The following is a 115,343-nucleotide window of genomic DNA, read 5'->3' as shown; positions in this document are numbered from 1 at the left end:
AACTTTTACCGTTGCTATTGGGCAACTCTCAATATGCCAAGCGCTTGCCTATTGGCGATGTTCAGTTACTGCAAAATTTTACGCACGACAAAATCCGTAACTTTTACAAAGATTGGTACCGCCCAAATCTTCAGTCGGTAATTGCCGTAGGAGATTTTGACGTAAACGAAGTAGAAAAGCTGATTATCGCGAACTTCTCCGATCTAAAGAACCCTGCCAATGAGCGAGCAAGGCCTTATTACAGTATTCCTGACAATGCCCAACCACTAATTAAATTGGTGACCGATAAGGAACAACCTTATAACGTAGCCCAGGTAATTTACAAACAAAAACAGGGCCCTGTTAAAACAGAAGCTGATTATAAATTGCAATTCACCCAAAACTTGGTAAACAGCATGATTGCTGCTCGCCTTGCAGAAATTACCCAAAAAGGAAATGCCCCTTTCCTGTTTGCCCAAAGCTCATACGCACCTTATCAAGGCGGATTGATCTGGGATATTAGTGCTTTGCAAACCGTAGCCGTAGCAAAAACAGGTGCTGAATTGCAAAAAGCCATTGTTGCGGCCATTGCCGAAAACGAACGTATGGCCAAGTTTGGTTTCACCGCTGGCGAATTGGAAACGGCAAAGAAAAAAGTGGAAGCTAGCGTGGAGAAACAATTCAAGGAAAAAGACAAGACCAAATCTGCAGCTTTTGTGCAGCAATACCTTAACAACTTCCTAATTGGCGCAGCAATGCCTTCTGCCGAGCTAACTTATGAACTGTCTAAAAAAATGCTTCAGCACATTACCTTAGCAGATGTAAACGCCGCCGCAAAAGCAATGGTAACCCAAACCAATCAAATTGTGGTAGTTCAGGCGCCTGAAAAGGAGAAAGAGAACTTACCTACCGAAGCTGCTTTATTGGCTGCCATTAAAAATGCTGGCAACGGGGTAACGCCTTATGTTGACAATACCGTAAACAAACCACTTATAGCGCAAGCTCCAAAAGCCGGAACCATTGTTAACGAAACCAAAAATGACAAAATTGGCGTAACCTCATTAACTTTAAGCAACGGCGTTAAAGTCGTATTAAAACCTACTGATTTCAAAAATGATCAGATTATCTTCACCTCTTTTGCTAAGGGTGGCTCATCATTGGCCAAAGACGACGATTTTCAGTCGGCAGATAATGCCAACCTTATTGCCCAAAGCGGTGTAGGTGATTTCAACCCTACCCAATTGAGCAAATATTTAGCAGGCAAAACGGTTTCGGCCGGCGCATACATCAATGATCTTTACCAAGGTTTTTCAGGAAGTACTTCGCCAAAAGATCTGGAAACTGCCTTCCAGTTGATTTATGCCTACGCAACCAACCCGCGTAAAGATGTAGAGATTTTCAACAAGAATATCAGCGATTACAAGGTAATTACGGCAAACAAAAACAGTAGCCCTACAAGCGTTTTTGCAGATACGGTACAAGCCGTAATGGCCAACTACCACAAACGCGGCATGCCTACCAACCTTGCTGACATCGATAAAATCAACTTGGATAAGGCCTTTGCCTTTTACAAAGATCGTTTTGCAGATGCCAGCGGCCAAACCTTCGTGTTTGTAGGCAATTTTGAGGTAGAGAAAATCAAACCGTTTATCACTACTTACTTGGCCAGCTTGCCTTCGTTAAACAGAAATGAAAACTTTGTGGACAACGGCATTAACCCTCCAAAAGGGCAAGTAAGCAAAGCCGTTAAAAAAGGTTTGGAAGACAAGGTTACCGTACAATTGGTATTTCATGATGATTACACCTATAACGCAGAGAACAATGTAATGTTAGATGCTTTAAAAGCTTCGTTGGATATTAAAATCACTGAGCGCCTTCGCGAAAAAGAAAGTGGCGTTTATAGCCCTGGCGTATCTTTAAGCGTACAAAAATACCCATCAGCACATTATTTCTTCACCATTTCATTTAACTGCGCCAAAGCCAACGTTGAAAAACTGATTAAAGCTGCGCTAGAGGAAGTAAGTGCCTTTAAGCAAAATGGCGTAACCGCTGAGGATTTACAGAAATTCAAATCTGAAGAACTGAGACAAGAGGAACTAAGCCTCCGTGAAAATGCTTTTTGGGTAAATTATTTAACCAATCGCTTAAAGTATGGCGATAACCTAGATCAGGTTTTGGGAAATGCAGCACGCATTAATGGCGTAACTGTAGAAGCCACCAAGGCCGCGGCACAAAAATACCTAAATGGAGATAATTACATCCGCTTGGTATTGTTGCCAGAAAATTAATATTTAGCTTTAAAGCAACATAAAAAAGGGCGGCCAATGTACACTGCACCCAAAAAGTTAGGCATTTTTATGGGGCCGCCCTTTTTTATAACATCAATTTGATTGCCTTTTGCCCCCTCTTTATCAATACTTCATACTCTTGAAAAATTAGAAACTAAATCATACTTTTCGCTCCAAAATCTAAAAAAAGATCACAGATAAACATCTAATTTTTGCTGTACGAGCAATCCTTCCCTTTTTTACCAGAGCACAATCACACAAAATACAACTGCACAATGGAAAATCTATCAGTGGAAAAGTAATTACCGTTAAGACAAAACTTTGATCAGTAAATTTCCAAAGGGTCCACGGAGTATAAGCGCTTGGTGGACTTTTTTTATTTAGCCTCCACACCAACCGGCCCACTTGGATCGCTTTCGTTCTTGATACGATCTAGTGCCGTAACCAAATAGCTATAGCGCTTTCCTTTTTCTACGTTGGTATCCAGAAAAAAGGTATAATCCTCAAAGGTGATATGCACAATATTTTTAGCGTCCAACACCGAAATCTTTTCGCCTTCATCAAAACGGTAAACGACATATCCCGATGCCGTTTCTCCATCTTTAGCCTTCAAAGGTTTGGTCCATTTGATATTGATTCCATCGTTTTGTGCCTCTGCGGTTAAGTGTTGCGGCTCATTGGGCACTATGTCATCTATCCAGGGCATTTGCGGAGGCAGGGCCGGGTACTTATAAAAGTTGTTCCGCAATGAATCTGCAAGCCCACGCGCCACCGTTGAAAAAGACTTTGAACTGAAATAAACGCTGCCCTGCACACGGTTGTTTTCCCTAATTGCCCTAATTTGATTGGGAATTTCACCCGGCCTTGCCCAGGCAGGTTCTCTTTTGGTAGAACCATTATGGATCAAATAGGCCGCTTGTCCGATATATAGATGCCTGCCGAAGGTATTATTGCCCCACCAGTCTAACAATACCTTAAAAGGGGCCGCAGCCCGTGAAAACGAGAAATAAATCTGCGGATTGATGTAATCTACCCAACCTTCTTTAATCCATTTCCTTGAATCGGCATAAAGCTCCCCATAGTTGGACAGGCCATTGGTTTTAGAGCCCAGGGTATCTTCCCTAAAATTTCGCCAAATACCAAAAGGGCTAATGCCAAATTTGATATGTTTCTTATAATAGTGGACACTGTCGTTCACCATCTTTACCAATAAATCAACATTGTTTCTTCGCCAATCATCTATTTTGGTAAAACCGTTGGGATATTTTGCAAAGGTGGCCGAATCATTGATTACCTGCCCCGAGATACGGTAAGGATAGAAATAATCATCAAAATGCACGCCGTCAATATTATAGCCTTTTACAACGTCCAAAATTACCTGCGTGATATATTCCCTGTTTTCGGGAATGCCCGGATCGAACAGTTTTTGCCCGCCATACGTATAGAATAACTCGGGTCTTTTGTTGGTGATATGCTCAGGATGCGTAACCGCCCTGGCCGACATGGTGGCTCTGTAGGGATTAAACCATGCGTGCAGCTCCATGCCCCTCTGGTGTGCCTCCTTAATGGCAAAAGCCAAAGGATCATAACCTGGTGCAGGTGCAGCGCCTTGCTTGCCCAGCAGCCAGTGGCTCCACAGCTCCCTGGATTTAGCATATAAAGCATCTGCCGTAGGCCTTATTTGAAGCAGAATGGCGTTCATCCCGTTCCGATGATGCTGGTCTAAAATAGCTATCAGTTCCTGCTTTTGCTGGTCTGCGTTAAGCCCCGGCTTTGATGGCCAATCGATATTGGTAACCGTTGCAATCCATACCCCTCTAAATTCGCGTTTAGGTACAATTTTTGCTTCTTGTTGAGCGTTTAATGTTGAAACGAAAGCAATCGATAAAAAAAGTGCAAATACGAGGTTATACTTGGATAGGAATCTGAACATGCTGAATGGTTTGTTAATACGCTAAATAGGTTAACGAACTTTTAGGTTGTTTAAATACAAAAGTGACATTATTTTTATACTTTTTTGATTTTTTGTTAAGTTAGCAAATCATTAGCGCTACAGATTTTATTTAAGAGACTCAAAAACATAATGCAGACACAGGAAAAAACTGTAGATAACAAGGTAGATCGGAATAAGGTTTACTTTCTCATTGTTGTAATTGTTGCATTGCTAGGCATAAATGGCTACCTCTATTTTAGGGACCAACAACAAACCAGCAGGTTTGTAACCATCAGTACAGAAAAAGATCGTTTAAAGCTAGAGGTGGAGAAAATTGAAGTGGAACTGGACCGAGTGAACCTCTTGAATGTGACCCTTAACGATAGACTTATTGAGGAACAGAAACTGGCCAGGGAAAAAATAGCAGAACTTAAGCTAGCCCTTAAAAAAGGAGAGCTCACGCAGAAGGAACTGGATGAAGCCCATAAGCAAATCAGCTCCCTAAGAGATTTTGTAAAGAGCTACAACAACCAAATTGCTATTTTGGAGCAGGAAAACTCTTTCTTGAAAACAGAGCGTGACAGTTTAAAGACCAGCATTAACAGTTACAATGAACAAACCGAAAACCTAAGGAAAGAAAACAGGAATTTGAACCGAAAGGTAAAGGTGGGCTCTTCGCTAAAAGCATCGGACATCAACATTTTGGCGTTCAGGGTTAAGGACAATGGCAAAACCTCTATCGTAACTAAAGCAAGTACGGCCAACAAACTCACCATTGATTTTGCCATTGTACCAAATGATTTGGCCGAAAAAACCTATCATAAAATTTTCCTGAGGGTAATTGACCCCGCAGGAAATTTAATTGCGGATGAGAACAATATGTTTGAGGCCGATGGCCAGCAGATGCAGTATAGCAGGGCGATAGAAATTTCTTACAACAACGACGAAACCCGGTACAAGATAGATTGGATTAACCCCAGAGCCTTTATCAAGGGAATATATGGCATCTTTTTGTATGCCGATGGCTTCCAGATGGGAAAATCGGAGATCGCACTGAAATAGGCTAAAATCTTTTTAACAAAAAATCCCGCCAGAAAAACCTAGCGGGATTTTTTGTTAGCACTCACCTAAAAAACAGTTACATCTTAATATCCATTACTTTATTTTGCTTACGGCTTTCCTCGGCCATAAAGCCCATCACGTGGCTTTCGATAGATTCATCAATTGTTGAGGTAAGTAAAGCTGGATTTTTTTGTGCTACTGCTTGCACAAAGTCACGCACCAGCAGCCAGTCGCCGCCACCGTGGCCACTGTTCTTGTATTCTTCCACATCTTCAGCTTTGGGAATAAACTTGGTGTCTTTTCCTGTCCTAAAATCATAATGCACCAGCTCGGTCATGTCGCCCACCAAATCGCCCATGCTGCCCATTACCCTGGTTCTTCTACCGTGGTAGGATGTAAAGGCCTCCATGGAGAAACTAGCCGTAACACTGTCGGCAAATTGGATATTGGTTACGTAGTGGTCTGGCTGGTCATTTTCCATCCTGTACACACAACGCCCGTAGTTGGTTGTTTTCAGCTTCTCGGTGATGAAGGCTTTACGGTCTTTGGTTCCAGTAGGGACGTCAAAAACCGAGGTACGTTTGTTAAGATCAACATATTCCTTGATTGCCGAATAAGGGCATGTTCTCTCTACCTTACATCCGTCGGTACAACGAGCGGTACTCCCCTGAGGCGCATTTTCCTTCCTGAACCATTTCAAATCGCCCATGGCTGATATTTTCTTGCTAGGCTTGTTAATTACCCACTTCACAATATCCAAATCATGGCATGATTTGGCCAAGATGATTGGCGTAGTTTCTTTAGAGTTATGCCAGTTTCCCCGCACATAAGAGTGGGCCATGTGGGTATGCTCTATAGGCTCAAAATGTTGGATACTGATCACTTCTCCAATAGCGCCATTGGCAATAAGCTCCTTCATTTTCACAAAGTAAGGCGCATACCTTAACACGTGACAAACCGCTACGATACGATTGTTCTTTTTTGCCAGATTTAAAATGTCCCTACACTCTTTTTCCGTAGGGGCAATAGGTTTTTCCAAAAGGATATCGTAGCCCATAGCCAAAGCCTTCATACAAGGTTCATAATGCAGGTTATCTGGCGTAGAAATGATCACCGCATCGGCAAATTTTGGTCTTTTAAACACCTCTTCCCAAGTGTTGAAACGGTTTTCAGCTGGTATGTTATGTATTTTGGCATATCTATCGTTTCTGAAGGCATTTGGCTCGGCAACACCAACAATTTTAATTTGATCAGTAAATTTTGCCGCAAAACCACCATACACCATACCTCTGTTTCCGGCGCCAATCGTAATTGCGGTTACAGGTTTATCCAAACTTTTGTGATTGGGGTTCTCTGGAATGTTGTACAGAAAGGAACGTTCGCCAACTTTGGCCAACACCTCTGTACCTACAATGGACGCACCAACGGTAAGCGAAAGTGTTTTAAGTAAATTTCTACGGTTCATGATATTTTGGTTATAGATTGTTTTGTATAACCAAATATACATTTCATTTTGTTTTGATTTATTCTAAATTATCTTTTATTTTATTTCAAAATTTAACCAAAAAGAAACAAACAGGACACGTTAATTTAATTTTTAAGGTAAGGGAACAACAAAAATAACCCCGACGAGAAACCTGCAAGGTTTATCGAAATAGACTTAGTTTTTCAAATATTACTTGAAGATAATTTTGGCAACAATGGGCAAATGATCAGAGGCCTGATGTTCCTGAACAACTTCGTGACTAAATACCGAAATTTTCCGGTTAGGTTTAAAAGCAATAAAATCAATGGCCTTTTTGGGCGTAACTACTGGTATGGTAAAGCCACATTGCTGACAGGTACGTTTAAAACCCTTGTCTAAAAGTTGTATCGTAGCTGAATTTGGCACAGCATTAAAATCGCCAGCAATGAGGAATGCGCCCTTTTCCTTTTCGGCATATTTCACAATTTCCGACACTTGGAGCAATCGCAAGGCTTCATCTTTCTGATGGTCTAAATGGGTAGAGCCAAAAGTAACTTGTTTTCCATTGCCAAGCTTAACGGTCACAACGGCCAGTACCCGGTCTTCCGCTTTAACACCTTCTATTCGCGAAAATTTTAAAGTTTGCTGTGCCAAAATGGGATATTTAGAAAGTACCGCAACACCGTATTCCCCTCCATCGTAATCAATGGCTTTGGCAAAATAGAAATACATATTCAGTTTCTTAGCCAGATACTCCGCTTGGTTCACATTTCCCGAGCGGTTAACCTGAACATCTACCTCTTGCAGTGCTACAAAGTCAGGTTGTTGATTGGCAAGTACATTGGCAATGGCATCTAAATCTATCACATCAGGTTTTGCTGGCGGATTACCATGGTGAATGTTGTAGGAAACAATGGTAATAGTATCAGCCTTTTGGGCCCATAGCTTCAAACTAACTAGCGCCAAGGCTAACAGCAAACCACATTTGAGTTTCATTAGGCAATTAAATTAGCAATGGCCTTATTCACCTTTTCGAAACCAAATCCAGTTAGGGTTTGGCGCATGGCTTCAGTAATTTGTGCGTTCATCAAGTTGCCAATACTGCCTTCGTGGGTATGTTTCAAATCATATTGCGGCTTAAATGAGCCATTTTCGATCTGCTCGCCCACCATTTTGTACGCTTCCCTAAAAGGCACGCCTTGTAAGGCCAAATCGTTAACTACCTCAACACTGAACAGGTAATCATACTTTTTATCCTTCAAAATATCATCTTTAATGGAAATATGTTGCAACATAAACGTCGTGATTTCCAAACATTCATTTAAGGAAATAAAAGCTGGGAAAAGATTTTCCTTAAGTAACTGCAAATCCCTGTGGTAACCTGATGGCAAATTGGTGGTCATCATGGCAATTTCATTAGGCAAAGCCTGTATTTTATTGCAACGCGATCTTATCAGCTCAAAAACATCGGGATTTTTTTTGTGCGGCATAATGCTGCTGCCTGTGGTCAGCTCTGAAGGGAAACTGATGAAGCCAAAATTTTGGTTGATGAACAGGCAAACATCCATGGCCATTTTTGCCAAAGTTGCCGCTACCGACGACATGGCCTGCGCCAAAATACGTTCGGTTTTGCCGCGGCCCATTTGCGCATACACCACATTATGGTTTAAGCTTTCGAAACCTAAAAGTTCAGTAGTTAAAGTTCTATTTAACGGAAATGAAGATCCGTAACCCGCAGCAGAACCCAATGGATTTTTATTGGTGATTTTCCATGCCGCCAACATCAGCTCCATATCATCGGCCAAGCTCTCGGCATAAGCACCAAACCATAAACCAAAAGATGATGGCATGGCAATTTGCAAGTGCGTATAACCTGGCAACAATTTATCTTTATGCTGGTTGCTTAGGGAAATTAACTGGTTAAACAAATCTTGTGTATTTCCCACCATTTCCTCAATGCAGCTTCTGAAATAAAGTTTCAGATCCACCAAAACCTGGTCGTTACGTGAACGCCCGCTGTGGATTTTCTTGCCAGCCTCGCCAATACGTTGGGTCAGCAGCCACTCTACCTGCGAGTGCACATCTTCCACGCTGTCTTCTATCGTAAAACTTCCAGCTTCAATTTCTTTATAGATTTCTTTAAGGGCTAGCTGTATCTCTTGAAGTTCCTGGGCAGTAAGCAGGTTAATGGTTTCTAACATTTGCGTATGCGCCAACGAGCCCAATACATCAAATTTAGCCATCTGTAAATCCAATTCCCTATCCTTCCCTACGGTAAAATTTTCTACAAATTGGTTTACATCTACATTTTTCTGCCAGATTTTCATTGCTTTTATATTTTCTTTTCAGTGGTAACGAAGTTTGCTAACGCAATTTTCATTACGTATATTTTTGTTGCGTTCTGCCGTCGGTCCAAGGTTAGGAGGAATCTATTTTTCAGATTCTTCGCTGTGCTCAGCATGACAAAGCGACTTATTTAGTTCGTTTCTATTATTCCGCAACAAAAATACAATAATTACGCTCAAGATGGTAAAGCAAAGCGATGAACCTAAAAAATGCAACAAAGATGCATTAATATGCCCGGAACATACTACTTTATGGAGTAAATCATATACATTTGTACAAAGACCTAAAATATGAAGAAAATAACTTTATCTCTATTGCTGCTCGGCGGGATGTTTACGACTTCCACACAAGCCCAGGTAAAGCCTGCGCTCACTTGGAAAGATGTTTCTAAGTGGACCTACAACCGAGGAAATACCCTTTCTGGAGATGGCCAATGGACTGCATGGGCAACAGGCCCAACAGAAGGCGACCTGAAAATGGTGATCAAAAAAACTTTTGATACCCTAAGCTACAGCTATCCTATCGGGGCTACGCCTAGCTTTGCTTTGTTCTCCAAAAATTCAAAGTATGCCGCTTTCAAAGTATCAGCTAAAGATGCGGAAGCTAAAGCCGCTAGAAAAACCATGAAGCCTTTATACGATAAGCTGTTATTGGTTTCATTGGCCGACAATAAACAAACTACTTTTGAAAGAGTAAGAACTTTCAGTTTTTCTGGTGATGCCCCAGACTGGATAGCCATCCAATTTGCCCCACTGGAAACCGCTCCTAAAGACAAAGATGCCGCCAAAGGAACTGACGTACTTTTGTATCACCTGGCCAGCAAAAAAAGCTTTAACCTGGGCAACGTGGGCGAATTTGCCTTTAACAAAGCCGGCGATAAATTGGCTTATACAGTTGATGCCAATGGCCAAAACGGCAATGGTGTTTTCTTGAGAGATATGAAAACGGGAAACATTACCGCGTTGGATAATGATAAGGCTGTTTATAAAAGCATCAACTGGAACGAAGACGGCACTGCATTTGCCCTGTTGAAATCCAACAAAAACGACAAGTACAAAGACGAGGTACTAAGTGTAATTGGAATCAATAAAATCAATGGTGATTTAACCGCTAAAGTGATTTACAATGGCATTGATGACAGCAATTTCCCCAAAGGGATGGGCATTAACACCAACGCTACCCCATACTGGTCTGATGACCAAACTACTTTGTTTTTTGGCATCAACACCTTAACCAAAAAAGAAGATAAAAAAGCGGACACCGCTAAAGCCAAAGGTAAACCAGAGGTTAAAGCGGACAGTACGACAAAGGCAAAAGCTGCTCCTGCGCCAGAAGTGAAAAAAGACGATATCGAGAAACCGGACATGATTATCTGGAACTGGCAAGACAGACGCCTTCAATCTGCACAACAAACGCAGGAAATGAGAGATAAAAACTTCAGCTATGTAAGTTCTTATCGCCTTGCGGATAAAAAATTCACCCAACTTGCGGATAGTAACATGCGCTCCGTAAGTGTGGCTCCTAAGCAACTATATGCGATTGGCTACGACAATTCGAAATACGAACTGATGGGCAATTTGGATGGACAGAGCTATACCGACGTTTACCTCATTGATCTTAAAACAGGCAGTAAAAAGGTATTATTCGAAAAAATGTATGGCAATAACGGTGGGCGTTTATTTGTAGCTCCTAACGGTAAAATTGCCAGCTATTATGTGGATGGTGTATTTTACAGCGTGAACTTCGAAACCGGCCAAAAAGCCAATCTTACCGGAAACATCAAGGCCTCTTTTGTAGACCAGCTGGATGACCATAACGTTACCAAACCTGCTACGACCAATTACGGCTGGTCTTCGGACTCGAAATACGCCCTAATTATGGACAATTATGATTTGTGGAAGATTTCTGCGGACGGAAAATCAGTAACGGCTTTGTCTGATAACTGGAAAAGCAAAAAAACCGCAGTAGCTGGCAGATATCGTATTTATACTAACGAAAAAGGTGCAGACCTGAGCAAGGACCAATACTTTACCGTTTTCAATAACGAAACCAAGGATATGGGCATTGGTGTGCTTCCGGCAGGCAAATCAAAAATCAATATATTATTTACCGATGCCAATAGCTATGGTATTTTAACCAAAGCCGAGAATGCAAAGGTTTTTGCTTACTCTAAAAGCAATTATGCGCAATCTCCAGTTTATTATGCCAGCACCAATAGTGATTTAACCGCACCTAAACAAGTGAACACCAACACGCCAGATCAAGCTAAATATGCTTGGACTTCGGGCGTGAAGTTGATTAAATATGTGAGTGCGCATGGCGATACTTTACAGGCAGCACTTTATTTGCCTGCAAACTACCAAGCCGGAAAATCGTACCCAACCATTACCTACATTTATGAGCGTTTAACAGATGGCTTAAACAACTACAGCATGCCAGGTTTCCCTGGTGGTGGTTTTAATGCGGGCATGTATTTGAGCAACGGTTATGCCGTGTTGATGCCAGACATTAAGTACAAACTGAACGACCCCGGCATGTCGGCGGTAGCTTGCGTAGTACCTGCAGTGAAAGCAGCGATAGCTACAGGTATTGTAGATGAGAAAAATGTAGCGATCCACGGGCACTCTTGGGGTGGTTATCAAACCTCTTTCTTAATTACCCAAACCAACATCTTCAAAGCTGCGGCAGCTGGTGCTCCGTTAACCAACATGATCAGCATGTATAGTTTGATTTATTGGAACAGTGGCGGTACCAACCAAGCTATTTTTGAAGCTAGCCAAGGTCGTTTAACACCAGGTTATTGGGACAATTGGGATGCTTTTGCACGCAACTCGCCAATTTACCACATCAAAAACGTGAAAACCCCATTGTTGTTATTACACAATGATAAAGATGGTGCGGTAGATTTTACCCAAGGTATTGAGTACTATAACGGCCTAAGAAGATTGAACAAGCCAGTGGTAATGATTACCTACAAAGGCGAAAACCACGGTATCGCCAAACTGCCAAACCGTAAAGATTATGCGGTACGTATGATGGAATATTTTGATTACATGTTGAAAGGCAAACCTGCTCCAGAATGGTGGAGTAAAGGGGTTAACCGATTAGATATGGAAAAACATTTGGAAGCTAGAGCTTTTGACGAAGCAGACAACTAAAAGAAAAGGCGGTGAGTTTCACCGCCTTTTTTATTCATCCATCCGCAATGCTATGGAAAACCTATCATAACTGCATCTTTGCTATATGAATAGACTTTTAATGCTCTTAATAGTAGCCTTAGGCTGCATATCCTGCCAAAAGCCACTGAACATACAACGCTACCGACAAACCGTCTTAATCGACTCCGTTTCTCTAGATCTTACGTTAACACCTCAGAAAAAAGCTACTGGAATGAGCTATTATCCAGTTTATTATATAGGTCCAACGCAAGACACCATTCGTTTTGGAAAACAGCTTCCTAGCCACGGAGAGTTCGAGAAATTTCCAGACATCGTATTAAGATATCTCGACCAGGTAACCCTTACGGTAGACACTTCTATCAAACTGACCAATCTCACCATCTTCGAAAGCCATTCAATAGAAGACGGCATTGATGTTAAACGGATGGACTCAATCATAAAAGAACCAGCCTATGCTATTATTCTACAAAATCAGAGCGATTCGACATTATACATTGGACAATTTAATGATTTAGGTAAGGTAGTAATGCAGTATCGAAATAAACTGGGAAAATGGACAGATATCGAAGAACCTGCCTATGCTTACACTTATTGCAGTACAGGAGCAAAAACCATGTTCTTAAAACCGAAGCAGATACTAGTCGCAAAATTAATTCAACGCAAGGGTGATTTTGATGCTTTGTGCAGATTGAAGTTTAAAAATTTTGATCAAGTCTGCTACTCCAATACCTTTCGCTTTAAAATTGATTCATCGCAATTATCCAAAATACCCAAGAAAGATTTTTAATACACGATGCAAAAAGGCGATGAAAACTCACCGCCTTTTTGTTTTTAAATACTGGCTATAAACGGTGCCTTTCCAATATATTCGGCACTGTCTAGCTGCTCAATAATAAAATTAGCCAAATCTGTGGCACTAATATGATCTCCAGGGCAATCGTAGAGGCTCACTTTAATTCCCTTGGCTTCGTCCGTTTGTTCAATGAGTGGTAGTCTTACCAAAGTCCAATCTAACTCACTTTGGGCTAACAATTCATACTCTACCTGCTTATCCGCAGTAGTTGGGGCATAATTGGTCCGCATCCAATCCGTGGCCTGTTGCACCTTTTCACTTTTATGGTCGTTAGGTGCATCAACACTCAAACCAGTAGTCACTATATATCTTTCGATATTTAACTTTTGCATGGCGTCCAGCACATTTTTAGTTGCAGTACTAAAAATAGGTGGTTCGCCTTTCGGCTGTCCCAAGGTACTCAACACCGCCGTACAACTTTCTAATAAAAGTGCTATATCCACTGGGTTTCGAGCATCTCCTTTTACTTTTTCAATAGCGGGATGATAAAGCTCCAATTGGTCAGGATTGCGCAATAGCATTTTAATGCCGAAACCTTTTTCCAATAGTTTTTTCACTAAATATTTTCCTGATTTTCCTGTGCCGCCAATTACGGCAATATGATGATGATTAGTCATGATCTCTTATAAATTTTGGGTAATAAAAATAACCTTCGAAACATTTGCATGTCCGACAAATAAGCAAGAACTGCTTTAGGGGTAATATTTATAAAGAGATTTTAATACTCGAATTTAGGAAACAAAATCGTTGAATTCCAAACTTTGTTTCCTAAATGTTTAGGATACTACCGGTTTCAGCATGGCGATATAGCCTTCGATACCTTGTCTAATTTCATCCACATATAAAAATTCATCGGCCATGTGCGAACGCCCCGAAAAACCTGGTCCACATTTTAACGATGGAATAGACAACAATGCTTGGTCGGAAGTGGTTGGTGAACCATAAGTAGTTTTGCCCAATGCAATTCCCGATTTAACAATAGGATGATCTTTATCTATAGAAGACGGCTTTAACCTCACCGATCGAGGTTTCACTTCGCAGCTCACGTGTTGTTTAATGATTTCTACCACCTCTTCGTTGGTATAGGCATCCGTTACCCGCACATCAACCGTAAAAGTGCAATTAGCGGGCACTACGTTGTGTTGCGAACCCGCATTGATAATGGTTACCGTCATTTTCACGGGGCCAAAAACTTCCGACACTTTAGGAAATTGGTAATTGCGGAACCATTCGATATCTGGTAAGGCCTTATAAATGGCATTTTCACCTTCTTCGCGTGCCGCATGCCCTGCTTTACCATGAGCAGTGCAATCAATCACCAAAAGGCCTTTTTCGGCAATGGCCAAGTGCATTTCGGTAGGTTCGCCCACAATGGCAAATTCCAGTTCACCCAAATCAGGGATCACCAACTCCAAACCGTTGTTTCCCGATATTTCTTCTTCGGCTGTTGCCGCCAAACAGAAGTTGTATTTTAAACCTTCTTGCTCATAAAAGTACAAGAAAGTAGCAATTAACGACACCAAACAGCCACCAGCATCATTACTGCCCAAGCCAAACAGCTTGCCATCCTCAATGGCAGCATCATAAGGATCGCGGGTGTAGCCAGAATTAGGCTTTACCGTATCATGGTGCGAATTAAGCAACACAGTAGGTTTAGATGCGTCGAAATGCTTATTATAAGCCCAAACATTGTTCAACTTGCGGTGGGTTTTAATGCCATGTTCACCCAGAAACTGCGCAATTAAATTTGCTGTCCTATCTTCTTCCTTACTAAAAGACTGAATGCGGATCAAATCTCTTAGTAACTCTGTGCTTTCTTTTATTAATTTTTCAATCATTTTGTGTGCTTAAAGCTTAAAGCCTAAGGCTAAAAGCTCATAAAATCTAATCCAGAGGCTTGTGCTTTAAGCCCCTAGCCTCATTCGTTATACAACCCTCCAGCCTTTTTAGCCGAAAGTTTAATTCCCTTAATTAGCGATGAACTGAAACCATTATGCTCCATTTCATTTAGGCCCGCAATCGTACAACCTTTTGGCGAAGTTACCTTATCTATTTCAGTTTCTGGATGAGTTTGGTTCAATAATAACAAATCTGCCGCCCCTTTGGCGGTTTGCACGGCCATTTTCAGCGCATCGTGTGCGTGGAAACCAATTTCTACGCCGCCTTGTGATGCCGCCCTGATGCTACGCAAAAAGAATGCGATGCCACAGGCGCACAAAGCCGTTGCCGAGGTCATTAAATCTTCCTGAATGGTCACCACCGCCCCAACCGTTTCAAACAGCGTAACCACTTCATTTAAATTTTCAGCAGTAGCATTATCGGTCGCCACACAGGTCATGCTTTGGCCAATGGAAATTGCGGTATTCGGCATTGCCCTAATCACCTGTACCTTTTCACCAAGTTCTTTGCGGACATCGGCACAGGTTACCCCAGATACTACCGAAACAAACAATTGCTTTTCAGGATTTACCGCCGGAGCCAACTGTACCAAAACTTTTTTCAGCTGTTGGGGCAACACGCCTAAAACTACAATATCAGCACCTTCAATGGCGGCCAAATTGTCATCGCTTACCTTAAACCCAGCGGCTACCTCTTCCGTCATCAACTTGATGTTCCTACGTGTTAAGGTAATGTCCCCTGCCCCACAATAGGCTTTGTTTACGAGTCCTTTTGCCAAAGACAGCCCAATATTTCCACTGCCGATAATGGTTATTTTTTTCATCTTTTTGTGATTATCGTTGATGAGCTCGCAAGCTCGGTTGCACAGATTTTTATGATTTCACCGATGTTTCGATGGTTAATTATTTTTTGAAAAGCAATTGTAATGCTCTTTTTAATGCTAGTCCTGCTATCCGCTTTACTCCGTTGCACTTCGTGTCCGCTGCTATCAGGTTTATAAACGAAAAGCCTTTGCCATTCAGCCCCCCCAAGCCCAACCCGGTTCGTCATTGCGAGGTCAAAAACCTTAAACCTTACGTCTTCCACCTCAAAACCTTATTTCAACAGCTTCGTCCCAAAAGTGCCTGTTGCGATCTCCGCCAATTCATCGGCTTTGCCAATATAAACCGAAGTTACCCCCTTGTTAATGGCTTCAAAAGCATTGTGCAGCTTCGGGATCATCCCGCCTGCTACCGTTCCGTCAGCTTTCAAGGGTTCAAAGTCAGCCGAACGGATTTCCCTTACCACGGTAGCATCATCATTCACGTCTTTTAGCACCCCTTTTTTCTCGAAGCAATATACCAAATGTGTTTCATACTGCGCAGACATGGCCACCGCCACCGCCGAAGCAATCGTATCGGCGTTGGTATTTAAAAGCTGTGTTTCGCCATCATGTGTAATGGCACAAAGCACCGGCACAAAGCCTGCTTGCAACAGGCTCCCTAAAGAAGTAACAGAAACCGAGTTTTCATCCAAATCGCCTACAAAACCATAATCAATTTCTTTTACGGGACGTTTTTTAGCTTTAATGATATTGCCATCCGCTCCGGTTAAACCAATAGCATTTACACCCTTAGCTTGTAGCTGGGCAACAATGTTTTTATTGATCAATCCAGCGTAAACCATGGTTACCACACGCAGGGTTTCAATATCGGTAATCCGCCGGCCGTCTACCATTTTCGCTTCAATTCCTAGGGAAGCACTGGTTTCGGTCGCAATTTTACCACCCCCGTGAATCAATATTTTAGGGCCATCTAAGGCCGTAAAATCTTCCAAAAAATGGTGTAGGTTTTCGGAGTTGTCAATAACGTTTCCGCCTATTTTTATGATGGTTAGTTTTTGCATACTGTTTTATCGTCATTGCGAGCTTGCGAAGCAATCCTAAAGCGGTAGAATTCCCCCATCGTTGTAAGATTGCTTCGTGCCTCGCAATAACGGTGTATTTTTATATTTATATTTCTTCCAACATCGCTTTCAGCACTGCCTGTGCAGACCATAATCTGTTTCCAGCTTCGTGGATCACCAGAGAGTTTGGTCCATCCAATATTTCCGAGGCCAATTCCAAATCCCTGCGAACAGGCAAACAGTGCATTATTTTGGCATTACTGGTCAGTTTCAGCTTCTCGTTGTCCATCATCCATCCCTCCGGAAAATCCAACAACTTGCCATATTCCTTGTAGCTGCTCCAGTTTTTGACATAAACATAATCTGCATCAGCAATCGCTTCATCTAAGTTATGGGAGATTTTAGCGCCAGGGGTAAAGCTTTCATTAAGTTCAAAACCCTCTGGTTGTGCAATGGTAAAATCCAACATTCCTTCGGCTTGCGCCCTGCTCATCCACTCTGCAAAGGAGTTTGGAACCGCTTGCGGCAAAGGTTTGATGTGAGGTGCCCAAGCCAACACTACTTTTGGCCTAGCTTTGGCATCAATGCGGTATGGCTCCCAAGTTTCGTGGATGGTCACCAAGTCGGCCAAGCTTTGCAATGGGTGTCTGGTTGCACTTTCTAAACTTACCACCGGCACGCCGCAAAACTTCACGAACTTGTTAAAAAACTCTTCGTTGTAATCTTCTTCCCTGTTTTGTAGCTTAGGGAAAGAACGTAAGCCCAGGATATCGCAATACTCGCCCATTACGGCAGCTGCCTCACGGATATGCTCTACGGTAGTGCCGTTCATGATCACGCCATCTTGGGTTTCCAGCGCCCAACCTTCCTTGTCCATGTTCATCACCATTACACTCATCCCCAAGTTAAGGGCTGCTTTTTGGGTGCTTAAACGGGTACGCAGGCTTGGGTTCATAAACACCAGTCCAAGGGTTTTATTTTTACCCAAATCGCTACGCGCATAGGGGTTAGCCTTTAATGCCAAAGCACTTGCAACCAACTGTTTGATGTCTTGTACATCGTTTACGGAAGAGAAAAGTTTCATTTTAAGCGGAAAGTTTAAAGCGGAAAGCAAAAAGCTTTTCCTATTTTATTGTCTAATTTTCTTCAAGAGGTTAATCAGCATTGCCTTAACCTCATTCACTTATCAAGTTCGTCATTGCGAGGCACGAAGCAATCTTAAAGCGACATCTCATACTAACGTTGTAGGATTGCTTCGTGCCTCGCAATGACGGGTAGTTTTATTATTTCACTAATTCAGCAAACGCAGTCAAAAACTCATCTGCATGTTCCTTGGTTAAATTCAATGCTGGCAGTAAACGGATTACGTTAGGCTTCGCTTCGCCCGTAAAGATAAAATGCTTAAACAATAGCTCTTTCTTTACATGTGCGAGCTCTTCCGGCAATTCAATACCAATCATCAGGCCTCTTCCACGCACTTCCTTTACTTGTTCGAATTTCTTTAGCTCTGCGATCAGATAAGCGCCTACTTCCTCGGCATTTTTCATCAGGTTGTCTTTCTCGATCACTTCTAACACTGCTAAAGCCGCGGCACAAGCCAAATGGTTTCCGCCAAAAGTAGTTCCCAGTTGTCCGTGCCAAGGCTTAAATTTAGGAGCGATAGAAATCCCCGCAATTGGGAAGCCATTGCCCATTCCTTTAGCCATGGTATAAATATCAGCATCTACTCCAGCCCAGTCGTGCGAATAGAATTGCCCTGTTCTGCCATACCCACATTGTACGCTATCTGCAATGTACACGGCATTATGTTCATCACAAAGTGAACGTATTTTTTGCAGGAAGCTTTTGGAGGCTTCTCTAATGCCGCCTACGCCTTGAATGCCTTCCAAAATTACCGCCGCAATTTCATTTCCATGTTTTGCAAATTCATTGGCCAGCGCCTGCTCATCGTTATGAGGCAAGAAAATAATATTGTCGGTCTCGTTAACTGGTGCTACAATTTTTGGATTATCGGTAGCGGCAACAGCTAATGAAGTACGACCGTGAAAAGCACCTTTAAAAGCGATTACTTTCTTTCTACCGTTGTAAAAAGAAGCCAATTTTAAGGCATTTTCGTTAGCTTCAGCTCCTGAGTTGCACAAGAACAATTGGTAATCTGTTTTTCCAGAAACTTGGCCTAGCTTTTCTGCCAATTGTACCTGCAAAGGAATTTTAATGGAATTAGAGTAAAACCCCACTTTGTTTAACTGTTCGGTTAAACGCTGTACATAATGCGGGTGGGTATGGCCAATGCTAATTACCGCATGACCGCCATATAGGTCTAAATATTTTTGTCCGTTAGCATCCCAAACATTACTGCCCGATGCTTTGGTGATTTCTATGTCGTTTAACGGGTATACGTCGTATAAGTTCATAATTGAGGTATAAGGTATGAGGTGTTAGGGATTAAGGTTTTACCCTCCACTTCTCAAAAATTTTAAAAATGAAATTAGCATTGCTCTAACTTCGTTAATTAATTGGTTCACTTTTAGATAATCTTCTTCACTGATGTATTTCAATTCAGAAGCACACAAACAACAATAATCTATTTCATTAGTAGAACCTAAAGCGATATTTAGAAAGTGTGCGAAATCTTTATCTGTAAACCTTCCGCATCCTTCTACGATATTTAAAGGTATGGACAACGAAGCTCTAGTTAATTGAGACGTTAATTCAAATCGCTCTTCTTTCGGGAACCGAGTAGCAATACTCTTTTTGATGAACATATTCAGTTCATGTGCCTTTTTCCAAACATCGAGTTTTTTATAGTCTCTCATAACCTTAAGCCTTATACCCTACACCTTTTTACCTTTCAAAAATTAGCCGCTTTCAATTTTAGCCCTGCTGTTTCGTCCAAGCCAAACATTAAGTTCATATTCTGAACGGCTTGTCCGCTAGCACCTTTTAAAAGGTTATCGATAATGCTGATGATAAATAACTTATTGCCATGTTTTTCTAAATGGATCAGGCATTTGTTGGTATTTACCACCTGCTTTAAATCAATGTTTTTCCGGCTTACATGGGTAAATGGATGGCTGGCATAATAACTTTCATAAAGCTCGTATGCAGCTTCTTCGGTCAAATCGCTTTCAATGTACATCGCAGCCAAAATCCCCCTGGTGAAATCGCCACGTTGTGGGATGAAGTTTAAAGCTTCCTTTACTTCGCCCTGCAATTGGACTAAACTCTCCCCAATTTCATTTAAATGCTGATGTTCGAAAGCCTTATAAACCGAAAGGTTGTTGTTTCTCCAGCTAAAATGTGAAGTTTTACTCAAACTTTGACCTGCACCTGTAGAGCCTGTAGTGGCATTGATATGTACTTCGCTTTGCAACAAGCCTTTTGAAGCCAACGGCAATAAGCCCAATTGGATACAAGTGGCAAAGCAACCTGGGTTGGCTACATTTTTCGCAGAAGCGATTTTGTCTTTATTCAATTCTGGCAAACCGTAAATAAAGTTACGGGCTGCGAGTTGCGAGTTTTGAGCTAACCTAAAGTCTTGCGATAAATCGATGATTTTAACTTTTTCGTTTATCGGATTTGCGTCCAAAAATTTCTTGGCATCTCCATGACCAACGCATAAAAATAGCACGTCGATATCCTGCAAAATTTGGTCAGTAAATTTCAGGTCTGTATCCCCAAACAAATCGGTATGCACATCCGAAACTAGGTTGCCAGCGTTGCTGCTGCTATTTACAAAAGCAATTGCTACTTGTGGGTGGTTTACCAAAATACGCAACATCTCTCCGCCCGTGTATCCTGCTCCTCCAATAATTCCTGCTTTTATCACCCCTAAATCCCCTGAAGGAGACTTTGATTTTATATCGTTAATACTTTGTTCCATATTAAATTTGGGTTAAGCCCCCTTTGGGGGTTGGGGTTACTTCTCTCCGTTTACTTTATGCCAAATCATTACCTGGTTGCCAAATATTTTAGAGAAACCTTTTACATCTTCTCCAGACCAAGCGTTGTTCATTTCGCCGTAGCTGCCAAATTTATTGCTCATTAAATCATTGGCACTTTCGATACCGATGATATGGAAACGATAAGGCAACAACTCAACAAACACTTTTCCATTAACGGTGCTTTGTGTCGAACTTAAGAAAGCCTCCATGTCTCTCATAATTGGATCGTGGAATTGGCCTTCGTGCAGCCAGTTGCCATAAAATGATGACAGGTTTTCTTTCCAGCTCAACTGCCATTTGGTTAAGGTGTGTTTCTCCAAAGCATGGTGCGCTTTGATGATCACCATCGGCCCTGCCGCCTCAAAACCTACGCGGCCTTTAATGCCAATAATGGTATCGCCCACGTGAATATCACGCCCAACGCCAAAAGGTGCGGCAATGGCCTGCAATTTTTGGATAGCTCTTACCGGCGCCAATTTCTCACCATCAACAGCAACCAATTCACCTTTTTCAAAAGTCAATTCTACTTTCTTAGGCTCGGTTTCGGTTACTTGAGTTGGCCAAGCACTTTCTGGCAAGGTTTGGTTAGAAGTCAATGTTTCTGCACCGCCTACCGAAGTGCCCCACAAGCCCTTGTTGATTGAATATTTTGCCTTCTCTGCGGTATATATAACCCCGTGTTTAGCTAAATACTCAATTTCCGCTTCGCGTGATAATTTCAAATCTCTAATTGGGGTAATGATTTCTACATTAGGGATCAGGATGTTGAAAATCATATCGAAACGAACCTGATCATTTCCTGCTCCAGTGCTACCGTGAGCCACATAATCAGCACCAATTTTCTTCACATAATTGGCAATTGCCGTAGCTTGGCAAACACGCTCGGCACTTACCGACAATGGATAGGTGGCATTTTTCAGCACGTTCCCAAAAATCAAATACTTGATGCTATCGTTGTAATAGTTCTCGGTTTCGTCAACCGCAGCGTGCGACGCCACCCCTAAAGCATAAGCCCGTGCTTCAATTTCCTTTAGCTCTTCTTCAGAAAAACCACCGGTATTTACCACCACCGAGTGTACTTCCAAATTTCTGTCCTTTGTTAAATGAATGCAACAGAATGAGGTATCTAAACCTCCGCTAAATGCTAAAACAACTTTTTTCTTCATCTTGTATTTATTTATTTTACCACCTTAGACACCTAAGCTTAGACGCATTAAAATATCTATAAGTGGCTCATTAATATTTATTTGTATTCTATTTATTTAAAAATGCCAAAAACAACAATAGTGATTTAAGGTCGCTACCTCCTTTATTTTTTTCGATTAAACGCTGTTTGATACGCATAAATCTTTCATAAAGCTTAGGCTTTTTCTGCAGCTCTTCGGCAAACTCTTTGGCTGCTTCGTGTTTTTTCTCCTTTGGATCGTACAGCATTGCAGTACACATGCAGTTTTTACGTTCCTTCATTTTAAGGATCTCGAAGTTGACACAGCTTTGGCAACCTTTCCAAAATTCTTCGTCCTGCGTAAGTTCCGAGTAGGTTACCGGCTCATAGCCTAAATCAGAGTTGATCTTCATGACGGCCAGACCCGTAGTTAAACCAAAGATTTTGGCCTTTGGATATAATTTTCTTGATAAGGCAAAGATTTCCTCTTTAATGGCTTTGGCCAATCCTGCTTTCCTGAATTTAGGACTTACAATTAAGCCTGAATTGGCCACAAACTGGCCATGGCTCCAGGTTTCGATGTAGCAAAATCCGGCCCACGTGCCATCCTTGTGGAAAGCGATTACCGACTTACCTTCCTGCATTTTGCCAGCTACATATTCTGGCGAACGTTTAGCGATACCTGTTCCTCTAGCCTTTGCTGATTCGGCCATTTCTTCAACTATTTCTTCAGCAAAAACACGATGTTCAGGAAGTGCAACTTGCACTATAAAATCGTTATTATTCATTAATTCTTTAACGAAAAAATATGGTATTCTTGTTAATTGGGTTTTTATTGAGGATCAATTCCTCATGGGTTTAAGTTCCCTAGGGGTATGACTTAAATCCGCGGCGTAAAGAGTTGCCGACTTGTGGTGATTTGGAATACGGGTCGTAAACGTTCAATAAAATAGCCGTTAGGGGCCATGTTCTTGGCCTCTAAAACAGATAATTTATGGATAATTTGTTTACTCATTTTCTGATAAAATCAATCCTATTGAATTGATTGTGCCGCAAAGGTTTAAATAAAAATTGAGTTGTGCAATATAATTCGTATTTTTTTACATTTTGTTTAACATTCCTTAACCCGCTGCCAAGTAAACATGTTAGCGAATTTAGCCTTCGTTTGTAGCGAAACAGCGGCTTATTGCGTATCAAAGGTATGATGCAGGGTATTTACTCCGGCAATCCTTTATTTAACAAAGTTTAACATCGGAATAAAATCGATAAAACCAATATTTGTATATTTGAAATATATTTTAGGGCAGGGCTAAATGGCCATCAAATCTTTAACATGAATAAAACTTATACGAAATCCTCTCTTAAGGCATTATATGCGCTATTTACCATGGCAACAATTACACTATTGTTTGCCTGCGGGAAAAATGACACAACTGTGGTTGATACCGGATCTTTAAGCGTTTACAATATCTCTCCTACCTTGGGTACGTATGATGCTTATATTAACGACTCTAAAATAAATAGCGCAGCACTTCCCTATGCCGGAGGGGTCAAATACTCTAGGCTAAATGTGGGGAGCTATACCGTTAAATTCACCGTAGCAGGAGAAACAGCATCGGCCTATACAAAGAGTAATATCTCTATTGCCAATAGTGCTTTTTCAACTTTATACCTGGTAGGCACCAGCGATAATTTCGATGGTTTGCTTTTAGCGGATGATTTCTCCAATACCTCTACTGAAAAAGCCTATGTGCGCTTTATCAACCTTTCTCCAGATGCTGCCGCCTTGGATTTAGGCATTAAAGATGCAACAACCAATCTTGCCAGCAATAAAGCCTATAAAGCCTACAGCGGGTTTGTGGCCGTTGATCCAGGAGAAAAGAATTTAGAAATTAAAGCCGCTGCAACAACTACCGTTAATGCTACCGTTAACAAAACATTGGTAAAGGGTACATTCTATACTGTAATTGCTGGCGGTAAAGTTAATCCTGGCACTAACGAAAGAGCTTTCAACGGACAAATTATTACACACCAATAATTACCTGCCAAACCTAAAGAAATAAGCAAGGGGATCTATCTCATTTTGTAGCATCCCTACCAGCATATTTGCTCCAATTACAGAAAAAGTTATTCCATTTCCTCCAAATCCCAAGCAGAAATAGCTGTTTGGGAATTTGGGATGGCTCCCGATGTAGGGCAATCCATCCTTGGTTTCGCCAAAAGTGCCGCACCACGCAAAATCGGGAATAAAGTTAATATTAGGCATCAGTTTCTGAATGGACTTTAAAAGCTTCCCCTCTTTTTTGCTCAATAAAGCGTCTCGCAATACAGGATTTTTAAAATTCTCATCTTCACCCCCTACCAAAAGTCGATGATCAGCGGTACTTCGCATATACAAGTATGGATGGTCTGTATTCCAAAAAAGCGTATCATAAATCTGGGTAGTGGCGCCATTCATCCGTTCGCTAACCATGGCGTAAGTGCTCTTTAATTTCACTATTTTTTCGGGGATGAGCTTTATACTTTCATAACCTGTGCAGTAGATGATCTTTTTTGCCCTAATTTTTGACCCGGTATCCATTTCTGCAAGAATTTCATCTTTTAGATATTTAACCTTCTTCAACTCGGTTTTATCAAAAATCTCCAGCCCTTTTTTCTGGTTAAACGATAGTAGCTCATGGGCCAGCCTAAAAGCATCTACGCTTGCGCCATCAGCCGACAAGATTCCGCCTTCCGACTGCAAACCATAGTTGGATTGGATTTGCTTTTTATCCAGCCATTCTACTTCAAAGCCAGCTTTCAACCGCTTTTCGAACTCTAGTTTCAGCCATTTTGCATCCTTTCCTGTTCCGGCAAAGTAGAGTGAATTTTTGGCTTCAAAGCCCGAATCAGATTTAATGTCCTTGGATATTTTCTCCAGTTCCCAGATTGAATTTCTACAGGCTCTGTAACTGGCCAAAGCCCCAACTTCTCCTATCAACTTCTCCAGTTGATACAAAGGCACGTCTATTTCATATTGCAGCATGGAGGTGGTTGCCGAAGTGCTGCCATTGGCAACTTCCCGCTGATCAATTACTATCGTTTTGAAACCGGCACCCACACACGCATGCGCCATTAATGCGCCGGTAATGCCCGCTCCAACAATTAAAAGATCACAAACAGTGTCTTTTCTTAGAGAAGGGTAAGCATTTAAAATACCATTATTAACCAGCCAATACGGTTCGTTAGATCTGATGTCCATAAAATGTTTTGGATATAACACTTTCCGCAACCTTTAGTTTTTAGCCAGCATGCAATTCTAAAATTCTTTTGCAATTAAAGCTTTAGGTTATATATTTGCCGTAGTTTATAATTAATCTAAATAAAAACAAAGAATGAAATCTATCTATTTTTTGAGACATATCTTAACAGGCTTTCTTATCTTATCCATAAGCCTGGTTGCTTACGGCCAACAACATGCTACGATAAAAGGGCGTATTACCACCTCCGACGGGCAACCTGCTGCTTATGTAAACATTGGGCTAAAAAATAAAAACAATAGCACTACAAGTAAGGAAGACGGCTCCTATGCCTTACTAAAAATCAAAGCTGGTTCCTACACCGTAAGGGTAAATGCCATAGGCATTACCGCACAAGAAAAAAACGTCAATGTTGAAGCTGGACAAACCTTAGAGCTGAATTTCGAGTTGGAGACAAGCAGCCAGTCGCTACAAGAAATCACCATTAATGGGGGTAAAAATAAATATGCGGTTAAACAGAGCGATTACGTGGCCCGCATGCCGCTGAAAAACTTGGAAAATCCTCAGGTTTACAATACGGTGAGCAAAGAAATTATGGACCAACAAATTGTGACAGACTACAAGCAGTCGTTAAGGAATGTTCCTGGCGGCGGAATATCTTTTGGAGGAGTAAACAATGGCTTTGCTTACACCATTTTAAGAGGATTTTGGACAGGGGTTAGGATGCGCAACGGGGTAGCTGCCGACAGCTGGTCGGGAATTGACCCCGCCGTTGTAGAGAGATCTGAAGCCATTAAAGGTCCATCGGGCACGCTTTATGGCAATAGCGCCACTTCATTTGGTGGCCTTATCAATTTGGTAACCAAGCAACCTTTTGAGGAGAAAAAAACGACGATAGACTATACCATTGGCAGCTTTGGATTACACCGAATTGCAGTAGACGTAAATACGCCATTGAATGAAGATAAATCAGTATTGTTTAGACTTAATGCTGCCTATCACGCGGAAGATAGTTTCATGGACTGGGGATTTACCAAACGGTACGTAGTGGCTCCTTCGTTGCTTTATAAAGTAAACGACAGGCTTAGCCTTACCCTAAATGCCGAAATCACCAAATCAGAAATGAGCAACTTGCCTTATGTTAATATTTCGGCATTAAACCTGAAGAACACTAATGAAGTACCACTTAAGTATAACCAATCTACGGGAAGTGCCGATGCTACGTTTTCTGGTGGAGGGATTAATTTTTTTGCAAAAGCCGAGTACCAAATATCCCCAAGCTGGAAATCAACCACCATTGCCTCCCTAAATGTCAGTGATGTGGATGAACTGGTTTATGCCACCAGTACCTTTACCTCGCCAACAACGATCCAAAGAACAGTAAGCAGTTGGCCATTTACCGATTATGCTTATCAATTTCAACAATTTTTTAATACAGATTTTGTTGTAGCAGGCCTGAAAAACAAATTTGTACTAGGCTTAGATGTGCTTCACAGAAAAGGGGTAGATTACTCGTACGTTGGCCAAGAATATACCGACGTCATTAATATCAACCAACCTTATTCACCACTTTCACTGGAAAAAATTAAAGCGGTAAGGCAAGGCTTGGTTAATGGTTTTCAAACTAGCCAAAGTACCGTTTATGCGGCATACGCATCAAGTGCAACCAATATCACCGATCAACTTTCGGTTCTTTTGGGCCTTAGAGTAGATCGATTAAACAACAAGGGAATTGCGATTTTAAGGGGAGACTTTGAGGGGGGCTACGAACAAACTGCCCTATCGCCAAAATTTGGAGCCGTTTACCAAATATTAAAAGATAAGCTAAGTGTATTTGCGAGCTATACCAATGCATTCCAAAACAATGCGCCAATACGCCAGCCCGATGCGACAACTTTTAATGCAAAACCAACTACGGGCAACCAATATGAATTCGGAATTAAGACCGATCTCTTTGAAAACAGGTTGACCGCAACGGTAAGCTACTTCAATATTGACGTAAAAAATGCCCTAAGAAGCAACCAGCAAGGTTTCTCGTTTCAGGATTCCAAGCAAAAAAGTAAAGGCTTTGAAATTGACCTGAGCGCTAATCCCACTGCCGGACTAAACATTACCGCTGGATATGGCTACAACAAGAACATTTACAGCAGTATTAACAACAGCGGAACCGTATCGCAAAACAGGAACTACCTCCCTGCCGATTTCGCTAACATTTGGTTTACCTACAAGTTTACCCACGGAGCACTTAAAAACTTCGGTATTGGTGCAGGGAGCAACTACGTAGGTGAACTCAACAAGTACACCACAGACCCTAAAACAGATGCTTATTTCCTCACTGACGGCACTCTTTTTTACGAAGCAACCAAGGTTAGGCTAGGGCTGAAAGTGAACAACATTGCCAATGAGAAAGTATGGGGCTTAAGTGCCAGCCCCTTAGCCACTCGAAACGTAGCGGCTTCTATAAAATACATGTTTTAAACCTTTTGATCCTTGAATGAGCAACACCTACCGACGCAAGCACAGCAACTTTATAACAACAACATACACAATTCACAATGAAAAAAAACCTCAAAAGTCCTCTTGTCGTCTTACTGCTTTTATTCCATTTTGTGGCCTTTGCTCAAAATGGAACTATTAAAGGACGCATTACTTCGGCCGATGGGCAGCCTGCTGCCTACGTTAGTGTGGGATTAAAAAACAAACCTCAAAATACCGCTACCGACGATAATGGGAACTACATTCTCAGCAAAATCAAAGCGGGCAATTACATCATTAGGGTAAGTGCCATAGGTATAGCTACCCAGGAAAAAAACATCTCTATTAATGATGGCCAAACACTGGAGCTCAATTTCACGCTTTCGGAAAATAGCCAAATCCTAAAAGAAGTATCGGTTCAAGCTAAAAAGAACGCTTACAAAATTAGCACCCCCGATAACAGCCTGCGCTTAAACCAACCGTTGCTGGAAGCTGCCCAAAACATTCAAAGTGTAAGTGGCCAAGCATTAAAAGACCAACAGATCATTAGCATGAGCGACGGCGTACTGCGCAACGTAAGCGGTGCTATGCGTACCAGCCATTGGGGCGATTTATATACTAACGTGCACATGAGGGGCTCCCAAATACAGGCTATGCGCAACGGTTTCAATTTTGTGAATTCCTTTTGGGGGCCCTTAACCGAAGACATGAGCATTGTAGACCACCTTGAGTTTGTGAAAGGGCCAGCAGGCTTTATGTTAAGCAACGGCGATCCAAGCGGCATGTACAATGTCGTTACCAAAAAACCTACCGGATTAAACAAAGGCGAAGTTTCATTTACCCTGGGAAGCTTTGATTTGTATAGAACAGCCGTTGATTTGGACCGGAAACTTACCGAAGATGGCAAGCTGTTGTTCCGCTTAAACGCGGCGGCACAGCAAAAGGGATCATTTAGGCCCAATGAATCAAACGACAGGTATTCTATTGCCCCGGTAATTAGTTACCAGCTAACCCATAGCACCAAATTTACAGCCGAGTACAACCTGCAAAGGGCGCAAATGACCGATGTGGGATCGTACTACGTTTTCTCAACCGAAGGCTATCTCTCTCTGCCCCGCAAATTTACCTATGCCCCAGAAAATCTACCTAAAACCAATATCAATGACCATTCGGTATTTTTAAATCTTATCCAAAACATCGGTGATCAATGGAAAATTACCGCTCAAACCGCCTACAGCAAGTATTTGCAAACCGGCTCGAGCTTATGGCCTGCCGATGTACTTACCAATGGAGATGTCATCAGAAGTGTGGGGATCTGGGATGCGGAAAGCACCATGAAACTTGGCCAGCTTTTTATTAACGGCGAAGTAAAAACTGGCGGCATCAAACATCGCATTTTAGCAGGTTTTGATATAGGTAAAAAAGACTACATGGCAGATTGGGGACAATCGCACCCACTAGATTTACCTTCTAGCCCGTTTAACATGTACCATCCAAATTTAGGATATCCCCCAAATGGCTTCCCAAATTTCGATAGAACTACAAGCCTCGAAGCCCGTGCTATTGCCGCTGGAGGAACCATGGGCCAAAAATATACCGCCGGCTATTTACAGGATGAGCTAGGTTTTTTCAATAACCGTGCACGTTTAACCTTAGCGGCCCGTTACACCAAGGCTAGCCAATACCAATGGGGAGGAACTTCCTACAGCGCAAGTAAATTAACTCCCCGCATTGGGCTAAGCGTATCATTAGACCAAAATACAGCAGCATACGGCGTGTACGACCAAGCATTTTTACCACAAAGTGGAAAGCTTAAAGATGGCGGGGAAGTGAAACCAATTACCGGCTCAAATATGGAAATTGGTTTTAAAAGAGACTGGGCCGATGGCAAATGGAATACAACACTATCCCTATACCGTATCCTTAAGCAAAATGAGCTGACCGCAGATGTTCAGGACCCAACTTTCACCTACAGCGTGGTTTTAGGCGAAAAAGTAGCCAAAGGTATCGAACTGGATATTAAAGGCGAATTAGCGAAAGGGCTATCCCTGATTGCAAACTACGCCTACACCGATGCAAAAATCACTTCAGCTTTTCCTAACTCGGGCTTTGCCAACAACGACCTCGTTCCAGGATACGCCAAACACACCACCAATGCCTGGCTAAGTTATACCATACAAAGCGGCTTTTTGAAAGATTTTGGACTTAACGCCGGCGTAACCTATTTGAAAGATAGAACCTCATTTTCGTACAGCGCAACAAATCCAGCATACAACATGGGTGATTATACGAAAGTTGACGCTGGCTTGTTTTGGTCAAAAGGGCCCGTTAAAATTACCGCAAATGTGTTTAATGTGCTTAACGAATACCTGTACATTGGCGACTACTACACTGGCTATTTCAGCAACAACGTTTATTCATGGCAGGCCGAAGCTCCCCGTAACTATCGTTTCAGTATCGCTTATAAATTCTAGAACAATGAAAAAGATTTTAACCCTATTCTTATTTGTAGCCATGGCCGCCACCAGCTATGGGCATGCTTTGTGGATTGAAACCAACACGAATGGCCAAAAAGGTGTTGCACAAAAAGTGAAGGTCTTCTTTGGCGAATATGGCACCAAGGAAATCGATTCGGCCGCAAAATGGTACAGCAACCTGAAAGAGTTTAAATTAGTGCTCACCTCGCCAAATGGCAGCAAGCAAGCGTTAAAAACGAAGGCAGGAGTATTTCATTACGAAGCTGATTTTACACCAACCCAGGACGGGCAGTACACCCTATCTATTGTACACCAGGTAAAGGATCTTTACGAAAATGCCAAAATCGACTATTACGCTTTGGCCAATGTTTTTGTAGGCTCGGCAAAACTGGCTGATCAATTGGGCAACGATGTTACTTTAAGCATAGCCCCGGCTCAAACCTCTTTTGTAACTGGCCAAGAAAGCGCACATGCCGTAAAGCTCAACCAAAGCGCTTTCAAAAACCAAAAGCTTACCGTTGTAGGTCCTGAGAAAAAAAGCGAAACCATAAACACCAACAGTAACGGCTTGCTTAACTTTACACCAAAGCAAAAAGGCACTTATTTTTTGGAAGCCTTTTACGAGGAAAAGAAATCAGGAAGCCAGGCAGGTAAAAATTACGACAAAATTTGGCACGTAGCAACCTACACACGCCAAGCGCTCTAAACTGTAAATATAATTTCTAAACCAACCATGTTTAACGTGGTTGGTTTATTTCGTTATCCAAAATGACCTCAAACAAAACAAAAACCAAGAGATCCAAAAAATCTACCTTTCGTCGGATTAGCGATTGGCTACATTTATGGCTGGGCATTGGCGCAGGTGTAATGGTGATTTTTATTGCCCTAACGGGATGTATTTATGTTTTCCAGGCAGAAATCACCAACCTTATTTATCGTAAACAGCTGTATGTTGAGGCCCCTAAAAATGCCAGGCCGCTTCCCTTGAGCACATTGAAAAATAACGCCCAAAAAGCCATGGGCAACAAACCGATCAATTTCATTTCTACCTATCCCAACCCTGAAAAAACCTGGGAATTTGGCGCTTACAAGGGCGGAGACCCAGAGGCATTTTGGTATTTTGATGCATTAGACTACTACGATATTGCCAATGTAAACCCTTATACGGGCGAGGTTACCAAAATCACCCATTATAAACACGAGTTTTTCAATGTGGTGAAAATGCTGCATTGGAGCCTGCTAATTAACCATCCCATTGGCCAACAGATCATTGGCTGGTCTACCATCATTTTCATCATACTATTGATTACGGGCATGATCCACTGGTGGCCCAAAAATCTCAAGAAATCGAACCTAGATAAGAGCTTTAAGATCAAATGGACCGCTAAGTTTAAGCGCCTTAACTACGACCTGCACAATGTTCCAGGATTTTATGCCTTACTCATTTCGCTCATTTTGGCTTTAACAGGGCTAGTATGGGCCTTTCAGTGGTTTCAGGGCACGGTATATGCGGTGGCTTCGCTAAGCGTCACTCCACCTGAACGCAAAACCTTTAAATCAGACACCCTACATCTCGCCTCAAAAAACGGCATGGATATCGCTTTCGAAAAGGCAAAAGCGCTTTACCCAGCAGCTCCAAAAATTGCTATTGGCCCAGCTTCAAGTAACGATGGGGTTATTTATGCCTATGCCTACAAAGGCGAAGAAACCTATTACGACTCAAGTGACATGCAGTTTGACCAATACAGTGGTAAGCTTTTGGATCACCGCCACTATAAATCGAAAAACGCCGGAGAAAGATTATTAGGCATGAACTATGATATCCATGTGGGTGCCATATTGGGTTTGCCAGGAAAGATTATAGCCTTTTGCGCCAGTTTAATTGCCGCTTCGTTGCCTATTACCGGGTTTATCATTTGGTGGGGAAGAAAGAAAAAATCAAAAGGCTAGGGCTAGGCAATTATTGGCGCACTAACCAAGCTATCCGCAGCCTTTAGCCCCATAAGTTCTTTTATTTAGAATAATTAAAAATAATTTGCTTATCAGGATTATTGCTTGTTAATTTGCAACTGTTTAGAATAAATCTAAACAACATGATAAATATAAGGATATGAAGAAAATACAACTCTTAGTGGCTCTGCTATGGTGTAGTGCCTTTGCTTTCGGCCAAAACAAGTTAGCGCAAGATCGTAACGCTATTAAATCATTGGCTGGCTTTTATAAGGTTACCTTTAACTATGCCGAAACTTTTTCTCCTGATGATGACTACAAGTTTCACGACAGGCACCGTTCATCAGCTAAGGAAATTGCCATTATTGTAGAAGATTCGCCCAAAAAAATCGTGATCCAGCACCTTTTGGTTATGAGGGGTGATAGCATGATCATTAAACACTGGCGTGAAGACTGGACTTATGAAGATCCAAAAATTTTAGCCTTCGACAAGGAAGATACCTGGAAAAATGTAACCTTAAAACCAGAAGAATATCAAGGTAAATGGACCCAAAAGGTTTTTCAGGTAGATGATAGCCCGCGCTACCAAGCGATTGGCAGTTGGGTACATGTTGACGGCAGATCACAATGGTTAAGCTATTCAGACTCGCCACTTCCTCGTCGTGAGCATACCGAACGTAACGATTACAACGTATTGAACCGCCGCAATTTTGTTTACCTTACCCCAACCGGATGGATGTTTGAACAAGATAACAAGAAAATTGTTCGTACTCCGGGAGCAAAAGATAAACTGATTGCGCAAGAAAAAGGTTTAGAGGAGTTTGTAAAAACAGATCCAAAATCATTTGGTTACGCCCAAGAATGGTGGAAAAAGAACGAAGGTTTCTGGAAAGATGCCCGTGATATCTGGGACAATGTTTTTGCCAGCAATGCCACCATTAAATTAGCCCCCAAAGTAGATAACAAACTGCTTTACGAGAGATTTTTTGCGGCCAATGCCCAATCAGTAAAAGAAAACTGGACTTCGGCCAAAAACAAAGAGGAAATCACCAAAATCATCAATGCTTATTTAGTAAAGGGATAGTTCCTTTTACCATGAATTAAAATGCTTTGTGCGCACAAATTTATATCTTGTGGCACAAAGCATTTTTGTTATGTTCCGTATCTTTTTTTTCGCGGCCTTTAGTTTTGCCTACTTCCATGGCTTTGCGCAGGACATCGGCTATGCCCGAAAAACCATTAGTATCCTTACCTCGCAAAAGTACTGGGGCCGCGGCTACACCAAGCATGGCATGGGCAAGGCGGCCGATTTTATCGAAAACGAATTTAAAAGGTTTGGTCTCTCGCCTCTGGGCGGAAATCGCTTCAAACAGTATTTTTCCTTCCCTGTAAATACTTTCCCGGGCAACATGACGCTCAAATTAAACGGAAAAACCTTAATTCCCGGAAAGGATTTTATTATACATCAAGCGAGTAAAGGCATCGTTTCCCATGACAGTTTAATCCAAAAAGATAGCACCACCTATTTAAGTAAGAGCAGAAACATTGCCGTTAGCTTGGTTCCAAAGCTCACTTGGTCGGTTGCACAACAGGTCCTTGATTATACTATTGTAGAAGTCAACAAAAACTCCCTTTCATTTCGGCCTACCCAAATTGATATTGATATGGCAAATGAGCTGGTTCCCAATTTTACCGCAGCCAATGTAGGCGCCATCATCAAAGGAACTGCAAAGCCAGATTCGGTATTGGTGTTTACTGCTCACTACGACCATTTGGGCGGCATGGGTTCAAAAACCTATTTCCCCGGGGCCAATGATAATGCCAGCGGTGTGGCCATGTTGTTAGATTTGGCCAAATACTACGCCGCTCATCCTCCAAAATACAGCGTTGCTTTTATCTGCTTTGCAGCTGAAGAAGCAGGCTTATTAGGCTCAAAATACTTCACCGAAAACCCTTTGATTCCACTACAGAGTATTCGCTTTTTATGGAATTTAGATTTGGTTGGCACTGGCGAAACAGGTGCAACGGTAGTAAATGCCACTATCCATCCAAAGGAATTTGCTTTGCTCAATCAAATTAATGGTGAAAAGCAATTCCTGAAAAGGATTAATTCTAGAGGCAAAGCGGCCAACAGTGATCATTATTTCTTTACCGAAAAAGGTGTTCCCGCTTTTTTTCTTTACACACAAGGAGGCATTGCGGCCTATCATGATGTAGACGATAAAGCGGAAACATTGCCATTAACGGCCTACGAAAATCTGTTTAGGCTATTTGTTGATTTTAATGCCGCGATTATTAATTAATGATGAAGTTGAATTAAGAACATTTCAATTTCTCATACATCAGCTTAAATACGGGGCTTGGCCTCTGAAGGACACAGCAAAGGCATGACTTGGGCTTTGGTTACCAAATAAAACAAAGTAAGTGCTAATAGGCACAAGTTACCCAACACTAAACCGCACACACAAGACTTGCGCCAAGGTAGGGCTGTAGATCTATTCAAAGCATAAAACCACAAACTACTATTATTTTGTCATTAAAGGCCAGTTGCTTATTAATGATTGCAAGAGACCGTTGGCAAACAAACTAATAATCAAATGGATATGCGAATAATTTTTCGGATATTGCCGTAAATTATTTCAAATGCCTTTGAAAAAAACTACCAATGAAGCCCATTGGGTGAAAGCTCTTAAACAAGGAGAAGAGGCCGCTTTTACCCATTTTTTTGATTTGTACCATAAATCACTCTGCTTTTTTGCCTTGCGTTTATTGCAAAACGACGCAGAAGGCCAAGAGATTGTTTCCGACTGTTTTGTTAAACTATGGGAGCGCCGGAACAATTTTGAAACCGACACCGCGATCAAAGCGTTTTTATTCATCAGCTGCCGTAATGCCTGCTTCAATTGGCTCAAACGTCAAAAGAACATCAGTACTAAACAAAGTGAGTACTTGTTACAATTAGAGAAAGGGGAAGAAACGATCCTTTTTGAATTGGTTGAGACCGAAATTCTAGACATGGTAAACCAAGAAATAGAAAAACTTCCCGACAAATGCAGAGAGGTCTTTAATCTAATTTATCTGCATCAACATAAAACCAGCCAGGTAGCCATTGAACTGGGGATTTCTGTTCAAACGGTACGCAACCATAAAACAAGAGCCATTCAATTGCTCAAAACTGCTTTCCTAAAAAAGGGGGTATCTGCTGCGTTAACACTTGCTTTCTTACTATTTATTGCAGAATAGCCGTTTTTCTTTTGGTTGTTTTGATGCCTTTGCTGTTTCTATGTAAAATACGATCAGATGAACACAGCCAATTCCTTCGAAAAAGAACATCAAATAGCAAGGTTAATTATAGGGCATCTACAGGAAACGTTAAGCCCACCGCAAGAAAAGGAGCTACAAGATTGGCTAAACGCCAGCCAAGCAAACCGGAATTGGATGGAAGAATTTTGTGAACAACAATCCTTTCACGAGCAGCTAGGGAAATACCATAGCGCAAATACCGAGCTGATATGGGCCAAGACCTTAGCTAAGGTAAATTTCCAGAAAAAAGCACCTACCAAAGTTTCTATGCCACTTTGGCGACGTGTTTCCGCCGCCGCCGCTATCCTCATCACTATTGGTGTGGGGGTGTATTTGCTTAATTTACCCTTTCTCTCTAAACATCAAACTACGGTTTCTCACGCCAATGATATCAGTCCGGGTAAAAATGTAGCCACCCTGCAATTAGCCAATGGCAAAACCATTCAGCTTAGCGATCAAAAAACAGGTATCGTTATAGATGCCGCTAAACTTGCCTATAACGATGGAAGCCTGATCAGAGAGCTCAATGGCAAGGCATTGCCCGCTATTAAAACCGTTAGCACGCCCCGTGGTGGCACCTATCAGGTGGTTTTACCCGATGGAACCCGGGTGTGGCTAAATTCGGCTTCCAGCATAACATTTTCTACCGCTCCAGATCCTTCTGGGCTGCGCAAGGTGTCGCTTTTAGGCGAGGCTTATTTTGAGGTAAGCGAAGACCAGAAACATCCGTTTGTAGTAAGCAGTAAAAACCAAACCGTACAAGTTTTAGGTACTCAATTCAATATCAACAGCTATGAAGATGAAGCCTCGGTTAAAACCACGCTGATAACTGGATCAGTGAAAATCACAAATCTACAATCGGGCGTTTCAAACCTGCTAAAACCGCAACAACAGGCCAAAATTGTAGGCAGTGACCTACAGGTTAAACAGGTAGAAACGGAGGGAATAACCGCTTGGAAAGATGGCTATTTCAGATTTGTAAATGAGGATATGAAAAGCATTATGCGCCAAATTGCCCGCTGGTATGATGTAGAGATCATTAATGAGACTGAACTTCCCAATGAAACATTCAACGGACGCATTTCCCGCTATAAAAACATTAACCAAGTGCTAAAAATACTGCAAGCGGCAAATTCTGTCCAATTTAAATTACAGGAAAGGAGGGTTATCATCAGCAAATAAACACCAAACAAAGGAGCGCAAAAAAGGCCCCAGCAAAGGAGCCTATTTTGGTTGCATGCTCATATTTTACTAATTGCAAATATCAACAAACTGCAGTTGTCCTAACCATGGTCGAAGATGAAGAACAACCGCACTAAACCTAAACAAATGTACAATTTAATCACCAAAAATCTATGGGTGCCTTTTCGGCTGCCCAATAGGTTACTACTCACCATGAAACTGATTGTCTTCGTGATTTTCATTGCCATGATGCAAGCAAAAGCGGCAAGCTATGCGCAAAAGATTACCCTTTCGGAAAAAAACACACCGTTAGAGAAAGTCTTTGACAAGATCAGCCTACAAAGTGGTTTCGATTTTTTTATCTCCGAAAGCTTACTCAAAACTGCTAAGCCCGTAACTATACAGGTACGCAACGCTGATTTGCCAAGTGTTTTAAAGCTGCTATTCAAAAACCTGCCTCTTGAATTTTTAATTCAAGATAAAGCCATAGTAGTTAAAGCAAAGCCAGATAAGCCCAACCAAATTACAAGTACTTCCATAAACATCAATGTGCACGGACGTGTAGTAGATGAAGAAGAAAAGCCTCTGGCAGGTGCAACAATCAGCATCCTTAAAATTGATTCGGCAGGCCCAACGGCGAAACAACAAGGCGATTTTTCTGTGGGCTACAAAGGCCGTAACGCTGTTGCGCAAACTGATGCAAACGGGGAGTTTAACCTGAAAAACATAGAGGAAAGCACCTTTATCATCATTTCCTATACGGGGTATCGGGTTTACCAGGCAAAAGCTGCCCAAGAAATGGGAACGATTAAAATGACCCCTGATGGGAATCTTAAAGAAGTAAACATAACCATTAACACGGGCTACCAATCCATCGCACGCGAACGCAGTGCGGGCTCCATTGCCAAGCCAAACATGGATATCCTAAAAAACCGCTCTACAGCTATGAATATCATTCAGCGGTTGGATGGCCTGGTTCCCGGATTAACCATAAACAACGCCCCTGGGGCTACCCCTGTGCTGGTGAGGGGGCTAACCAGCATCAACAGCTCCAGAGCTCCGCTATACGTTGTAAATGGTATTCCCATTGCCGATATCAGCACGGTAAACCCTGATGACGTGGAGGATATTACGGTGTTAAAAGATGCTACTTCGGCAGCTATTTGGGGAGCAAAAGCGGCCAACGGAGTAATTGTGGTTACTACCAAAAAAGGCCAAAGCAACGCCAAGCTAAAAATCAATTACGATGCCTTTGTCAATTTTCAGGGTAAACCCGACCTATCCTATCAAAACATGATGAACAGCAGCCAGTACATACAAACCGTTAGCGAGATTTTCAACGACCCTACCTACTCTTGGAAAACGATCTATCCTTATACCACCATCTCAACACCTGTTACAGGGGGCAGTGCACCTGTTTCGCCACATGAAACCATTTGGTACAATCAGGCCAACCTGCCCCAAAGCCAGGTAAATGCCGCATTGGCCCAACTTGCATCGCAGAACAACCTTCAGCAAATCAGCGACCTCTGGTATCGGAACGCCAGCCTAATGAAGCATTCACTTTCTCTAGCTGGCGGCGGCAACAAATACAGTTTTTACGGTTCGATAAACTATATCAACACACAAAACAGTACTCCTAACCAAAAAGACCAGAACTATACCATGAACCTGCGGCAGGATTTCAGATTCAACGACCGTATTAAAATGTACCTGATTACAGATTTGCAGCACCAAAACACCAGTGCCGCAAACATGATCCAACCAACCGCTACATTTTTGCCTTATGCAATGTTCCTTAATCCGGATGGCAGCAATGCTGATCTGTCGTGGCTATACCGTACAGATGAAGTAAGGAAAGGCTACGAACAAGGAAGCTTGGTTGATCTCCGTTATAATCCACTCAACGAAATTAACACCGGAAACTCCACCGGCAATCTAATCAGAGGGCGTGTTACCGCAGGGGTTACCGTAAACATTTGGGATGGCTTGAGGTATGAAGGCGTATTTGGCATTACCAGAGCCCAAAACAAAACCACGAACTTACTCGATCAGAATAATTATGCGGTTCGTTCAGAACTTGCCTCCTTCACTATTGCCGCAAGCAATCCGGGAGAGAGACCTACTTATTTGCTGCCAGAAAATGGGGGGCATTACACAACAGCCAACGCCATTAATAAAGATTGGACGGTAAGGAACCAGCTGGTTTACGACAAGGCCTGGAACAACAAACACCAGCTAACCCTATTAGTTGGCCAAGAGGCCCAGGAACAGTTCAACAACACAACAACTTCCAAGATAAGGGGTTACAACCCACAGTTGATGTCGTATGGTGTGATTGACTACGCCGCTTTAGCAGAAGGGGTTCCCAATACGGTAATGCCTACAGCAAGTACAAGCAGCAACCTATTTCCCGATTATTTTACCGAAACGGAATATACCCAGCGGATATCTTCCTATTATGCCAACGGCGGATATACGTTTTTGGGCAAATATACTTTTAATGGTGGTATCCGTATTGATGAAAGCAATCTTTTTGGCAAGGACAAATCAGCTCAAAACCGTCCTGTATGGAGCGTGGGGCTTGCTTGGGAACTAGGTAAGGAAAGCTTCATGAAAAGCCACACCTGGCTAGATCGGCTAGCCCTGCGCAGTAGTTATGGCATTACCGGAAACTCGCCCGAGGTAGGCACGGCTGCCTCCTCAGATATCCTAACGGTGGTTACCAATTTAAACTATCCAGGCGGGACAGGATTATCGCTCCAAATGCCTGCCAATAGGGCCTTGAGTTGGGAAACCACCAAAACCTTTAACGTTGGGATTGATTTTGCCATTTTGGGCAACAGACTAAGTGGCACCATAGATTTATACCACAAAAAAACCGAAGACCTGATTGGAGAAATGACCCTTAATCCGTTCACAGGCTTCCCTACCATTACTGGCAATGCGGGGAAAATGACCAACAAAGGAATTGATTTGAGCATCAGCTCGGCAAACCTACAACAGGGTGCGCTCAAATGGCGCACTACCTTTAATATGGCCTACAACCAGAACAAAATCACCAGCCTTAACTCTACAATCCCTATCAGTTTAGGTAGTGACATGATAACGCAAGCCTATTTAGAAGGCTATCCCGCTTTTTCTGTTTTTGCCTATACCTATGCCGGCCTGGATCATTTGGGCGATCCTCAAATCAGGCTCAACGATGGTTCAGTAGCGAAAGCACGTAATGTTGCCAAACCAGAAGATGTGAAATATATGGGAAGTTTCCAGCCGAAATGGAGCGGAGGAATGAACAATACTTTTGGGTATAAAGATTTTTCGCTAAGTGTTAATCTGATTTACAACCTGGGATACGTATTTAGGCGAGACGTAGCCAGCTCGTATTCTGGACGGGATATGTTTCTTGCCGATGCACAGTTTAACGGAAATTTAAATGCTGAATTTGTAAACCGTTGGAAAAAACCCGGAGATGAGGCATTTACCAATATCCCTGCTTATTTGCCTAGTGCTACAGAAGACGTAAACAGAAGGGACATCGACTACTATCGCTATGCCGATATCAATGTAGAAGATGCCTCCTATATCAAATTCAGAGATATTACCCTGTCTTACAGCCTGCCCAAAAAACTAATTGGCAAGATCAAAGCTGATGCGGTTACTTTTCGTGCCCAGCTATCCAATATCATGCTATGGAAAGCCAATAATGTTGGTATAGATCCCGAATTTCAAACGGGCACGGGGGGCACACGTACTCCACTAACCAACCAGCATAGTTTTACCTTGGGCGCACATGTTACCTTTTAAAATTTTAATGACATGAAAACACATCAATTCAAACTATACGGCCTTTTTCTATTGCTAACGGTACAATATGCCTGTAAAAAAAGTTTTTTGGAAATTGAGCCAAAGGGGAAGCTAACGGCACAAACGGCAAATGACTACAACCTAATGCTCAACAATTCATACTTTGACGTGACAGGAGCAGATGGCCAAATTTATCTGGGAGATGAAATAACCTCGGCCCTGCCCTATTACCAAAATATGGCTACACTAAAGTCGAGAAGGTATTTTGAGTACGCTGCCACAATTTATGAGCCTGACGAAGACGGAAGCGAGTTCAGCACCCTTACCCAACACCTGTACACCTATAACATAATCATTAATGGGGTTATGGATGCCCAAGGAGGTACAGATGCCCTAAAAGCTTCATACCAAGCCGAAGCATTAACCAATAGGGCATGGATTTATCTGATGCTGATTAACTATTATGGCAAGCCGTACCTGGCCCAAACGGCGGCCACTGATCCGGGGGTACCTATCATTACCCAGGCAGACGTAACGCAAGGCCAATTTAAAAGAGCTTCGGTAAAAGAAGTGTACGATTTTATCATTAACGACCTTCAAAAAGCCATTCCTGCCCTGCCCATTTCCGCAGGGAACAGAACACGGGTAAGCAAAGCGGCGGCAGAAGCGCTCCTGGCCAGGGCCTATCTCTATATGGGCCGATATTCGGAAGCGCTTACGCAATTAAAAAGCGCTTTCGCCAATTTGCCTACCGCCTTCCCGGTAAGCCTTTACGACTATAAAACAGTACTAGCACCCAACGGCAGCTGGGGCTATAGTGTAGGGTCGCCCGCTACCTATGTTATTGGAGTATTAACAACCCCTAATAACCAAGAAGTGCTAATGACCAAGTTTATCCCAAATATATACACATTTTTATTAAATGACCTGCTTATTACTCCAAGCACCTACAAGCTCTTTACGCCCACTGACCAGCGACTAAAACTATATACCAAGCTTTATTTCCCTGGCCTGCCCATTAATGCGCCCAACGTATACAGACGAAATGGGCCATACACCACCAATATAGGCGTAACCCTTCCAGATATGTACCTCATGCTTGCCGAGCTGAAAGCAAGAACAGGGGATGTAGGAGGTGCCAGGGCTGATTTAGAGACTTTTCGTTCGAAAAGAATGCTAACGGCTACGGATGCCGCCGTTAATATTACCGATCCTACCGCAATGATCAAATTTATTATGGAAGAACGGATCAGAGAATTTGCCGTACAGGGCTATCGTTGGTTTGATATGCGAAGGCTATCCGTAGACCCCTTATTTGCAGGCACTTCCTATAAACACGAAGCCATTTCGGAAACAGGTGCAGTAATTGCCAGTTTTCCGTTGAAACCAGAACGATTTGTGTTGCGCTTTCCACAAAAAGTAATTAACGCCAATACTGGAATGACCAATAATCCCTAACATTTATCAACATGAAACTAAAAGCATTTATCTTATTTATTTTATGTGCAAATCATACATTTATGTATGCACAGCAATCAAAAACTACTGAGCCCACTTTTGGAATTGGCTCAGTAGTTAACGAATACCCTGCCGTGCAGTGGATACAGGGTGAACCCGTAGCCAGGTTCGACAAAGACAAAATCTATATTGTAGAATGTTGGGCAACCTGGTGCGGCCCTTGCGTTGCTGCTATCCCGCACCTAAATGAACTCCACAAAAAGCTTGGCGACAAAATTGTGATTATCGGGCAGAATATCTGGGAAACCAATAAAGCTAGAGCGGCTGCCTTTGTGAAGGAAAAAGGATCTGGCATGTCTTACCGTGTTGCTTTTGGTGGAGGGAAGGAAAGTGATTTTTCACTAAAATGGATGGAGCCAGCTGGCATTAATGGTATCCCTCAAACGTTCATCATCCAAAACAATAAAGTGGTTTGGATGCCCCATCCCGCCCAACTTACAGAGGAAGCCCTACAACTGCTGATTGACGGGAAGTTTAGTCTTGATGCGGTAAAAGCGCTAAGCCCCCACAAAAAATACGAAAGGATACGGCAACTGATTGGAGAACAGAAATACGAAATGGCTATGCCTGCTTTGGATACTCTGCTGCAAAGAAACCCCTACGACGAGCCCGGATTGGCAATGAAATACTCGTTATTCATTAAAATGGGCAAAACCGACGAAAATATCGCCTATTTCAAAAAAACATTTAACGAAAATCCTACTCCAACGGTGGTTTTTATTTACTATAAACTATTAACCGACAATAAACATTGGGATTTATTGGCCAAAACCGCCCAAGCCCGCATAACTGAACAACCTGAAGATGTAGAATCGATGCTGGCCTGGATTATCGCCTTGAATGAGCAGGGAAACCTTAAAGCTGCCGCAACGCTGCTTGATCAATTTACCACCTCATCTAAAAATCCTAGCACCTTGATGAGATTAGCTTTTATTGACAGGTTGACGCCCTCTGGGAAAACAAACCCAGAGATAGAGAAAATCATGTTTAAGGCAGGGGAGAAATCACTTGACCTAGATGTCGATAATTTATACTTATTATCTGAACTTGTAAAACGGGCCTGGAAAGCCAACAACAAAGCTTTAGCAAAAAAAATCACAGCAAAAGTGGCCATTGCCTCAAAAAAAGATCCAGAACAGCAGAAACTTGCAGAAATAGTATCTCAATTGCTAGATTACTTAAAAAAGGATATTTTGCCTTCCGAGGAGCAGTTTAAAAATTGGAACAAGGAAATTCAAAAATAACTTTCGACTATGCAACCTAAGGTTGGTGTTATGGCCTAGCCACATTACTATTTTTAAGTAATTGGCGATAACATCAACCCAAAAGGTTGTTGCTCATTTTGGCCAATACTACTGCCTTAAATCCGCTCGCAGCAAGCCCTGTATCCAATTTCAAGAAGCTGCCTGCCATGTGCAGCAACAAAATTTTGCTAGCAAAAATATGCCAGAAGCTAACTGACACTTTGTAACATATTGCTTGGTCTCATCGCACCTCAATAAAGCTATGCTTTCTTTTTCCTGCCCTCTTTAATCAACACATAAAGGATAAAGATCAAAGTAACCAAATAAACAATGCTCAATGCCGGCTTCTCCGCCCTGAAAGTTTGAAAGTCGATCTGCTTGAATAATGCTACGCCAATCACAATAGCTGCAATACTAAGGGCAAACGTAGGTGCTTTTCTATTTTCCATGTTTTTATGTCTGATTTTATGGCAGCAATATTACTAAAAAGTATCAGCTCCCTTTCTAATTTTTTCACACCTAAAAGGCTACTAAAGTTTAACGGCAGGAAAACCTATTTAATCACTGCATTTATTTTCGCCCACAAATCATGATCAAACCCCGACACTGCAAAATTAGGATTGTTTGGATCGGAAGCATTTCCCATTCGTACAATCACCATGTTTTTACCAGGTACGATATAGATACGTTGATCATTGGCACCCATCGCAGCATACATATCTGCAGGTGCATTGGGCACTAAAAATCCATTATAAACCGTTTGTTCCCCGGGTATCATAAACTTTGATTTGCCATTGAGCCACCATAAATATCCGTACGAAGGATTGATATTTTGGGAAGTGCTCCAACTTTCATTCAGGAAAGCTTCATTAATGACCTGCTCGTTTTTCCATTTGCCTTTATTTAACGCTAGCAGGCCAAATCTTGCCATGCTCCGTGTGGTACTGTGATATATGGTAAAAATGGTTCCAAAATTCCAAAAACCATCCATTCCTATTTTGTTCTTTAGCTTTTCGTTAAAGTAGCTTTCAAAGCTTTTATTGCTTGCTCCAGCAACTACGTCAATCAATTTCTGGAAAACATTGCCGTAAGCCCATCTGGTACCCGCATCGGCTACATAGGTAAGGTTAGGCTTAATGACCAATTGCTTGGTGTCATCAATTCCCGAGGTCATGGTGAGCAAATGCCTTACCGTAATCAGGTTCTCTTTTTCCAAGGGCATATTCGTCCATGCCGTACCAATATAATTTGAGGCCTTGTTGTTGATATTAAGCAAACCTTCTTGCTGCGCAATGCCAGTAGTAGTGGCCACCAGCGTTTTTCCTGCACTGTTCCACTCCCACTCCGCAGCTGCGTTATGCCCATTAAAATACTCTTCCATCACTATCCTGCCATTTACCAGGATCATAAATGACTTTGTATTTTTCTGAGCAAGAAATGTTTTCAAATCCGCAATAGCGCCAGTATTCCAGTTCAACTGGGTAGCCGCTGTTGTTTCCCATGCTGTACCCGTATTTGCAGGAAAGTACATGGAGGTATCGGGGTTCATAGGTTCGGGATCGCTGTGCTTACTACAGCTTACCAGCAATAAAATTGCAGACAATATTAGGCTTGTATTTTTCATCAACATAAAGGCGGGTTTTAAACTAAGACTTTGCGCTGCACTAAAAGTAAAATCCTCTGTGTTAAATAATTTTTGAGGATGGTATTTTGGGAAAGGCTAAGCTAATGAATAGAAAAAGGCCCTACATTTCTGCAAGATCTTTTTGTAGAAGGGAGCAGAGTTCTGAACTCAACTATTGTTTGCAAGGAACGTGATTTTGAACCAAAATTGCCCTGTGATTTCTCCATAAATTTACGTCCTTTTTAGAGGCTTTTTATGTTGATATGTTTTACGCATGGTTATGGGGGCCGTTTAAAGGGATGTGTAAAAAGAAGCGAACACCTTTCCAAGGAGCCTTTTACACTATAAATATTTTTCTTTACATTTAGGAAAATCTAACTAACAAATTGAAAAAATTTATCCTATTTATTCCCCTAATCCTAGGCATTAAGGGATACGCAGCCATTGCTGTTGAAACAAACAAAGAAATTGTAAAAAAGGAATGTACAATACCTGAGACAGGCTCTAGTACAATAACTGTAGATTGTGGCGACGGTGTCACCATATCATCAACCTTCACTGCCTCATGTACCGATACACAAGAAACTTGTGCTGAAGCATCTGCGGTAGCAACTATTTGCGCAAATCTTAACGCTTCAGCATTAGCAAAAAGTAAAATCAAGCAATTGGCCGGGATGTGTAATTCAGGAGGCCCTCAATAGTGATTTGCTCTTATCATCTCCATAATAGTTGGAGATGATAACGAATTTTAAGAATAGAATTTATTTCATGAAACTCTTTTATACATTACTTGCCGTGATGGCAAGCTCATTTTATCTTAAGGCCCAAACACTTAAAGCTGAGTATCAAATCGTACAAGATATTTCTGCCAATGTAGATGGTAAAGGCGACCGAAAAATTACGGCACTAGAGAGTGTTGGTTTTCTCTATCGTAAGGATAGCAGATATATTTACTTTCAAAAGCCCTCCTATCTAGATCAATATCCTTCTGGAAAAATTGTAGAAAATGTAGGAACAAACCACAACTATAGCATTAATCTTTTTATGGATACTGTACAAAGATTGAACTATAAGGATATGGATAGCCTAATTAAGCGCTACAGACCCGATATGACGGGTAAGGGCGGTATAGATTTTAACTATATCCAAAATTTTGAAGCAGATTTTTATACCTGGGAAATGCATAACGAGACTAAAGAAATTCAAGGCTTAAAATGCCAAAAGGCCTCCCTTACTGTTAGAGGGATCCCCCAATGGTTGGTGTGGTTTACAGCACAGGTCCCTATGCAAGCAGGAATTGACAACATTATTGGAATACCAGGTTTAATTGTAGAGGCAGAAAGCATCCCTTTAAAAACTCGTTATTCATTAATTAAATATACTGCGGGTCTTCCAATTGCTGATGAGATTTTTTGGCCTGCCGAGTTTAAGCAGCCCTTTGAGAAAATGAGAGATTTAAAAAAGAGTAACAACACATCTGCAGAAAAAACGAAGCTGCAGAAACTAGCGGAATTGACCAACCAATAAGTAAACTTGCGATTATTACTTATATTTTTCTTTCTATTCGCCTTTAACTGTCTTGCCCAAAACCCTAAAATTGAGGTAAAAGGAGATATTGTGGATGGAGATGGTGTAGGAATCACCAATTGTACTGTTAAAATAGCTGGGCAAAAAAGTGGAATCATCTACAGCTATTTTAATACAGGAATCCAAAATCATTTCACTATTTCTATCCATCCAATAGATACCGACTCCATTACGGTGACCATTTCCCATGCAGCTTATGAAACTTTAACCATTGCTAAAGCCTTTCCAAAAAACCAAAACATCATTAGGCTTAACCTAAAAATGGCCGTAAAAACTTTAAAACAAGTTGACATTAAGGCTCCTGCAATATGGGTACGTGGCGATACCACTTTTTATAAGGTAGATGCTTTTAAAGAAGGGGATGAAAAAAAACTAAAAGACTTGCTGGTAAAGCTTCCCCATTTTGAAGTTACAGGGGATGGAGATTTACTCTATAAAAAACTGCCCGTAGAAAAGGTAACAGTAGATGGAGAGGAGTTATTTTCGGATAAAATAGATCTGATGATTAATAATTTTCCGATACATGTATTAAACACCATTGATGCGATAGAGAATCAAAGCGAGCAAAAGCTGCTGAAAGGTTTAACCAATGAAAAGAAGGTGTTTTTAAATCTAGGGCTAAAGAAAGACACCAAATTAAAGACCGCTTTTGGAGATGGAGAAATAGGAGGTGGAACACAATCCAGGTATAGCGTTACACCTGTTGTTTTTTCTTTATATGGGAAAATTAAAGCTGGCTTTATTGCCAACTGGAATAGTATTGGAAACGGTATTAGCTGGGGGCAAGAAAACGAACTTAAAAAAGATGAAGAACGAAGGACCGCCAACCTGTTAATGTACAACAACCCGCTGCATTTGATTAACAACTTTGAAAACCGTTGGTACATTAAAAATCGACAATGGGACAATAGGCTACAGATTAATACTACATTTCAAAACAAAACAAAAAGTCAAACAGAAATTGCTTACCTCGTTGACAAGCAAACGCAGAGCACATCTTATAATCAATCTTTATATAACGGATATGCCTACGAAAGCAGGATAGATTCCAACTATAACATCTATCGCCCAAAAATATTAAGCATTAAACAAACATTTACCAGCAACTTAGATAGTTTAACGGAATTAAAGACAGAAATATCTACTTTTTTTGACTTTTCTACATCCTCCCAACAGTCTAGCTATAGCGGTTTCAATATACAAGATCAATTTAAACGAGACATTACAAATCGTTGGAGCAGTTATGCTTTAAATACCAGCTATATCAAAAGACAATCCGTAAATAAAGCAACGAGTCTCTTTTTAAAAATCAATGCGCAAAATTTAGGTCAAGACGGTGAGGGGGTATCGGGAGATTTTGCAAACATTTTCAACACTGGCAACAGCAATTATAATACGTTAACCCATCATTTGGCCAGCAAGGTACAGCAGTTTAATGTAGGTTGGTATCAAATGAATAAGTCTAATCATAAGCAGATCACAAATTTTGGTATTTCATTCGACTATCTAAGGCTAGCACACCGAACAATCTCCCAGCTAAATGCGCCTTTAGAAAATATAACTCCAATTAGCATTTTACCCGTAGACAGCTTACGGAACTATTATCTTAAACAATTAAATGCCCATTTTACCAAAAGCTTAAATATTTTATTTAAAAAGCCTTGGAATATTAACGTAGGTGCTGGCTTAGCGCATGTCTCTTCTTCAGGCCAAAAGGAACATTCAAGTGTTACTTACCCAGTTATAAACGTTAAGCTTAATCATGACCATAACCTGTTAAATACATTTACGGGCGTGTTTAATGGCTCATTTATCCAAATGGCTACTCGTCCTGATAGGATATTTGAGTACTACTCACCGATAGCAGTAACTACTTTCCGTAAATCTACCAATATCGGCACGGCAGTTCGAAAAACGCACCTATATTATGGCATCGCCTACGATTGGGGAAATATGACTAATAGTTTTTTATATGTTTCATTTGATCATAACTTCAACAATAATGTATTTTTAAATCGCTTTAATGGCATTGTACAATACTATACCGATTCGGTGGTTAATCACGCTACCAATGCCTTTAGAATTTCGATGAATCATACAATCCCCTCTTTGCTTGTCAATGCGTTGTTTGACATTGATGCCAGTTATGCTTATAGCCAAAGCTTGGTACAGCACCAAGGAGAGATTAAGGTACTACCTTATTCCAATTATGTTATAGGTCTATCTGTTAAGAAAAATTGGGATCGTAAGTACTTTATCAAAGTATTTTCGAGGTTCAATGCCAATGCATTTAAATTCCCTTCCAACATTGCGAATAATATCCCTGACAGGGTGCTATCCCTACAGCACATGCTATATCAACGCTTGGTACTGGGCAAGCAAATGAACTTAATGTCTACTATTTCCTATTATCAAAACAACTTATCAAGCCCTGACAGAGCCCAATTCCTGTTTGCTGATATAGAGGCAACTTATCAGGTAAAAAGCATGCCTCTTTTCTTTTCAGCAAAGATTGACAATTTGACTAATCAGAAGAATTTCTACAATTTCAGGAGTGGTATTCAAGTTCAAAGCTTTAACACGATCCCGTTGGTAAGTAGAAATTTTTATCTTAGCTTGAAGTATAGTTTTTAATATCAAAAGATATGCTTACGTGTTGCTAAACCATTAACACTTGCAAAAGCTTAAGTAAATCATTGTGCTGTAATATTAAGTATCATTAGCTTTTCTTAAACCAGCTTAAGTTTTCTAGGCTTGATCAAAGTTACTTTTGCGCATTAAAACCACCTCGTTATGGAAAGTAAAACAAGCATCGAATATCCACAGCTATTTCTCAGACTTGCCCTTGGAGTCGCTTTACTGTCGGCAGTAGCCGATAGATTAGGCTTTTGGCATCCACAATATGCCGCTTGGGGAAATATGGAAACCTTTATCGCCTACACGGGCAAAATCACTTCCTTTTTGCCAAGTGGATTGGCAACTATCAACGCGTATTTGGCCACTTTTGCCGAAAGTGTTTTTGGCATATTGCTTATTGTAGGCTTTAAAACACGTTGGATAGCTAGGTTAACAGGCTTAATGCTGATGGCCTTTGCCATTTCTATGAGCTTAACGCTAGGCATCAAGGCTCCTTTTGATTATTCGGTTTGGGTAGGCAGTGCTGGGGCTTTTTTGCTGGCGGACCAAGCTTCCTTTCACTTTAGTATTGACGCCCTGTCTCAATATTAATTTTCTTAACCTTTATTTTTGCCTTTTGCGTGGCCGTTATGTTTGCCCTGATTTGAGGCTCCATTTTTTTTGCCTTTGTTTCCCATGTTTTTTGGGTGTCCCTTAACCACATGATATTTGGCATCATTACTCCTTAGGATGACCGCTTGTGAGTGGTTGGATTTATATTTGGCATATTTAACCTTTTGTTCCTTGAACTGTAGGTAAGGCTTAGGGGAATTAATAACCACCTTATAGCCGTTGTATAAGTTATAGTTACTAAACATTGGCGGCTTAGCAGCACTAAATATCCACCTTCCGTTGTTCTGGTAAATAAACTTCCTCGAAGGAACATGGTAGTAGCTCTCAATGTCGGGCAAATAGTAATATTCAACATAGTCGTACCCCGTAGGCCCCCATAAAGGTTGTGAGCCAATATTGATGTTCAAGCTAACTTGTGCTGGCGAAGCCAAGGGCGCAAGTCCGAAAACCAATAGCAAATAAACAATTACTTTCTTCATGATATTGCAATTTTAAGGTTGTAATTATGGTTTTAAAACAACAGTACCTAGTGCAGTGTTTTGCCCAACGTTTACTGTAACATTAGTTATTGTACTATCCCTATAACCAGTTACCGGAACAAATTTTACAGAATATGTTCCATTGGCCAGTCCACCCACAGTGAATTTTCCAGTTAAGGGATCAGCAACAGTTCCCACGGTATCTGTGCCAGCAATAACAAGTATTTCCGGATGGGCGGCCAAAGGTAATACTGTACCCGAAATTAAGCCCGAAGTGGCCGTAGTAATCCCCCTTACCACTGGTTTCAAAATGTATTTCCCGTTACCAGTGCTTACAATCGACTTGGCTGCATCAAAGTCAAGCAAAAGCGAATAACTGGCTCCAGGCTCTAATGAAGGAACCGAGGTTAATTTAACTTTCCATCCCGAAGATTGCCCGCTTGGAGTAGTTAATGCAGATTCGACGCCGCCCACTACAATGGTATTTCCAGAGTCATTAAGTACCAGCCTAATTTCTGTAATATCGCCGCTAGGCATTTCGCCCGAAGCCACCAAGATGTCGGGGTTGCTGGTGCCAATCCTAAAATCCAGGATATTGAATTTGGACGTCGTTGCCGCAAAAACATACCGCTTGCCACTAGACACCAAAACAATTTCTTTTACATTCAAGTTGATTTTTTCGAAGTTCCCAGGAGCATCCGTCATTTTAATTTGCACTTTAGTCATGCCGTCGCTGCCGTCATTGTCTTTTTTACAGGCAGTAAATATGCCTATGCCACCTAATAAGATAACCATAGCAAGAGATAAAAATTTCTTTTTCATAATAAAAGGGTTAATGATCGTTTTTCCGCTTCAAAATTGCATACCAATGATGAAGCGAACATGAAATCCCCAGTTTTTTTCGATGGAAAATTTCATCTTATTTTCATGTTGGATATTGAAATTTGCATTATCTGACACCTGCATATCCAACAAACTTGTTTATATTTAAATTATGGGCAGATCATTTATTTTAAGAACTATTTTGATAGCTCTGCTTATCTCGGGCATCCATTTTCCTGTTTTAGCTACAGGCGCAAGCATGCCATATCAAGAAGAAAAAAAACAAGACGATAAAAAGCCCGCTAAGCAAAAAAAAGAGGCTGAAAAAACAGGAGTGCCCAAATCTGAAATCAAGGAAGTGCCCAAAGCAAGAAAGCAGTCCAGACCTGCGGTGGTAGCTAAACCAAACGTGAAAATAAAACCTGTTAAAATCAATCGCCCTAAAATTAAAAAACCTTAGTGGCCTAAATACGATATCCAGCTGGATGCCGATTAAGCGTGTTAATTAAAAATGAAGATATAACGATGAATGAAATTTAAATTGCTTGTATTTTTTATCTGCTTAGCCTCAACGCAGCTTATGGCCCAGCAAGACACTGTGGTAAAAAAAAACACGTTTACCGCTGCGGCACTTTACGGCAGTAATGTTAGTTATTATGGGCAGTCTACAAATGAAGTGCTTCCCTATGTATTGGTAAATACCACCTTTCGGATGCCTATTGGATTATTTTTTTCGGCAGGTGCCTATAAATTGCTTAATTATGGATCTGGTTTGTCTGAAGCCGACCTTGGAATTGGCTACGACTGTGATATAAACGACAAACTCAATTTGGGCGTATCTTATACGAGGTCTTTTTTCCCTTCAAACTCACCGTTATTACAAGCATCAAATACAAATAACCTCAATTTATCGGCATCCTATTTACTGCCAATATTCAAAAGTGCCTTTAGTGCCGATTATGCATTTGGGAAGCAAAAGGACGTTTTCTTAAGCTTAAATACATCTAAAGAAGTGATTCTTGGTAATTTCTTTAGTGATAAGAATATATTTTATATCGAGCCAGCTTTTGAGTTGGTGGCAGGTACCAGGCATTTTTATGAGGCTTACACCATTAGTAAGGGAAAGCGTGAGCAGTCTAAAGGAAAAGCCCCTCAAAACCCAGGCAATTCAGGATCAGCCAAAAGCAGTGTAAGCATCATAGAAAATAGCGATTTTAACCTGTTATCCTATAATTTTAAATTGCCATTAAGCTTTAGCAGAGCAAGCTACATTGCCGAACTCAGTTACCAATTTTCTATTTTGGGAAAGGCCGACGAAACGCTCAAAAAGCAGCAGTCTTTTTTTGGAGTTGCATTTTATTATCAGTTTTAAAATGTTATGAAAGTATTAATTGTTGAAGACGAAAAAATGCTGGCATACGAAATGGAAGCTTTTCTGAAAAAGAACTTCTATGTATGTGACCTTGCACACTCGTTCAAATCTGGCATAGCCCAGCTAGACACCAATCGGTATGATTTTGTCCTCATTGATTTGAGCTTGCCTGATGGCGATGGGCTTGAGGTGTTAAAGTATGCAAAAAAGGCTAATCCAGAAGCTGCTTACATCATCATTACCGCCCGTACACACCTAAAAGATAGAGTGAGTGGTTTAGATTTGGGCGCCGATGACTACTTAGCAAAACCCTTTTATTTGTTAGAGCTGCAATCGCGAATGCAAGCCATATCCCGAAGGAAATTTAATATAAAAGAAGAACTGATATCCATTGGAGATTTTCAGGTTGATCTGCAAAAAAGATTGGTGCTTTGTGGCGGGGAATCGATAGAGCTTTCCCGAAAGGAATTTGATTTGTTAAGTTATTTGTTGCTGCATAAAAATAGGGTGCTTACACGAGCCCAGCTTAGCGAACACATTTGGGGTACTTTTGTAAATGACGATTACGACTCAAACTATATTGATGCACATATTAAGAATATTCGTAAAAAGCTTAACTCCTCGGCAAATACAACTTGGTTAGAAACGGTTAGGGGAGTGGGTTATAGAATTAATAAATAACATGAAATTATCCGCTAAGCTCACGCTGTTTATTACGGGTTCTAAACTGGTAATTGCACTGGTTTTTGTAACAGCATTACCAATACTGGTAAAAGAAATAGCTTCAAATTATACGAATTATACCTTAAAGCAACAGCGGAAGAAAATTTTGACGATTGTTAAAAAAAATGGGCTCGATTACTACCTCCAAGGCGAGCAGAATTATGGCAGTTATACGCTACTTAAGGAAGAATTTATTGCTTTTTTGCAGGTAGACAGCAAATTAAAACTGGATACCATTAAAAATTCGCAACGGTTGATTGAAGGAGACACGCTTAATTATCGTGTATTGAGCTACACCTTCAGCAATAACCACAAGAACTATCTCTTGGAAGTTGGTAAAACCACCACCAGCATAGATCAATATAACAAGGCTTTACAACGGTTTGCTTTATATGGGCTTGTTATGCTGATCGTTTTAACGGCATTAATTGATCTTATCTTTATCAGGACAATGATAAAGCCACTTGCAACAATCATTAGGGCCCGGCTTTCACAAAAGCAATTCCCTTTTTTGTTGAAACAAAAGCCAGTGAAGACTAGCACCACTGATTTTAAATATTTGGATGAATCGCTCACTTCCCTATTGTCCCAAATTAACGAAGCTTTCTTTAAAGAACGTGAGTTTACTTCGAATGCGTCACACGAATTAATGACTCCGATCAGCATCCTTCAAAATAAAATGGAAAACTTTTTAGCTGAAGAAGGATTAGACGAGAAACAAGCAATATCGGTGGTAGAAATGATGAAGACGGTAGATCGGCTTAAGAAAATTACCAGTTCGCTGCTATTGATCTCGAGGATAGAAAACGAACAATATGTTAAAAAGGAGCAGGTAAAGCCCCTACAGCTTTTTGAGGAAATATTGGATGACCTAAAATATAGGTTAGAAGAGAAGAATATAAGCTTATCTATGAGTATATCTAAAGATGATTTAATACTAGATGTTAATAGAGACTTGATGTTCCAGTTATTTTTTAATTTGGTGCATAATGCCATAAAATTTAACACGCAAAATGGAAGTATTTCCATAGAAGGAAGTAAAATGCGTGATGGACGTTATCAAATTCAAATTCATGATAGTGGGATAGGGATTCCCGAAGCTGATTTGCCTTTTATTTTCGATAGGTTTATGAAAACCAATTTAAATTCTCAGGTAGGATATGGTTTGGGGCTTGCCATTGTAAAAAGTATAACGACTTATCATCATATTGAACTTTCTGTGGACTCCGAATTAGACAAAGGCACTACTTTCACTTTGGTTTTTTCATAACCTAGTTTCGAAGCATGCGTAGACGGGCTGGTCAGTTTAATCAGCGAGCTTATGGGCCTCTGTTGTAAGTGTCTCGCCCTGAAATTACTTGTCGTTTTTGAGTGTTAATACTGGAATTAGTTTACATGATTTTTTTACTAATGCTATTTTTACTTTACAAGTGCACAACTTGGCTTTCATCATCCAAAGAAGTTTTTAGTTTTATTGGTTTCGCTTTCCGTCCAGCGGCACGTTCGCTCAAAAGATCGTTATTGACTTCACTAATAACCTTATTCTTGGTTTCCTCGTCCAATCTGCCCTATGGCTTTCGGGAGCAGTGGTAGGTTTAATAGTCTTCTCTGTTTTTGTTATCATTTTTTGCTTGCATTAGTGACAAGCTATTTCAGGACAAGACAGGAAGAAATATAATGTAAACCTGGTACTCTTTCATCAGGGTTTTATTGATCAACCTATATCTTAACGATAAAAAACTCCAGCATGAAAAACGCTGGAGTTTTTTTGGATAATGACGTTAAGGTTTTAGCTAACTATTTTTTTAGCACTTTGCAAACAACACTACCATCGGCACCAGTAAGTTTTACAAAGTATATCCCTACAGGATAAGAAGATAGCTCTATAACTACTTCAGATTGTCCAATTGTTAATCCTTGTTTTTGAAGTACGCTTCCATCTATACCAATCAACGAAAGCACATTGTATTTACCTGATTGGAATGCTATACTCGCTCTATTTGCTGTTGGATTGGGGTAAACCGTCACCTCAGCCACAGAGAAATCAAACCTTAGCGCTTTCTCTCCCAATTCAGTAGAAGTTCCATTCCTATCTAACTGAACTAATCTGTAATAATTGTTACCATTTAAAGGATTTTTATCGATAAATGAATACAAATTTGCTACATTTTTACCAGCTATTTCAGTTAGTTTAACAAAGCGCTTGTCATCTCCACTTCGGTAAATTTCAAAACCACCATTGTTTTGTTCCATCGCTGTTTGCCATTGTAACCTTGCCTGATTACCATCTATTTTCACCGTAAAATCTACGAGGGTAACTGGCAACACATTTTGATAGCTGATTGCAAATTGTACCGCCGGAACATTTGGATTATTGGCAGCATCTTCCGCAACATTTCCTGCAACATCTACGGTAACATTACCGATAGCAGCAGGTGTAACGTTAAACGTATAAGTAGTGCCACTACCGCTAAAATTGCCAATAGTTCCATTTCCAATGGTAATATCGCCTGCGGTAAAATTGGTTACACTCTCAGAAAAAGTTACCGTAAACGGAATTGGAGATGTAGTGGTTACGGTACCGGATGTGCCCACTGAAGACGAGATAAGCACGCTTGGCGCAACATTATCTACAACGGTAATCGAAAAAGCTTTTTCGAAATTACCTCCAAAACTATCGGCACTTCTAATACGGATATTGTAACTACCAGCAGGCAAAGCTGAAGCATCATTAGCCCGTAAACTTGAGCCGCTGATATTGAAGCTTGCATTATGAATACTTCCTGTTCCAGCTACCAGCGTGTAGCTATGTGTATCGGCAGCATCAAGATCAGTAGTGCTTAATGTACCAACCACAGCATTTGCTCCAGCACTTTGGTTAACGGTTAGGCTAGATAGGCTGATATTTGTTGGTGCACTGTTAGCCACGGCCACATAGGCCGAGTTGGCACCCGTTGTGCCGCCCCTACCATCATTTGCCGTAACCACCACACGCAGGTATTTGTGCGCATCACTGGTGGTTAGAGTATAACTTGCACTATTGGCTCCAGCAATAAGGGTCAAATTCGTACCGCTATTATCGTCGGCACGATACCATTGATAGCTGTAAGTACGGCCATCGCCATCGGCATCAGACCAGGTACCGTTGGTAGTAATCAGCGCATTGCCTACCGTAGCGGCTCCGCTTATACTTGGTGCAACACTATTTACCGGAACAGAGTTAGCCACAGCCACATAGCTAGAGTTGACTGTTGTTGTACCGCCAGTTCCGTTGTTAGCGGTAACCACCACCCGTAGATATTTGTGGGCATCACTGGTGATTAAGGTATAACTTGCACTGTTGGCACCAGCAATAAGAGCCAGGTTGGTGCCGCTATTGTCATCTGCACGGTACCATTGATAAGAATAACTGCTGGCATTAGTCCACGTACCAGTAGTGCTAGAAAGTGCATTACCGATAGTAGCTGTTCCTGTAATTACTGGAGCGACCGTATTTACTGGTATGGCCAATACGCTTAGCGAAGCCTGTGCTGTACCAGCAGAAAAAGCAGTGGTACCACCATTTGCAGCGGTACTTAAAGTTGACCTTGAGCCGTTTACAGATGCGGTGCCTGAAGTTCTGTCCCAAGCTCTAAAAGTAAGGGTTGGTGTTTCGGCACCAGTACCACTAGGTACGTAGCGTAGCTGCGTAGTGGATGTTAGCAACAATGCCGAACTAGCAGACACGGTTCCTACACCGGTCCACGTGTTTCCATCGGTAGAATACTGCCAAGCGCCGCCACCCGAAGTTGCGGTAATTGCCATGCCTGAAAGGGCTCCCGCATCGACATCGGCATAAGTTAAACCGGCCAATATAGTACTTATCAGGGTACCATTTGAAGCTTGGTTTGCATTGATACTGCCAAGCGAATATGGGCCGCCAGCCAAAGTTGGCGCATCATTTATTGCAACTATGGTTATCGTTGATGGAATGTTAACACTAACCGCACTTATACCTCCGTTAGCTACGCCCCCGTTATCACCTATTGATGATAACGTAACGGTACGGCTAGTGCCCGTTGGAGAATTGCTGGTGTTTTTATAGGTAATGCCATTGATCAGTGTTTGCGTGGCCGCTGTACTGATACCTGCCGCTTTAGCAAGCGTAACCGTTGCTGTGCCACTTGTTACTGATACACTCGCTGATAAGGCATTGGTTGCGGTAGTTGCTGTTGTTCCATTCGTTAAGGTCAAATCTGTACCGTCGACAGTTAAGATTTCGCTACTGCCATTGGCAAGATTGTTCACTCTTACTTGCAAACTTACAATGGCCTGCCCGCTTTCTACCGTGCTTACTGCAGCTCCTGCAAATACGTTTACTGCTGTGCCTTTTTCCGTAAACGTAGGGCTTAATGCCGTAGCCGTTAAGGTTGGTGGATCATTTACATCTGTTACACTTACTGTTTTGGTGGTAGCGGTACTGTTATCGGTGCCATCGTTTACTACAAAAGAGATGGTACGGTTTGATGTATTAGGCGCACTGGCGGTATTGTTGTAAGTTACCGACCGCAAGGCAGCTTGCCATTGCGCCAGGGTGGCGCTATTACCAGCCGAACTTAGGGTAAGTACACCCGCAGCATAACTGCCTGTTACATTGCCCATGGTGGTGCCGTTGTTAGTAAATGCCAATACATCTTGCCCGCTCTGGAAATTGCCCGAAATAGTTACTGTTGCAGAAGCCAGGGTAGTATGATCAGCGTCGCTTAACGTTAAGCCATTGTCTATCACTACCGGCGTACCCTCTAAGTGGGCCGTAGTACCACCTGAAGCAGTTACAACAGGTTTGGCATTAGCAGTAATGCCAATATCTTTGAACGTTATTTTTTTTATCGCACCCATGAAACCACTGTTGGTGTTCATCACAAATGGGGCCCATGAATTATTGGTAATGGTTAACGAGGTTACACCAGCAGGTAATGCACTAAGATCAAATGTTTGCGCAGCATAGCCAACTTGCCAGGCATCTTTAATATTGGCGTTTATACTGCCGCCAAGATTAGTGGTAATGGTAGCTGGATCTCCCTGATAAGTATAAATTTCAATAGAAACCGGCGTAAAAACACTACCATCGGTAAAGCTAATGGTAAGTGCACTTTCCGAAAACCCAAAAGAGATTCCATAACTATTATCGGCTTTAATACTGTTGTAGGCTCCATCAACCTTTAAAGTACGCTCAACGCCATTTACTGTTTGTTTAACCAAGGCATCAATTGCGGTAGATGATGATTTATTCGATCCTACAGGCGTAAATCTGTCATTGTTTGCCCCAGCATTAACCACAGTCCAACTCCCTACCTGAAAAGTAACATTTTGCAACACCTCCGTAAAATCTTTCATGGCTATGGAATTAGCCAGAGGTTGCGTTTCGATATTACCTTTTTGCACCTCTAAATTCCAATCGCCATTATTTTGAGTGTTGCCGGTTAGGTTATTTGAAGCCGCTACGTCTGCATGGGTATTGTTTTTGATGATTTCTAAAAATTCATCGCCTTTTTCGCCTTTGCCCAATTCACAGCCATAAAGCAGAAAATCGCCTCCGACTTTCATCGTGCTGTTAACCACCTTAGCAAATGCGGCATGGTTGGCAAGTGCCTCGCTGTTTATCTGTGTGTTGCCCAATAGCAGTTCGCCTGCATTGGCGTGAGAGAATAAATGTACTGCCTGTAAATTTTGATACTGAGCAAGCTTATCCATTAAAAAAGCTAAGCCATCTACCCCTTTGGGTATTTCTACCAAGACTACTCCGGGCCTCGCCAAGCTACTGAACTGTTGGTAGTCTTTAATATTATGATCTACCACTAAAAGTTCCTTTACTGGCGAACTTATAATTTCCAAACGATTGGCATGGGTAATTTTTATAGGTCCAGTTGGCTTTTTCTTCGCCTTGTAGGGTTTAAGTAAATTGTGAGGTACAGCTCCTAATGAGGGCTCAGCTAAATAGCTTTTGTTTTTTCCGGGAGCATAGGCACCTCGCCTGCCAACATAATACGCTGAACCAGCTGCACTGGCAGAAAACGAAGTAGCCATTACCACCATCTGCATGAGGGCGGCACTTGCTTTTTTGCTTACTTTTGTAAATTTCATATCGATATGCAATTAATTTATAGGTCCTGCGAATCTTTAGTGGCAATAACATTTGCCGAACTGCCTGCGGTATCTTTCCAAAATGCCATTTCGCTATATTTCTGGAACAGATCTGGCGGTAAAATGGAGCGACGCTGTTTAAATTCTACTTTTTTGCCAATGGTATGCAAACCCTTTACGCCAAGGGTATAGTCAAATTCATCTTGCGAGTAGTCTACATTGTCAAAATCATGCGGATAATAGGCCATGCCCGTGAAATCATAAACCAGCTGCATGGTTTTTTCAGGGAAACGGGCCAGCAAGTCGTAATCTATCAGCAAGAGCTTATCGGCATACTCGCCATAAAAGGCTTCTTTAAGCGCAGTAAGCGCAATACCTACTGTCCCGTTCAAAAGACTTTCGCAACGGGTATAAACCGTAGCACGGTTTCCCGCAGAGAACATACGACTATAATCGAAAGGGTTTTTACGATAGATTTTCTCGAAACTATCCATGATCCAGGCCGGGTTACGCACCAAACAAATAACTTTAAAATCATCAAACATTTCTACTAATTGGTGCATACGGGCTGTCCATAAGCGGTTGGTGTCAAAAATGACTTCCTTTTGAATATCTTCGTAATAGGCATTGAACAATGCAGAACAAATCGCTTTTCGCTTTTTCTCATCAAAGAAGCTGTAGAATTCGCTGCCCGCACCAATTTGTTCTAGACAGCCATTGACAAGTGAAGCCACAGGGCTGCTCATACCTGCATGGATTAACGGATTTTGGGTAAATATGCCAGAAAGAAGCGTCGAGCCCGAACGTGGTAATCCTGATATAAAATGTATTTTTCGATTCATGTTAATTATTCATTTCTTACTAATGGCCCCAGCTTATATGGTTTCTGTGAAGCGTTGCTGCACTAGCATCTCCTTTAAAATATAACTCCCAATTTCTGCCGAAGCATCCGTTATGTTAAGGTGATCGGTATCGATCACCAGATCTGGCTCCATTGGCTTTTCGAAAGGTGCATTAACACCTGTTAGGTTTGTCAACTTATCAGGATGTCCATCGGGTAAATAAGCTCTGTGATATAGGCCTTTTGTGTCCCTCTTTTTGAGCTCCGCCAACCCACATCTTAACCAAATCAACTTTGCGTTAGCATAATCCCTAAATACTTGCCTACCTTTTTCGTAAGGATTAATCACAGCTATTAAAATTACATCTGTATTTATGCTAGCAGCGAGTTGAGCCACCCTTGTTAGGTGTGCTAACCGGTCTTCTTCCGAGAATCCCAAATCGGCCGAGATGGTCTTTCTTAATTCGTCGCCATCTAGCACCGTTACTTGGTAGCCTTTAGCCATTAATTTTTCGCTGACCGCCGCAGACAAGGTGCTTTTTCCCACACCAGAAAGTCCCGTAAATTGAAAGACGTTTTTAGACATGATCTATATCATTAATATGATAGTTTAATAGTTGCCCCCTGTTTGAACTTGCTTTCTTCAGCCGCCTCCATAAAAGCTAAAATAGCCAAGGTTTCATTTTCCTCCACTGGAGCAACACCAGTTTCGAAGAACTTCACAATTTCAAGAAGCAATGGTTCATAACCCAAATAGGGGCCAAGTTGAAAATTACCTTCACTGGTGAAACAAATGCCACCAAAATCAGCCTTCCCATTACGCATTCCCCTAAAAGTACCTATACGCCCGTCGTCCCACTTGCCTACCACCACATCAGCGTCAGGGGTGTAAAACCGATTCACTGAAACACAATTCGGTCCCATCGCCGCAAACAACATTTCTACGCCGTGTATTCCATACCAAAATAGGTCGGGATGTGTAGGCTCAATCGTAGCCGGGCTGAAAGTATCTGCTCCGAGCACTTCTCCATGCTTTTTACTCCTAATTTGTTTAACCATAGCCATAAAGCGAAGAGAAGATGCGGAAAAAACGGGCACACCAAATTTCTTTGCTTCTTCAAAAATGAATTTTCCATCAGTTAAAGATGCAGCCAAAGGTTTATCGATGAAAAGCGGTTTTTTAGCTTTAATTACTTCCAATGCCTGCTCTTTATGCAAACGACCATCATTCGTCTCCAATAAAACAACATCTACCTCCTGTAGCAATTGGGCAATGGAATTGACAATTTTAACACCGTATTTTTTTATTTCTTCAACCTGTAGAGGAATACGTTGCCTGCTTAGTTCTAGGGTTTTACTGCCGTAAGGATAAGCGGCGACCACTTTATAGCCTAACAACGACGAACTGGCATTTTCGGCATTTAGCAATTTTGTGAATGCAAGACTGTGGCTGGTATCTAGGCCAATAACCCCCACCCGCTTTTGTACAGATTGGTGGGCAAAGGAACTCCTTGGAAGTGCAAAAACAGCACTCCCCAAGGTCAACATCTTTATAAAATTGCGCCTTTGGATGATCAAGACATGGTCACTTTTCTATATAGACCGCCTTAACCCAAAAACTCCCACAATTTTTTTTATTTTTTTATGGTGATGGTTTTACTGCCCTGCTGTCTAACAAAAGTTTTGAGTTTAATGGTAGATTTAGCGTCAATTGGCCCTGTGTAACTTTTACTCTGCAAAGTTGGTTCACTGCCATCGGTAGTGTATCTAATTTGGATACCTGGAAACTGCATGTTTGCATTTAGCTTCCCCTTTTTTAGTGACACGCCTGGAGGTGGTATGCGAAACTTAAAACCACCAGCGTAATGAAGAAGTCGTGGTAATTCTCGCTGCCCTAAAAGATTAGCAAATTGGTTCCAGTCTTCTAAATAGTGCGACCAAGACTTGGCACTATCCGTTTCTTTTGACCAAGCAGGTTCTGCAGCCCAAGCTCGCTCTGCGTAACCTAGCAATTTAGGAAGCAACATATATTCCATTGCTTCGGCTCCGCTAATTTTCTCAGACCAGAGTTGGCTCTGTATGCCCACAATATGTTGTTTACCTTTATCCGTTAATCTTTCCTTACCTTTAAAAATAGCGGCATTTAACACATTTCCACTGGCATCTTCTGTTGCTGTTTTGTAGTAATCAAATGGCGAAAAATAAAAGGCTTTGTCCGTATCTACATAACCGCCCCAGTAAAGCCCAGGTTCGCTGGAATTTTGATTATAGGCCAAATCAAAATAGTAATTGGTTACCGCAGATAGCACAACGTTGTAACCAGCGTTGGCCAAGCGGTAAGATAAATCGTCATTACCCCCTCCCCAAACGTTGTTCCATACGTAAACCTGAAAGTTCTCGTTTACAAAATCTGGATTGGCTATGTAGGTAGATTTCCCATCAGCTGTGCTTACTTTTCGCATGGCGATTTCTTCCCAGCCTGCCATCTGCAAGTTTTTTGATTTTAGCAACTTGCTGGCTTTGCCGATATAATAGTACCAAAGATCATCGTAATTTGTTATTCTCTCTTGCTGCATCAACTGGGCAATGGCTGGAGATTTTTCCCAAACGCCTTTAGGCACTTCATCGCCCCCTAAATGCACAGTTTTTAATGTGGCACCGGCCAAACGGTACATTTCCGCCATTTCATCCACTACTTTGCCAATGAAATTGTACGTTGATGGCAAGGCGATATTCATCACATTATCGGTATAACCTTGTACCGAGCGGTATATGGATTGATCTAGCGTATCACGCAGTAAATATTGGCGAGCTGCCTCGGGCTTACCTTGGCTCATCAAGCTACGGTATCGCTTATCCATTGCTTTGATAGCCGCTCTTGCATGTCCCGGAGTTTCCAGTTCTGGAATTACATTAATGTGGCGTTGTTTGGCATACTTTAAGATCTCGATAAAGTCTTGCTGCGTATAATAACCGCTGCCGGGTGCTTTTGCCACGTCTGGTCCAGAACCGTAGGCAGGTTTTAGGTAATTGGCATCGTTTAAGGTGTGCCCTCTTCTTCCCCCTACTTGAGTAAGTTCTGGCAAGTCTTTGATTTCCAATCGCCAACCTTCATCATCATTCAAATGAAAATGGAAGGTGTTGATTTTATAGAGTGCCAAAAGGTCTAACAGTTTTAAAATTTCAGCTTTGCTTTGAAAGTTCCTGGCCACATCTAACATAAACGAGCGATAGCCAAACCTCGGTGCATCTTCAACTTCTACAGTTTGAATACTGATTTGCTTTTGCTTTTTTGCCCAAGAAGTTGGTGGCATCAGCATTTTTAGTGACTGCAGACCATAGAAAATACCCGAAGTAGAAGAGGCCGAAATGATCACTTTGTCCTTGGCTACTGATAGCTGATAATTTTCATCGGGCAAGCCCTTAATTAACTTCAATTGAATATAGTCGGTTGATGCACCCACAGCTACCGTCAATGTTTTGCCCAGTAGCGCATTTAACTCTTGGTTAAATAGCGCTGCTTCCTGAGCAAAAATTGAATCAAAAACTAATTTTGTCGCAGCAGATAAGATAAACGTACCTGCATTTTCTTTATAACTTACTGGTTTTGGCAATATTTTAACTACTTGGCTAGCAGGTAATGCTGATACATTGCTATTTTTAACAAAAGCTGCCGCTGCCGCCTGTTTTACTAAAGCTTGTTCGTGCTTTTCACCCAAATTGATTTTTAAGTTTTTAACATTAACAACAGTTTGAGCATTGTTTTTTGCTACCCAATACAAGCCACTTGGCGCATCGGTAAAATTCATTGATTTGCCTTTGGCTGCGTAGTTTATGGTAAAGCTTTTCCCCGCCGCAATTGTAGCCTTGCCGCTGATGAAACTTAATTGCCTAAACTCGCCCCCATGTGCTTTGGCTATGGCGTTTGCAGTAGTAATTGAAACAATTTCTCGTGGGTACGAAAAGAATAAGTCCCAATCTTGCAGATTTACAGCGCCATTACTGTTGTTCTTAAAAACGAACGATGCAGTAAATTGTCCCTTTTGTGGGTAATCGTTTTGATGCAGTTGCCATTCGACACTAATTTTCTTCAACAATTCCGTTTGCTGGGCATTTGCATAAAAGCTCGCTGTTATTGTCGCCAACAGCAGTAAAAATAATCTTTTCATATTTTAATCATATCACCCCTTCGGGGTTTTTCCACACCATCTTTCAAATCTATCATTATGTCAATCCTTCGGACTTAAACTATGGTGTTTAGCATTAGTGGAGAACAACAACATTAGAAATCTCCTCTGTTGGCGCCCCCGCCAAGGTGTTAAAAACATTTCATTTAATAAATGGAAATAGACCAAACTAGCAATAGATTATATAAAATCTGTTATTTAAGGCGTATAAGACCAAAGCTCCGTACCACGTTTAAAGTAAATTTTCCCAGTTGGATCCATTACCATTAGCCCCGCATTTTCTGCTAAAAATTCAACTTTTTTAGTGGATGGATATAGCTTAAAAAGCTTACCATTATCCGTTCCGTAAATATCTCCAGAGGGATGAATTGCTAAAAAAGCACTACGCCAAATGTGGCTGCCAAAAGGAGGATAATCATACAGTTTTTGTACGGAAAGCACCTTTTGTTGTGCCACATCCAAGATGAACAAATGCCCATCGGCGATACCCCAAATATTCCCATCGGGGCCGTTAATGAGACAGGTAATAGCAGCCGCACCAGCAACCGGCACTAATTTAGTGATGGTCTGGTTCGTTTTCATGTCCCAAAACATCAGCTCTGCTTCCTTACGTTCAGGCTTTACACCCAAGCCACCAGAAATAGATCCGCCCAAAATCAATACACCATCTTTACTGGCCAAGCTGGCCACCGACTGCTTTTCTAAAACTTCTCCAAATGACGTGTGTTTGTGGTTAGCTTCATCGTACATGGCCAAAACACCGCCCAACTTACCATATTCAGGTACAGTACCAAAATAAACCTTTTGTAACTTCGGCAAGGCATGAACAGCAAATGAACGGCTCTGGTCTTTCTCTTCGAAAATCAATTTCGGATTACTTTTAACGGTATTCCAAGCCTGGGTAACATCATAAGTGTAAAATCTCCCTTTGGGATAAATGCCAAAATAGATTTTACTACCCATAAAGGACATCCCTTCGGTTTGGTCTAAACCCGCATACTTAGTGTTTTTGTTTGTTGCGGGATCAAACGTTGCATGCCCACCTGCCAGATAACCGCCTGTCCACACTTTTTTATCGGGGCCGTACATAATGGCATTAATTGGTATCGGCTGCGATGGGATTTTTAATGCGGTAATTTGTATTTTTTTGGTTGAAGTATGGTAATGTAGTAATTTTCCCTTAACGGTCAATACATAAAGATTACCGGCATTATCGTTATGGAACGCTGTTGCCGCAGCAATATCCGTTGCTAAAGTAATAGCCGTATTAAAGTTCTTGCTTGCGTCAACACGTTTTAAACTACCTTTTGAAGTGTAATATAGCAACGATTTTTTCACATCTGTACCTACCGCCTTCATATCCATATCAACAACTTCCTGTTCTACTTTTTGTGTAGCAAGGTTGTAAACCAAAGTGGTTTGACCAGCAGTAAGCAGCGCCAATAATCTGTCTTGTCCATCGGTACCTTTTACCATTTCTAAGCTATAAACAAATTCTCTGTCTTGATATTTAGCTGGCAGTATCTCTTTTTTCTCTTTGGTAGTTAAATTAATGGCCACAAGATGCGCATGAGAACCCACGCCAGCGTAAAGTATATTCCGTTTGGTATCGAAAGCAAGGCTACGCACATAATTTTCACCCGCTACCAAGGGGCCGTTGGCTAAATCGGTAAACCCGTCTTTTGGATGATACCTGAACAGCCTACAACCTGGGTAAGTAGCGCCGAAAACTTCGCCATTTTTACCAGCTGTTAAATTCCACAAGTAGGTTTCGTTAGGTAGGGCATTGCCCAAATCGGTAATGTTTTTTGTGCCCGGTTTGTGGCTAAACAGCTTTCCTCCTGCCCCCGGAACGTATAGCGTCCCATCGGTAGACTGTGCTAAATCCCAAGCACCATCTGATTTGGGCAAAGGAACATCAAGCACCAAAGCTTTGGTTTTCACATTAAAAGCCAATAAATGTGCAGGTTCGCCACGTACTACGGTGTATAGCAATAAATTACCTTTGGCATCTTTCAAAAAAATACTGCCCTGTATCATGGTAGCGGTTAGTTGCGGGCCATGGTTTACAAATTTATCCTGCTGTGCTTTAGCCGTTTTTACAAACGCAAAAGCGAATAACAGGCAAAACAATTTCAATAACTTCATCTTAAAGTCCTCCTTGCTGTGCTAAAAAGTTGGCCACAAAAGCATCATCATTTAGGTGTGGATAATCTTGATGTACCCTATCTATTTCTTCTAGTTGTCCTAGAGATAATTTCTCGTCTGGATTTAAGCACCAAATGCCTTTCAACAACCCTTGCTTACGCAACATTTCATGAATACCCGGAATACAACCGTGGAAGTGGTTTGCAGGATCGAACAATGCAGCATTCACATCAGTAATTTCTACCCCTCGGCTCATCAAATCATCAAATTGGGTAGCCGTTGGCTTGTTTCGGTAAGCTTTAATTTCTTCCATTAAAGTCACTGCTCTTTGTGTCCAAACTGCCCAGTGGCCTAACAAACCACCTACAAAACCTTTTTTTACCTCCTTCCCGTTTACCGTAAAACGATAAGAGGTTAGTAAATCGGCCACAATGTTATCATCGTTACCGGTGTAAAGCGCAATTTCGTCTCTCCTACTGCTGTTGCAAACTGCTCTTACTACATCTAAAGTTTGGTAACGATTAAATGAAGCGCACTTAATCGCCAATACATTTTCGATCTCTGCAAATTGTAGCCAAAAATCGTAGCTAAAAATTCGTCCACCAACCGAGGGTTGTAAATAGAAGCCAAACACCGGGATGACCTGCGCTACTTCCCTTACCCTATCTAAAATTTGTGCGTCAGTCCATCCTTGTAAACCGCCCATACTAAGCAGCCCCATATCGTAGCCTAAACTAGCTGCTATTTTAGCTTCGCTAACTGCTTGTGCTGTTGGGCCGCAAATACCTGCCACTTTTAAAAACGGACGTTGGAGATTAGCCTTGGTTACTTCTTCTGCTGCCCATTGCAGTACGGTGGTAAATAAATTTACTCCCGGATCTCTGATTTCGAACTGAGTAGAATGTACAGCAACCGCCATACCTCCTGCGCCACTTTCTATGTAATATCTCGTGAGTTGACGTTGCATTTTCTCGTCGATAGTTCTATTTTCGGTTAATGCCAACGGGTGTGCAGGGATTACCGTTCCCTGCTGTAAATGCTGATATAATTCTTTACTAAGCGTCATTAAAATTTCCCTCCTCTTTCTTGAAAATGTGTGGCTTTACCAAACTCATCGCCACCATTGCTTAACCAAGTAGCGGTAATGTCTATAATTTCCCTAATAGTGACTTTAGGATAACCGAAAATGCGATGACACTCCGATGCGTTGTTTAATAATGCCGTACCAACAGGTTCATTTACAAATTTTGGTTTGATGTTAAAAATATTGGCAAATTGTTGCGCTATCCAGCGGATGGATAAAATTTCGGGGCCGGTTACGTTTAAGATTTTCGCAGGTGTAGCGCAATGTAACAGCGAACGGATGGCAATTTCGTTAGCATCGCCCTGCCAAATGACATTCACGTTTTCGGTACTTAAATCTATTTCCTTACCAGCCAAAATCGCTTTGGCAATTTCCATCACTACACCGTACCTAAAATCTACCGCGTAATTTAACCTGTAAATTAAAGTTGGCGTTTGGTTTTTATGGGCAAAAAACTCGAAAATGCGCTCTCGCCCCAAACAAGATTGTGCATATTCGCCAATGGGTTCTGGTGTGGTTTCTTCAGATACGCCGCCAGAGGTAACTGGAACAAATGGCAATACATTTCCAGAAGAGAATACCACAATGTTCGAATTCTTATACTTTTCGGCCACTCTACCAGGCAAATAGGCATTCATTGCCCAAGTAAAGTTTTCTTTTCCAGTGGTACCAAATTTATTGCCAGCCAAATAAATCACGTTTGGTACATCTGGTAAAGCAAAAAGTTCTTCATCGTTCAGCAAATCGCAAGCAATTACTTCTATGCCTACCGCTAAAAGTTCTTCTTTTGCTTGTTGGTTAGAGAAACGAGATACGCCAATTACACGGTTCGACATTCCTGCTTTACGCAAGGCATCTACCAATAATTTGCCCATGCTAGGCCCCATTTTACCACCAATGCCGAGCAATACAATATCGCCTTTAATTTTTTTTACATCTGCAATAAGAGCCTCCGAAGGACGAGTGTATCTTTCTTCAAGCGCTTTTAAATCTTCCATATTTGCGTGTTATATTTTTATCAATGTTATTGAATGAACATGTTGTAGAAATTCCATGCGGCCAATGCTACTAATAGCAATAAGCCTATGGCACCCACTAATTTTATATAGTTACTGTTTTTTCGAGCGCCCATAATTTTTTCATCATTGGCTATTTGATACATGGCATAGCCGATAAAAGGCACCAAGAAAATGGTTACGCTTTGGGCAAAAATGATAAGCTCTAATGGCAGTTTACCAAATACCAAAGAAATGGTAGCGCCACAAACCATTACCAGGGCAATAAAGAGCCTCACCATTTTAGCACTTAGCTGACTGCCATAACCAAAAGCATCGCCCAGTAAGCTACCACCTACCGTAGCATTACCTACCAACGATGAAAAAGACGCTCCAAATAAGCCTAGCAAAAACAGATTGGCGGCGTACTCGCCAAATAAAGGCTGCAAAGCTTTAGACATTTCGGATGCACTGTTTACTTTAATTCCCTGCGGATGTAGCACCGCAGCAGCACAAATAATTACTACTGCACTCATGAAACCCAAAATCAGGATGCCTGTTGTGCTTTTGTTAGTCACTTGGGCACCTAATTTTTTACGTTCCTGCATTAAATACGACTGGTAAAAAGCCCCCACAATGGAAAAGCATGAGGCTACAAAAGCAATTAGCAATACAGCTGCGTTTGGATTATAACTTGGCACAAAACCTTCTGCAATGCCAGAAATAGACGGTTTGGCTAAGAAAAGCGTAGTTAAAAAAGCAATGAGCATTACCGCTACCAAAGCAATCATTAACCGTTCTAGCACTTTGTAAAAACTTCTAAAAAAAAGTAAGGCAATCCCTAATACGTTGAACAAAACCACCCAGAGCCAAACCGGTGTCCCACTGGCTTCGGCAATGGCAATGCCCACGCCTATAGAATTGCCTGCCTGAAATGAGGTAGTTACCAAAAAAACACCTAAACCAATAGCCATAGCAGCACCTTTGCCCCATTTTAAGCGAATTTGGGCAAGCAAGCTTTCGTTACTGCTTAACCCAATGCGAGCGCCCATATTAGTAAATGCCAGCATAAAAAATATGGCTACTAACACAATCCACAGCATGGAATAACCAAATTCGGCGCCCAAACGTGAAGTAATGGTCATTTTACTTGGACCAAAAACCAGGGCGGCTGTAATAACACCTGGCCCTAAGCCTTTTAATAAGGATATGAATTTATTTGAATTTGCCATGTAATTTATTGTTTTTTGATTTGTGTAGGTGTAATGGCACTGGCCTTATTACCCCAGTTTTGACGGATGTAAGTAAGAACTGCTGCCGCTTCTTCATTACTTAAAAAATTAAATGCGGGCATTGCTGCACCTGCTTGTTCCTTGCTAATGCCATTTAATAAAATTGGGATTAGCGTTTCTGGACTAGCCTTCACCTTTGCCGAACCTGCCAAGGCCGGGAAAGTTCCCAATACACCTGTTCCATCTTCTTTATGGCAGGAGGCGCAATATTGCTGGTATATCGTTTTACCCGAAACAAGATTTGCAGTTTCTGGTTCTTCTGCCCTTAGCACTTTGTGCGTAGCTTTATCAGCTTTGCTAATTTTTAAGATTTTATCATCTCCTGGCAATGGAAAACCTGGCGAAGGGTTCCAATCTCGGTTACTGGTAGCTAGGTAGACCGCACCATCTTTATCGGTGCAGACATCCCGTAATCGGCCATAATATTTCTCGAAGAAAATTTCTTCATGTTTTACGCTCTTACCGTCGTCATTTAGTTTGATTACCCTTAAACTTTTGCCTTTTAAAGTGGTCAGCAGTAAACTATTTGCCCATTCGGGGATGCCTTTACCATTGTGATACGTGATACCAGCAGGAGCAATAACGGGTGTCCAAGATTTGATGGGCAGCGTGGTGTGATGTTTTAGGGCAAATGCCTTTTCTGCAGGCAAATCTTCTTTACCTTCAATGGCTGGCCAACCGTAGTTCTTCCCTTTTTCGATCAGGTTGATTTCATCTTCAATAGCATCGCCGTGTTCGGAAGTATAGAGCAAACCTTTGTTGGAGAATGTTAGCCCCTGCATGTTTCTAAAACCCGATGCCCAAACGTAACTGTTCGGTATTGGGTTATCAGCAGGTACAGAACCATCTGTATTCATCCGCAAAATTTTACCGTTTAAACTTTTCGGATCTTGCGCTTTTTCGCCAAAATAGGCATCGCCTGTGGCCCAATATAATTTTTGGTCGGGACCGATAGCTAAGCGGGAACCATTATGTGCGGTATAGCCATCTACTTCTAAGAGTACTTTTGGGTTTTTTAAGGTGTCTGCTGTAATTTCGTAGCGAACCAAACGGTTAATGATGAGCAAACTGTCTTTTTGCACCGTGTAATTTACAAACAGGTAAGGATTTTTTTGTACTTGTGGATGCACCACTAAACCCAACAGGCCTGCTGTACGTTTGCGCCAAACTTCCGCTATTTTAACCAACTGCTTTTTTTTACCCGTAGCTAAATCTATCCTGGAAACGGCGCCACCTTGCTCGGCAATAAAAAGCGAATGATCGTCGGCATAGCAAATATCCCAAGGCACATCCAAGTTTTTAGCTAATACTTCTACCTTCAACAGGTTTTTTTCCAGCTGCACGTTATCGATCGTTTGCAAATGGAGTTGATCTTGATTACAGGCATAGCAAAATACTACTACAAGACCTACAATTATCCGCTTTGGGTATCTAAGCATGGTTATTTAACTGGCTTTTTTAGTTTAATAGGTTTCATTAAATCTGCCGTCATTTGGTCTGGCAACTGGTAAACATTTCCCTTTTTATCCGAAAAATATAAATGCGATACAGAGCGCTTTCTGCCATGTCCATCGGCCCAAAACGCAAAGAAATCTGGATGAACGTTTACTGGCTTTCTAGCGTAAGAATGGTTATAGGCACTCCTGTCTGTTAATGATTTTGCCATCCAAGTTTTGCCTTTATTATTGCTTGTCCACATGACCATTTCTCCGCCTGTATTAAAAGCCTGCGGCCCTATAGCCGTTGGGCCAACAATAGTCCAAATTCCTTTTTTGTCAACTATTAAAGAGCCCATATCGTAATTATTATCAGAAGTCGTTACGGGCAATATTTCCCATGCCGTTCCTGTAAATCTTGCGGTATTCCAGGTGTAGGGAGCGTTTTCTGGTCCAGCTTGGTAGCCTTTACTGGTAATAAATAAGATGATGGGATAACCTTGATGATCGAATTCTACATCGTTAATGTAAACGTTTAAACCTAGGGAATGGTAATCTTTTACCAATGCATCGTTTTCAATTTGGATTAAGGGTAGTTGTACTTTTTTACCACGCACACTCTCCCAAGTTTTACCAAAATCCTTGGTTTGGATGTAGTATAAATTGGTTCTGTAATTTAGTCCGTTTTCGCCCTCTTTTACCGGGTGGAAATTAAATGAAGTTCCTACCGTATTGCCGAAACTACCACTGGTTTGGTAATGACCTTCTTCAATGGTAGCCAAATCTTTCCAATCGCTGTAGTTTACACCATCAGCACTGGTCATATAGCTTATGGTTCTACGTGGTTTGCTCGGTTGATTTGGTATTACTTTCCTATCGTAATGCGTAAATAAGTTGATAAAGCCATTCCCCTTTTGATACCAACTTTGCAGGTAAGAAAAATTGTTCATCGGCACTACTTTGCCATTTTCGATTTTAGTAGCCTGAATTTGTTCGAATTTAGCAATGTCGTAAGGTTTCACGCTTTTGTGCACATAAGACGGACCGTTGGTACCATGCGCTGTAGAAAACAACCAAATATAACCCTCGGCATCAATATTCATTACCGGATTATCGTGGGCGTTATCTGTTTTTTTATCTAAAACGATGGTTGGTTTGGGCACCATTCCGCTTTTGTGATCGAAATAAGAAACCATGTGCAGCAATGTCTTACCCGCTTGATCTGATCCGCCGTAACAAAAAAATGTCTTTTTCTCTTTGGCTACATACACAGAAAATGGATAATGATTGGCTGGATAAGTGCCAAGACCACCACTGTATTTGTAAACATATTCGTCGTTAGAAGGCTGGTTACTATACCATATCCCTCTATATCCATGATCTTTTTGGTTAAGTGTCTGTACTTGTGCCCATGAAAATTGAAAGCAAGCGATAGCCATTAAGCAAGACAGAAATAATCTTCTCATAATTTTTTGGAATTAAAAGATGGGTAGAACAGCAAATCAAATTTCCCGTCTTCACTGCAATAGCGGTAAAGACGGGAAAAAGACAAGATTAGTTAGGATAACCTGTATTTTGCTTAATTAAAGCTGGGTTAATATCAATCTGCGTTTGGGGAATTGGGAATACAACATGGTGCGACTGCATGCCTTTAGAAGCCATTACAGTAAGTGCTCTGTTGGTACGTACCAAGTCAAACCAACGGTGTCCTTCAAAAGCCAACTCTACTCTACGCTCCTGCTCTATGGCCAACCGGAAAGCCGCTTGATCTGCTACGCGAAGCGACAAATCGGCGTTGTTACTGGTTTTAGGCGGCAAGCCTGCTCTGTTTCTAATTTGATTTAAGTAGGTAAATGCTGGTCCGTCAGCTACATAACCTTGCTCATTTAAGGCTTCTGCATACATCAATAATACATCCGCATAGCGCAATACGATCCAGTTGTTATCACTATCTAAATAGGCTGCCGGAACACCTGCATACTTTATAATGTAATTGTGTTGAACCGTGTTGCCATTAAGCACATAGCTGTTTCTCATCGATACCGCTTTTCTTAAATCTCCAGCTTCGTAAGCGTTATTCATATCAGCTGTTGGGATATTTTGTCCTAGCGGATTACCAACCGATACCACTGCCGTTCCGGAACCTATTGGCGCAAACTGGTTGGTAAACGGGCTACCTTCATTAGTTGCGCCTTTCTTAAATTGTACCTCGAAAATAGATTCTCTGTTGTTCTCATTGCTAATACCAAAAACACCAGCATAAGTTGGCATAATTTGATATTTGTTTAATGCAACATTGTCAATTACCTTTTTCAATTGAAGTGCCGCCAAATCGAACCTTTTCTGAGTTAAGTAAACTTTACCCAACAAAGCCGCCGCAGCGCCTTTAGTTGCTCTACCAATATCTGCCCCAATAAATTCGTGAGGTAAAACTGCTTCAGCTTCTGTCAAATCTGTAATAATTTGCGTGTAAACTTCAGCACTTGGGTTTCTACCATAAGCGTAACCTTCTTTTGGGTTATTGATCATTTTCACTACCAAAGGGACATCGCCAAAAATGCGTACCAAGTTAAAGTACATTAGCGCTCGTAAAAATTTAGCTTCGGCAGCATACCTTGCTTTTAGCCCTGCATCCATATTTACAGCGTCAATTTTGTCTAACACAATGTTGGCCGCTTGGATGGCTTGGTAGTGGCCCGCCCAAGTAGTGCTGCTGATAGAGGTAGTAGGTAAATTTTCGAACCTATCTATCGCTAGTAAGTCGGCACCTGCATTTGGATCGGTAATTTCTGTATTATCCGACCTCATTTCGCCAATAACGTGCATCGATGAATAGTACGTACCGCCTGTTTGCAAGCCACTGTACACCGAAGCAAGTGCAGCTTTCATGTCATCGGCAGTTTTATAAAAATTGGTCCCATTCATTTGAGAAATAGGAGCACGATCTAAAAAGTCTTTCTTACAACCACTAGCCGAAAGTAACACTATGGTACCCACAGCAAAAATTGTTTTTATATATTTCATCTTTCTAAGATTTTTCTTTAATGGTAATGAAGCAATCCCTATAAATGGGAAAATTTCATTGCTAATGTTTCTTAAAATCCAAAATTTAAACCGAACATAAATGTACGAGCCAATGGATAGGCACCAGAATCAACCCCTGGCATTAAAGGGTTTGCCCCTTCTACGCTTACTTCTGGGTTATAGCCTTCGTAATTAGTAAATGTGAAAGCATTTTGTACCGTAAAGCTAAATCTAGCGTTGGCTACCTTTAGCTTTTTTGCTACCGAAGCCGGCAGGTTGTAACCTAACGTAATGTTTCTAATTCTTAAATAAGAGCCATCTTCAACAAATGCAGAGGTAGCATTGTTAATAACCGAAGCTACACCTAAAGAAGCAAAATTTCTATCTATTTGTGGGATCATGCCATTACCTGGCTCCGAAGCAGATTTCCAACCGTTAGCCGCACTTCGTAAAGAGTTGTTTAAGCCCGAGTAGCTTCCATAAAATCTTCTGGCTGCATTAAGCACCTCGAACCCTTGTACACCTTGTAGGGTAAACGAAAAATCAAAGTTTTTGTAAGAAAAACTATTGGTCATGCCGTAGGTAAAATCTGGAAACGGACTCCCAATATTGGTTCTATCATCGGCAGTAATTACACCGTCGCCGTTGATATCAGCAAATTTTAGCTGGCCTGGTTTAGATGCAGTAGTTCCATTTGCATTTTTAATTACAGGTTGGGTATCTACTTCATTTTGATTTTGGTAAACACCAATCACTTTGTAGCCAAAAAATGCACCGGGTGTAGCACCAACTTCCGTAACGTGCGTATTGCCTGCAGCAAATGTAGTTTGTCTTGATAAGATCCGCGAACCATCAGGGCCCAAAGCCAACACTTTGATATTGTTAGTAGAGAGATTAAAATCGGTAGTCCATTTAAACTCTTTTACCAAGTTTCTGCTAGTTAATGTGAACTCGAAGCCTTTGTTTTGAATTTCGCCGATATTTTGCAAGGCGTTGGTATATCCTGTTAAGGTGGGTACAGGAACACTCAATAATAAGTCTGAAGTTCTTTTATTATAGTAGTCTACAGACATGAACATTCTGTTTTGCAGCACACCAAACTCTAACCCTAAATCTAATTGTTTATTCTTTTCCCAACCTAATAAGCTATTGCCAATGTTATTTAGCCTAATACCGTTGTTAACCGTACCGCCACTTGCTCCAAAAATGTAGTTATCGGCTGTAGTAAGTGCAATAGCGCCGTAGTTACTGATAAAGTTGTTTCCAGTAATACCGTAACTGGCTTTAACCTTTAAATCAGACAGCCAGTTCACATTCTTCATGAAATTCTCTTCAGAAACTCTCCATCCTAATGATACTGAAGGGAAAGCTCCCCAACGGTTATCGAAACCAAAACGAGACGAACCATCAGTTCTAAAAGTAGCGGTGAGCAAATACTTGTTGTCAAAACTATAGTTGATACGAGCCAAATAAGAAAGTAAAGCCCAATCTTCTACCGGTGCTGGTGCACTAGTAATTGTACCCGCGGCGTTGGTTGTTTTTACAATATCGTTTGGAAAATTGGTAGCGCTAATAGAGGCAGATTCGATATTTTCTTGTTGTATCGTATAACCAAATAATGCATCAAATGCATGTTTCTTAATTTTCTTGTTGTAGTTTAGTGTAAACTCTGCCAACCAATTTCTCGACTGGATAGTGTTGTTGTTAGCCGTAGCCAACTTAGTATCGTTTACACTGTTTGGGTTAATAATTGATGGATTAAAGATCTGTTCTCTAAAGTTTCTGATATCTGCACCTACCAAAGATTTAAAATTTAAGCCGTTAATGATGGTTACCTCAGCAAAGGCAGTCCCCAACAACCTCATGTTGCCCTGTTGATGAAAATATTCTTTTGCTATTTTAACTGGATTATCTACCTCACTGGTTCCCATGCCCAAGCCAGTAATTTTTCGATAACTACCATCTGCATTGTAAGGTGTTAAATGTGGGCCTGCAGCTAAAGCAGATTGGATAATACCGCCACCTTGCCAGTTACCTTCGGCCAGAGTTTGGTTAGAAAAGTTGTAGCTTGGGGTTAAGTTTGCCCCAACTTTTACCGCTTTATTTACTTGCGACTCTACATTCACTCGGAACGAGTAGCGTTTCAAATCTGTTCCTAACAATATACCGTCTTGTGTTAAATAACCACCAGATACAAAGTATTTAGTTTTTTCATTACCCCCAGAAAAATTAATCTGGTAATTGCTCATAGGGGCAGTTCTAAAGATTTCATCTTGCCAATTGGTACCCACACCCAGTGCATCTGGATCAGAAAGTGCATCTGGCAACACATAAAAAACTCTATTTGCCGCCGGCGTAGAAAGCAAACGAACTGAGTTTGGATCTGAAGCTGATCTGCCTGGGGCAGAATTGACCCAGGCATTATTTCTTGCTTCGTTCATATAAATGGCGTACTCTCTAGCATTTAACATGTCTAGGGTTTTCTCAACCTGTTGTACACCTGTACTTAAATTGAAATCTATTTTAGAGGCTCCTGTTTTTCCAGATTTGGTAGTGATGATGACCACACCATTCGATCCTCTTGAACCATAAATTGCCGTTGCCGAAGCGTCTTTTAGTACTTGTATATTATCAATATCTGACGGGTTTATCGTTGCTAATGGATTGTTTCTTTGGTTATAATCATTGGTTACCGGGAAACCATCTACAACGTACAATGGCTCGTTACCAGCGCTTAAGGAGCCGGCACCCCTAATCCTAACGGTAGATCCACCACCTGGCGCTCCTGTGGCTTGACTAACCTGTACGCCAGCCATTTGACCTGCCATGGCGTTGTCTAGACTTACAACAGGCTGGTCCTTGATTTTTTTCGAATCTATAGAACTGATCGAACCTGTAACATCTTTACGTTCTTGTTTGCCATAACCTACAACCACCAATGTATTTAAGCTGGCTGCATCTTCTATCAGATTAATCGTGATGGTTGTTTTATTACCAATAGGCAATTCCTGTGTTACATAACCTATATAAGTCACCACAAGCACTGCGTTTTCTGGTAAATTATTTAAACTGAAATTACCATTGGCATCTGTTACTGTAGTTTGAGTGCCGTTTTTAACACGTATACCAGCCCCTGGCAATGGAGTTCCTTTATCTCCCAGCACCGTTCCTTTGATGTCTATAAAAATAGATGTCTTTGGCGCTTCAGTCTTCACTTTGATAACAACAATGGTTTTTTGCTCAATAACAAAAGTAAAAGGCTGGTTTTTGAAAACCTCTTTTAAAGCTTGGGTTAAACTGGCATTCTTTAATTTGATCGTTACAGGATCTGCATCTTTAAGTTCATTATGCTTGTAGAACAGGTAATGTCCACTTTGTTTGCTGATCATCGTCAGCGCTTTGGCCAAGGGAATATCTTTGCCTGTTAAGTTGAGACTTTGAGAATAACTTTTAGCGCTTATATGAAAGCAGCTAATCATAATAATGATTACCGTAAGTTTCATGGTTAGAAACAGTTTGGACAGGCAAAATCCAGAAAGCATCCGGATTTTACCGTAAAAATTAATTTGCATACTTTTGTAAGGTTTGGTCTTTGATTGAAAGTTCTTTACACAGTTTTTTTGGTTTGGGCCAAACACCTCCCACTGGGAGATTAAACCGGTAGTGTTCCCGCACTTCCGGTTTTTTTTTAGCCTATTTAATTTGGTTCTTAGGTATTCATAAAGTTTGATTTTGTTTGTTTAGTTGGCTATGACAATTGTTCTTCCTTTAATGGAAGTTTTTATTTTACTTAGTTCCAATATTTTCAATACACCTCTAATATCTTCGGTACGTTTCATTTCTCCCACAAAAAGATCTTCATTTTTAGCGCCGACATACACAACCTCCACATCGTACCACCTAGCTATCTGGCGCATCACCGCGTGAATATCTGCCTTATCAAATTTGAAATAGCCATTTTTCCATGCAACTGCCACATCGGTATCAATTTCTGCAACGGTTATCTGGGTACCTTTTTGCTTTATTGATGCTTCTTGGCCCGGACGCAATACTTTCCATAGGGTGTTTTCGTTCGCAGCTTTATCCAATTTGGCCACTTTTACACTTCCCTCAATTAGCGTTGTCTTTTCATCAAGTTCATCCTCGTAAGCATTCACATTAAAATGTGTGCCTAATACTTCTATCTGTTGATGATGTGTGCGTACCAGAAATGGCATCTCCTTGTTACTGGCGACTTCGAAATAAATTTCACCAGTAACATCTACCGTCCTAGTCTTTCCAGAAAACCGCGTTGGAAATCTGATAGATGAAGCAGCGTTTAACCAAACTTTTGTTCCATCTGGCAATTCTAAATGATATTGCCCACCTCTAGGTGTAGCCACTGTATTGATACTTGGCACTAGATCTTTTTCTACATCGTAACTGATCTTTCCATCGGCTCCCTTGGTAACTTTTAAACCGTCTTCTTCTACAACAACACCATGAGAACTTTCATTTAAGCCAATGGTAGAGCCGTCTGCTAAGGTCAATATAGCTTGATTAACACCTGGCTTGATGATATTTTCTTTCTTGGTCTGAGTAATTAAAACCCTTGGTTTTTCGCTTTTGAAATAAAAGATACCTAGTGAAGTTAGCAGTACTAAAACTGCAGCTACAGACCACCATTTCGAATAATAAAATGGTATTTTCTTCTGTTTTTGGTTGGAAATTTCGAGCAAAAGACCTGCTGAAATCTCATTCTTTATATTTAATTTTTCTTGTGAATTTAGACCATTAAGGATATTTCCTTCGGCGTCAAATAGTTCGTAGTATGCTTCTAAAAACTCTACCTCTTCCCTATTGGCAGCCCCTCTGTTATATCTCGCTAAAATTTCTAGAAATATTTTTTTATCCATCTTGGTTACGGCAGCTTATATAGACAGCCCATATCAACAAGACCGACTAACACGAAAAAGTCCCACAAAAAAAAGAAAATTATTTTCCGAGGTGCAATAAAACGACAATGTACAGTAGATCTAGCGAATCCCTGAGCTGATTTACGCTCTTACCCAATTGGTTTTGTACGGTTTTTCTACTGATATCGAGTTTTTCGGCGATTTCTTTGGTAGAAAGATCTTCGTGAAACCTAAGTTTAAAGATAGTTCTTTGCGATGAAGGCAAACTGTCTACCAGTGCCTCGTACTTTAACATAAATTCTTTTCGTAATAACTCTACGTCAGCTTGGTCGCTTTCCTGCACCAAAATTTCTAACAAATCAGGAATTGTTGTAAACCTCTGCTCCTTCTCCATCCATTTGAAAACATTGTTTCTGATAGCCGTATAAAGGTATGCTGGTACTGAAGCCACTTGCAAATCATATCGTCTAGACCACAGTTGTAAAAAGATGTCTTGCGTAATATCCTTGGCGTAATCTGCATCCTTCAATCGTTTGTAGGCTGCGTTATATGCTTGCTCCCAATATTTTTCATAAAGTAGATGAAAGGCCGATTCATCATCGATCTTCATCTGTTCTAATAAATATTGGTCGTCTATACTACTGTCTGTTGATCTAATCATACTTGAGGAAGCATCCAATCAAATCTATCTAATATTTTCGATTTAACAAAAACAGCACCTTGCCATGATAACTACAAGGTGCTGTTTAACTAATTTAAATTTGAATTACTTGCTTATTTTTTGATATCGTAAAAGTGCTTCCAGAAAATAATAGTCTGCATATATCAATGGCACATCAATTTCTCTATCAGAAGGAAAGTTTCCTGTGCTATGTTTCAATAAAAAGTAGGGATTTTGTCGCTCTACATTTAGATATTTATCACTGCTCAAGGATTTCAACATGCTAACGGCCGCATTGTAATACTTCTTGCCTTGCTCTGCTTTCAGCATTGTACTTAATTCTAGCAAACCAGAACTTGCTATGGCCGCCGCCGATGCATCTCTTGGCACCTCCGCATATTTTTTTGGATCGAAATGCCAATCTGGTTTATATCCTTGCTGACCGACGTTAAAGTCCCAATAAGGTACCTTGTCTTTAGGTAAATTTGGATGTTGGAGAAAGAAATCAGCCATTTTTATGGCAGCTTCTAAAAAACGTGGATCTTTTGTTTCTCTGTAAACTACCGTAAACCCATAAATTCCCCAAGCTTGTCCCCTTGCCCAAGTAGAATTATCCGAAAAGCCCTGCAAGGTTTGCCTATGCAGAACTTTTCCAGTTTTTGGATCATAGTTCACTACATGGTACGAACTATGATCGGTCCTAAGGTGGTTTTTCATCGTCTGCTCGGCATGTTTAATGGCAATATTTCTGTAGCTCGTATCGCCACTGATTTTACTGGCATAAAACAATAGTTCCAAATTCATCATATTGTCCATAATAACCGGATATTCCCAAGTATTGATATCGCCTTTTGATTTACGCTCGTTCCAGGATTGGATACTGCCCACCACCGGAGAATATCTTTTAGCTAATGATTTTGCCGACTGTAAAAGTATTTGAGGGTATTTTTCATCTTTCACAAAACGAAGTGCGTTGCCATAACTGCAATACATCATAAAACCTATATCGTGGTGCGAGGTATTAAACTGGTTGCTTTCTAAGGAATGTGTCCAAGCTAGTGCGGCATCTTTCCACTTAGTATCTTTAGTGTATTCGTACATATACCATAAGGCGCCTGGCCAAAAACCACCTGTCCACTCATCTATTTGTAGGTATTTCAAATTCCCATCAGGATACAAACTGTGAGGATAATCAATAAAATTACCTTTAGTTTTTGCTAATAAGTTATCATATAATGGGGCTGCCGTTTTAAAGGTTTTAGCAACAAAATCTGATTTCTGGGCAAACAGCGAGCTGCTCAATAGCAGTATAAATACTGCCATTAGTTTATTTATCTTAGTCATACAGTTTTATCTTATGTACTATATAAGAGCAGTTTTGCGGCTAAAGTCCCACATCCAAGCAAAAGAAATTATTGTTCAACAACTATTCTATCCATATAAAGTAAAAAACGAGCTATAATCCATTTACGTTTTTCCTAAATTCATAGCAAGTTTCCCTCAATTCATTGAAAACTATGATTTAAACCTTGTCTTCTTTTAGAATTTAGCAGTGTAAATAAAATAAACCAGCTAATGAAGACACTATTGAAACACTTTCTAACAGTTATTATCCTAATTGTATTTGCCAATACAGAACTAAATGCCCAAAGCAGCCTCCAGGGTAAATTATTAGATAAAAATAATGCAAGCATTCCCTACACGCCAGTATTGCTAATCAACATGAAAGATAGCACTTCAACGAATTATACGTTGACTGATAGCTTAGGTAAATTCAATTTTAAAACTACGCAATCGGGCATTTACTTTATTAGGGTTAAAGCTATTGGTTTCAAAACGTTCAACAGTAGTAAAATTGAAATAGACCATACCAAAACTGATGGATTTCAATTCCCAAACATCATCTTGGAAGACGATGTGACGATGATGAAAGAAGTAACTATTTCAGGAAAAAAGCCATTGTTTGTACAAAAAACCGATAGGCTGGTGTTTAATGTAGAAAATTCATTATCAGCACAGGGGGGCGATGCCTTAGATGCGCTAAAAAACACGCCACTGTTAAAAGTAGATGAGACCAATATCGGCATGGCTGGAAAAAGCAATCTAAATGTGATGATCAATGGCAGACCAATAGCACTAAGTGGAGAAGCGCTGATTGCCTATCTAGGTACCATATCTAGCGAACAGATCTCTAGAGTAGAAATTATTACCACACCACCTGCAAAATATGCTGCCGAAGGAAATTCGGGATTGATCAATATCATCCTAAAGAAAAATCCAAATTTGGGATTAAATGGAACTGTTAATTTGGCCGCTACCCAACGTAGTAAGCTCTCAACCAGAAACAGCGCCAACATCAACTATCAGACAGAAAAGTTTAGTCTAAGTTCTAGTCTATTATATAACTACAACAGAATAAATGCTTATGAAGAGAATGAAAACATTTTCAGCAGTTCATTAAGCGATAATAGACAGGACAAACAGGTGCTTGCCAAAGATTTTGCCCCGTCAATCAATATCAACTACAAGATAAGCCCTAAAACAGATGTTTCGGCCATTTATGAATTTAATGGTTCTGATTTTACCTCTAATGATCAATCCAAAAGTTTGTTCTACAACAATGCGCAACTTAACACCCAACTGTTTAATAATGGATATGGAACCATCAACGGGAACTATCATCGCTTGCATACCTATCTAAACCAACAACTAGATACCTTAGGAAAGTCTTTCGAATTAGGTTTTCAGTGGCTGGATAACAATATCAGCAACGACAGAAATAATCAGATCAACAACAATAATGTGCTTGCTGCAACCAAAAACACCTCTCTAAATAAATATAGGTTAGGTGTATCAAACCTAGATTTTAACCTGCCATTAAAAAGACTAAGCTTGCAAACCGGTTTACGTCATGCTTTTTTAGACAACAACAGTGATGTTCGTTTTTTTGATATCGTTAACCAAAAACCTGCCCTAAACGAGGCACTAACCAACGTATTCAATTACAACGAACATATCTTTTCTGCTTACGTTTCTGCGGAAATGAAATTGAGCAAAAGATGGAGCGCACAGGGTGGATTACGCTATGAAAACACCAGATACGATGGCAAGTCCCAATCCAATGCAGACAAGATCAAACGTAACTACGGCAATTTTTTTCCTACCTTATATCTGAGTTATAACCAATCTGACAAGGCCAGCTATTCGATCAAGTACTCGAAAAGGGTGAATAGGCCAAAACTAGATCAGCTTAACCCTTTCCAATGGTTCATCAATCCGCTGCAATACGTAGAGGGCAATCCATTGCTCATGCCATCATTCTCTGATAACGTCGAATTTACTTATACGAATAACCAAAATTTTAGCGCTACGTTTTATCATTCTACCAACCATGATCAAATCAGTTACTTCGCCAATTTCTTGGATGATGGCAAAACACAGAGATACAGCTACTACAACCTGTTGAACAGCTATCAATATGGTGTTTATGCAAACTACACCTTCGGGAAGGTCAAAAATCTGGAGAGCCAATTTAGTGGAGGATATTATTGGCAACGCACAACATCGAAAGATGAAACCTTAGTTCCTTCCACAAATGGTGCAGGTGCTAATATTTCTGTAAACAATTCATTTAAACTTGGCGGCACCAATATCGTTCAGTTAAATTATACCCAAAGTTTCCCAAGTTTTGATGGTACATTACAGACCAATGCCTACGGTTTTTTGACCATGGCTTTTAGAAAAAGCTTTCTTGCCAAACAGCTAAATGTTGGACTAACTGCCTCTACAATTATCAGCAAGGGAAATGAGATTGCTTACAGGCAGATTAATAACAATGCTAGCTTAAATGGCCAAAATGAATACGATTACCAAAGCGTCCGTATCAATTTAAGTTATAAATTTGGCAATGGAAAGCTAAAAACTAGCAGACAAAAAAATGTAGCTGAAGAGGCAAATCGAATTAAATAACCTAGATATTTGATGGCTGTTGGTTTGTTGAACCATACAAAACCAACAGTCCACCTTTTAAAATAACGAACAATAGAAACATGTCCCTTAAAAAAATAATCGCGGCCATTGCCTTTCTTTTGGTACTTTTTTTACTGAACGCACTGCAAACGCTTACCTATTACGTTACCAGGATGTGGGGAGATATCAACTTCTATGATCTTCCTACACATATTACCACTTACCTTAATACCTTGGGCTCGTTGGGCTGCACGCTGATTGCCTGGAAACTTTTAAGCAGATGGAAAATTAGAAGGTTTAAGTTTGTCTATGCTTTTCTGTTGACCATTCCGCTATTTGCAATTTTCACTTCAATTTTTCATATCGCTGTTAGGGCCTACTACGGTGGAAATACTACTTTTGCCTTGTTACAAACCAATTTTATCTTTTCCATTTCCTTTTCCCACTTATATGTTTCAGGTTTTACCATTGCCTATCTATTTTTTACAGAAACCAACGCCTTAAAGGAGAAACTAGCCCATTCTAAAATAGAGCTAGAAAGTATGCACCTTCAAATGCTGACGAAAAATATAGAACCTCATTTTTTATTCAACAACCTGAGCATACTATCTTCGTTAATTCGCAAAGATCCAAGTCAAGTTGAGGATTTTATCGAAGACCTTGCTGACGTTTACCGTTACTTTTTATTGCACAATACTACCGATAGCGTAGCATTAAAAGACGAACTATCATTTCTGCAAAAGTACCTAGCTTTAACTACCAAACGTTTCGGGAGTGCCTACCAAATCAAACTTGAAATAGATGACCAAGATGGATATATAGTTCCTTTTGCTTTGCAGATTTGCCTAGAAAACGCCATAAAACACAACCAAAGCAGCGATACGTTACCATTACAAATAGAGATCAGGAGAGAGAAAAATCTAATTGTGATTACCAATCCGATTAGACCTGTAGAAATGATTTCCAACACAGGACTGGGACTTTCCAACGTTGCCAAAAGATATCAACTCTTGTTTGACAAAGTCTTGGACTATCAGGCTATTGACAATAAATTTGTGGTAAAGATACCAGTAATTACCAGTAGATAAAATAATAGGGATGACCATTGTAATCATAGAAGACGAAAGCCTTAATGCCGAGCAGCTTCTTTTTTATATCGAAAAATACGATAGCAGTATTACTGTTGCAACGGTATTAAAAAGTAATGAAGAGATTTTAGCCTGGTTTACTGAACATAAAATGCCAGACTTAGTGTTTTGCGACATCAAGTTACTAGATGGCAATGTATTCACTTCGCTGCAGCGAGATATCATTACCTGTCCCATTATCTTTACTACAGCATTCAACGATTTTTACCAAGAGGCCTTCGACAGTAACGGCATCGCTTATTTACTAAAACCTATTAGCTACAAAAGTTTTGAAGCTGCCATGAGCAAATTTAACCGGCTGGCATCTAAAAACCAACCTATAGATTGGGCAAGTATCTCGTCCGCCATCAGTAAGATCAACCACAGATACAAAGAAAGGATCTTGGTTAAGGCAAATGCCAATACGTTGTTATTGGAAGTTAAAAACATCGTCAGTATTTCGACGCATTTAGGTATTTGCCACGCAGTTGACAATAAGGGAAAAACCTATGAATTTAGGCAACGTTTTGCCGATTTGGCCGAAAAACTGAATCCTAATATCTTCTTTAAGATCAATAGGGGCGAGATGGTCAACATCAATTTTATTGAATCAATAGAACCTTACTTCAACGACCGGATCTCCATTAAATTAATTAACCAGTCCCAACGTTTAACCACCTCGACAGCTACAACAGCCGAGTTTAGGAAATGGATTGAAGGGTAACTCCTTTATATAGGAATACCTTCTCCCGTATTTTGATGTCTTAAATCTCCGTGTTGAAGAAGCCCGTAGTTGTGCTATGATTCCTGCTGGATGCTTAAAGCGGCACCCTGTAAAATTGTACTAAAAATTTTATGTTGCTCCTTTGCTGAGGTTGATCCGTAAGGAAAATTCGAAACAAGTCAAATAGTTTCCCAGCGTAAGCTTGATAGGTTTTTTTTAGACGCAAATTTGTTTTGGCATAGGTTAATTGGCTGGAAAATGTCGAACTGATATTGGAAGATATGCAACTAATTGTAATATATTTTTAGCAATATAAAAAAAGGAAATACCGTAAGTATGGTATTTCCTTAAGTAGCCCCGAGCAGAGTTCTGAACTCAATTATTGTCAGCAAAAAATGTGATTTTGAACCAAAATTGCCCAAAACTGCACTATACCTTTTCAGATGAATTTACCCTAGAATTTACCCCATTTTTTATACCTTCTTTGACTTAATACTTACTTTGTATAAAGTTGGTTTCATCACTACACCTCTAACTTTTGGAAAGAAAGGGTTTCCCAGATTCCATATTTTAGGAGATAGACCTAACACATCAAATACATAGTAAATGAAGTAGTTTGTCAGACTCTCTGATTGAGACAATTCGAACGATGTTATAAAAAAATTTGGATCAGCTTTTTTATTCGTAGTTGACTTTACCTCAATATACTTCTTCCTACCATCTAAACCCCAAGACAAGATGTCGTATCCTAAACTATCAGTGTCCCTTGAAACCCAGGTAACTTTTTTTGCTAAATCAGGTCTCCCATTCTTTATCAAATACATTTCTTCCCATATTTTAGCGATATGCTCCCCACGGTCACCAATAGCTTTTTTTCTAAGATTAAATTTTTCGTAGTCTTGCTTCTTTAATGGTAAGTCACTTACGTTGCTTTTTGAACCTGTATTTATAAAATCTTTATCAATCTGCAAGTTTGTTATCAAACTAATATTCAAATTTCCAATTTCTGGAAATTTAGGCACTTTCTCCTGCTCATTATCTTTTGTTACGTTGTATAGATATGTGTATAGTTCATCATTTATGAACATTGCAAATTTCATTAATGACCATGATTTCATTATATCATCTTCATTTTTCCATTTTATCAACCTCAACTGATTATAAATAGGCTCTTCATTTAGGCTACCTTCATCATCTAAGTTGAAATACGTTAATATTTCGTCAAGATACTCTTTAGAATAAATACTTAGATATTTGTCTGGAAAATATGTTGCCAGCAATTTCCCTTTGAACTTATCAGGTATTATAGACCTAGAAATGGCTGCATAATCCTCTATTGACCCCGATAACAGCAGCTCTGAAATTTTAATTTTTAGGTTATGAAACGCTGTATCAAAATCACTACCATACTTTTTTGCACCTCTATATTCTTTTTCTGTATTCTTGCCATATCGCCCATAAAACACCCCGTATTGACTGGCATTACTACCAGATATTTTTCCAAAATTTTCTAACTTTTTTTCCATCCAGTAGCAAAAACTTTCACTTTGATCTACATAAAGCCTGCCGAGTACATAATTTTCTTTCGAAAGTCTCTTTATATTATCAATCGGAAATTCTGAGTAGAATATCTTTAAAAGTTCTTCAATTGATGTTATCCTATCATTATCAAAATGATTTAGAAACACCATTTGATGTTGTCTCAATAGTTCAGTTGTCATAAGCAACGAGCATTATGTATGATCAATAAATAAATAGTTATTATAAGTAAAACCAGAGATTATCATCAACTTTTACAGAGTTTAGTCCTTGTATTTTCTCTAAATCTCTTTTTGCCTCTACAGGGTATAAAGTTTGAATTTGCATTACCTTTTCTTTGGGCTTGCCTCTTTTGTTAAATTCTATTTCCTTATACCAAAGAGCAAAATTGGTATCATCTATCTTGAAGAAAACTTTTTCTCTATCGAACCGATTACAATCAACAATACCAGAAAATTCAACCAGTATTTTTAAAATTTCCTTTGGTAAGTTCGTGTGGTCAAAATGTCGAATAGAATGATAGGACTTATCTGTTTGATGCTCTTTAACTATTTGTGCATAATGTCTAAAAAGCACATGAATGTAAACAAAGCTGTCAATTACGAATTTATAATTGCATATCGATAAAATCTCTTCTTTCGGATTTCCTTCGTCATAATATTCGAGAACTGTTAAATAAATGAATTTGCTATGTAGAACTAGCCCCTTTCTTAAATACTCAAAACGATTGCTACCATAACCCATTTGTTGACAATAAACTTTTAATGATTTGATTTGTCTATTAGTTTCAATAGCGATATGTCTTTTTATTTCATCTTTTAAACGAAGGTTACTTACTACATCCATTTCCCAAGATAAATGATGGCTATTCAGGAATTCAACATCATCTCTTTTGTGATTTTGACTTATTTCTCCATTAAAATCAAGTGCAAGGTTCCACCCTTCATGGTTATTAAAATACAAAAGATACTTATCTCGAAAAACACAATCATTGCATTGAGGATATTTTAACGCATCTAATTCTCTGCCCTGTTCATCATGAAAAAGTCTTAGTCTTCCACAAATATGGCTTGCTTCTGCGGCAGTTAGTTTCTGATTTTGCTCTAACTTATCTACAAGAGCCTGAGCTATTTTTTGTTGAGCATCAAAATCTCTGATCTTCAACTCTTCTCTTGAAAAACTCATAATCAAACTATTTTATAGACATAAAATTTCTTATTCCTCAAAGGCTGTTCTTTGATGATGAGGCATTCGCCAGTATTATTTTGAGTTGGCTTTATCAAAAATGGATCTTCGCCCCGTTGAAGAAGCTCAAAGGCTATTTTCAGTTTGTCGATTTGAGTATCTGCATCAACTTTCCATTTATTGCCCCTATATTTGAAATAAGCCGCAGCACCTCTGGTAGAGCCAGTAGTCTGTCCATCAAGCCTTATGTATTCAGGATTATTATTTTTGAGTGGAGCAACAAATTCTATGTAAAACTCTTGGAAACTTTCAAAAGTAGGAGTGAGCGTTTTCATACAGTTAAATTTTTCTGAAATTACAGTATCACTTTCACTTCATCAAATTAAACTGAATAATCTTTTTGCTATTAAACCATAAATTGAGTTTTTACAATAAAATCTCTTGAGATTCCAACGATAATTCTTCGGTTGTCTCTTTACCTGCTTTTAACGTTGTTCCATCTTCTAGAGCACTAAAAAGCCAATAGAATTGGAAAAGAATACGTCGCAAGTAATTATTTTGGAATTAATTATATTTATGTTTCATAAAATTGACCACTCTTAATTGTCGGATATAATGACACCACAAGAAAGAAAAGACACTGAAAAAAGAATAAAGAAGTATTTGAAAGAGAATAAAATTTCCAAAGTACTGTACTTACAAGTTGAAGGAACTTTTGATGATGGTGGTATCAAAGCTAATATTTGGAATGTTAAAACAAATAAAGGTGCATGGTGGATTGCCGAAGGACTGCGTGTCCCTATGAACCTTTATCCGCAAGATACATTCTATTTCACTGCAGATGAGGTCTATTCTTTTCATGTTGGAATAGTTCAACGTCTTCAACATGGACAAAACGAAGAGAGTAATGTATTGTCTGAATTACCATTAGACCTTGAACAAGTTCATGCAATAAGAAGAAAATTAACGCTCGCTGCTGATCGACTACATATAGGTATGGAAGCTGAGGAAATGCAAGCTATAGGACTTATTTGCCGAGAAAGTCTGTTAGCCTTAGCTCATGAGCTTACAAAAAGAAATGGTCAAGTTGTTGAAAAAGCTCAATTAAAAAATGGAGACTTTAAAGGCATAGCAAAACTATTTATTGATGAATACGCTCCTGGGTCTAACAATGCTACTTTGCGTAGTCATGCCAGAAAGATGAGTGACATGGCTTGGAGTTATTCTTCTGAAATTGTTCATTCTGCTTACAAGAACTTTCCAGATTGCAAAATCTGCATCATATTAGCTGCTTCAACAGTATCGATATTTGAGAATCTCTTCATGAAGTATCTTGGGTTTGATCTTGAGCCAAGATGCCCTAATTGCGGAAGTATGAGCCTTGAGATTTATTCTGGCAAAACTGAAAGTGAGTTAATTGAACATTGTACGAAGTGTGATTTTGATAATTTAGTAAATATTGAAACTATTGGCGGACGTCCTTTTGGCACCTAAATCTCTTGAGATTTCAACGATTTTAACCTCCGTGTCTATTTACCTGACCTTAGGGTAGTTCTTTCTTCTAAGGCAATAAAAAGTCAATAGAATTGATTAAGTTTAATTGCCTAGCTATCCAGATTAAAGATCATCAGCTTTCATTTGAAAGAACTTAGAATTTTGAGAAAATCGGTCTGCGCATGACATTTCACAATTATTATCCCATCTTCAACTAATTTATGCTTGAAGTTCTTGAGATTCATCAAATCATTAATTCTTGGTTCTTGAAGTGATTATCAGACTTTTCATTAAATAATTTGATATTTTAATGTTTTGAAGCCTTATCAGATGATTTCAACAGATCAGACAATTCTTCAACATCAGTCATTGATATACTGTTTTCATCAACATTCCATTATCAGGTAACATGTTATTCATGTATATATACATGTTCTGATAATGCCTTTCCTTTCGGACGGCATAGATTAGTAACTTTGGAAATTTATAATGACCATACGCTGTCATCGACCTTTTTCTTAATCAAAAAATAGTTTATACAAGAATTGCCCTCCTACTTCAAAAGAGCTTGATGATGCTCAAATTGCGATAAGATACCGAAGAATCTTGAGCATCATCAACTGTCTTTTTAAGAGTTCAAAAGTTCGTTTCAGTCTTTTGAGGTTTTCTTTTTGGGCTTTTGAGCTTTGAAGGGGAGAAAGACTATACCTCCCAAATATGCTTCTTCAACCTTTACCTTAACACCTTTGATGAAGCAAGCATTTGATGTTTTTTCCTTGGTTGTTATAACTATTCCTTCGCATCCATGACCATCGTTTGTGGTGTTGTGGTAAGCTACTTTCTGCTCATTATCATCAACCGCTAATTCTTGACATTTCAGACAAATGTAATTTGGATAACGTGTTGATGCTTTAACATACCTGCTACAAATTGGGCAGTACTGTCTTGTTGGCGAGGCTACCGCCTTACCTTGTTTTTTACTTTTCATATAAAATTTGTTGAATTTTGGTCTTTCCGACTTAAGATGAGTAATTAGTCAGACCCATGATTAATAATTGCGCTGTCAAAAGAAAAAACATTAATCTGCAGTTTTTCTAAACCACTCTCCTATCTCTTCTAAATCGAAAAGTTTAGTGTTTCCCTTTGCATGGCAAGGCATACCTTCTGCAATTCGTTTGCTTAAAGTATTTCTACTCCAATTGAAACGCTTCTTCACTTCATCGCCAGTAATCCATTTGATATCAAAATCGGTTTTAATTTCAGGTACTACTTGATGTGGTACTTCTTTTTCAAGAGACTGAACATTTCTATAAAACTCAATTTCAACCTTTAGCCATTTATCAACGTCAAAAGTATTTCTATCCAACAAGTACTCATTTTCAAAGAAATAGTAATGTTTTTTGTCAGGATTTCTTACCGATGTTGCAAATACCCTTTTGAAAAGATAAAGAATATATAGCTTATCTTTAATTTTCTTTTGAGATTCTACGGTAGATTTCATGTAGTTAATCAACTCCTCGTTATAAACTATGGCATTTACTCTTAATTGAACTTTTCTTTCGAACATCAAACTATTAATTGCGCAATTGACCTTCGCTGGCTGTAGCGTTTTACTCATGTTGTTATTATCTTTTATCCATTTTAGTAAGTATTTAATCCATCAAAATGAAACCAAATGGATTAAATACTTTTTATTTTATTAGCTCTGATGTTAAATCGCATGGTGATACACGTCATTCAATTTATCCATTGAAGAATAAAGGTCTTCAGATAAACTTTTTGCATAAATTTGGGTCTGAGCAATATTAGTATGTCCAAGCAAATCTTTGACGTGGCTGATATAAACACCATTTTCTATTAAATTACTTGCAAAACTGTGCCTTGCGCAATGAAAACTTATCGATTTATTAATGCCCACCAATTTCATCAAATCTTTAAGCCCTCTATTTACCACTTGGTTAGCCATCTGCGGTAGAGCCGATGACGTTTTAGGTTTAATTGCATAACCATTATATTTTTGAAGTATTGCTCTGGCATTTGGCATTAAAGGTATTGCTAACGGTCTATCTGTCTTTTGAACTTTTATCTCAATTCTTGAGGGTTCATCTTTGATGTTCTCCAGTTTGATATTCATTACATCAGAATAACGCAAGCCAGTAAAGCAGCTGAATAAAAATAGGTCTTTGACACGTGTCAAGGTCTCATTTGATTTATCAACTTCATACGTCATCAGCTTCTTAACTTCATTAATAGACAAGAACTCTCTATTACCCTTTGATGCTTTTATAGGAAAATCTTTATACGGGTTTACATCCATGTAACCTTTACGAATAGCTTCATTGATAATTGCCTTAAAAACCTTGTGTTTGGTATAACATCCTCCATCTTGATTTCCTCTAACTTTTCTTAGGAAAACATCGTATCTCTGGATTAAATCATAGCTTATGTCTCCAAAGTTCATTTTCGGATTAAATTGTTTGATGATGTTCAAACCCGATTTATAAGATTTCAAAGTATTATACTCTTTTGAGAACTCCCAAAGGGTTATTTGTTGCTGCCAAAAATCAAATAGGTTAACTTTTGTATTATCTCTAAAGTAGTTCATAGCAACAGTTAATGTAATCGGTTTGCCCAAACTTTCTTGAGTAAGCATATAGGTTTCAAATCCACTTGCTTTTTTGTTGAGATAAGTAGCTAACAGTTGAAGGAACTTATCTTTCTTTTTAGGGCAGTTATTTTTGCTGTCCCAGTCCTTTTCATTAATATACTTACCTGAAGGCATTCTGGTAACATATTGTCCAACTCTTACCGAAAAGTGGATAGGACACGTTCCATCTTTTCTTTTTTTATCCGTCCTTAACACAGGGCGCACTGAATAAGTCAATTTCATAACGTTTTATTTTTTATGGCTAATAACCAACGAGTTTTTTGTTTTTAAAAATTTTTACACATAAAAATTTAATAATCAAACAATTGACACCTTATGGTGTATTTTTCAAGCTTCTATCATATAATACTTTTAAGGCTTTACTGTCTTTGTTACACGCCTTAACCATAAGTTGGCTATAGGCATAATTTTCAAACTTCTTGTCTATATCAGCCAGTCTTTTCTTAAACTCACTGTCATTAGCTATCCAGTCGTAAACATGTTGTCTTGATAGCTTTGCCATCTCACTAGCCTTAGAGGTATTCATTCCCGATAAGAAATACTGCTGTAGAAATTTCTCCTTATTTCGAACTGTTTTTGGATTACCTAACATATAGTTTTGATTTAGCTTTATTTAGTTCCTGTTCGTAAGGTAAACAATGGTTTAAATCCTTTGATGCATAATAAACAACTGAAATTCTGTAACCGCCTTCATCCAATTTTTCAATGGGAGAAACACCATGTAGTAATTTCTTGCCACAGAAATGTATTAAAGACTGATTATTCAACTTAAATCCAATACCATATTCAGGAAATATCAAATGTCCCCCAATCATATCCCTTTTAAATACTACCATTGAAGAATACGTATTATCAAGATTGAAATCATCTACATGATAGTTAAAGGCACTGTCAACATTTATAATACCACTAGTGTAATTAGTTTTACAAAATCTATATTGAGAATGTAGGTTTTGTTTATCAATTAATACTTTGCCAACCTTATGTCGCTGTGGTAACTTGTCCCTTAAAATATTATCAAAGGCAATAGCGAAATCATTACACAGGATATAATCTAGCTCGGGATTGTTGGAATACAATGCGCCCTGCGTACAAAAGCCAAGTTTATTAATCTTGCCATTAACAGCTCCAAACAAAATGCTTTTCTGTCCTTTGTTTGCAGCCCTATTTGATGCATTGAATGTGACTTTATTTATCAAAAGCGGCAATTGTTCTAAAGCAGGATGCTGATCTTCAATATACAGTATCGGAGGCGCTCCTTCTAGTTCAACAAGGCAACTATGATCTATTAAGTCCTTTGTTATATGTGCCTCCATCGCTTGGCTTCTACTATAAACTTTCATCTCTTTGATCTTTTTGTAATATTTCTTTCCAATCATTATATATATCAATTAAGGTTTCTATCGCATCAGTAAAAGTTGGTGCGTTCAATTCTTCTACAATTTCATAGAATTTGATTTTACTTTCTTCGCTAAGCGGAATGCTTATCCTTTTAATGGATTTTTTAACCGTAAGCTTTCTTGGCAATACTGTTTCGGGCGAGAAGTATGCATTGAAATCGATAGCTTTAATTTCATCTGCAAAAAAGCTTTCAAAGGATATTTGCCCAACTAAATCTATTATTTGCTGTTCAGATAAATCGGCTTTTGCTTTCTGATTCAATGTTACCGATAACAGTTTTTCATCTTCCAAGCCTAATTCGACAAAAAATACGGGTAGTTCTGCTATGCCAATTTCCTTAGCTATTTCAAAAATTTGGACTCCATCAATAATGATGTTTGTGCCGTCATCTCGTTGGTTCACTACTAAAGTCCGCTTGACGCCATACTTCTCGATACTTTTCTTAACTTTTTGCTTTTGCTTTGCCAGTTCTTTCCCTTGGTAATATTCAGGGACTTTCAGCTTCGTTGTGGCTACATAGATTTGGTTGCCGTAATTTATAGTTTCCATAATATTTAGCAGCTTTGTTTGCGCCGCACATTATTATGTAACTAGCATGTCGTATGCTTTGAAATTTATATCATGAAGGCTTTTTTTACCTCTAAAATCTCCAAGCCTCATTCCGCAAGTGGGAATTTCTGAGGCTATTTAAAAATTCATCCGAAAAACTCTCAAAACTACTTTTAGCTATATCTAATCGCAACTGATCTTTCTTAATCATTGGTTTATACACCGAACTTATTCTAATACACATTTCTTCAAAAAAATCAACTTCGTTAACTTTTAAAGCAATCTGAACATTATCTGGATTAGAAGCTATAAGTTGAATTTCAATAAATTCAATTTTTAAATTCCCCTCATTAAGTGTTAATTGAACACTGCTTTTAAGAACCTTAAATATTCGAATGTCTGATTTTTTCCTTGCTATTCGCAATATTGTTTCAACGAGTACGATGTAATTTCTCTTTCTATATAGTGATGATTTTGAAAGATCAGGATACTTTATAAGTAACTGGCTTAAGTTAATCTTGATACTCTTCCTTTTACAAATAAGATATTCTTTGAATAACCGATCAAAATTGTCGTTATCATCAATTCTAGTGTAATTTGCTCTATGAGTGAAATACCGATTGCATTTGCTGCATTTATATTGACATTTTTTGCCTCTTATAAAATGCTTCTTCCCAAGACTTTTACAATACGGACACCTCTCATATTGTTTAAATGGGGAAACTTGCAAAATTGTCGGTTTTGTCGGTTTTTCAGCTTGGTTTTCTCCCATTTTAAGTTATCAAAACAATTTTGGATATTAGCCATAAATATAATTGCTTATAGAATAGAGTAAAGAAAAAATATTACATATAACAACAGCATTGCGTTAGTTGAATTTTGCGGAAGAAAACTGGTAATTTTTAAAAGTGCAAAAGATATCAACTATACGCTCACCTATGAGGTGGGCTATAGTTTTGTCTTGCACTTTAGGTATACCAGTACCTCTTCCGCAGACTACTATTAGTTCCACCTCTGCTTATTTTAAACCACCTTGAGGAACGGAGGTAATAATTTTAATTTATGCTTCGCTCCATATTAATTGCGTCCAGCTTTGTTTTTAATCTAGTTTGTTTTGCTCAAACAAAAGAAGTTGAAATCAATCAATTGTTCAGGTATACTGTTCCAGAGGGAAAAGTGGTAGAACTCACAAACACTAAATTTCATAAGCTTATTTTATCTGACGGCGTATTTAGGTCTGGCTCTGCATGTAATGCGGCTGCCTATTCCAACCCGAAATACCTGTACGGTATCTCCTATTACGAAAGCCTTGAAGAATATCAATCTGGGCCAAAAACTATCGGATTTACTTTCAGTGAGATTAATCATGATCACGATGATGTTTATCAAGTTAAACCCTATTATTTGCTAAATAACGATATGGGAATGAATGATCTTCGTAAAAGCTTAGATTGGAAATTTAGTAGTCAGAAAATCGCCTTCTACCCAGGCACGACCTTATTTCCATCTAGCTGTATACGCAGTATTGTGCTTACTGAGAGAGCTATGACGCAAAATGAAGCAAATCTTTTTAACAAGAAGCGTGCTGAAATAACAAAAGTAAATGAAAAGGCTAAAGCTATATTAGCACAGGCTAAAGCGAAAGAAGACATGGAACAAAGGGCAAAGCAAGAACAGTTAAGAATTGAAAAGTTCAACAATCCAAAGTCAATATATCGATTGAAAGAATTGAACAATTTTCCAAAAATAGACACCACAAATAAGGCTTTAACGAATATTTCAAATCTAATTATTGATAAGCTAACACAAAAGAATAATACAGTCTTCCTTAGAATAAAAAACCCCTATTATCAGAACAGTTCATTCAAAATTATAGGGCAGTGGGATACATTAGGAAACATAACTTCTCTGAGACTAAGTCCTAGCAATCAAAGCTTAAACAGTATTGACCTTAAATTGTCCGATGATAATATGATTACAGCAAAATTAAAAGTGCTATTGAAATTGACTGAAAGACCTATTGTTAAGGTTGATTCAAAAAGCAAGTATGTACTGCTTGAAGATAAGTTGTGTGGCTTTGATTTTAAAATAGAAGGGTACAATTATTATCATCTGAAAAAGAGTAAAAATTCATTCAATTTATCCCCCGAAAGAAAAACGGAGAGTGATACATCCTTTGAAAAGAAGCTCAAGTTGGAGCAATCTGGTCGTGAAAAAGGCAAATATCAATTTCAGTGCTATGATATAAGTTTCTCATTCCTTAATTTTTCCGAATTTATAAGCGTATTTCCAATATCCTTGTTTGAGGATAGAATATTAATCTTTGAAGCATCTACAGAGTAATAAAAGTTTAAAGCATAGGTATTTTGAAGTATTTAGCCCTATAATTTTCCCTATAGGGCTTTCTTCTTGGCTAACATCAACAAGAAATGTTAAAGTCGTAGCTCTAAGAGAAATCTACGTCTGGTTTAAACTTCTGACAACCTCCTTATAACTGTTCAATGAGCTTTCTAGACTATCAATTATTTCTTGAGCTAAAAGCTCTGGTTCTGGCAAACTATCTAAATCTACAAAACTATCATCTTTTAACCAAAGGACGTCAAAATTAACTTTATCTCGTGATATAAGCTCATTATAAGTATACTTCCTAAATCGACCATTTAAGTTTTGTTCACTCCAAGTATCATCTGTTTTATCTCTATTTTCAGCTTGGTAGCATGAAATGAATGCTTTTAAGTTCTCGAATTGCAACGGATGTTTTTTTAGTGTATGATGTACATTTGTTCTATAATCGTAAAACCAAACATCTTTAGTATTAGGCACTTTCTCCCTTTTCTTTTTTTCTAAAAACAAGACATTGACCTTTACTCCGTTCGCATAAAAAATTCCCGTTGGTAATCTTAAAATTGTGTGCAGATTTGTTTCTTCCAATATTTTCCTCCTAATCACTTCACCAGCCCCCCCTTCAAATAAAACATTATCTGGTAGAACAATTGCAGCCCTACCATTCTCTTCCAGCATATTAACAATGTGCTGAACAAAACAGAGTTGCTTATTACTCGTAGTGGTCCAAAAGTCGGTTCTCAGAATATAAGCTTCCTGTTTAGCTAATTTTTCATCATTAGTTATAGTATAAGTACTGCTTTTTCCGAATGGAGGATTGGCTAGCACAATTTTCACTCTATTTTTTATCGGTTCAAGCAGACTATCTTCCACTTTAATTTCAGGAGTTTCTTTCATATCTCCTACACCGTGTAAAAATAAATTCATTAAGCATAACCTCGCTGTCGACGGTACTATATCCCATCCTTCAAAAGTCCTGAATTGTAAAAATTCCTTTTTACTAGTATCTTGTAATTCCTTTCCGTAACTACTATTTAAGTACTCAATTGCTCCGAGAAAAAAACCGCCTGTGCCACATGTTGGGTCTGAAATAGTCTCTAAAGGCTTCGGTTTAATACATTCAACAATAGCTTTGATAATAGAACGAGGAGTGAAGTATTGTCCAGCACCACTACTTTCAGCACTTTTCTGCAACAAACTTTCGTATATATCCCCCTTTATATCTACAGCCTCAGACACCCAATTGTCCTCATCTAAAAGTTCAATGAGTTTTTTTAATTTATAAGGATCATGAATTTTGTTTTGTGCACCACTAAATATATTTCCCAGCATCTTCCCTGATTGAGACAAAGAATTCAATGCATTAATATAATCTAAAGTTAGACCTTCAATAGGATGGTTAATGAAGAACTGCCAATCACAATTCTTAGGTATATTAAAATCTCTATTATATGGGGGATTGGAGTACTCATCTGCCATCTTAAGAAATAACAGATATGTTATCTGTTCAAGGTAATCACTATAGCTAACTCCATCATCTCTTAGCGTGTCACAAAATGACCATATTTTAGCTACTAAATTGTTTGATTTCATTGTAACACTGTATTAATATTTTCAAGCCATGGATAACTATTTTTATCCTTAGTTTTTTCTTTTATAAAACATTTGACTACCATAGTATATGGTTCGCTCTTTTTAGTTAGACTTACTAATTCAAAGTAACTTTCACTTATCTTCAAATTGATCTGTAATTGAGTTGGATTATGATATTTGATATAATTGTTTGTTGTCTCCAGAATAGATTCGCACTTCTGCCATATTTTACTTCTACTTCTTTGAATGGGGGAATGATCAAGTCCATAGAATTTAATCGATAATACAGCCTTTTTATTATTTAAAAGATTTTCTTCTTCACTATATGTAGGATAAACATCGCCGTTGCTATCGAAGGAAATCAACGTAACATCACTTGGATTTATTGGGTCAATTAATAAAGAGGTCTCACAAGTACAAATATAATCTTCTGGCCCCGCTATCAATGAATTCTGATCTAAAGGAAAGTAATTTCCTTTTCCATATACCTCTTTATTGTTTTCAAATCTATCTTTTCTGAGCTTGTTAACTAAACTGCCTGCTAATCTCAAGTTTTTCCAGTAGTAAGATAACCACCAATAACCATCTTCTCTTATTACTACACCGCTCTCATTCTTAGACTGAGCCTTAGGTCTATAATGTTCTATCTCCCATTCAGATGAGTTTTCAGGCGACTCTGAATACCAACATTTATGTCCAGATAATTCTGAAAGGGTTGAATACAACTCTCGCCAATAATTATTTTTAGCCCAGTAATCACTACGTCCTCTAGCATCCAAAAGCCTAATATTTTCTAGGTGTTGGCTCGCTACATTTACCCATTCTTTGAAGGTAGTATCTGGATTTAATCGATTGAATGTTTCTTCAAAATCTGAAATGTCAATGTATCTCATTATTTCCTTGATTCATTTCTTTAAGAATTTTCTCGACAGCTAATTTACTAGCTTCATCAAGCATTTTCTTTTGCTCATCTGTAAATTCAATTTGCTGTATAATTTCATACTTAGACATTTCCGCCAAATACATTTGAAACCATCTATCCTCTACTTCTTCGTAGAAACCGTATTCCTCTAACTGCGATTTTTTTAATTTGTATTCCTCATATTCGTTAGAAGTAATATCATTTCTCATGAGTTTACCTTGTAAAAATCGCTTCCTATTCAAAAGAAGCTGAGTATCTTGATCTAATATGGTCGGCAATCCAAACAATTCGCTTGTCAATATTCCAGCGACGCCCATACCTTTAGGATCTTTTTCTGCCTGCTCAGCTACAACTTGCCCATTATCTGGATTTCTTCTAAAAATCCTTATCTGTTCCTTTTTTAAGCCACCTATGACCAAAGGGTCGTGAGTATTTATAATTATTTGTGTAGTATCATCTATGCTATCTGTATCAGAGTCACTTCTATAGATATCATTTAGCAACTCCAAATATCGCCACTTCCATAAAGGATTTAGGTGAGTATCGGGTTCATCTAATAACACAAGAGTCTCTTTATCTTTTGTAAATTTAAGAAGTCCTAAAACTGTGAGTAGTTGTTGCTCACCTTCGCTTAATTCTCTAAAAGTTATCTCATTACCAACATTCACTTTTTTTACTTTTACTCTTACTTCATGAATTAAATCAGAAATATAAGTGCTCTCTAATGCTTTAAAAAGTTCGGTATTTGTTGTATAAAACTTATTTAGTTCTTGTAGTTTCTCTTTAGTTGGAACAAAGAGATATAGATATTCCTTTTGCCTATTTGATGAATCCCTAAAACTTTCTTTATAATCTTCTAATAAATCAATTGGCGCAAGTGAAATTTCCCAAAGTTTTTCCAAAAACTCTCGAACCAAACCTTCCGCCCCCCACATAAACTCATCTTGAAAGTTTGTTTTTTTTTGCCATTCAGGTTTTTGAAATTTAAACAAAACAGACTCCAAGTTCTCAATACTTAGGTATTCAGATAAAAAGTCTCTCGTCTTTTTCTCTTCAAAAGTATAGAACGCAAGCAGTACGAAATATGAATGAACTAATTGAACATAGAACATTCTTCGAAAATCTTCCACATCTTCTTTTGTTACTCCTTTTGCTTTGGCTTTATTATAAAAGTTTCTCTGGTTTTCATCAAAATGATCTTTTAGCTTATTGCTTATACCAGAATAATAAGTGAAAACATATTTAGGCAAGTATATTTCTTTACTGGTAAAAAATGATTTGTAAGATTGCTTAACCTCATCAACATTTATATCATAACTAAATCTCTCGGTCTTCTGATCCTTTTTACATTCAATTTTAATATTATGATCTCTACATTTATATTTTAATTCATATTCAAATTCAGGGTATCTTGGAGTAGAACCTGGCTTACTCAAGTCGAGATATTTAAAAATCAATACTAAAGTTTCAATAAAGTTTGATTTTCCTGTCGCATTTTGCCCAAGCAAAACCGTATTAAGCTCCTTTTCATCTAAATCGATTCTAAATTTCTTCAGATTTTTGAAATCTTCAATGTATAAACTGTCAATCCTCATTTCAAAGAAATTAAACTACCCCTTTCTGATTTTTCTTCAATTATTCTATGTTGAATTTTCTTTAATTCTGAATAGAACTTCTCGATATCATCCCTATACATCGAATCTTGCCATAATTCTTTTGAAGATATTGGGGTTTTCTGTTTTTCCAAAACCTGCATAATAGATAAATTTTCTCTTTCCATTCTTTGTATCTTGGTTCTATTTTTACTCCTGTTTTTTTCTTGAAGTATATATATATCCTTTTCTTTCTTTATTTTTTCTAGCGACAAAATGACCTGCTTATTAGACTTAGACTGTGGGCATAATTCTCCTTGAAACGCATATTGTAAAGTTTTTCGATATAGTAGTTTAGTCTTCCTAATTTGATCTTCTAGGTCTTCTTCTAGCTTTTTGAGATTTGATAAATTATGCTCTATTATTGAACTAACATTCCTCTGCACATCCAAGCTGGGGAAAGGTATTTTTATGGACTTAAGCCTTTCAATATTTAATGCCTCATAGGTTGACCCACTAAAGTGTTTAATTTGGCTAATTTCGTTTTGTAAACATAATTTCAGGAACATAGAGTCTATTTTTTCATTGAGTTTAAGCCATAATATATTTCCATCCTTAAAATAAAACGGGTTGTCACCATTTACAATATATACTTCGCCAATTGTGCCAATTGCTGTCAATAAAATATCGTTCTTTTTAGGCACTCCAAATTTCTCCTTAATTTCCTTATATCTATCTTCTGATATAAAGATCTTTTCTTCTGTTGAATAGTTTTTTGATAATTCGACAATTTCTCTTATTCTATAGAATGGAATACCACTGTCCAGATATTCGGATTTAAATATCCTCTTACTCGATGTAATCTCTATAATCTCACCTAAATACCTTTTTTCGTCATTAATATCATTAAAATACTTTTTAGCAATCGAGGTTTTACTAAGGTTAATCTTTGTTATTGCAGAATTAATATCCTCAATACTTTTATCTAACTGACTAAAAATTTCATCAATTTTCTCAACAATACTATTCTGATCTTCGATGGGAGGTAGCGGAAATGGAATTTGTTTAAATTTAGTAGCAGACAACTCTAAAAAGGTTGTACCACTTGCCATATTTTCTGCTATCTCTTTTACAGTTTTAAGATAATAGTAGACAAACTTTGGATTGATTAGCTCTTCACTTGGCAACACCAGATTTTTAAACCCTTGATTTGTAGCAAGATCATTACTAGTTATTGCAACATACCCAATTGGGGCTCTAGATGAAAAAATAATAGAATTTTTAGGAATTTTGATAGCTGAAGAATATTCTAATCCAACCTTCGAAATATTTCTTTGCCCTTTAGATATGTAGATACTATCATAATTAGATAAATCAGCTGGTGTGACCCAAGGGATATCTCCATTCCAAAACTCTTCTTCTTTAGTAGAAGGTGTGCCCCCACTAACAATAATCCCTATGTCATCTATAGTAACCCATTTCCAACTATTTGGGATGTTTCTTTTCTTCATTTCAAAATGGAGTTTAAAGTTAGCAAATTACAACTTTATAGATGATTTGACAAAGTGAATTTCGGACGGGGTTTCTAATACATTGGATTTAATGAGCTTAAAATAAGAACTCCTATCAATTCTCCCTATTCTTAGCCCCAAAAACAAAAAAAGCCATAAATTACGTTGAACTTATGACTTTTTTGTAGCCCCGAGCAGAATCGAACTGCTATCTAAAGTTTAGGAAACTTCTATTCTATCCGTTGAACTACAGGGCCGGGTTACAGGCGCAAATATATAAAATTATCCAACGCTTAAATACTTTGATTTTGTATTTCGATATGTTTAAGATCTCCCGAGCCTTCCATTTCGTAAATTTGTAGACCAAAGTATGGCGCCGCTGCGATGATATGATCAAAAATATCGGCCATAATGTGCTCATATTCTGCCCAGATAATAGTATTGGCAAACACATAAATTTCGATAGGCAAGCCATGCTGCGTAGGGGCCAGTTGCCGCACCATAATGTTCATCTTTTTATTGGTGCCCGAGTGGTTGGAGATATAATTGTCGATATATTTCCTGAACAGCCCTGCATTGGTTAAGTTCCTGCCATTAATCAGCAGACTTTTATCTGCATTGGTACGCTGGTTATGCTTCTCAATATCCCGTTGCCTATGTTGGATATAAGATGTAAGCAGTTGGATCTGCTCAAAATGAGGCAATTCTTCCGTTTTGATGAAACGTATGCTCGACTGTTTAATGTTGATGGCCCTTTTAATGCGCCTCCCGCCCGATTGCCGCATGCCCCGCCAGTTTTGGAACGAATCGGAAATGAGCGAATAGGTAGGGATAGTTGTTATGGTTTTGTCAAAGTTCTGCACCTTCACCGTGGTGAGGTTAATTTCCAGAATATCGCCATCGGCACCATACTTAGGCATGGTAATCCAATCGCCAATGCGTACAATATCATTGGTGGTTACTTGTATGCTGGCCACAAACCCCATGATGGTATCTTTAAACATCAACAACAATACTGCTGAGATGGCTCCCATTGCCGTAAAAAATGCCACAGGTGATTTGCCCGTTAAATTAGAGAACAGGACCACAGTGCCCATTAAATACAATAAAATACGGATCACTTGCAGGTAGCTATCAATGGGTTTTCCTTTAAAGCCCGGTTTCTCTTTTAACAGATCGCCTCCGGCTTTAATGAAAGCCATAAGTACCCACACAATTACCAGCACCAAATAGATATCACAAAAACCCAATATCAGTTTATTGATTTGCGGATAATCATGAAATACCACAGGAATAGCCACGTAAATGGCTAGCAAAGGCGCTATTAGGGATAGGTAATGAGGGGCTTTGTTTTCCAGTAGGAATTTAAAGAAGGAAATATCGGTTTTGCGGATGGTCTGGATCACGATTAAACGCAGGATACGTCTCACCACATAATAAATTCCATAGGTAACACCTAACGCCACCAATAGTAGCACCAAAGTATTCACAATGGCCGCCGCATTAGGCGATAAGCCTATCCTTTCAAAAAAAGACAGGCTTAAACGACTGAAATTTCGCAAGTGATTGTTTAATTCCATATCCTTGCAATATAGTGCTTTTGAGCCTAACTAGCGAACGGTACCGCCGTTATTTACGGTTTGCGTAGGGCTTACAAAGCTTAATTTGCCTTGGGCATCTTCGGCCATTAAGATCATACCTTGTGATACGATGCCTTTGATTTCCCTAGGTGCCAGGTTGGCCAACAAGCTCACCTGTTGCCCAATAATTTCAGTTGGGTTGTAATGCTCTGCAATGCCCGAAACTACCGTACGTTGGTCTAAACCAGTATCTAAAGTTAGTTTCAACAGTTTCTTGGTTTTCTCTACCTTCTCTGCCGCTACAATGGTGGCTACACGAATGTCCATGGCTCCAAACTGCTCGAAGGTTACGTTTTCCTTTGCTGGAGCTAGGGTAGCATTTGCCGCTTCGTTTTGCGCTTTGCTATTGTTCAGTTTATCAATTTGCGCTTGTACCTCGGCATCTTCAATTTTGCTGAACAATAAGATAGGCTCGTTAAGTTCATGTCCCCTTTTTAGCAAGCTCACAGAGCCAGCATCTTCCCAACTATGGCCACCATAATTCAACATCTTCTGCAATTTATCTGCGGTAAATGGCAAAAATGGCTCAATCAGGATTTCGAGGTTGGCCGCAATTTGCAAAGCGATGTTCAGGATAGTTCGTACACGATCTTCGTCGGTTTTAATCAACTTCCAAGGTTCGGTATCTGCCAAGTATTTATTCCCCAATCGGGCAACGTTCATCACTTCTGATAAAGCCTCCCTGAAACGGTAGCTTTCAATAGAGGCACTGATTTTTGCCGGATAGGCTTTCAGTTCTTCTATCACCGCATAGTCAATATCGGTAAGCTCCATGCAAGTTGGCACCTTACCTCCAAAATATTTATGGGTAAGTACGGTTACTCGGTTCACGAAGTTGCCCAAAATAGCCACCAACTCGTTATTGTTCCTGGCCTGAAAATCTTTCCACGTAAAATCGTTGTCCTTGGTTTCAGGCGCAGTAGCAGTTAACACATAACGTAAGATATCCTGCTTATCCTTAAACTCCTCTAAATACTCGTTCAACCAAACGGCCCAGTTTTTAGAAGTGGATATTTTTTGGCCTTCCAAATTCAAGAACTCGTTGGCGGGGACATGATCAGCCAAAATATAATCGCCATGCGCCATTAACATGGCAGGGAAAATAATACAGTGGAAAACAATGTTGTCCTTTCCTATAAAATGCACCAATTTGGCATCTTGATCCTTCCAGTATTTTTCGTATTCGAAATTTTCTACCTTATTCTGATCGATATAGTATTCCTCTGCCTTAGGGTTCCAAATACCTAATTTGGCGTAATTAGCCAATTCCTTGGTGGCCGATATATAGCCAATAGGCGCATCAAACCATACATAAAGTACTTTACCATCGGCACCTTTTACCGGAACCTTTACCCCCCAGTCCAAATCTCTGGTCATGGCTCGTGGTTGCAACCCGGCATTTAACCAGCTTTGACATTGGCCATACACATTTGGCCGCCATTCTTTATGACTTTCGATATAGGTTCTTAAACGCTCCTCATATTTATCCAATGGCAAAAACCAGTTCTTGGTTTCCTTCATTACCGGTGGCTCTCCGGACAAGGTCGATTTTGGATTGATCAGATCGGTGGCGTTTAAAGTGCTGCCACAGCTTTCACATTGGTCGCCATAGGCGTTTTCATTGCCGCATTTTGGGCAAGTACCGGTAATATATCTGTCGGCTAAAAAGGTTTGCGCCTTTTCGTCATAATATTGCTCGGTCACCTCCTCGGTAAACACACCGTCGTTGTACAACTTCTCAAAGAAATCTTCGGCCGTTTGGTGATGGGTTAATGACGAGGTACGGTGATAAATATCGAAGGATATCCCGAAATCCTTAAAAGAATCGCCAATGATTTTATGGTACTTGTCCACTACCTGCTGCGGCGTAATCCCTTCTTTCTTTGCTTTTAAAGTGATAGGAACGCCATTTTCATCAGATCCGCAAATGAATTTTACATCCCTTTTGTTCGATCTCAGGTAACGCACATAGGTATCGGCAGGTAAATAAACACCCGCTAAATGACCAATATGCACCGGACCATTGGTGTAAGGCAAGGCTGCCGTTACGGTATATCTTTTAAATTTACTGTTATCCAAAACTATTTATTTATTTATCTTGGCAAAGATATTGTTTTCAAAATGATTAAGCAGCCACCGTATTTAAAAAAAGGAGATAAAATCGCAATTGTTTGCCCAGCGAAGAAGCTTCCAAAGCCTATTGATCAGGGCATTGAGATTTTGCAAAGTTGGGGCCTCGAAGTAGTGCTCGGCAAAACCGTTACCGCTTCGCACCACCAGTTTTCCGGAACCGATGAACTCAGGGCGCAAGACATCCAGCAATTTTTAGATGACGAATCCATCAAAGCCATTATTGCCGGTAGGGGCGGCTACGGCACCATTCGTATTATTGATGAACTAGATTTTACCGCTTTTAATGAAAATCCTAAATGGTTGGTGGGCTTTAGTGACATCACCATCTTGCTTTCGCATGCTTTAGCAAAGCTGAATACACAAAGTATCCACGGACAAATGCCTTATACTTTTGAAGAGAGCACGCCTGAAGCTTTAGAAAGCCTTAGGAAAGCTTTGTTTGGGGAGCACAACACTTATGCTTATCAAAGTGAGATAAAAGGCAGAGATGGCCAGATTGAGGGCGAATTGATTGGCGGGAATCTTACATTGCTCCTTGCCGTTGAAGGATCAGTATCGGAAATGGATTATGAGGGCAAAATATTGTTTTTGGAAGATGTGGGTGAACACGAATACTCGATAGACCGAATGATGCGCACCTTGAAAAGAAAGGGCAAATTGGCCAACCTAAAGGGACTTATTGTGGGGGCTTTCAATGAAATTGACAAAGAGAGTATTTTTTTTGGACAAACGCCCGAAGAAGTGATTTGGGAACTGGTGAAGGAATACGACTTTCCTGTTTGCTTTAACTTTCCTACAGGCCACATTGCCGACAACCGGGCCATGGTATTGGGCAAATCTGTATCTTTATCGGTAAAAAACTGCAATATTCAATTTAAGTATCTATAGTATGGCAATATTTGATAATCTAGGAAAATACCGCAATACGGGTTTATTAATCTTAAGAGTTGGCTTAGGGGTGATGATGATGTTCCACGGGTTGCCTAAAATCATGGGCGGACCAGATCAATGGGCGGGCATTGGCAGCAGCATGAAAGTGATTGGCATTAATTTTATCCCAGCGTTTTGGGGGCTTATGGCGGCGCTATCAGAAGGGATGGGTGGTTTTCTTTTACTACTAGGCCTTTTTTACCGCCCTGTAAACATGCTATTAACCTTTACCATGATTATTGCAGCGCTTGTACACCTAAATAAAGGAGAAGGTATTATGGGGGCTTCTCATGCCATTGAGTTGGGCATCGTTTTTTTCAGTTTGATTTTTATTGGTCCTGGAAAGTATAGCGTGGATAAGAAGTAGGAATAGATCATTTGTTAAAAGAAAAAGGTTGAAGCTTAACACTTCAACCTTTTTTCTTTTTAACCAGTGATGGTAATGGTATAAAACCTTTTGACAACCGACCCGTTTCCTAAGGTAGCGGTAACGGTGAGAATAACCGAGCCACTGGTACCCGAAGTAGGCAGCGGCGCATCGGCAGCCCCCCTCAAATCTTTCACAAGTTTACTGAAAGTGTAGGTTCCTCCACTTACGGTAACTGTGCCTAAATTGTTGGTAACATTTCCTGTTGGGGTAGTAAACGACAATGTTTTTACATCACCGGTATAGGTAATGGCAATGCTTACCGTTCCAGTCCCTTTGGTTGTAGAGCCCGTAGCATAACTAGAGTAGGTGCCCATTGTTTTGCTATAGTCGCCGTCAAATACAACGGTAGCTGGCACATCCAGTGTTTCAGGTTGTTTTGGGTCTTTTTTGCATGCAACTAAGCTTAAAATTGATGCAAACAATATCATGGTGATTCTTTTCATATTATTAATTATTTATCCCAGAACACAGTTTTCGTAAATACCGAAGGTCTGGCAGGGGTATTCGGGTTGTAACTTCTTTCATTAAATGAGTACGGCAATATACGAGGAATTGCTGTAGCAGGGGAAACAGGTGCCAGAACAGGGAAACCGGTTCTTCTCCAGTCTGTCCAAGGCTCTATGGCAACCCCAAAATTCGCCACAAATTTCTCTTCGATAATTTTCTGGATGGCATTACCTACAGCAATGGTCCCATTTGTTGAAGCCAAATAAGTGGCTAGGCCAGCGTTAACTGCAGCGGCTTCGGTACCATCTGAAAATTCGGTAGCAGCGCCAAATGATGCCGTTATGCCCGCTTTATAATAGGTGTCGGCTGTCAGCAAATCGGCGCCACCATTGGATCTGGCATAATATTCTGCTAAAATCTGGTTTTGCTCTGCAAACGTAAGCATCCTGATTGGCGCTTCACCTCCATAAACGCCGGCACTCAATTTACCTCTTAGATAGGTACTCATCCTAGAGAAACTGGTGCTAATCACCACGTCACCCATGCCATTGGTTGCGCCTACGTATGAGCCCGAGAAAAGGGTTAGGAAGGAATTTCTCCTGGCATCGTTTTTCGCATTCATCAAATCAACCAATGTTTTACTTGGAAAAAACTGATTGGGCCTTGAGCCTTCAAATTGGTGGATGGGATTGGTTTGGTTTGCCGACGTTAAAAACCTCATCTGGAAATTATCGGCATTATTCCTGAACAATTTATTGGTGGCCAAAACCGCTACAATTCCATTTTTTGCTTTTGTGGCATCAGCAGCGGTTCCATTTACCGAAAAGTAGTGAATGTATATGCGCAATTTTAGTGCATTGCCAAATCGCTCCCATTTATCCATATCTCCCCCATAAAACAAATCATCTGTGGTTGGGGACAGGGCCGATGCTTTCCTGATGTCTGCAATACCTGCATCAATTAAACCAATTAAGGCATCGTAGATACTGGAAGAGCTGTCATACTTAGGCTTCAAGCCTGCTTCAAAACCATTTGCTTCCGAAAAAGGCAGGTCGCCGTAGGCATCTACATGGGTTTGGTAAACATAAGCCCTTAATAGCTTTGCTACGCCAGAATACTTAGGGCTGGTAGCCTCTGTTTTTTGGATAACTTTCTGCAAATCAGACAATGTACCCGCAAATGTAGCCGCCCAGGTGTTATTGATATCGCCTTCGCCAACAGCATACTTATCATATTGGGTTGGCTGGGCCGATCCTCCTCCCTGTGCCGCAAACTGCTGAACCCACAGAGATGTAAAACGATGAATATCTGAACCCATCGTGAAACCAATCCTTCCTTGTGCCGCAGGTAATATCAAACTAGCGTCAGGATCTTTCAGTCGTGTTGGATCATCGTTAATATCCACAAATTTTTTGCATGAACTTAATCCTATTGTAGCCGTGATCACCCATAGGAAAGTTGTCTTTTTTATATTGATTCTCATAATTAATTCTCCTATTTCTAAAACGATACCTTTATAAACCCACCATACGACCTAGTTTGGGGCTGTCCATTGTATTCAATACCTTGTCCGTTGCTTACGCCCAACAAGTTGTTCTCTGGATCAATGTGCGGGAAATTAGGTGCATACAGCAACAGATTTCTTCCTGTTAAACCTACACTAATTCCTTTTACAAATTTTAGGCCTTGTAGCACCTTTCCGGGAATACGGTAGGACAATGAAGCTTCTCTTAATCTAATCCAGGAACCATCAAAAACGGCATATTCTTGGGCCGAAGCGCTATACAAGTCGCTATAAAACTGTTCAGCGGTAATTAAGGTGTTATTAGGAGATCCATCGGCATAAACGGCATTGTGCATGTATAATCTGTCCCTGTTGCCTGTTTCCACTACGGTTCCGTATCTCCTCAAATCGGTAATGGTTCTAGAGTAGATATCTCCACCGTAGCGAATGTCGGCGAACAAGCTTAGGGTTAATGTTTTGTATGAGAAACTTGTATTAACACCTGCAAGCCACTTCGGATTCGGATCGCCGATAACCTTAAGTTCTGCCGTGTTGATTTGTCCACTGCTTAACCTACCATTGGCATCAACCACATCTTTTCCATTTATTTTTTTAAACACCTGTCCAAACAAGGTTCCATACTGGTATCCTGTAACGACACGTCCCTGAGGGTTTGTAAAGCCTCCATTACCAATAAATGGCACACCTGGCGCAAGCTCCACAACTTCACTTCTTCCTCGGGAGAAATTCACAGACAGGTCCCAGGTAAAGTCTCTGGTTTTAACTGGGATACCGCTAACCATTAACTCTATGCCATTCGTTTTCAAGGTACCTGCATTTAACAAAGTACTTGTATATCCCGAAGAAGGGGCCGCGGGCACCGAGAAAATAATATCGGTACTCTTTGTGCGGTAATACGCGAAATCCAAAGTTAACCTGTCCTTTAAAAACCTAGCCTCTGCACCAATTTCTTTGGTAGCTGTGAACTCAGGCTTAATATTGATGTTACCTGCGGCATCGCCAAAAGTTTGTCCGTTTACACCATTAAATGGGAAAATCAGGTTTGGTCCAAATCCATCTGAAGGGCCTGCCGTACCAAAATAAGTTCCCGTACTATAAACTGGTGCCTCACGTCCTACTTTTGCGTAGTTTGCCCTGATTTTTAAATAAGAAAGGATATTTCCATTTTTCAATTCAGGAAAAGCTTCCGTAGCAATAAAACTTGCATCTACTTTAGGATAGAAATAATCTCTTTTGCCTGGAGCGAAGGTAGAAGAAACATCTCTACGACCAGTAAAAGATAAATACGCATACGATTTATAGTCTAAACTGATATCAGCATAAACACCAACCAAACTTTGCTCGGTTATAGCCTGCGCAGGAACATAAGTTAAGGTGTTTGAGATATTGTAGTTATGGGCCGCTTGAATTCCGTTCCCCGTAACTTGAAGTTGGTCTACTTTTCTATAGTTAATCTCATTTCCAAGAAGGAACCTAATTCCAAAATCTTCTGATATTTTTCTGTTTGCCACTAAATTGAAGTAAGAACTTACCTCACGCCTATTGGTGGTATTGTCAATAATTGATCCCACCCTACTGGCCGATTGGTTATTGTTGGCCGTTTTTTCATTAATCGTTTTTGACACATTGGTGTATTGGTCGATACCTATTTTGTAATTGACACTTAACCAATCCAAAATCTTGTAATCTAATCCGGCATTACCAATTACACGGTCAATTTTTTGTTTAAACAAAACGTATTTGATTGACCACAACGGGTTATCGGTACCTAAAATATTATAATAGGTATAAGCTGGGTTATAAACACGACTGGTTGGTATATTGTTAAGTCCGGCCGGTGTTTCAAATGGGTAGTTTGCCAAATTGTAGGTTCTGGGCAAAGTCATGCCATCAAACAAAGGATTTGACCTGGCATTGCCTACGGGAGTTCCCACTGAACTGTTATTTACATACTGCACTGAAGCCGATATGGTCAGCTTTTTATTTAGCTCGGTGCTTGCATTAAAGGTCAGGTTATTTTTGGTTAACCTATTATTGGTGATATAACCGTCCTCCTTAAAGTTTCCATAGTTTAGGTAATAAGTGGTTTTATCGGTACCGCCCGAGAAGTTAACGTTGTTTTGAAGGCTATATCCTCTTTTAAAAATATCCCTAACGTTATCTTCGTATGCAGTAAGTGTTTCTTGGTTGCCTAGGTAGTTGGTCACGGTTTGTCCCGTTACTTTTGTTCCCCATGACATTTGCGAAAAAGGATCGTAAAGGCCATTTACGCCCTGAGAATAATTATTTTGATACTCAGGTAATCTGTTAACTTCAAAACTGTTATAGTTTGTACTGATTTCCACTTTTCCAGATTGATTTTTAGCCCCCTTTTTGGTAGTTACGATTACGGCACCGGCAACCGCTCTTGAGCCGTACAGCACCGCAGCGGCAGGCCCCTTCAGAATGGTAATGGATTCGATGTCGTCTTGGTTTAAGTCGATACCTCTATTAGAGTTGGTACTTCCTGTATTTACAGCCTGTCCACCACCGCTATTATCGATAGGAATACCATCTACTACCCAAAGTGGCTGGTTAGACCCCGTAAAGGTAGTAGCCTGGCGAATATTGATATTTGCTGAAGAACCGGTGGCACCGCCAGACGAAAGGATTTTAACCCCCGCAACTTTACCCGCCAGAGCGTTTACCACGTTGGTTGATCTACCTGCGGTAAGTTCTTCACTGTTAACCGTTGTAGTAGCATAACCCAATGATTTGGTCTCTCTCTTTTGGCCCAAAGCAGTAACAACCACTTCTGATAGCGATTTCGAGTCGGTTTCCAGTGTGACATTAAACACGTTGCCGGAACCCAGTGATACCACTTGAGGAGCAAAACCAATTGAACTGATCTCAAGAGCTGTGGCGCTAGGCGGAACAGAAAGGGTAAACTTACCGTTGGCCCCGGTTGAAGCGCCGATATTTGTACCCCTTACTTTCACACTTACACCAGGAATTGGAAGCCCGTCTTCTTTAGACGTAACCGTTCCCGTGATTGTCCGATTTTGTGCAATAGCCGATACAGCCGTAAACAGCAAAATGAACAAACTTTGTACAAGTTTTTTCATAAACTTTTAAGAATTTAGGTTAGTTAATAGTTAATTATATAACAATATAGTTACATTATGCTTACATAGCAAATTCTTTTACAACTTTTTCGATACAAACTTTGAAATATAAATTATTTAATTTCGGCCGTAAATCTCGAAAAACGCTTATTCAAGCAAAAAATGCAGAAAAAAGGTAGATTATCTGATTAACATTTCGGCGATAAAATATTGTAGCGATACGGGGATTTAAGGAATGGGGTGAAATTGGCGGGATGTAACGATAACAAAAAAAGACAATTGCCCCTGTTCATTTTAACAGGGGCAATTGTCTTTTAGTTTAATGCGCCAATTATACAAAAAACTTGGGCACACTTGCCATCACGGGGTTAATGAGATAGCAATAAAAATCTTAAGGTCGAAATATTATAGTTGATTATAAAACTCCACAATTTCTTTCAAATCTGCTTCCTTTTTTAAGTTTAGCTTACGCTCTTTAATCTTACTTTGAACAGCGCTTGCTTTGTCCTTAAAGATTGTTTCTAAGACACTCTGATCCTTAGCTACCGGCACAATGGTTTCGCCATTATAAAAGTAATATTCAAAATTATCTGCAATTTTTCTCGTGGTCGTGGCCGAGTTATACTCTCTATATTCAGTTATTGTTTTATTGTTTCTTTTCAGCAGCTGTACTTTTCCATCGGCCAAAACCTCGTAGTAATTAAGTTGAGTATTTTTTTTCAATGCAGGATAACCATTTCTATATAAGCCTTTTTCAGCTATCTGAAATTCCTTTATCGCACTGCTAAACTTCATTGGTGTTTCTCCATCCTTACCCAAAAATAACAGTTGGTCCTCTACCAAATTATATTTAAGCTTATAGTCTTTGGATACTTTCCCATCTGTAGATTTAACAATTCCCATACTCCAATCATCTAGCAAATAAACAGATCCTTTAACATCCGTATAACTTGTAAGCCTAACGGGTATACCATTATCATACGATGCAACCGCCCCCTGGCTTTGGGCTTTGGTCAAGCTTACAAGCAACGTCAAAAAAACAACAATTAACTTTTTCATTTCCTTAAAACAATTTAATAAAAAAGCCAAGGCTCTTTCGAGCCTCAGCTTTTTTGGTTAATTCCAATTCACTATGGTCTTAATGTAAGTGTAAATGTTTTATAATTTTCACTTGCTTTAACCGTACCATTACCTACTAAGGTAACAGCCAATGATCTTGTAGTACTCGTTGGAACACTTCCTGGAATTACATCTACCAAAAGGTATCCAACAGAAGAATTTGCTGGGATAGTCATTTTTCTAGCCCCAACTGGTCTGAAGTTATAGTTAGTACCTTCAACAGCAGTATTAGTTGTTGCTACGGTATAGTTTACTTCAGTTGCTGAGCTTGACTGAGGGCCCACTAACTGTACATAGATGGTATCTGTTCCCCGTTGTGCCACAGAGATGTTTCTTCCTAACACCGTAGGTGCGGGAGAAGACAATACACCAGCAGGTAAAGATCCCCCTAATTTTCCAAAAAGATGGTTCTTAAACTCAACTACGGTTGGGCCGTCGTATGTATTTTTGTCCTCTGGAAAACAGCCTAGCATAGAAATGGCAACACCTCCCAAGAAGAACAACTTTATAATAGCTTTTTTCATTATTTCAAAGTTAAAAATTAATAATTAGGGTTTTGAGGTAATGCTGGGAATAATTGTACCTCTGTTGTTGGCAAAGGAGCTAAAAGCCTATGGTCATTTGTAGGAATTGTACCGCCAGCAATAGCCGCTGGTTTCGTAATTCCGTTACCCAAACGTTTCAAATCAAACCATCTGTGTCCTTCGAAAAACAGCTCCCTTCTTCTTTCATCCTGAATATATGAAACAATAGTCGCATCGGTAGGAACACCTGTCGTAGAAGCACTTCTAGCAGTTCTCAAGGTTTTTACCGTGTTAGAAGCATCTAAGTATTGGGTCAATCCAGCTTGCGCCTCAGCTTTCATCAATAGTACATCAGCATATCTAATTACAGGAATGTTGTCCGTATAAACAGCTCTGGCTCCTGAATACTTGTGGCTCCAAGTTCTAATTGGACTTCCTTGTTTAAAGAACATTGCATATCTCTGATCTGTAGTTTCAAATAATGCAAATAATTCATCAGAAACAGTTTGTCCGCCGTAAGTTGACATTGGAGTAGGTCCTGCATTGGTTGGGTGTGTATAGCTATACAAAGAACTGTTAGGACCTGTTACGTTGGCCATTTGTGTTGCAGGAGTAATTACCAATTCAAATAACGACTCGGTATTTGTAGCAGCAGCAAAAGCGCCCACATAATTGGTTGCTAATCTAGCTTGGGTATTTGCCGGAGTCATCGCAACGTCAAAGTCAGCTATCGCCTCTAGGTATTTGCGTTCGTACAATTGAACTTTACCTCTCAATGCATAAGCAGCAGCTTTATTTAAAGTATAAGCTGAACTAGCCGTTGTAGAAACAGTTAGTGTATTGAAGATATTAATAGATGCCGTTAAATCATCCATAATTGATTTGTACACTTCTTGCACTGTTGCTCTCACCATAGGTGTTGCCTTAGTAACATCATCTGTACCTTTTAACCTTAGTACTACACTTTTATTAAAGTTAGCTCCAGGGCCAGTGGTAGGGATTGTACTTGGCTCGTAACCGTACACCCTAGCCAAATCAAAATAAACCAATGCTCTTAAAGCTAACGCTTGTGCTTTAACCCTGGCTTTATCAGCCGTTTTACTTGCTGGAACGCTCAAGGCATCAATTTTATCCAAAATT

Annotated in this window: 88 protein-coding genes and 1 tRNA gene (2 of these 89 only partly in view); 31 read left to right on the top strand and 58 right to left on the bottom strand. The window is 39.9% G+C overall.

Annotated features, from left to right (window positions below):
- On the top strand, nt 1-2,267 hold the 3' portion of the coding sequence (locus DUT71_RS03090) for a M16 family metallopeptidase (protein ID WP_113661037.1). 595 nt of this gene lie to the left of the window's left edge; the window shows 2,267 of its 2,862 coding nt (coding positions 596-2,862); its start codon lies off the left edge, out of view; the stop codon is at nt 2,265-2,267.
- A 376-nt stretch (nt 2,268-2,643) separates the two neighbouring features.
- Here the strand turns inward: DUT71_RS03090 and DUT71_RS03085 are convergent, their stop codons facing one another.
- Nucleotides 2,644-4,200 carry a glycoside hydrolase family 10 protein gene (locus DUT71_RS03085; protein WP_113661036.1) on the bottom strand — a complete coding sequence of 519 codons (1,557 nt, stop codon included), beginning with the start codon at nt 4,198-4,200 and terminating at the stop codon, nt 2,644-2,646.
- A 150-nt stretch (nt 4,201-4,350) separates the two neighbouring features.
- Between DUT71_RS03085 and DUT71_RS03080 the strand changes: the two genes are divergently transcribed.
- Entirely contained in the window at nt 4,351-5,262 is a 912-nt protein-coding gene (locus tag DUT71_RS03080; RefSeq protein WP_113661035.1) for a hypothetical protein, read from the top strand.
- Between the two features lie 76 nt (nt 5,263-5,338).
- Here DUT71_RS03080 and DUT71_RS03075 read toward each other — a convergent pair whose 3' ends face one another.
- The 3 genes from DUT71_RS03075 to argH all read right to left on the bottom strand — a co-directional run bounded on the left by DUT71_RS03075 (nt 5,339) and on the right by argH (nt 9,054).
- On the bottom strand, nt 5,339-6,727 hold the full coding sequence (locus DUT71_RS03075) for a Gfo/Idh/MocA family protein (protein ID WP_113661102.1): 1,389 nt from the start codon (nt 6,725-6,727) through the stop codon (nt 5,339-5,341).
- Between the two features lie 210 nt (nt 6,728-6,937).
- Entirely contained in the window at nt 6,938-7,723 is a 786-nt protein-coding gene (locus DUT71_RS03070; protein WP_113661034.1) for an endonuclease/exonuclease/phosphatase family protein, read from the bottom strand.
- The gene (argH, locus tag DUT71_RS03065) at nt 7,723-9,054 is read right to left on the bottom strand and encodes an argininosuccinate lyase (RefSeq protein ID WP_113661033.1); all 1,332 of its coding nucleotides are present in this window, start codon (nt 9,052-9,054) and stop codon (nt 7,723-7,725) included. The genes DUT71_RS03070 and argH overlap by 1 nt, the downstream gene beginning before the upstream one ends.
- Nucleotides 9,055-9,363: 309 nt before the next feature.
- Here argH and DUT71_RS03060 point away from each other — a divergent pair, with 309 nt between their 5' ends.
- Nucleotides 9,364-12,231, top strand: coding sequence for an alpha/beta hydrolase family protein (locus DUT71_RS03060; protein ID WP_113661032.1), 2,868 nt, complete (start codon nt 9,364-9,366; stop codon nt 12,229-12,231).
- An 85-nt stretch (nt 12,232-12,316) separates the two neighbouring features.
- A complete protein-coding gene (locus tag DUT71_RS03055; RefSeq protein ID WP_113661031.1) occupies nt 12,317-13,039 on the top strand; it encodes a GIY-YIG nuclease family protein in 723 nt (240 codons plus the stop codon).
- A 44-nt stretch (nt 13,040-13,083) separates the two neighbouring features.
- Here DUT71_RS03055 and DUT71_RS03050 read toward each other — a convergent pair whose 3' ends face one another.
- From DUT71_RS03050 to DUT71_RS03000, 10 genes are all read right to left on the bottom strand, one after another.
- Nucleotides 13,084-13,722, bottom strand: a complete 639-nt coding sequence (locus DUT71_RS03050) for an NAD(P)-dependent oxidoreductase (RefSeq protein ID WP_113661030.1) — start codon at nt 13,720-13,722, stop codon at nt 13,084-13,086.
- A 159-nt stretch (nt 13,723-13,881) separates the two neighbouring features.
- Nucleotides 13,882-14,943, bottom strand: coding sequence for a M20 family metallo-hydrolase (locus DUT71_RS03045; protein WP_113661029.1), 1,062 nt, complete (start codon nt 14,941-14,943; stop codon nt 13,882-13,884).
- An 80-nt stretch (nt 14,944-15,023) separates the two neighbouring features.
- Nucleotides 15,024-15,827, bottom strand: coding sequence for a pyrroline-5-carboxylate reductase (gene proC / locus DUT71_RS03040; RefSeq protein ID WP_113661028.1), 804 nt, complete (start codon nt 15,825-15,827; stop codon nt 15,024-15,026).
- Between the two features lie 272 nt (nt 15,828-16,099).
- Complete coding sequence (gene argB, locus DUT71_RS03030; RefSeq protein ID WP_113661026.1) at nt 16,100-16,888, bottom strand: acetylglutamate kinase; 789 nt, start codon at nt 16,886-16,888, stop codon at nt 16,100-16,102.
- Nucleotides 16,889-16,994: 106 nt separating this feature from the next.
- Nucleotides 16,995-17,972 (bottom strand): Rossmann-fold NAD(P)-binding domain-containing protein, encoded by a 978-nt coding sequence (locus DUT71_RS03025; RefSeq protein ID WP_113661025.1) that lies wholly within the window; start codon nt 17,970-17,972, stop codon nt 16,995-16,997.
- 199 nt (nt 17,973-18,171) lie between these two features.
- On the bottom strand, nt 18,172-19,302 hold the full coding sequence (locus DUT71_RS03020) for an aspartate aminotransferase family protein (protein ID WP_113661024.1): 1,131 nt from the start codon (nt 19,300-19,302) through the stop codon (nt 18,172-18,174).
- A gap of 39 nt (nt 19,303-19,341) precedes the next feature.
- On the bottom strand, nt 19,342-19,704 hold the full coding sequence (locus tag DUT71_RS03015; RefSeq protein ID WP_113661023.1) for a four helix bundle protein: 363 nt from the start codon (nt 19,702-19,704) through the stop codon (nt 19,342-19,344).
- 35 nt (nt 19,705-19,739) lie between these two features.
- On the bottom strand, nt 19,740-20,771 hold the full coding sequence (argC, locus tag DUT71_RS03010; RefSeq protein ID WP_113661022.1) for an N-acetyl-gamma-glutamyl-phosphate reductase: 1,032 nt from the start codon (nt 20,769-20,771) through the stop codon (nt 19,740-19,742).
- Between the two features lie 36 nt (nt 20,772-20,807).
- Nucleotides 20,808-21,998 (bottom strand): argininosuccinate synthase, encoded by a 1,191-nt coding sequence (argG, locus tag DUT71_RS03005; RefSeq protein ID WP_113661021.1) that lies wholly within the window; start codon nt 21,996-21,998, stop codon nt 20,808-20,810.
- A gap of 88 nt (nt 21,999-22,086) precedes the next feature.
- Entirely contained in the window at nt 22,087-22,785 is a 699-nt protein-coding gene (locus DUT71_RS03000) for a GNAT family N-acetyltransferase (protein WP_113661020.1), read from the bottom strand.
- Between the two features lie 545 nt (nt 22,786-23,330).
- On the opposite strand from DUT71_RS03000, the gene DUT71_RS02995 reads away from it, so the two are divergent.
- Nucleotides 23,331-24,035 carry a DUF4397 domain-containing protein gene (locus DUT71_RS02995; RefSeq protein ID WP_113661019.1) on the top strand — a complete coding sequence of 235 codons (705 nt, stop codon included), beginning with the start codon at nt 23,331-23,333 and terminating at the stop codon, nt 24,033-24,035.
- Here DUT71_RS02995 and DUT71_RS02990 read toward each other — a convergent pair whose 3' ends face one another.
- Nucleotides 24,036-25,238 (bottom strand): NAD(P)/FAD-dependent oxidoreductase, encoded by a 1,203-nt coding sequence (locus DUT71_RS02990; RefSeq protein WP_113661101.1) that lies wholly within the window; start codon nt 25,236-25,238, stop codon nt 24,036-24,038. It abuts the gene before it with no gap.
- 133 nt (nt 25,239-25,371) lie between these two features.
- On the opposite strand from DUT71_RS02990, the gene DUT71_RS02985 reads away from it, so the two are divergent.
- From DUT71_RS02985 to DUT71_RS02935, 11 genes are all read left to right on the top strand, one after another.
- Nucleotides 25,372-27,714 carry a TonB-dependent receptor gene (locus DUT71_RS02985; RefSeq protein WP_113661018.1) on the top strand — a complete coding sequence of 781 codons (2,343 nt, stop codon included), beginning with the start codon at nt 25,372-25,374 and terminating at the stop codon, nt 27,712-27,714.
- 77 nt (nt 27,715-27,791) lie between these two features.
- Complete coding sequence (locus tag DUT71_RS02980; protein ID WP_113661017.1) at nt 27,792-30,185, top strand: TonB-dependent receptor; 2,394 nt, start codon at nt 27,792-27,794, stop codon at nt 30,183-30,185.
- A gap of 4 nt (nt 30,186-30,189) precedes the next feature.
- Nucleotides 30,190-30,894, top strand: a complete 705-nt coding sequence (locus tag DUT71_RS02975) for a DUF4198 domain-containing protein (RefSeq protein WP_113661016.1) — start codon at nt 30,190-30,192, stop codon at nt 30,892-30,894.
- 62 nt (nt 30,895-30,956) lie between these two features.
- Nucleotides 30,957-32,138, top strand: a complete 1,182-nt coding sequence (locus tag DUT71_RS02970; RefSeq protein WP_113661015.1) for a PepSY-associated TM helix domain-containing protein — start codon at nt 30,957-30,959, stop codon at nt 32,136-32,138.
- 160 nt (nt 32,139-32,298) lie between these two features.
- Nucleotides 32,299-33,222, top strand: a complete 924-nt coding sequence (locus tag DUT71_RS02965) for a DUF6607 family protein (RefSeq protein WP_113661014.1) — start codon at nt 32,299-32,301, stop codon at nt 33,220-33,222.
- 70 nt (nt 33,223-33,292) lie between these two features.
- Entirely contained in the window at nt 33,293-34,441 is a 1,149-nt protein-coding gene (locus DUT71_RS02960) for a M28 family metallopeptidase (RefSeq protein ID WP_113661100.1), read from the top strand.
- A gap of 340 nt (nt 34,442-34,781) precedes the next feature.
- Nucleotides 34,782-35,381 (top strand): RNA polymerase sigma-70 factor, encoded by a 600-nt coding sequence (locus DUT71_RS02955; RefSeq protein WP_113661013.1) that lies wholly within the window; start codon nt 34,782-34,784, stop codon nt 35,379-35,381.
- 57 nt (nt 35,382-35,438) lie between these two features.
- Nucleotides 35,439-36,623, top strand: a complete 1,185-nt coding sequence (locus DUT71_RS02950; protein ID WP_113661012.1) for a FecR family protein — start codon at nt 35,439-35,441, stop codon at nt 36,621-36,623.
- Between the two features lie 147 nt (nt 36,624-36,770).
- Complete coding sequence (locus DUT71_RS02945; protein ID WP_162795924.1) at nt 36,771-40,430, top strand: SusC/RagA family TonB-linked outer membrane protein; 3,660 nt, start codon at nt 36,771-36,773, stop codon at nt 40,428-40,430.
- Between the two features lie 12 nt (nt 40,431-40,442).
- Nucleotides 40,443-41,888 (top strand): RagB/SusD family nutrient uptake outer membrane protein, encoded by a 1,446-nt coding sequence (locus tag DUT71_RS02940; RefSeq protein ID WP_113661010.1) that lies wholly within the window; start codon nt 40,443-40,445, stop codon nt 41,886-41,888.
- An 11-nt stretch (nt 41,889-41,899) separates the two neighbouring features.
- Nucleotides 41,900-43,192 (top strand): TlpA disulfide reductase family protein, encoded by a 1,293-nt coding sequence (locus DUT71_RS02935; protein WP_113661009.1) that lies wholly within the window; start codon nt 41,900-41,902, stop codon nt 43,190-43,192.
- Between the two features lie 260 nt (nt 43,193-43,452).
- Here DUT71_RS02935 and DUT71_RS02930 read toward each other — a convergent pair whose 3' ends face one another.
- Nucleotides 43,453-43,641, bottom strand: a complete 189-nt coding sequence (locus DUT71_RS02930; RefSeq protein WP_113661008.1) for a hypothetical protein — start codon at nt 43,639-43,641, stop codon at nt 43,453-43,455.
- Between the two features lie 104 nt (nt 43,642-43,745).
- Nucleotides 43,746-44,816 (bottom strand): serine hydrolase domain-containing protein, encoded by a 1,071-nt coding sequence (locus DUT71_RS02925; protein WP_205313822.1) that lies wholly within the window; start codon nt 44,814-44,816, stop codon nt 43,746-43,748.
- Nucleotides 44,817-45,202: 386 nt separating this feature from the next.
- Here DUT71_RS02925 and DUT71_RS02920 point away from each other — a divergent pair, with 386 nt between their 5' ends.
- The 4 genes from DUT71_RS02920 (at nt 45,203) to DUT71_RS02905 (ending at nt 49,631) form a co-directional block, all read left to right on the top strand.
- Nucleotides 45,203-45,517 carry a hypothetical protein gene (locus DUT71_RS02920; protein ID WP_113661007.1) on the top strand — a complete coding sequence of 105 codons (315 nt, stop codon included), beginning with the start codon at nt 45,203-45,205 and terminating at the stop codon, nt 45,515-45,517.
- A gap of 67 nt (nt 45,518-45,584) precedes the next feature.
- Nucleotides 45,585-46,343: a GLPGLI family protein gene (locus DUT71_RS02915; RefSeq protein WP_162795923.1), complete on the top strand. Its 759-nt coding sequence runs from the start codon at nt 45,585-45,587 to the stop codon at nt 46,341-46,343.
- A gap of 6 nt (nt 46,344-46,349) precedes the next feature.
- A complete protein-coding gene (locus tag DUT71_RS02910; RefSeq protein ID WP_162795922.1) occupies nt 46,350-49,037 on the top strand; it encodes a hypothetical protein in 2,688 nt (895 codons plus the stop codon).
- A 159-nt stretch (nt 49,038-49,196) separates the two neighbouring features.
- Nucleotides 49,197-49,631, top strand: coding sequence for a DoxX family membrane protein (locus DUT71_RS02905; protein ID WP_113661004.1), 435 nt, complete (start codon nt 49,197-49,199; stop codon nt 49,629-49,631).
- 5 nt (nt 49,632-49,636) lie between these two features.
- Here the strand turns inward: DUT71_RS02905 and DUT71_RS02900 are convergent, their stop codons facing one another.
- Together DUT71_RS02900 and DUT71_RS02895 are read right to left on the bottom strand one after the other, a co-directional pair.
- The gene (locus DUT71_RS02900) at nt 49,637-50,131 is read right to left on the bottom strand and encodes a hypothetical protein (RefSeq protein WP_113661003.1); all 495 of its coding nucleotides are present in this window, start codon (nt 50,129-50,131) and stop codon (nt 49,637-49,639) included.
- Nucleotides 50,132-50,155: 24 nt separating this feature from the next.
- Nucleotides 50,156-50,953 (bottom strand): DUF4382 domain-containing protein, encoded by a 798-nt coding sequence (locus DUT71_RS02895; protein ID WP_113661002.1) that lies wholly within the window; start codon nt 50,951-50,953, stop codon nt 50,156-50,158.
- 172 nt (nt 50,954-51,125) lie between these two features.
- On the opposite strand from DUT71_RS02895, the gene DUT71_RS02890 reads away from it, so the two are divergent.
- From DUT71_RS02890 to DUT71_RS02875, 4 genes are all read left to right on the top strand, one after another.
- On the top strand, nt 51,126-51,413 hold the full coding sequence (locus DUT71_RS02890; protein WP_113661001.1) for a hypothetical protein: 288 nt from the start codon (nt 51,126-51,128) through the stop codon (nt 51,411-51,413).
- Between the two features lie 120 nt (nt 51,414-51,533).
- Complete coding sequence (locus DUT71_RS02885; protein ID WP_240186832.1) at nt 51,534-52,325, top strand: hypothetical protein; 792 nt, start codon at nt 51,534-51,536, stop codon at nt 52,323-52,325.
- Nucleotides 52,326-52,331: 6 nt separating this feature from the next.
- Nucleotides 52,332-53,006 (top strand): response regulator transcription factor, encoded by a 675-nt coding sequence (locus tag DUT71_RS02880; protein WP_113660999.1) that lies wholly within the window; start codon nt 52,332-52,334, stop codon nt 53,004-53,006.
- A gap of 1 nt (nt 53,007) precedes the next feature.
- Nucleotides 53,008-54,318: a sensor histidine kinase gene (locus DUT71_RS02875; RefSeq protein ID WP_113660998.1), complete on the top strand. Its 1,311-nt coding sequence runs from the start codon at nt 53,008-53,010 to the stop codon at nt 54,316-54,318.
- 527 nt (nt 54,319-54,845) lie between these two features.
- Here the strand turns inward: DUT71_RS02875 and DUT71_RS02870 are convergent.
- From DUT71_RS02870 to DUT71_RS02795, 16 genes are all read right to left on the bottom strand, one after another.
- Nucleotides 54,846-59,171, bottom strand: coding sequence for a DUF4347 domain-containing protein (locus tag DUT71_RS02870; protein WP_113660997.1), 4,326 nt, complete (start codon nt 59,169-59,171; stop codon nt 54,846-54,848).
- 17 nt (nt 59,172-59,188) lie between these two features.
- Entirely contained in the window at nt 59,189-60,013 is an 825-nt protein-coding gene (locus DUT71_RS02865; RefSeq protein ID WP_113660996.1) for a sulfotransferase family protein, read from the bottom strand.
- 33 nt (nt 60,014-60,046) lie between these two features.
- Nucleotides 60,047-60,598 carry an adenylyl-sulfate kinase gene (locus DUT71_RS02860; protein ID WP_113660995.1) on the bottom strand — a complete coding sequence of 184 codons (552 nt, stop codon included), beginning with the start codon at nt 60,596-60,598 and terminating at the stop codon, nt 60,047-60,049.
- Between the two features lie 11 nt (nt 60,599-60,609).
- Nucleotides 60,610-61,560 carry a Gfo/Idh/MocA family protein gene (locus DUT71_RS02855; protein ID WP_113660994.1) on the bottom strand — a complete coding sequence of 317 codons (951 nt, stop codon included), beginning with the start codon at nt 61,558-61,560 and terminating at the stop codon, nt 60,610-60,612.
- 86 nt (nt 61,561-61,646) lie between these two features.
- Nucleotides 61,647-64,181, bottom strand: a complete 2,535-nt coding sequence (locus DUT71_RS02850) for a beta-N-acetylhexosaminidase (RefSeq protein WP_113660993.1) — start codon at nt 64,179-64,181, stop codon at nt 61,647-61,649.
- Between the two features lie 216 nt (nt 64,182-64,397).
- On the bottom strand, nt 64,398-66,347 hold the full coding sequence (locus DUT71_RS02845; protein ID WP_113660992.1) for a ligand-binding sensor domain-containing protein: 1,950 nt from the start codon (nt 66,345-66,347) through the stop codon (nt 64,398-64,400).
- A gap of 1 nt (nt 66,348) precedes the next feature.
- A complete protein-coding gene (locus DUT71_RS02840) occupies nt 66,349-67,413 on the bottom strand; it encodes a dihydrodipicolinate synthase family protein (protein ID WP_113660991.1) in 1,065 nt (354 codons plus the stop codon).
- Entirely contained in the window at nt 67,413-68,429 is a 1,017-nt protein-coding gene (locus tag DUT71_RS02835; RefSeq protein WP_113660990.1) for an NAD-dependent epimerase/dehydratase family protein, read from the bottom strand. Before DUT71_RS02835 ends, DUT71_RS02840 begins: the two co-directional genes overlap by 1 nt.
- Before the next feature lie 26 nt (nt 68,430-68,455).
- Complete coding sequence (locus tag DUT71_RS02830) at nt 68,456-69,658, bottom strand: Nramp family divalent metal transporter (RefSeq protein ID WP_113660989.1); 1,203 nt, start codon at nt 69,656-69,658, stop codon at nt 68,456-68,458.
- 5 nt (nt 69,659-69,663) lie between these two features.
- Complete coding sequence (locus DUT71_RS02825; protein WP_113660988.1) at nt 69,664-71,157, bottom strand: PQQ-dependent sugar dehydrogenase; 1,494 nt, start codon at nt 71,155-71,157, stop codon at nt 69,664-69,666.
- Between the two features lie 2 nt (nt 71,158-71,159).
- Nucleotides 71,160-72,620, bottom strand: a complete 1,461-nt coding sequence (locus DUT71_RS02820) for a BNR-4 repeat-containing protein (RefSeq protein ID WP_113660987.1) — start codon at nt 72,618-72,620, stop codon at nt 71,160-71,162.
- An 88-nt stretch (nt 72,621-72,708) separates the two neighbouring features.
- A complete protein-coding gene (locus DUT71_RS02815; protein WP_113660986.1) occupies nt 72,709-74,178 on the bottom strand; it encodes a RagB/SusD family nutrient uptake outer membrane protein in 1,470 nt (489 codons plus the stop codon).
- Between the two features lie 71 nt (nt 74,179-74,249).
- Nucleotides 74,250-77,750 carry a TonB-dependent receptor gene (locus DUT71_RS02810; RefSeq protein ID WP_205313821.1) on the bottom strand — a complete coding sequence of 1,167 codons (3,501 nt, stop codon included), beginning with the start codon at nt 77,748-77,750 and terminating at the stop codon, nt 74,250-74,252.
- Nucleotides 77,751-77,918: 168 nt separating this feature from the next.
- A complete protein-coding gene (locus DUT71_RS02805; protein WP_113660985.1) occupies nt 77,919-79,073 on the bottom strand; it encodes a FecR family protein in 1,155 nt (384 codons plus the stop codon).
- Between the two features lie 79 nt (nt 79,074-79,152).
- Nucleotides 79,153-79,734, bottom strand: coding sequence for an RNA polymerase sigma factor (locus tag DUT71_RS02800; protein WP_113660984.1), 582 nt, complete (start codon nt 79,732-79,734; stop codon nt 79,153-79,155).
- 105 nt (nt 79,735-79,839) lie between these two features.
- Nucleotides 79,840-81,078, bottom strand: a complete 1,239-nt coding sequence (locus DUT71_RS02795) for a glycoside hydrolase family 88 protein (RefSeq protein WP_113660983.1) — start codon at nt 81,076-81,078, stop codon at nt 79,840-79,842.
- Between the two features lie 231 nt (nt 81,079-81,309).
- Between DUT71_RS02795 and DUT71_RS02790 the strand changes: the two genes are divergently transcribed.
- The 3 genes from DUT71_RS02790 to DUT71_RS02780 all read left to right on the top strand — a co-directional run bounded on the left by DUT71_RS02790 (nt 81,310) and on the right by DUT71_RS02780 (nt 85,554).
- Nucleotides 81,310-83,703 (top strand): TonB-dependent receptor, encoded by a 2,394-nt coding sequence (locus tag DUT71_RS02790; protein WP_113660982.1) that lies wholly within the window; start codon nt 81,310-81,312, stop codon nt 83,701-83,703.
- Between the two features lie 80 nt (nt 83,704-83,783).
- On the top strand, nt 83,784-84,791 hold the full coding sequence (locus tag DUT71_RS02785) for a sensor histidine kinase (protein WP_113660981.1): 1,008 nt from the start codon (nt 83,784-83,786) through the stop codon (nt 84,789-84,791).
- A gap of 10 nt (nt 84,792-84,801) precedes the next feature.
- On the top strand, nt 84,802-85,554 hold the full coding sequence (locus DUT71_RS02780; RefSeq protein ID WP_113660980.1) for a LytR/AlgR family response regulator transcription factor: 753 nt from the start codon (nt 84,802-84,804) through the stop codon (nt 85,552-85,554).
- A 473-nt stretch (nt 85,555-86,027) separates the two neighbouring features.
- On the opposite strand, the gene DUT71_RS02775 is transcribed toward DUT71_RS02780, so the two are convergent.
- Genes DUT71_RS02775 through DUT71_RS02765 form a run of 3 tightly spaced genes read right to left on the bottom strand, consistent with a single transcriptional unit; the run spans nt 86,028 to nt 88,613 of the window.
- Nucleotides 86,028-87,275: a DUF3883 domain-containing protein gene (locus DUT71_RS02775; protein ID WP_113660979.1), complete on the bottom strand. Its 1,248-nt coding sequence runs from the start codon at nt 87,273-87,275 to the stop codon at nt 86,028-86,030.
- Nucleotides 87,276-87,315: 40 nt separating this feature from the next.
- Complete coding sequence (locus DUT71_RS02770) at nt 87,316-88,278, bottom strand: hypothetical protein (RefSeq protein ID WP_113660978.1); 963 nt, start codon at nt 88,276-88,278, stop codon at nt 87,316-87,318.
- Between the two features lie 2 nt (nt 88,279-88,280).
- On the bottom strand, nt 88,281-88,613 hold the full coding sequence (locus DUT71_RS02765) for a hypothetical protein (RefSeq protein ID WP_113660977.1): 333 nt from the start codon (nt 88,611-88,613) through the stop codon (nt 88,281-88,283).
- A gap of 280 nt (nt 88,614-88,893) precedes the next feature.
- Between DUT71_RS02765 and DUT71_RS02760 the strand changes: the two genes are divergently transcribed.
- On the top strand, nt 88,894-89,772 hold the full coding sequence (locus DUT71_RS02760) for a hypothetical protein (protein ID WP_113660976.1): 879 nt from the start codon (nt 88,894-88,896) through the stop codon (nt 89,770-89,772).
- Between the two features lie 649 nt (nt 89,773-90,421).
- Here DUT71_RS02760 and DUT71_RS02755 read toward each other — a convergent pair.
- The 7 genes from DUT71_RS02755 to DUT71_RS02725 form a co-directional block, all read right to left on the bottom strand.
- Nucleotides 90,422-90,760 (bottom strand): hypothetical protein, encoded by a 339-nt coding sequence (locus tag DUT71_RS02755; protein ID WP_113660975.1) that lies wholly within the window; start codon nt 90,758-90,760, stop codon nt 90,422-90,424.
- Between the two features lie 90 nt (nt 90,761-90,850).
- Complete coding sequence (locus tag DUT71_RS02750; protein WP_162795921.1) at nt 90,851-91,390, bottom strand: hypothetical protein; 540 nt, start codon at nt 91,388-91,390, stop codon at nt 90,851-90,853.
- 93 nt (nt 91,391-91,483) lie between these two features.
- On the bottom strand, nt 91,484-92,662 hold the full coding sequence (locus tag DUT71_RS02745; RefSeq protein ID WP_113660973.1) for a site-specific integrase: 1,179 nt from the start codon (nt 92,660-92,662) through the stop codon (nt 91,484-91,486).
- 91 nt (nt 92,663-92,753) lie between these two features.
- Complete coding sequence (locus tag DUT71_RS02740) at nt 92,754-93,032, bottom strand: helix-turn-helix domain-containing protein (protein WP_113660972.1); 279 nt, start codon at nt 93,030-93,032, stop codon at nt 92,754-92,756.
- Nucleotides 93,022-93,819, bottom strand: coding sequence for a hypothetical protein (locus tag DUT71_RS02735; RefSeq protein WP_113660971.1), 798 nt, complete (start codon nt 93,817-93,819; stop codon nt 93,022-93,024). The genes DUT71_RS02740 and DUT71_RS02735 overlap by 11 nt, the downstream gene beginning before the upstream one ends.
- On the bottom strand, nt 93,770-94,390 hold the full coding sequence (locus tag DUT71_RS02730) for a ParB N-terminal domain-containing protein (protein WP_113660970.1): 621 nt from the start codon (nt 94,388-94,390) through the stop codon (nt 93,770-93,772). Before DUT71_RS02730 ends, DUT71_RS02735 begins: the two co-directional genes overlap by 50 nt.
- A gap of 91 nt (nt 94,391-94,481) precedes the next feature.
- Nucleotides 94,482-95,162 carry a hypothetical protein gene (locus DUT71_RS02725; RefSeq protein ID WP_113660969.1) on the bottom strand — a complete coding sequence of 227 codons (681 nt, stop codon included), beginning with the start codon at nt 95,160-95,162 and terminating at the stop codon, nt 94,482-94,484.
- A 290-nt stretch (nt 95,163-95,452) separates the two neighbouring features.
- Here DUT71_RS02725 and DUT71_RS02720 point away from each other — a divergent pair, with 290 nt between their 5' ends.
- The gene (locus DUT71_RS02720) at nt 95,453-96,733 is read left to right on the top strand and encodes a hypothetical protein (RefSeq protein WP_113660968.1); all 1,281 of its coding nucleotides are present in this window, start codon (nt 95,453-95,455) and stop codon (nt 96,731-96,733) included.
- 114 nt (nt 96,734-96,847) lie between these two features.
- Here DUT71_RS02720 and DUT71_RS02715 read toward each other — a convergent pair whose 3' ends face one another.
- From DUT71_RS02715 to metG, 7 genes are all read right to left on the bottom strand, one after another.
- Nucleotides 96,848-98,326 carry a type I restriction-modification system subunit M gene (locus DUT71_RS02715; RefSeq protein ID WP_113660967.1) on the bottom strand — a complete coding sequence of 493 codons (1,479 nt, stop codon included), beginning with the start codon at nt 98,324-98,326 and terminating at the stop codon, nt 96,848-96,850.
- Entirely contained in the window at nt 98,323-99,219 is an 897-nt protein-coding gene (locus DUT71_RS02710) for a hypothetical protein (RefSeq protein WP_113660966.1), read from the bottom strand. The genes DUT71_RS02715 and DUT71_RS02710 overlap by 4 nt, the downstream gene beginning before the upstream one ends.
- A complete protein-coding gene (locus DUT71_RS02705; RefSeq protein ID WP_113660965.1) occupies nt 99,206-100,843 on the bottom strand; it encodes an AAA family ATPase in 1,638 nt (545 codons plus the stop codon). The genes DUT71_RS02710 and DUT71_RS02705 overlap by 14 nt, the downstream gene beginning before the upstream one ends.
- Nucleotides 100,840-102,351: a restriction endonuclease subunit S gene (locus tag DUT71_RS20155; RefSeq protein ID WP_162795920.1), complete on the bottom strand. Its 1,512-nt coding sequence runs from the start codon at nt 102,349-102,351 to the stop codon at nt 100,840-100,842. The genes DUT71_RS02705 and DUT71_RS20155 overlap by 4 nt, the downstream gene beginning before the upstream one ends.
- A gap of 185 nt (nt 102,352-102,536) precedes the next feature.
- A tRNA-Arg gene (locus tag DUT71_RS02695) sits at nt 102,537-102,608 on the bottom strand.
- Between the two features lie 36 nt (nt 102,609-102,644).
- A complete protein-coding gene (locus tag DUT71_RS02690) occupies nt 102,645-103,931 on the bottom strand; it encodes a mechanosensitive ion channel family protein (protein WP_113660964.1) in 1,287 nt (428 codons plus the stop codon).
- Nucleotides 103,932-103,961: 30 nt separating this feature from the next.
- On the bottom strand, nt 103,962-106,070 hold the full coding sequence (metG, locus tag DUT71_RS02685) for a methionine--tRNA ligase (protein ID WP_205313819.1): 2,109 nt from the start codon (nt 106,068-106,070) through the stop codon (nt 103,962-103,964).
- Between the two features lie 42 nt (nt 106,071-106,112).
- Here metG and DUT71_RS02680 point away from each other — a divergent pair, with 42 nt between their 5' ends.
- Both DUT71_RS02680 and DUT71_RS02675 read left to right on the top strand, forming a co-directional pair.
- Nucleotides 106,113-107,012: a S66 peptidase family protein gene (locus tag DUT71_RS02680; protein ID WP_113660962.1), complete on the top strand. Its 900-nt coding sequence runs from the start codon at nt 106,113-106,115 to the stop codon at nt 107,010-107,012.
- 1 nt (nt 107,013) lies between these two features.
- On the top strand, nt 107,014-107,421 hold the full coding sequence (locus tag DUT71_RS02675; RefSeq protein WP_113660961.1) for a DoxX family protein: 408 nt from the start codon (nt 107,014-107,016) through the stop codon (nt 107,419-107,421).
- Between the two features lie 59 nt (nt 107,422-107,480).
- On the opposite strand, the gene DUT71_RS02670 is transcribed toward DUT71_RS02675, so the two are convergent.
- From DUT71_RS02670 to DUT71_RS02645, 6 genes are all read right to left on the bottom strand, one after another.
- On the bottom strand, nt 107,481-107,927 hold the full coding sequence (locus DUT71_RS02670; protein WP_113660960.1) for a hypothetical protein: 447 nt from the start codon (nt 107,925-107,927) through the stop codon (nt 107,481-107,483).
- Nucleotides 107,928-107,935: 8 nt separating this feature from the next.
- Nucleotides 107,936-109,414, bottom strand: a complete 1,479-nt coding sequence (locus tag DUT71_RS02665) for a SusD/RagB family nutrient-binding outer membrane lipoprotein (RefSeq protein WP_113660959.1) — start codon at nt 109,412-109,414, stop codon at nt 107,936-107,938.
- 17 nt (nt 109,415-109,431) lie between these two features.
- The gene (locus tag DUT71_RS02660; protein WP_113660958.1) at nt 109,432-112,560 is read right to left on the bottom strand and encodes a SusC/RagA family TonB-linked outer membrane protein; all 3,129 of its coding nucleotides are present in this window, start codon (nt 112,558-112,560) and stop codon (nt 109,432-109,434) included.
- Between the two features lie 405 nt (nt 112,561-112,965).
- Nucleotides 112,966-113,619, bottom strand: a complete 654-nt coding sequence (locus DUT71_RS02655) for a hypothetical protein (protein WP_113660957.1) — start codon at nt 113,617-113,619, stop codon at nt 112,966-112,968.
- A 71-nt stretch (nt 113,620-113,690) separates the two neighbouring features.
- Nucleotides 113,691-114,203 (bottom strand): hypothetical protein, encoded by a 513-nt coding sequence (locus DUT71_RS02650; RefSeq protein WP_113660956.1) that lies wholly within the window; start codon nt 114,201-114,203, stop codon nt 113,691-113,693.
- A 17-nt stretch (nt 114,204-114,220) separates the two neighbouring features.
- Nucleotides 114,221-115,343, bottom strand: the 3' portion of a protein-coding gene (locus DUT71_RS02645; protein WP_113660955.1) for a RagB/SusD family nutrient uptake outer membrane protein. It continues 338 nt past the right edge of the window; 1,123 of the gene's 1,461 nt are visible here — the last part of the coding sequence; its start codon lies beyond the right edge, outside the window; the stop codon is at nt 114,221-114,223.

It is taken from the genome of Pedobacter nanyangensis, assembly GCF_003313505.1.
Taxonomy (GTDB): Bacteria; Bacteroidota; Bacteroidia; order Sphingobacteriales; family Sphingobacteriaceae; genus Pedobacter; species Pedobacter nanyangensis.
This window is presented reverse-complemented; position numbering and strand designations above follow the sequence as displayed.

Coding starts and splice junctions, on each gene's coding strand:
- DUT71_RS02985 (WP_113661018.1), top strand. CDS start 25,372: ATGAAATCTATCTATTTTTTGAGACATATCTTAACAGGCTTTCTTATC.
- DUT71_RS02990 (WP_113661101.1), bottom strand. CDS start 25,238: ATGGACATCAGATCTAACGAACCGTATTGGCTGGTTAATAATGGTATT.
- DUT71_RS02755 (WP_113660975.1), bottom strand. CDS start 90,760: ATGAAAAGTAAAAAACAAGGTAAGGCGGTAGCCTCGCCAACAAGACAG.
- DUT71_RS03050 (WP_113661030.1), bottom strand. CDS start 13,722: ATGACTAATCATCATCATATTGCCGTAATTGGCGGCACAGGAAAATCA.
- DUT71_RS02690 (WP_113660964.1), bottom strand. CDS start 103,931: ATGGAATTAAACAATCACTTGCGAAATTTCAGTCGTTTAAGCCTGTCT.
- DUT71_RS02725 (WP_113660969.1), bottom strand. CDS start 95,162: ATGGGAGAAAACCAAGCTGAAAAACCGACAAAACCGACAATTTTGCAA.
- DUT71_RS02895 (WP_113661002.1), bottom strand. CDS start 50,953: ATGAAAAAGAAATTTTTATCTCTTGCTATGGTTATCTTATTAGGTGGC.
- proC (WP_113661028.1), bottom strand. CDS start 15,827: ATGAAAAAAATAACCATTATCGGCAGTGGAAATATTGGGCTGTCTTTG.
- DUT71_RS02995 (WP_113661019.1), top strand. CDS start 23,331: ATGAATAAAACTTATACGAAATCCTCTCTTAAGGCATTATATGCGCTA.
- DUT71_RS03025 (WP_113661025.1), bottom strand. CDS start 17,972: ATGAAACTTTTCTCTTCCGTAAACGATGTACAAGACATCAAACAGTTG.
- DUT71_RS02945 (WP_162795924.1), top strand. CDS start 36,771: ATGTACAATTTAATCACCAAAAATCTATGGGTGCCTTTTCGGCTGCCC.
- DUT71_RS03045 (WP_113661029.1), bottom strand. CDS start 14,943: ATGATTGAAAAATTAATAAAAGAAAGCACAGAGTTACTAAGAGATTTG.
- DUT71_RS02730 (WP_113660970.1), bottom strand. CDS start 94,390: ATGGAAACTATAAATTACGGCAACCAAATCTATGTAGCCACAACGAAG.
- DUT71_RS20155 (WP_162795920.1), bottom strand. CDS start 102,351: ATGAAGAAAAGAAACATCCCAAATAGTTGGAAATGGGTTACTATAGAT.
- DUT71_RS02770 (WP_113660978.1), bottom strand. CDS start 88,278: ATGAGTTTTTCAAGAGAAGAGTTGAAGATCAGAGATTTTGATGCTCAA.
- DUT71_RS02660 (WP_113660958.1), bottom strand. CDS start 112,560: ATGAAAAAACTTGTACAAAGTTTGTTCATTTTGCTGTTTACGGCTGTA.
- DUT71_RS02860 (WP_113660995.1), bottom strand. CDS start 60,598: ATGTCTAAAAACGTCTTTCAATTTACGGGACTTTCTGGTGTGGGAAAA.
- DUT71_RS02710 (WP_113660966.1), bottom strand. CDS start 99,219: ATGAGATACATTGACATTTCAGATTTTGAAGAAACATTCAATCGATTA.
- DUT71_RS02855 (WP_113660994.1), bottom strand. CDS start 61,560: ATGTTGACCTTGGGGAGTGCTGTTTTTGCACTTCCAAGGAGTTCCTTT.
- DUT71_RS02780 (WP_113660980.1), top strand. CDS start 84,802: ATGACCATTGTAATCATAGAAGACGAAAGCCTTAATGCCGAGCAGCTT.
- DUT71_RS02720 (WP_113660968.1), top strand. CDS start 95,453: ATGCTTCGCTCCATATTAATTGCGTCCAGCTTTGTTTTTAATCTAGTT.
- DUT71_RS03070 (WP_113661034.1), bottom strand. CDS start 7,723: ATGAAACTCAAATGTGGTTTGCTGTTAGCCTTGGCGCTAGTTAGTTTG.
- DUT71_RS03055 (WP_113661031.1), top strand. CDS start 12,317: ATGAATAGACTTTTAATGCTCTTAATAGTAGCCTTAGGCTGCATATCC.
- DUT71_RS02835 (WP_113660990.1), bottom strand. CDS start 68,429: ATGGAAGATTTAAAAGCGCTTGAAGAAAGATACACTCGTCCTTCGGAG.
- DUT71_RS02805 (WP_113660985.1), bottom strand. CDS start 79,073: ATGGATAAAAAAATATTTCTAGAAATTTTAGCGAGATATAACAGAGGG.
- argH (WP_113661033.1), bottom strand. CDS start 9,054: ATGAAAATCTGGCAGAAAAATGTAGATGTAAACCAATTTGTAGAAAAT.
- DUT71_RS02875 (WP_113660998.1), top strand. CDS start 53,008: ATGAAATTATCCGCTAAGCTCACGCTGTTTATTACGGGTTCTAAACTG.
- DUT71_RS02820 (WP_113660987.1), bottom strand. CDS start 72,620: ATGAGAAGATTATTTCTGTCTTGCTTAATGGCTATCGCTTGCTTTCAA.
- DUT71_RS02650 (WP_113660956.1), bottom strand. CDS start 114,203: ATGAAAAAAGCTATTATAAAGTTGTTCTTCTTGGGAGGTGTTGCCATT.
- DUT71_RS02785 (WP_113660981.1), top strand. CDS start 83,784: ATGTCCCTTAAAAAAATAATCGCGGCCATTGCCTTTCTTTTGGTACTT.
- DUT71_RS02865 (WP_113660996.1), bottom strand. CDS start 60,013: ATGAATCGAAAAATACATTTTATATCAGGATTACCACGTTCGGGCTCG.
- DUT71_RS02810 (WP_205313821.1), bottom strand. CDS start 77,750: ATGCAAATTAATTTTTACGGTAAAATCCGGATGCTTTCTGGATTTTGC.
- DUT71_RS02840 (WP_113660991.1), bottom strand. CDS start 67,413: ATGACGCTTAGTAAAGAATTATATCAGCATTTACAGCAGGGAACGGTA.
- DUT71_RS02745 (WP_113660973.1), bottom strand. CDS start 92,662: ATGAAATTGACTTATTCAGTGCGCCCTGTGTTAAGGACGGATAAAAAA.
- DUT71_RS02925 (WP_205313822.1), bottom strand. CDS start 44,816: ATGAAAAATACAAGCCTAATATTGTCTGCAATTTTATTGCTGGTAAGC.
- DUT71_RS02850 (WP_113660993.1), bottom strand. CDS start 64,181: ATGAAAAGATTATTTTTACTGCTGTTGGCGACAATAACAGCGAGCTTT.
- DUT71_RS02905 (WP_113661004.1), top strand. CDS start 49,197: ATGGAAAGTAAAACAAGCATCGAATATCCACAGCTATTTCTCAGACTT.
- DUT71_RS02885 (WP_240186832.1), top strand. CDS start 51,534: ATGGCCCAGCAAGACACTGTGGTAAAAAAAAACACGTTTACCGCTGCG.
- argB (WP_113661026.1), bottom strand. CDS start 16,888: ATGCAAAAACTAACCATCATAAAAATAGGCGGAAACGTTATTGACAAC.
- DUT71_RS02670 (WP_113660960.1), bottom strand. CDS start 107,927: ATGAAAAGAATCACCATGATATTGTTTGCATCAATTTTAAGCTTAGTT.
- DUT71_RS02890 (WP_113661001.1), top strand. CDS start 51,126: ATGGGCAGATCATTTATTTTAAGAACTATTTTGATAGCTCTGCTTATC.
- DUT71_RS02900 (WP_113661003.1), bottom strand. CDS start 50,131: ATGAAGAAAGTAATTGTTTATTTGCTATTGGTTTTCGGACTTGCGCCC.
- DUT71_RS02940 (WP_113661010.1), top strand. CDS start 40,443: ATGAAAACACATCAATTCAAACTATACGGCCTTTTTCTATTGCTAACG.
- DUT71_RS02930 (WP_113661008.1), bottom strand. CDS start 43,641: ATGGAAAATAGAAAAGCACCTACGTTTGCCCTTAGTATTGCAGCTATT.
- DUT71_RS02735 (WP_113660971.1), bottom strand. CDS start 93,819: ATGATTGGAAAGAAATATTACAAAAAGATCAAAGAGATGAAAGTTTAT.
- DUT71_RS02800 (WP_113660984.1), bottom strand. CDS start 79,734: ATGATTAGATCAACAGACAGTAGTATAGACGACCAATATTTATTAGAA.
- DUT71_RS03060 (WP_113661032.1), top strand. CDS start 9,364: ATGAAGAAAATAACTTTATCTCTATTGCTGCTCGGCGGGATGTTTACG.
- DUT71_RS02935 (WP_113661009.1), top strand. CDS start 41,900: ATGAAACTAAAAGCATTTATCTTATTTATTTTATGTGCAAATCATACA.
- DUT71_RS03015 (WP_113661023.1), bottom strand. CDS start 19,704: ATGAGAGACTATAAAAAACTCGATGTTTGGAAAAAGGCACATGAACTG.
- DUT71_RS03075 (WP_113661102.1), bottom strand. CDS start 6,727: ATGAACCGTAGAAATTTACTTAAAACACTTTCGCTTACCGTTGGTGCG.
- DUT71_RS02915 (WP_162795923.1), top strand. CDS start 45,585: ATGAAACTCTTTTATACATTACTTGCCGTGATGGCAAGCTCATTTTAT.
- DUT71_RS02655 (WP_113660957.1), bottom strand. CDS start 113,619: ATGAAAAAGTTAATTGTTGTTTTTTTGACGTTGCTTGTAAGCTTGACC.
- DUT71_RS02705 (WP_113660965.1), bottom strand. CDS start 100,843: ATGAGGATTGACAGTTTATACATTGAAGATTTCAAAAATCTGAAGAAA.
- DUT71_RS02970 (WP_113661015.1), top strand. CDS start 30,957: ATGACCTCAAACAAAACAAAAACCAAGAGATCCAAAAAATCTACCTTT.
- DUT71_RS02815 (WP_113660986.1), bottom strand. CDS start 74,178: ATGAAATATATAAAAACAATTTTTGCTGTGGGTACCATAGTGTTACTT.
- DUT71_RS03000 (WP_113661020.1), bottom strand. CDS start 22,785: ATGAATAATAACGATTTTATAGTGCAAGTTGCACTTCCTGAACATCGT.
- DUT71_RS02980 (WP_113661017.1), top strand. CDS start 27,792: ATGAAAAAAAACCTCAAAAGTCCTCTTGTCGTCTTACTGCTTTTATTC.
- DUT71_RS02960 (WP_113661100.1), top strand. CDS start 33,293: ATGTTCCGTATCTTTTTTTTCGCGGCCTTTAGTTTTGCCTACTTCCAT.
- DUT71_RS02795 (WP_113660983.1), bottom strand. CDS start 81,078: ATGACTAAGATAAATAAACTAATGGCAGTATTTATACTGCTATTGAGC.
- DUT71_RS03020 (WP_113661024.1), bottom strand. CDS start 19,302: ATGAACTTATACGACGTATACCCGTTAAACGACATAGAAATCACCAAA.
- DUT71_RS02830 (WP_113660989.1), bottom strand. CDS start 69,658: ATGGCAAATTCAAATAAATTCATATCCTTATTAAAAGGCTTAGGGCCA.
- DUT71_RS02775 (WP_113660979.1), bottom strand. CDS start 87,275: ATGACAACTGAACTATTGAGACAACATCAAATGGTGTTTCTAAATCAT.
- DUT71_RS02880 (WP_113660999.1), top strand. CDS start 52,332: ATGAAAGTATTAATTGTTGAAGACGAAAAAATGCTGGCATACGAAATG.
- DUT71_RS02825 (WP_113660988.1), bottom strand. CDS start 71,157: ATGCTTAGATACCCAAAGCGGATAATTGTAGGTCTTGTAGTAGTATTT.
- DUT71_RS02680 (WP_113660962.1), top strand. CDS start 106,113: ATGATTAAGCAGCCACCGTATTTAAAAAAAGGAGATAAAATCGCAATT.
- DUT71_RS02975 (WP_113661016.1), top strand. CDS start 30,190: ATGAAAAAGATTTTAACCCTATTCTTATTTGTAGCCATGGCCGCCACC.
- DUT71_RS02845 (WP_113660992.1), bottom strand. CDS start 66,347: ATGAAGTTATTGAAATTGTTTTGCCTGTTATTCGCTTTTGCGTTTGTA.
- DUT71_RS02675 (WP_113660961.1), top strand. CDS start 107,014: ATGGCAATATTTGATAATCTAGGAAAATACCGCAATACGGGTTTATTA.
- argC (WP_113661022.1), bottom strand. CDS start 20,771: ATGGAACAAAGTATTAACGATATAAAATCAAAGTCTCCTTCAGGGGAT.
- DUT71_RS02740 (WP_113660972.1), bottom strand. CDS start 93,032: ATGTTAGGTAATCCAAAAACAGTTCGAAATAAGGAGAAATTTCTACAG.
- DUT71_RS02955 (WP_113661013.1), top strand. CDS start 34,782: ATGCCTTTGAAAAAAACTACCAATGAAGCCCATTGGGTGAAAGCTCTT.
- DUT71_RS02950 (WP_113661012.1), top strand. CDS start 35,439: ATGAACACAGCCAATTCCTTCGAAAAAGAACATCAAATAGCAAGGTTA.
- DUT71_RS02665 (WP_113660959.1), bottom strand. CDS start 109,414: ATGAGAATCAATATAAAAAAGACAACTTTCCTATGGGTGATCACGGCT.
- DUT71_RS02790 (WP_113660982.1), top strand. CDS start 81,310: ATGAAGACACTATTGAAACACTTTCTAACAGTTATTATCCTAATTGTA.
- DUT71_RS03080 (WP_113661035.1), top strand. CDS start 4,351: ATGCAGACACAGGAAAAAACTGTAGATAACAAGGTAGATCGGAATAAG.
- argG (WP_113661021.1), bottom strand. CDS start 21,998: ATGAAGAAAAAAGTTGTTTTAGCATTTAGCGGAGGTTTAGATACCTCA.
- DUT71_RS03085 (WP_113661036.1), bottom strand. CDS start 4,200: ATGTTCAGATTCCTATCCAAGTATAACCTCGTATTTGCACTTTTTTTA.
- DUT71_RS02750 (WP_162795921.1), bottom strand. CDS start 91,390: ATGAGTAAAACGCTACAGCCAGCGAAGGTCAATTGCGCAATTAATAGT.
- DUT71_RS02765 (WP_113660977.1), bottom strand. CDS start 88,613: ATGAAAACGCTCACTCCTACTTTTGAAAGTTTCCAAGAGTTTTACATA.
- DUT71_RS02760 (WP_113660976.1), top strand. CDS start 88,894: ATGACACCACAAGAAAGAAAAGACACTGAAAAAAGAATAAAGAAGTAT.
- DUT71_RS02715 (WP_113660967.1), bottom strand. CDS start 98,326: ATGAAATCAAACAATTTAGTAGCTAAAATATGGTCATTTTGTGACACG.
- DUT71_RS02965 (WP_113661014.1), top strand. CDS start 32,299: ATGAAGAAAATACAACTCTTAGTGGCTCTGCTATGGTGTAGTGCCTTT.
- DUT71_RS02870 (WP_113660997.1), bottom strand. CDS start 59,171: ATGAAATTTACAAAAGTAAGCAAAAAAGCAAGTGCCGCCCTCATGCAG.